This window comes from Enterobacter sp. RCC_40, assembly GCF_041360735.1.
GTDB lineage: Bacteria > Pseudomonadota > Gammaproteobacteria > Enterobacterales > Enterobacteriaceae > Enterobacter > Enterobacter ludwigii.
In genome coordinates this window covers 1-81116 of the sequence record NZ_JBFUPR010000011.1, presented here as the reverse complement: position 1 = coordinate 81116, position 81116 = coordinate 1, and the positions used below count along the sequence as shown (strand labels likewise).

The following is an 81116-nucleotide window of genomic DNA, read 5'->3' as shown; positions in this document are numbered from 1 at the left end:
GCCGCTTCGTTTTCGCTGCGGCGCGGGGTGTGCATATTACGCTTTCCCGCTTCAGAGTCAAGCATTTATTTTCGCTTGTCTCTGTTGGCGTTCATCTCTGAACCCCGCTAACCCGGCGGCGTGTGTGCCGTTGTTCCGTGTCAGTGGAGGCGCATTATAGGGAGTTATTCTGAAGTGACAAGCACAAAATACAAAAAACTTTTCGTTCGCTCACTTTTCAAACGTCACGCCTATTTAAGCCGCGAATCGCCTGATAAATGTGCGATCTCCCGCGCAAAACTGGCGACCTGCGACCAGTCGGTATACACCACCTCTTTGCGCGTATCGGTTTCGCCGCCGGTCATCTTCATAATGAGGCGAATCATAAAGCGGTCAAACCAGCGATAGCGCGGATAACGCAGCGCGCCGGCAAAGACGGCGCTGATGTCCGGCTGCCACGGAGAGCTCAACAGAAACTTGCGCGTATAGCTGTTGGTCTGCGGCGTACGTTTCTCAGGTTTACGCGCCACCAGATTGACCGAGTAAAAAGCCCCGGGCAGTTTATTGAGTACTGCCGTATGCTTTTTCACAAAACGATCCAGCGCCGGATGGAAATGCCCATAACGAATAGACGCGCCAATAACCACACGGTCGTAATCCTGCCAGGCTATCTGCTCCGTGCGGTTCAGGTTCACCACATCAGAGTAAATCCCCAGCTCTTTTAATTCTGAAGCCAGATATGAGGCAATCTCACGCGTTTGCCCATCCCGCGTAGAGAAAAGAATAAGTGTTTTCACCGACGACTCCTTACTCGCGCCAGAATGTTGGGGTGAACAGCACCAGCAGCGTAAAGACCTCCAGACGACCAAACAGCATGTTGGCGATGAGGATCCATTTCGCGACCGGGTTCATACTGGCAAAGTTATCCGCCACAACCCCCAGGCCAGGTCCGAGGTTATTCAACGTTGCAACGACGGAAGCAAAGGCAGAGAAATCATCCACCCCCGTCGCGATAATCGCCAGCATACTGACGATGAAGACCAGCGCATAGGCCGAGAAGAACCCCCACACCGCTTCAAGAATACGTTCCGGCAGGGCACGGTTACCCAGTTTGATGCTGTAAACCGCGTTCGGGTGGACCAGACGTTTAAGTTCACGGTTCCCCTGCTTAAACAACAGCAGAATACGGATCACCTTCAGGCCACCGCCCGTCGACCCCGCACACCCCCCGATGAACGCAGAACACAGCAGCAGTACCGGCAGGAACAGCGGCCAGCGCGCAATACTGTCCGTTGTAAAACCGGCGGTGGTTGCCATCGACACCACCTGGAAGAACGCCTGATTTAACGTAGTCAACGCGGAGTTATAGACATCGTGGAACCACAACACCACGGTACAGATGATGACCAGCGTAAGCTGGACACCAATGAACATGCGAAACTCCGGGTCACGCCAGTACACCTTCAGGCTACGCCCGCTGAGTAAGGAGAAGTGCAGACCGTAGTTACAGCCGGAAATCAGCAGGAAGATGGCAATGATCGTGTTAATGGTGGGGCTGTCGAAGTAACCCACGCTGGCATCGTGGGTCGAGAACCCGCCGATGGCGATCGTCGCAAAGCTGTGCCCGATAGCGTCGAATGCAGGCATCCCGGCAAACCATAATGCTAACGCACAGGCGACCGTCAGTAAGACATAGATAAGCCACAGGGTTTTCGCCGTCTCGGCTATGCGCGGGCGCATCTTGTTATCTTTCAGTGGACCCGGCATTTCCGCACGGTAAAGCTGCATCCCCCCGACGCCAAGAATAGGCAGAATGGCCACTGCCAGGACGATGATCCCCATCCCCCCGAACCATTGCAGCATCTGGCGATAAAAGAGAATGGCATGCGGTAAGGAATCCAGCCCGACCAGCGTGGTCGCCCCGGTCGTCGTTAAACCCGAGAACGATTCAAAAAACGCATCCGTGACGGTCAGATTAGGCTGTTCAGAGAAGATAAAGGGTAGCGCACCCACGCTTCCCAGCACTGTCCAGAACAGAACAACAATCAAAAACCCTTCGCGAGATTTCAGCTCACCCTTTTGACGACGGTTTGGCCACCACAGCAGAGAGCCAATCGCCAGCGCGACAAAGAAGGTCTGGGTAAATGCCCGCCCCGCGCCGTCCCGGTAGATAAGCGCTACCAGTCCTGGGAGAATCATCGTCCCGGAAAAAAGTATGACCAGCAGTCCAACGATTCGGGTAATGGCACGAAAATGCATCTCTGCCGCTTCCTTTGGTATTCAAAAAAGTGAGGTGGGGATTATTCTTCAATCGGCAGCAATTGCAACGAACCGCGACTAAAATCCGCCAGCTTTGCTGAAAAAGCAGCCAGTTCCGCCTGCGGAAGCGCCACGCGTAGTTGCACCATTGCCTGATAGTCACTGTGCGCGATGACGCCGTTAAACTGCTTTAGCAATGCCTCAATGCCGGATAACTGACCGTAATCGCACAGTAAAGTATATTCGGTGAGCGGCGTTTTGCGGGTGGTAATCAGCATATTCAGTGCCTGCTGAACCCCACCGCCATACGCTTTAACCAGTCCACCCGTGCCTAATAAGATACCGCCATAGTAGCGAACGACCACGGCGGTGATTTCACCCACGCCGCTGCCCATCAACTGGGAGAGCATGGGTTTACCGGCTGTGCCTGCCGGTTCACCGTCATCGGAAAACCCCAGCTGTTGTGAATCGTTCGGCGGCCCTGCCACCCACGCCACGCAGTGGTGACGTGCGTCAGGGTGCTGCGCGCGAACGGACTCAACAAACGCTTTTGCCGCCTCAACGCCGTCGGTATGTGCCAGCAGCGTAATGAATCGACTCTTCTTAATTTCCTCAACAAAGGTGACCGGTTCAGCCGGTATCAGCCAGCTATCCATCAGGCCAGCTTCAGGTCTCGCGTCATATTCTCAATACCGTTTTCGTGGATCACCACGTTGTCTTCGATACGAATACCGCCAAACGGTTTCAGCGCTTCAATTTTGTCCCAGTTGAAGTGCTTGCTGAACGGGCCTTCACGCCATGGCGCTAACAGCGATTCGATAAAGTAGATACCCGGCTCGATGGTCAGCACCATACGCGGCTCAAGAATACGCGTGCAGCGCAGGTAAGGATATTTAGACGGCGCGGCCAGGTGCGTACCGGTATCGTCCTGCATAAAACCGGCAACATCATGAACCTGCAGGCCCAGCGGGTGACCAATACCGTGCGGCATGAACGGGCCGGTCAGATCGTTTTCCACCATCGCCTCTTCGCTCATGTCTTTCACGATCTGGTGCTTACGCAGCAGTTTAGCGATGCGCTGATGGAACTGGATGTGGTAATCCACATAGCTGGTTCCCGCTTTCATGGTGCTAATAAGCGCCAGTTGCTCATCGTTAACGTCTTTAATCAACTGTGCAAAATCGGTATCCGCATTTGCCGCCCAGGTGCGGGTCAGGTCGGCCGCATAGCCGTTGTACTCTGCCCCGGCGTCCAACAGGAAGCTGCGCATCTCGGATGGCACCTGGTGATCGAGCCTGGTGTAGTGCAGAACGGACGCATGCTCATTCAGCGCGACGATGTTGCTGTAAGGGACATCAGTGTCACGGTGGCCGGTGGCGGTCAGATACGCCTGGTTAATATCGAACTCGCTCATGCCAGACTGGAACGCTTCATGCGCAGCACGGTGACCGTTTACCGCCGTTTTTTGCGCTTCACGCATGCAGTAAAGTTCGTAGTCGGTCTTATAAGCGCGATAGTAGTGCAGATAATCCAGAACCCCTTTCGGATTGAGTTTATCCGCCGGAATATCCAGACCGAGCGCACGCTCAGGAACCGGGCCAATATAAGCAATGTTGCCGCGCCCGGCTGGCAGGAGGCTGCCAATGCCATCGGCTTTTGGTAAAGCGATAACGTCCACTTCTTCCGTCCAGAAGCTGGTCGGCAGCGGCTCAACGTTGTGCCAGTAATCGACAGGCAAATAGAACCACAGTTTCGGCTTGTTCACCCCGTCCACCAGCAACCAGCAATTTGGGACCTGCGTGACGGGCACCCAGGCTTTGAACTGCGGGTTGACCTTAAACGGATACGCATGGTCATCCAGGAAGGTGTTAATCAGCTCTCCGGAGTGGATTAACAGCGCATCCAGCTTAAAGCGCGCCAGTACATCACGGGTACGTTCCTGTAGGGTAACGATATGATTTTTATAAAGCGAAGCCAGTGAGTCCATCTTTCTTCCTTTCATTTTTCTGAGCTCAAGTCATCGCATCTTAGCACACCTGACTCCGACTGCGTGATTTCCACCGACCGTGATCAATGCAGCAATTTCTTAATGAGAAATTTGCATTTTATTAACATAAATCCCACACTCCGTCTCATCTGGTATGACCAGATCCACTTGCTGGATTCAGGAGACTGACATGCTCTACAAAGGCGACACCCTGTACCTCAACTGGCTGGAAGATGGCATTGCCGAACTGGTGTTCGATGCCCCCGGCTCAGTCAACAAGCTTGATACCGCGACGGTGGCCAGTCTTGGCCAGGCGCTGGATGTGCTTGAAAAACAATCTGAATTAAAAGGACTGCTGCTGCGCTCAAACAAAGCGGCTTTTATTGTCGGTGCAGATATCACCGAATTCCTTTCACTGTTCCAGGTCCCGGAAGAACAGCTGAGCCAGTGGCTGCACTTTGCCAACAGCGTCTTTAATCGTCTGGAAGATCTGCCTGTTCCGACAGTCTCCGCCGTTAACGGCTACGCGCTGGGCGGCGGCTGCGAGTGCGTGCTGGCGACCGACTATCGTCTGGCCACGCCAGACCTGCGCATCGGCCTGCCGGAAACAAAACTGGGCATCATGCCAGGCTTTGGCGGTTCCGTACGCATGCCACGCATGCTGGGTGCCGATAGCGCCCTGGAGATCATCGCCGCCGGTAAAGATGTCGGGGCGGAACAGGCGCAGAAAATAGGCCTGGTGGACGGTGTGGTTAAACCAGAAAAACTGATTGAAGGCTCCCTCGCCATTCTCCATCAGGCCATTAATGGCGACCTCGACTGGAAAGCCAAACGTCAGCCGAAGCTTGAACCGTTGAAACTCAGCAAAATTGAAGCCGCCATGAGCTTCACCATCGCCAAAGGGATGGTGATGCAGACGGCAGGCAAACACTACCCCGCGCCCATTACCGCCGTTAAAACGATTGAAGCCGCGGCCCGCTTTGGCCGTGATGAAGCGCTGAAACTGGAAAACCAAAGCTTTGTTCCGCTGGCGCACACTAATGAAGCTCGCGCACTGGTGGGCATCTTCCTGAACGATCAATTCGTGAAAGGTAAGGCGAAACAGCTGACCAAAAATGTTGAGACGCCAAAACATGCGGCGGTACTCGGTGCAGGCATTATGGGCGGCGGCATCGCTTATCAGTCGGCCTGGAAAGGCGTGCCTGTGGTGATGAAAGACATCAGCGAGAAATCCCTGACGCTGGGCATGACCGAAGCGGCCAAGCTGCTGAATAAACAGCTGGAACGCGGCAAAATTGACGGTCTGAAACTCTCAGGGGTGATCTCGACAATCCACCCGACCCTGGACTATAGCGGTTTCGACCGTGTGGATGTGGTCGTTGAAGCGGTCGTTGAGAACCCGAAAGTCAAAAAAGCGGTGCTGGCGGAAACCGAAGAGAAGGTTCGTCCTGATACCGTACTGGCCTCAAACACCTCCACCATCCCGATTAGCGAACTGGCAGACGTTCTGAAGCGCCCGGAAAAGTTCTGCGGTATGCACTTCTTTAACCCGGTGCACCGTATGCCGCTTGTCGAAGTGATCCGTGGGGAAAAAACCTCTGACGAAACGATCGCCAAAGTCGTGGCATGGGCCAGCAAAATGGGCAAAACCCCAATCGTGGTCAACGACTGTCCGGGCTTCTTCGTCAACCGCGTGCTGTTCCCGTACTTCGCCGGTTTCAGCCAGCTCCTGCGCGACGGTGCGGATTTCCGCAAAGTCGACAAAGTGATGGAAAAACAGTTCGGCTGGCCGATGGGTCCGGCGTATCTGCTGGATGTGGTCGGCATTGACACCGCACACCACGCCCAGGCGGTGATGGCGGCAGGCTTCCCGCAGCGCATGCAGAAAGATTACCGCGACGCCATTGACGCCCTGTTTGACGCCAGCCGCTTTGGTCAGAAAAACGGCCTGGGCTTCTGGCGCTATAAAGAAGACAGCAAAGGTAAACCGAAGAAAGAAGAAGACGCGGCGGTGGATGGCCTGCTGGCCGACGTCAGCCAGCCGAAACGTGACTTCACCGACGATGAAATCATCGCCCGAATGATGATTCCAATGATCAACGAAGTGGTGCGTTGCCTGGAAGAAGGCATTATCGCCAGCCCGGCAGAAGCCGATATGGCGCTGGTGTACGGCCTCGGCTTCCCTCCGTTCCACGGCGGCGCGTTCCGCTGGCTGGATACGCTCGGCAGCGCCCGTTATCTCGATATGGCTCAGCAGTACCAGCACCTCGGCCCGCTGTATGACGTGCCGGAAGGTCTGCGTAACAAAGCGCGCCATAACGAACCCTATTACCCAGCAGTTGAGCCAGCCCGTCCGGTTGGCGAGCTGAAAACGGCTTAAGGAGTCACAATGGAAAAGGTTGTCATTGTTGATGCGATTCGCACCCCGATGGGCCGTTCAAAAGGCGGTGCATTCCGTAATGTGCGCGCGGAAGACCTCTCCGCGCACCTGATGCGTAGCCTGCTGGCGCGTAACCCGGCACTGGACCCCGCTGCGCTCGACGATATTTACTGGGGCTGTGTACAACAAACCCTCGAACAGGGCTTTAACATCGCCCGTAACGCTTCGCTGCTGGCGGAGATCCCGCATTCAGTTCCGGCGGTGACCGTTAACCGTCTGTGTGGTTCGTCAATGCAGGCGCTGCACGATGCGGCACGCATGATCATGACCGGTGATGCGCAGGCCTGTCTGGTCGGCGGCGTGGAGCACATGGGCCACGTGCCGATGAGCCACGGGGTTGATTTCCACCCGGGCATGAGCCGTAACGTGGCGAAAGCGGCGGGAATGATGGGCCTGACCGCTGAGATGCTTTCCCGCCTCCACGGCATCAGCCGCGAAATGCAGGATACCTTTGCCGCGCGCTCCCACGCACGCGCCTGGGCCGCAACGCAATCCGGCGCATTTAAGCATGAGATCATCCCAACCGGTGGTCACGATGCTGACGGCGTTTTGAAGCAGTTCAGCTACGATGAAGTGATTCGCCCGGAAACCACTGTAGAAACCCTTTCTACGCTGCGCCCGGCGTTTGACCCGGTCACCGGTACGGTAACGGCAGGCACCTCGTCTGCCCTATCTGACGGGGCCGCCGCGATGCTGGTGATGAGTGAAAGCCGTGCCCGCGAGTTAGGCCTGACGCCTCGCGCCCGGGTGCGTTCGATGGCGGTGGTGGGTTGCGATCCGTCCATTATGGGTTACGGTCCGGTGCCGGCCTCGAAGCTGGCGCTGAAAAAAGCAGGCTTAACCACCAGTGATATCGATCTGTTTGAGATGAACGAAGCCTTTGCCGCGCAGATCCTGCCGTGCATCAAAGATCTGGGCCTGATGGATCAGATAGACGACAAGATTAACCTCAATGGCGGCGCGATCGCCCTCGGTCACCCGCTGGGTTGTTCCGGGGCACGCATCAGCACCACGCTGATTAACCTGATGGAACGCAAAGACGCTCAGTTTGGTCTGGCGACGATGTGTATCGGGCTGGGTCAGGGTATCGCGACGGTATTTGAGCGAGTGTAAATCTTCGAGGGGTTCTTACAGCCAGTGTCGCCAGAACACGGCGGCACGCGAGCGGCACCCGATGCGCTTACGGAAGTAAGGGATTCGGGTGAGCACGCGCAGCCAACGCAGTTATGGCGCCAGTGGCGAAGAGATAAAGTTTAGTTGCCGTTCTTCCCGCCTGTCAGGGGCGGGTTTTTTATTTAAATGAACGCGAACGCATCGCCGAAGAGACGGTCTTCACGCGCGTCACGTTCGTTGCAGAACAGATCACGGGCAATTTTCGCCATCTCAAAACGGCCAGCAATATAGATATCATGTCCCGCCAGCGTGCCGTGATCCTGCAGCACCGCCGTCAGTACCGTACCGCTGCGCCCACGCCAGCCCTCTTCAGGCTGCTCCACCACCGGCTCAATGCGCAGGTGTGGATGATTGACGCTTAATGCTTCCAGTTCAGACAGGTCGTAGAGATGTTTCTCTTCGCGGCCGCCCCAGTAGATGGTGATATCGCGATCCGGGTTACGCGCCAGGGCCGTCAGCAGGATAGAGCGCACGTAAGAGAAACCCGTTCCCCCCGCAATTAGGATCAGCGGACGGTCTTCATCTTCACGCAGCCAGGCATCACCATGAGGAATATCCACCACGATTTCACGTTCTTTCAGAATGCGATCCATGACGGCCATCGCATACAGGTTAAGCTCAGACGCACCAATATGAAGCTCAATAAATTCCTGCTCTGCTGGCGTAGAAGCCATAGAGAAGGGACGCTTATCACGCTCATCCATCACGACCATCAAGTACTGACCGGCGCGGAAAGAGAATGCCGCTTCAGGTACTAAACGGACGCGATATACGGTGTCGGTGATAGCATCTACCGAGGTCACTTTACAGCTTAAGGTTGTCATTCGCTCTCTCTGTCGTGAAGTCTATAGGGCTTAACGGCCTGTTTCAGGTTTACCGTTATTCATTATGGCCAGTTCATCCCAGATCGCGTCAATGCGCGCGGTCACGGCAGGATCTTTTTTGATCGGTCGACCCCATTCACGCTCGGTTTCGCCGGGCCATTTGTTTGTGGCATCCAGTCCCATTTTTGAGCCAAGGCCGGAGACCGGCGAGGCAAAATCCAGATAATCTATCGGCGTGTTTTCGACTAACACCGTATCGCGCGCCGGATCCATTCGCGTAGTAATGGCCCAGATAACGTCATTCCAGTCGCGGGCGTTAACATCATCATCGCAGACAATAACAAATTTGGTATACATAAACTGGCGCAGGAAAGACCATACGCCCATCATCACGCGTTTAGCGTGACCAGGATATTGCTTCTTCATCGTCACCACCGCCAGGCGATACGAACACCCTTCCGGTGGCAGGTAAAAATCAACAATTTCCGGGAACTGCTTTTGCAGGATCGGCACAAACACTTCGTTCAGCGCCACTCCCAGTACCGCCGGTTCATCCGGTGGACGTCCGGTATAGGTGGAGTGGTAAATCGCATCTTCACGCTGGGTGATGTGCGTGACGGTAAACACCGGGAAGTTATCAACTTCGTTGTAATAGCCGGTGTGGTCACCGTATGGCCCTTCCGGTGCCATTTCGCCCTGCTCAAGGTAACCTTCCAGAACGATCTCCGCGCTGGCAGGAACTTCAAGGTCATTAGAAATACACTTCACGACTTCGGTTTTGGTTCCGCGCAGCAGGCCTGCAAAGGCATATTCGGACAGCGTATCCGGCACTGGCGTTACCGCCCCCAGAATCGTGGCCGGATCGGCGCCTAACGCAACGGAAACCGGGAAACGCTCGCCCGGGTGTTCAGCACACCACTCCTGGAAATCCAGGGCACCGCCACGATGTGACAACCAGCGCATGATGAGCTTATTCTTGCCAATCAGCTGCTGGCGGTAAATACCCAGATTTTGTCGCTCTTTGTGCGGACCACGCGTGACGGTGAGCCCCCAGGTGATAAGCGGCGCAGCATCTTCAGGCCAGCATTGCATGACAGGAATTTTTGTCAGATCCACCGCATCGCCTTCCAGCACTTTCTGCTGACACGGTGCGCCGCGCAGACGTTTGGTTGGCATGTTAAGCACCTGCTTAAACTGCGGCAGTTTATCGAACAGATCGCGGAAACCTTTCGGTGGCTCTGGCTCTTTCAGAAACGCCAGCAGTTTACCCACTTCGCGCAGCGCCGTGACGTCCTCCTGTCCCATCCCCAACGCCACACGGCGCGGTGTACCAAACAGGTTGCACAGCACCGGCATCGAATACCCTTTTGGGTTTTCAAACAGTAAAGCGGGGCCACCGGCACGCAGGGTGCGGTCAGCAATTTCTGTCATTTCCAGATAAGGATCAACAGGAAGTGTAATGCGTTTGAGTTCGCCCTGCTTTTCCAGCAGCGTCAGGAAGTCGCGGAGATCGTGGTATTTCATGCAGTTAGTCATGGCCTCTCTGTAAGCGCTTCATTATACGGCGTAAGCCTGCTTGATGCTGTAATTTTGTTAAATTAGCGTGAACTTATGCATTCTGTTCCCTTTTCCCCCATTATAATCAACTTAGCGATCCCGCCAGGGTTTTGATATGCTTGCGCCCCGAACTAAGGGAAAGAGTGATTATGCAGGCCTGGTATTTACTGTATTGCAAACGCGGGCAACTTCAGCGCGCGCAGGAACATCTTGAACGTCAGTCTGTAAATTGCCTGACACCCGTGATCACGCTTGAAAAAATGCAGCGCGGGAAGCGCACGACCGTCAGTGAGCCATTATTCCCGAACTATCTGTTCGTTGAGTTCGACCCGGAAGTGATTCACACCACGACCATCAGCGCCACACGCGGTGTCAGCCACTTTGTGCGTTTTGGCGCTCACCCGGCAACGGTCCCGTCAACGGTGATTCATCAGCTTTCGGTGTACCAGCAACCTGAAGGCATCACCGATCCGGAAACCCCCTACGCAGGCGACAGCGTCGTCATCACTGAAGGGGCTTTCGAGGGCTTACAGGCGATTTTCGCCGAGCCTGACGGTGAAGCACGCTCCATGCTGCTGCTCAACCTGCTGAATAAACAGGTATTGCAGAGCGTGAAAAACACCGACTTCCGCAAAGTTTAAACGTCTATCCCGAACAGGCGACGCACGTTGTCATCCGTCTGTGCGCACAGCCAGTGCGGGTCTTCTCCGCGCCAGCGCGCTACGCTCTCAAGAATATGCCCCAGATAGGCCGGTTCGTTACGTCGAGAAGCCGGTTTGGGTTGCATATCTCGCGGCAGCAGATAAGGTGCGTCGGTTTCAACAAGCAAGCGGTCCGCCGGGATCACCGGCAACAGCTCGCGAAGCTCAAGCCCGCGACGTTCATCGCAAACCCAGCCGGTAATGCCCAGATATAACCCGCGTTCCAGACAATCCAGCGCTGCCTGCCGTGAACCGGTAAAGCAGTGCAGTACCGCACCGGGCAGTTTATCGAGCCAGGGTTCCAGTAAGGCGAGGAAGCGCTCATGCGCGTCACGGCAGTGCATAAACACAGGCATTCCAAGCTCCGCCGCCAGGGCGAGCTGGGCGGTGAAGGCCTTTTCCTGTTCGGCTGGTGTGGAAAAGTTACGGTTGAAATCGAGACCGCATTCGCCAATGGCCACGACTTCAGGGGTTTTCGCCAGCCTGTGTATGATTTCAGCGCTCTGCGGCGTCCACTGGCTGCTGTCATGAGGATGCACGCCAGCGGTTGACCAGCAGCGATCATAGCGCTGAGCAAGCTGCTGCGCCTGCTCGCTTTCTTGCAGGTTGGTTCCCGTCAGGAGCAGCCCTTTCACCCCGGCGGCAAAAGCACGCGCGACGACTTCATCGCAGTCTTTCGCAAACTGCGAGCTGGTCAGGTTGAGTCCGATATCAAACATGCGATTCCCCATAGCACAACCGCCCTGACGGGCGGCTGGTTTTACTCTTCAGTGGTCTTTTCCGACGTATCGTCTTCGTCATCCGACCGACGCCCTTTTCCCACGTAGAAACGCGAGAAGAATACGCCGACTTCAAACAGACAATACATCGGTATTGCCAGCAGCGTTTGTGAGAAGACGTCAGGTGGTGTGAGCAGCATGCCAACCACAAACGCGCCGACCAGGATATACGGGCGCTTCTTACGCAGGTCATCAGGGGTCGTCACTCCTACCCAGCAAAGCAGCACAATGGCTACCGGCACTTCGAATGCCACGCCGAACGCCATAAACAGCGCCATCACAAAGCTAAGGTAGCTGGCGATATCCGTCGACACCTGAACCCCTTCCGGCGCGGTATGCGTCAGGAAGCCAAAAGCCAGCGGGAAGACAACAAAGTAGGCGAACGCCATGCCGATATAGAACAGCAGCGAGCTGGATACCAGCAGCGGGATCACTAGCTTGCGTTCATGCTTGTACAGCGCTGGCGCCACAAACGCCCACACCTGATAAAGAATGACCGGCGCAGAGGCAATCAGCGATACCCAGAAGGTGAGCTTAATAGGGGTAAAGAACGGTGATGCAACGTCGGTTGCGATCATCGTTGCCCCCAGCGGCATCTGCTTGATCAGCGGCGCAGAGACAACCTGGTAGATATCATTGGCGAAATAGACCAGGCATAAGAAAATGAGGAAAACCGCGATAATGCAGTTTAACAGGCGCTTACGCAGCTCTATGAGGTGCGTAATCAGCGGTTGGGTATCATCTACTGCCATGTTTACGCTTTATCACTCGACGAGGGGGATGATTCGGAAACAGGTGCGGCGGGCTTAACGTCAGCCGCTTTTACCACCGGTGCTTCCGGCTGCACCTGTTTTTTCGGTTCAGATTCCTGCGGCGTTTGTTCAGGCGCGGTAGCCTGATGCTCCGCGCTGGCAGGCGTAACGCCCTCGCGCTGCGCTTCGCTGTCCTTCACCACCGGGTTGTGGATGGTGTTGGCTTCATCGCTCGCCTTTTCAGGATCGTTGACGCTGTAGGAGCGCTTCATGGATTCTGCCGCTTCACGCAGTTCATCCATTGAGGCTTTCAGTTCAGGCGTCAGGTTATCCATGCTCGCCTTTTCCACCTTTTTCAGGCTTTCCTGAAACTCCTGCAGCTTAAGTTCCTGCGCCAGCTCATTTTGTACGGTCGAAGCCAGCGATCTCAGCGCGCGTACCCAGCCCACAACGGTTTTCACCGCCACCGGCAGACGCTGGGGTCCTAACACTATCAGGCCAATCACAAAGACCAGCAGCAGCTCACTAAAACCAATGTCGAACACGAATTACACCTGCTCTTTATCGTGGCGTTTAGCGTCTTCTTTTTTCGCCTCTTCCTGCTTGTCGGAGATGGATTTAGCAGTAAAGTCAGCATCCTGGCTGGTTTTATCCTGCTTGCTCTCATCATCGCTCATCGCTTTCTTGAAGCCTTTGATAGACGCGCCCAGATCGGAGCCGATAGAACCGAGCTTTTTCGTGCCAAACAGCAGCACGACGATGACGGCAATGATCAACAATTGCCAGATACTGATACCACCCATACATGTACCTCAGGGATAGATGATTAATGAGTCAGGTCGCATTATACGTAGGCGACCCGTCGATAGCGACGCAAAATCAGCGCGTTTTTCTCCAGCCGGCGAGCCAGACCACAACACCGCCAGCCATCAGCCAGGCGGGCATCATCTGCCAGTCAGGGCGAGTAATCAGCAACAGCGTACCACTCAGCAGCAGCGTTGCTCCAATGCCAAAGAGATAGCGCGACTGCCCCTGTCGAACACGGCTGGACTGAAGCTCGCGGGCGATTTTATCCATGCTGTGCTGAAGGTTCTTGCTCTGACGCAAACTGTCGTAAATCAGTTCAGGAATATCAGGCATTTTTTCTATCCAGAACGGGCCTTTCTCTTTAATAGAGCGCACCAGCGCCGGAATGCCCACCTGATCCTTAATCCAGGATTCAAGGAAAGGTTTCGCAGTCTTCCATAAGTCTAACTGAGGATAGAGCTGTCGACCTACACCTTCAACGTAAAGTAATGTTTTCTGAAGTAAAACTAACTGTGGCTGCACTTCCATGTTGAAGCGGCGTGCCGTGTTAAACAGGTTCAGCAATACGTGTCCGAAGGAAATTTCTGCCAGCGGCTTTTCAAAAATCGGCTCGCAGACGGTACGGATAGCAAACTCAAATTCTTCGACGTTGGTGTCCGGCGGAACCCAGCCAGAATCAACGTGCAGCTCGGCCACCTTGCGGTAATCACGGTTAAAGAAGGCAATAAAGTTCTCAGCGAGATAGCGCTTATCTTCTTTGTTCAGCGAGCCCACAATACCGCAGTCAATACCGATATATTTCGGGTCTTCCGGGTGCTCATAACTGACGAAGATATTCCCCGGGTGCATGTCCGCGTGGAAAAAGCTGTCGCGGAATACCTGGGTAAAGAAGACCTGTACACCACGCTCGGCCAGCAGCTTCATGTTGGTTCCCTGCTTTTCCAGGGCTGCCACATCCGAGACCGGAATACCGTAAATCCGCTCCATTACCATCATGTTCTGGCTGCAGTAGTCCGAATACACTTCCGGCACATAGAGCATCGGGCTGTTTTCAAAGTTCCGGCGCAGCTGGATGGCATTTGCCGATTCACGCAGCAGGTTTAATTCATCAATCAGCGTTTTTTCATACTCCCGCACAACTTCCATTGGGCGCAGACGGCGTCCGTCGGGGAGCAGGCGCGGAACCCAGCGTGCAAGCCGATAGATAAGCTTCATGTCCGCTCGGATTACCGGCAGGATGTCCGGGCGGATCACTTTGATAACCACCTCTTTGCCATTCTCTTTCAGACGTGCTGTATGCACCTGGGCGATAGAGGCTGAAGCAAGAGGTTCTATTTCGAAATCGTCAAACCAGGTCTCGACAGGAATATTGCCCATCGCCTCTTCGATCTGTTTTTTCGCTCTCACACCGTCAAACGGTGCAACGCGGTCCTGCAGCAGTGCCAGTTCATCGGCAATCTGCGGCGGGAAAAGATCGCGGCGAGTCGAGAGCATTTGCCCGAACTTAATCCATACCGGGCCCAGCTCCTGGAGCGCCAGGCGAAGACGTTCACCCAGCGGCTGATCTTTATGACGATTAGGCATCCAGAACAACATCCGCCGCCAGATGCGAAGCAGCAGCGTGATACGCATTTTGGGGATAAGCTCGTCGAGCCCGTAACTCAAAAAGGTGTGGACGATAAAATAGAGGCGCCGAATTTCACCAGGCGTCATTTGCCCTCCAGTTTTTCCAGCCGTTTGGTTAAGGCATCCACCGCGCGTTCAACCGCTGCGGTCTCTTCCGCAAACCATGCAACTTCAAGCGCGCCAGGGGCCATACGCCACTCTTCAGTCAGCACTTCCGCCGCATAGCGTTGCTGCCGTTGCAGACTCTTGCGAAGGAAAGCCGTACCGCCATGAATGGCTTTACCGATCCCTTCGGCAGCAATGTCGCCAATGAAAGGCGCAAGCAGCTCTGCCGGGTCAAACTCGGCCAGATCGCTGAGCGCAACGAAATTCTGTACGACCTGAATGTCGCCTTCCACTTCCAGCTCACCACTGCGGATAAGCGCCGTAAGCTGCTGACGGTCACGTAATTTTGGCAGCACGCTCATGTGCGTAATCACGGAGCAGTCGGCTTCACCTTCCCACTCACCCAGAACGTCAAGCTGGCGTTCACTGAAAACCAGCACAAGCGGCGTCGAGAACTCTTTCAGAACAACACGCAGCACCTTGCCGTTAAGCCGCTGACGTGCGGCTTTTAGCGCCGGTGCGCGGTAAAGAAAGGCATTCAGGACATTCTCGATGCCTGCGGTGACTAAGGGTTTAAAGGGCACGGGAAACCTCCACTCAGAACTTATAACCGCGATGCAGCGCGACGACACCTGCCGTCATGTTGAAATACTCAACGTTCTCGAATTCCGCATCCTGCATCATGGCCTTTAAGGTGTCCTGATCCGGGTGCATACGGATAGATTCCGCCAGGTACCGGTAGCTTTCCGCGTCGTTTGCCACCAGCTCACCAATGCGCGGCAGTACATGGAATGAGTATGCGTCGTAAGCTTTGCTTAACGGCTCAAGAATCGGTTTGGAGAATTCGAGCACCAGCAGGCGTCCACCCGGCTTTAACACGCGGTACATGGAGCGCAGCGCTTTTTCTTTATCGGTGACGTTACGCAGGCCGAAGGAGATAGTGATGCAGTCAAAGGTATTATCCGGGAAAGGCAGCGCTTCGGCGTTCGCCTGCACATACTCGACATTACCTACCACGCCGATGTTACGCAGCTTCTCACGTCCCATTTTGAGCATTGAGTCGTTAATATCTGCCAGAACAACGCGACCGGTTTCGCCCACCAGACGGGAGAATTTTGCTGTCAAATCGCCTGTACCGCCGGCTAAATCCAGTACCGTTTGTCCACGACGCACACCGCTACAGTCGATGGTGAAGCGCTTCCACAAGCGATGAATGCCGAACGACATCAAGTCATTCATCACATCGTACTTCGCCGCCACGGAATGAAATACGTGGGCCACCATATCAGCTTTCTGCGCTTTGGCGACAGTCTGAAAGCCAAAGTGCGTCGTGTCTTGTGAATCGTCAACCATCTCAGAGCCTGCTTATCAGTAAAATGTTCGTGAAGTGTAACAGATTGGGCGCGTTTGCCCTACGTTTCAACCTTCGCGAAAGAAACGTGCCGGACGCTCGTCTGACGTTAAATCTGTCGCTAACGTATTGTCTTCACTGTTTGTCTTTTGTTCGCCAGCGCCTTCGCGCAGGCGAAACTCTTCATCCTGGGCGGTGGCCTGCTCAACTAATTCCGGATTAATCTCGCGCTTCACCTCCACACCCAGGGAACGAAACGCTTCGGCCTGCGCCAGTAAGTTGCCACGCCCGGAAGAGAGTTTTTTCATCGCCTGGCGATAGTTATCCTGGGCGCGGTCAAGGCTTTGCCCGACCGAGGACATATCATCCACAAAAAGGCGCATTTTGTCGTAAAGCTTGCTGGCGCGATCGGCAATCTGCTGCGCATTACGGCTCTGATGTTCATAGCGCCACAGGTTGGCAATAGTGCGCAATGCCACCAGCAGCGTGGTGGGGCTCACCAGCATAATGTTATTTTTTAGGGCTTCGGTAATCAGTTCAGGCTGTCTGTCGAGCGCCAGCAAGAACGCGGGTTCAACCGGAATAAACATCAGGACGTAATCCAGCGAGCGCAGGCCGGGTAACTGCTGGTAGTCTTTTCTGCCCAGCAGACGAATGTGGTTACGCACGGAGGCGATGTGCTCCTGCAGCGCCGACTCGCGGGTGTAGTCATCTTCCGCATTGAAATAGCGCTCATAAGCCACCAGCGTCATTTTGGCGTCTATCACCACATCTTTGCCCTGCGGGAGCCGCACAATCACATCAGGCTGCATACGCGAGCGGGCATCGTTCTCGATACTCACCTGCGTTTCGTATTCATACCCTTCCCGCAGGCCAGAGGCCTCCAGCACGCGGGTCAGCACCACTTCCCCCCAGTTGCCCTGGGTTTTGTTATCGCCCTTCAGCGCACGGGTCAGGTTGACCGCTTCCTGCGCCATTTGCGCATTCAGCTGCTGAAGATTGCGAATTTCATGCGCCAGCGTGTGCCGCTCACGAGCCTCCTGGCCAAAGCTGTCCTGTACCTGACGACGAAAGCCGTCCAGCTGTTCACGCAGGGGCGTCAGCAAGCTATTCAGGCTTTGGCGGTTTTGTTCGTCTACGCGGCGGTTGCTGTGTTCAAAAATGCGGTTCGCGAGATTCTCGAACTGCTCGCTGAGGCGTTGCTCGCTGTTCATCATCTGGCGGATTTTATCTTCCGCATGCAGCTGGGTGGATTCGAGGCGGGTAGTCACTTCGCGGAGATCGGCCTCCAGCGAGGTGTTGATATCGCGAAGATTACGCAGCTCGTTGTTGAGCAGCTCGCATTCGTCACGCCAGTGTTCGCTCAGCGCAACCTGCTGTTTTGCCGCGCTTAAATCGGCGACTATCTCTTCGCGCTCGGCCAGCTGATCGGCCTTTTGTTGCGCGTGCTGGTAGCTGGAAATCAGCCAGCCTGCCCCCACGCCCACCAGCGCAATCACTGCATAAATCAGGATTGAGATATCCACAATGCCCCCTGCATCAACGTATTACCTGCACAAAATAGAATTGTGCTGTATAAACGTCCAGTTTGAAAGGGTTTTCCTGCGAGGCGCTACGCAAAAAAAAGGCCGAACGGGTCGGCCTTTTTTCGTATAAGAAGGGATTAGATCAGGCGACGCGCTGCTTCAACCACGATTTTCACCGCATGACTTTCGGTCTGCTTCATGGTTTCCGCGTTCGGGATCTCCTGCTGGGTACGGTTGACGATAACGCCCGCCACCATACCGGCACGCAGACCCTGGCTTGCGCACATGGTCAGCAAGGTTGCAGATTCCATTTCGTAGTTCATTACGCCCATAGACTGCCACTCTTCCATAGAACCTTTGAAACGGCTTACCACGCGGCCGGAGAAGGTGTCATAACGCTCCTGGCCTGGGTAGAAGGTATCAGAAGAGGCGGTCACGCCTACGTGGGTGGTTGCGCCAACGGATTTCGCGGCTTCAACCAGTGCGGTGGTGCATTCGAAATCCGCCACCGCCGGGAATTCCATAGGGGCAAAGTGCAGACTCGCGCCGTCCAGACGCACGGAAGCGGTTGTCACCAGCACGTCGCCAACGTTGATATGAGGCTGAATGGCACCGGTAGTCCCGATACGCAGGAAAGTACGAATACCCAGCTGCGCCAGCTCTTCAACAGCAATTGAGGTGGACGGGCCACCGATACCGGTAGAACAGACGATCACCGCTTTGCCATCCAGCTCAGCGCGCCAGGTGGTGAATTCACGATGGGCAGCAAGCTTAACCGGCTTATCCATCAGCGCGGCGATCTTTTCCACACGCTCAGGATCGCCCGGGACGATAGCCAGCGTAGCCCCTTGTAAATCGTTTTTAGTGAGGCCGAGATGAAAAACATCAGACTTAGACATAGGTGACTCCTCTGTGGGTCGGTTAGTCAGAAGAAGTAAAAAGGTACTTTACAGAAGCAGTAAGCAGAATTACGTGACACATCTCACCATGAATGAAAATGATTGCAGTAAATTTCCATGAAATAGTGATTCACATCACATTAACAAGTTATATCGTCAGGTGCTGCACAAAAGATAGACCGTTTCAGGCACTGTGAATTGTTAACCTGGTGACTATATTTACCTTTGCGCTAACTCATTGGTACGGAGAATGCCATGACTGAAAAAACCGGTTTTGCACCTGCAGCGGCCCCCCATGCATCAACCATCGTCTCAACACCTGAAGAGGCCATTACGGCAGGTGAGACCTCCATCCCCTCGCAGGGGGAGAATATGCCTGCTTACCACGCGCGGCCAAAATCGGCCGACGGCCCGCTGCCCATCGTGATTGTGGTTCAGGAAATTTTCGGCGTTCACGAACATATTCGCGACCTTTGCCGCCGTCTGGCGCTGGAAGGTTATCTGGCCGTTGCGCCAGAGCTCTATTTCCGTCAGGGCGATCCGAACGACTACAGTGATATACCGACGCTGTTCAGCAACCTGGTCAGCAAAGTGCCGGATGCACAGGTACTGGCCGATCTGGACCACGTGGCCAGTTGGGCTGCGCGCAATGGCGGCGACGCACATCGTCTGATGGTGACGGGTTTCTGCTGGGGAGGACGTATCAGCTGGCTGTATGCCGCACATAATCCGCAGCTTAAAGCCGCCGTTGCCTGGTACGGCAAACTGGTGGGGGAGAAAACGCTGAACTCGCCGAAGCATCCCGTTGATATCGCCACCGAGTTAAATGCCCCAGTTTTAGGGCTGTATGGCGGCCAGGACACCGGGATCCCGCTTGATACGGTAGAGACCATGCGCCATGCGCTCCGTGCAGCCAATGCAAAAGCTGAAATCATTGTTTATCCGGATGCCGGCCACGCCTTTAATGCCGACTATCGTCCGAGCTATCACGCGGAATCGGCTAAAGATGGCTGGCAGCGGATGCTGGCATGGTTCAGCCAGTACGGCGGGAAAAAAGCGTAAAACAAAAGCCCGGTCGCGGCTACGCCTTGCCGGGCTTCGGATTTATCAGGCCTGACGCAAATTCTGCGCCGCCCTGACCATGTTCGCGAGTGCCGCGCGGGTCTCCGGCCAGCCGCGGGTTTTCAGTCCGCAGTCCGGGTTGACCCACAGGCGCTCAGCCGGGATCCGCTGGGCGGCTTTTTTCAGCAGGCTTTCAATCCACTCCACGCTCGGTACGTTCGGGGAGTGGATGTCGTAGACACCCGGCCCAATTTCGTTTGGATACTCGAACGCTTCGAAGGACTCCAGCAGTTCCATGTCTGAACGCGACGTTTCGATGGTGATCACGTCGGCATCCAGCGCGGCAATCGAATCCATAATGTCGTTAAATTCACAGTAACACATGTGGGTGTGGATCTGCGTGTCGTCTTTCGCGACCGCGGCGTTGAGGCGGAAAGCCTCCACACCCCACTTCAGATAAGCATCCCAGTCACTGCGACGCAGCGGCAAACCTTCGCGTAGCGCCGGTTCATCAATCTGGATGATGCCAATACCCGCCGCTTCCAGATCGGCCACTTCATCACGCAGCGCGAGCGCAATCTGTTTAGCGATGGTTTCACGGGTCACATCTTCACGCGGGAAGGACCAGCAGAGGATCGTCACCGGGCCGGTCAGCATCCCTTTCACCGGTTTGTCGGTCAGGGACTGGGCGAATTTTGCCCACTCTACGGTGATTGCTTGCGGGCGGCTGACGTCACCAATCACCACCGGTGGCTTCACACAGCGGGAACCATAGCTCTGCACCCAACCGTTCTGCGTAAAGACGAAACCGTCCAGATGTTCGCCGAAGTATTCCACCATGTCATTACGCTCGGCTTCACCGTGTACCAGCACGTCCAGACCTAAACGTTCCTGTTCAACAATCGCCTGTCTGATGTGCTCAGCGATGCCGGTGCGGTAGTGATTCGCATCGAGGTTGCCTTTTTTGAAATCCAGACGTAGGCCGCGGATCTCCGTCGTCTGCGGGAAGGAGCCGATGGTGGTGGTTGGCCACGCTGGCAGGTTGAAGCGGGCACGCTGGGCTTCGGCACGCACCTCATAGGGGCTCTGACGCTGGCTGTCCTGCGCGCTAATGGCCGCCAGACGTTTTTCGACCGCCGGGTTGTGGACGCGTGCCGAATGACGACGCGCCTGAATGGGGGCGCTCCAGTCGGTAATGGCCGTGGTGTCACCGCTATTTAACGCATCACGCAGCAGCGCCAGCTCTTCACATTTTTGCAGCGCAAAGGCAAACCAGCTCTTCACCTCGGGATCCAGGCGGGTTTCCACACTGAGATCGATTGGGCTGTGCAGCAGAGAGCAGGAGGAGGCCACCCACAGCTCACGTTTGCCGACGAGATCTTTAATCTGTGCATATTTCTCGCTCAGATCGGCGCGCCAGACGTTACGGCCATTCACCAGTCCGGCCGAAAGCAACCACTCTTTAGGCACACGTTTGTGCAGTTCGGCCACGTCATCTTTGCCGTGGACCAGGTCAACATGAAGACCCTGAACCGGCAGCGCAGTAATGGTACTCAGGTTCGGCGTCACGCCTTCAAAATAGGTGGTCAGCAATAGCTTCACCTGACCAGTAAGGGCATCGTAAGCGGGTTTAAACGCTTTCAGCCACGCCTGCGGCAGCTCCAGCACCAGCGCAGGCTCATCGATTTGCACCCACTGAATTCCGCGTTTACCCAGTTCAATCAGCACCTGTTTGTAGACCGGCAGAATATCGTTCAGCAAGCTGAGACGGTCAAACTGCTCGCCTTTCACTTTACCCAGCCACAAATACGTTACCGGCCCCAGCAGTACCGGTTTCACCTGGTGGCCCAGCGCCAGCGCTTCATCGACTTCGTCGAGCAACTGGGTCCAGCTCAGTTTGAACTGCTGGCCTTTCACAAATTCCGGCACCATATAGTGATAGTTGGTGTTGAACCACTTGGTCATTTCCGCCGCTGCCGCAGGCTCTCCCGTTGGCGCACGACCACGGCCAATGCGGAACAGGGTGTCGATATCTACCAATCCATCTTTGTTCTGATGACGAGCCGGCACGTTGCCAAGCAGCAGGCTGGTGGTCAGAACATGGTCGTACCAGGCGAAATCGCCCACGGGCAGCAGGTCAATGCCCGCCTGCTTTTGCTGTTCCCAGTGGCGCGCACGCAGTTCGCGGCCCACTGCCAGCAATTCTTCACGGCCAGAGGTACCTGCCCAGTAACTTTCCTGCGCTTTTTTCAGCTCGCGGCGAAGGCCAACGCGAGGGAAACCGAGAGTGTGATTGCGAATTGTCATGGTGTGTCCCCTGTGAATTTTTCGTATTTAGCCATCCAGATGTTTACACATCCATAATTGGCAGTTACTGTATATTCCTCAAGCGCAAAATGTTCATGGCGAAGTGAAGGACTTTCATGATCGAGATTAAACACCTGAAAACGCTACAAGCGTTGCGAAATTGCGGTTCTCTCGCGGCGGCGGCAGCCACGCTGCACCAGACCCAGTCCGCCCTTTCTCACCAGTTCAGCGATCTGGAACAACGCCTCGGCTTTCGTCTTTTTGTGCGTAAGAGCCAGCCGCTACGCTTTACGCCTCAGGGCGAGATCCTGCTGCAGCTGGCTAATCAGGTGCTGCCGCAAATAGCCAGCGCGCTGCAGTCCTGTAACGAGCCGCAGCAAACCAGGCTGCGTATCGCCATTGAGTGTCACAGCTGTATTCAATGGCTGACACCCGCGCTTGAGAACTTCCGCCAGAGGTGGCCGCAGGTGGAGATGGATTTCAAATCCGGCGTGACGTTCGACCCGCAGCCGTCGCTCCAGCAGGGCGAACTGGATCTGGTGATGACCTCAGACATTCTGCCCCGCAGCGGCCTGCACTATTCACCAATGTTTGATTATGAGGTACGTCTGGTGCTGGCTCCGGATCATCCGCTGGCCAGTAAAACGCGTATCACCCCGGAAGATTTAGCCAGTGAAACGCTGCTGATTTACCCGGTACAGCGCAGTCGGCTGGATATCTGGCGTCACTTCCTGCAGCCGGCCGGCATTAGCCCGCAGCTCAAAAGCGTGGATAACACCCTGCTGTTGATTCAGATGGTTGCCGCCAGAATGGGCATCGCGGCGCTGCCACACTGGGTTGTGGAGAGTTTTGAACGCCAGGGTCTGGTTGTCACCAAAACCCTGGGTGAGGGACTATGGAGCCGGCTGTACGCCGCCGTGCGCGATGGCGAGCAGCGTCAGCCGATTACGGAAGCGTTTATTCGCTCTGCGCGGAACCACGCGTGCGACCATCTTCCGTTTGTGCGGAGCGCGGAGCGACCCAACGGCGATGGACCCACAGCGAAGCCAGAATCACTGCTCCCCCAATAAGGAAGCTCGGCCAGTGAGGCTGCTGCTGCCAGATGGCAAGGTTCACCAGCAGCCCTGCAGGCACATGCACGTTGTTCATGATCCCCAGCGTACCGGCGTCTACCTGCGTAGCGCCGTAGTTCCACATGAAGTAACCCAGCCCCGATGCCACCACGCCCAGCCAGACCAGAACGCCCCACTGCAGGGTTGTCGTCGGGAGCTTTTGCGGGTTACCGAGCATAAACCATGCCGCCACCGCGACGATAGCTGCCCCCATATAGAACCAGGCGAACGCGTTATGCTGTGGCATCGGGCGGGTTTCCATCAGGCGCTTGTACCCGACCATACCGATGGCAAAGCTGAGGTTCGCCAGCTGCACGAACATCAGCCCGGTCCAGAAGTGGTCGCTCACTTTGTCGTAGCGAATAATCGCCGCCCCGATCACCGCCAGCGCCGCGCTCAACAGATATCCCCAGCGCAAACGACGTTTGCTGAGCAAATCGTAAATCAGCGTGATATAGAGCGGCGTAAGCACGGTGAAAAGCAGAAATTCAGAGACAGAAAGGTAGACGTAAGCCCGGAAGCTGAACAGGTACATGATGCCGAGCTGCATCGCCCCCACCAGCATGTACAGCAAAATGGTCTTCAGCGATTGCCCGCGTGTACGCAGGAAGGGCAGGAATACCAGCGCCGCCAGCCCCACGCGCATCAGCACCGAGAAGTAGCTGTCGACGTGTCCGGCGAGGTATTCGCCAATCAGGCTAAAAGAGAAGGCCCACAGGATAGTGGTAATAATGAGTAGCGCCACAATGCTTGTCTCTCAGAAAGAAGGACAGGCATTGTAGCGAACTCTTTAGTTGACAACTGAGCAATAAACAATCAAATGAAGATTATTCAAGGAACAGTTTGCGCAGGTATTTTGGTACCGCGTTGTCAGCGTTAGACCCAATCACTTCCAGTTCCGGGTGCAGGTCTTTCAGACGCTGGTGTGCATTCTGCATAATGCAGCCTTTACCCGCCATAGAGAGCATCTCGGCGTCGTTCATGCCATCACCGAAGGCGATACAGTCTTTCAGTTCGAAGCCCAGACGTTTTGCCACGGCTTCCAGCGCGTGCCCTTTGGAAACTCCCCCGGCCATAACTTCCAGACAGGTCAGGGTCGAGAAACTCACGTTGACGCGGTCACCCCAACGCGCATTAATCGCCTGTTCCAGCGGCAGCAACGCTTCGTGGCTTTCGCAGGTAAAGAACACCTTGCTGATCCCTTCCGGCTCCAGCAGGCCTGGCTCGTACAGGGAATAGTTAAATACCGCTTCCTTGAAGAAACGCATTTCATCCGGGCGATGGCGATTCATGAACCAGTCGTCATCGCGATAAACGTTAGTGATAATGTCCGGGTTGTTATGCACTACGCCGAACAGATCGGCGGCAATGTCGCGATCCAGGTTATGCGTAAAGATCAGGTTGCCATCGGTATCGTGCACGCGCGCACCGTTGGAGGTGATCATGTACGATTTGATCTCAAGATTATCGCGGATCTGCCCCACGTCCACGTGGTGGCGTCCGGTGGCAAACACGAAGTTCACTCCGCGGGCGGTCAGAAGCTTTAAGGTCTCTTTCGCGTAAGGCGACAGGGTATGGTCGGGCGAAAGCAGCGTGCCATCTAAATCAGATGCAACAACCTGGTACATAGGGATTTCAACCTCTGGTGGTAAAACAACAATCAATTATGCCTGTCGAAAAATTCAACAATGGCGTTGAGCGCGACTGAGCGCATAGCGTCCTTTTCAAAAAGGATCTCATGGTACGCGCCGTTGATGACCAGCGGTTTACCCCCTTCGCAAGGGTGACCGGCGGCAGCGCGGAGTTCACAAAAGCGGTCATGCATGCGGTTATCCACCACACGCTCTTCTTCAGCCTGAATCAGAAGTGTCGGCGTATCATCTTTACCAACACCAGCAAGCACCTGTTCACCGGCAAGGATCCCTTCCCGCACCCAGTGATATGTCGGGCCACCGACGCGCAGGCGCGGTTCATCGGCATAAAAACGCAGGTTACGGCGATAACGCTGCCGGCTATGGGTCAATACGTTGAGGGCAAACGGCAGCGCGCGCCAGCGCCCTGTCCCGATGGCATACCCTTCACGAATGCGCTGATGGCCCTCAGCCCAGTCGAGAATATGGCGCACCATCCAGTCCGGAAAACGCATGACGATGCCATACATTGGCGCGGTAAGCGCAATGGCATCACACTGGTGGTCATAGCGCTGTAAAAACAGCGTCGAAATCGCCCCACCCATAGAGTGCGCCAGAATATAGCGCTTACGCCACGGGCCCGGCTGAACTTCCTGCTGCCAGAAGGCGGCAAGATCGTCGACGTAATCGCTGAAGTTATCCACATGACCGCGATGCGTGTCCGACAATAAGCGGCCAGAAAGCCCCTGCCCGCGATGGTCGATAATCAACACATCGAAGCCCAGATGGAACAGGTCATAGGCCAGTTCAGCGTATTTGATGTAGCTCTCGATACGTCCCGGACAGACCACGATCACCCGATCGTTTTTCTCATCATGGAAACGCACAAAGCGTACCGGAACATCGCCAACACCCGTAAACTCATCTTCCTCACGCTGACGCCAGAAATCGGTCAGCGGCCCCATAGAGAAAGCAGCAAATGCGTTTTCTCGTGTTTCCCAGTCCTTTTTCTGCTGAAACATCGGGTTTCCACCCCCGTAAGCCAAGGAATATCGTTTTTTCGTCACCGGTCACAAAATGACGTAACAATAGCGTATTGTGGCATAAAAACAGACAATTCGGGAGTTTCAAATGACCTTCGAGTGGTGGTTCGCTTATCTGCTGACATCCATCATCCTTAGCCTTTCCCCAGGTTCAGGCGCCATTAACACCATGACCACCTCCATCAACCACGGCTATCGCGGTGCCGCGGCGTCCATTGCCGGTTTGCAGACCGGTCTGGGCATTCATATCGTGCTGGTGGGCATTGGTCTGGGTACGCTGTTCTCCCGCTCGGTACTGGCCTTTGACGTGCTGAAATGGGCCGGTGCCGCGTACCTGATTTGGCTCGGTATTCAGCAGTGGCGTGCGGCAGGCTCAATTGATCTTAATACGCTCGCCCAGACGCAAACACGCGGACGCCTGTTTAAACGCGCGGTGTTTGTGAACCTGACCAACCCGAAAAGTATTGTTTTCCTTGCCGCGCTGTTCCCGCAGTTTATCGTCCCGCATCAGCCACAGGTTATGCAGTACGTGGTGCTGGGTGCGACCACCATTGTTGTCGATATCATCGTGATGATTGGTTACGCGACGCTGGCGCAGCGGATTGCGGTGTGGATTAAAGGGCCTAAGCAGATGAAGGCCCTGAACAAAATCTTTGGTTCGCTGTTTATGCTGGTAGGCGCGCTGCTTGCGTCAGCGCGTCATGCTTAGCGAGAAATGATGAGATGAATGCCAAAGCCGGCGAACAACGCGCCGGCGAAGCCGTCAATCCACTTCGCAATACGCTGGTAACCGCGGCGCATCGCCGGTAAGGCAAACAGGCTGGCAACCACGGTAAACCACGCAAAAGTTTCCACCACGATCAGCAGGAAGATGCCCCAACGCGCACCCGCACCCACGTTGTCACCCACAAACAGGGAGAACACGGAGCCGAAATAGATAATCGCTTTTGGGTTCGCCAGGTTGGTGAGCAGCCCTTTAATAAAACTCCGGCCGCCCGTTGCCAGCTCAACTTTCGGCTCTTCCGGCTTTTTCTCTTCTTTCTTCAACGCCCCGCGCAGCATCTGGTAGCCCATCCAGCAAAGGTAAAGCCCCCCGCCAACCATGATGATGTTGTGCAACCAGGCCATCTTCGCCAGAATCAGGTTCAGACCAAGCAGCGCCACAGCCGCCCAGACCATAACGCCCATGGTGATACCCAGTACCCCCATCATCGCTTCTTTGCGGGAGCGGCTGACGGCGGTTTGTGACACGAAGAAAAAGTCAGGGCCCGGGCTCATGAGCGCAACGATGTGCACTAACGCCACGGTAAGAAATAGCATTAACATAATTAACTCGCAGGGAAATAATTAAGTGAGTCACCATCCTGACATTTTTTAGGCTGGCTGACTACTCCTCATCGTCACCGTCGACATGAGCGCGAATAAGCGCCATAAACTCTTTGCCAAAGCGCTCCAGCTTGCGCGTACCAACACCGTTGACGCTGAGCATTTCGCTGGCGCTGAGCGGCGTCTGCTCTGCCATCTCGATAAGCGTCGCGTCGTTGAAGACCACGTAGGGCGGAATGTTCTCTTCATCAGCAATGGCTTTACGCAGCTTGCGCAGTTTGGCAAACAGCTTGCGGTCGTAATTGCCGCCGTACGATTTTTGCATCACCCGCGGCTTCAGGGCGACAACGCGCGGAACCGCGAGCTTCAGTTCGATATCCCCGCGCAGCACCGGACGTGCCGCTTCGGTAAGCTGAAGCGCGGAGTGTTGGGCAATGTTTTGCGTGGCAAAGCCCAGGTGAATCAGCTGACGGATGATGCTCACCCAGTGCTCGTGACTCTGGTCTTTACCGATACCGTAGACGGGCAGCTTATCGTGTCCCATGTCGCGGATACGCTGGTTATTCGCCCCACGCAACACTTCCACCACGTAGCCCATGCCGAAGCGCTGGTTCACACGATAGATGGTCGAGAGCGCTTTGCGCGCATCCATCAGGCCATCGTATTGCTTTGGTGGGTCAAGACAGATATCGCAGTTGCCGCACGGCTCCTGACGCCCCTCGCCAAAGTAGTTGAGCAGCACCAGACGGCGGCAGGTTTGCGCTTCGGCAAACGCGCCCATCGCGTTGAGCTTGTGGCGTTCGATATCCTGCAGTTGGCCCTGCGGTTTCTCTTCCAGACAACGGCGCAGCCACGCCATGTCGGCCGGATCGTAAAACAGCATGGCTTCTGCAGGCAGCCCATCACGCCCGGCGCGGCCGGTTTCCTGGTAGTACGATTCGATATTGCGCGGAATGTCGAAGTGTACGACGAAGCGCACGTTCGGCTTGTTGATCCCCATTCCGAACGCCACCGTCGCCACCACAATCTGCAGGTCATCGCGCTGGAATTTCTCCTGCACATCGGCGCGAACCGCGTTTTCCAGCCCGGCATGGTAGGCGGCGGCGCTAAAACCACGGTTCTGCAGGCGCGCGGCCGTGTCTTCCACCTTCGCGCGGCTGTTGCAGTAGATGATGCCGGACTTCCCGCGCTGCTCCTGCACGTAGCGCAGAAGCTGATCCAGCGGCTTGAATTTTTCCATCAGCATGTAGCGGATGTTCGGGCGGTCGAAGCTGCTGACCTGAATCAGCGGATCGTTCAGCCCCAGCAGCCGGACGATATCCTGACGCGTGGTGTCATCTGCCGTCGCGGTGAGCGCCATAAACGGCAGTTCGGGAAAACGCTGACGGAGCTGGCCGAGCGCCGCATATTCCGGGCGGAAATCATGTCCCCACTGGGAGATACAGTGGGCTTCATCCACCGCCAGCAGGACCGGATTCCAGTGCGACAGATGATCGAGGAAGTTATCCAGCATCAGACGTTCCGGCGCGATATACAGCAGGCGAACCTGCCCGGTACGGCAACCGGCCATGACCTCTTGCTGCTGCTCGCGGGTCTGGCTGGAGTTAAGACAGGCCGCCGCCACGCCGTTGGCAAGGAGCTGATCGACCTGATCTTTCATCAGGGAAATAAGAGGCGATACCACGACCGTCAGGCCGTTGAGCACCAGCGCGGGCACCTGATAGCAGAGGGATTTACCGCCGCCGGTAGGCATGACCACCAGACAATCGCGGCCTTCCAGCACGGTTTCAATGATGGTTTCCTGGCCAGGGCGGAACTGCTGGTAGCCAAAGGTTTCATGCAAAACCTGTTTAGCCAGCGATTCCTGATTCAATACTTCCGCCTGCGCCACGTTAACCCCATTTGCCAGAAATAAAACAGGCGCTATTTTCAGCGCCTGAGAGAGAAACTTCAACGTTTAACGAAAAAACATTCGAGCTGCCTAGAAAATATCGTTCAGCATCACGCCCACACCTACACGGGTCTGGTTGAAGTTGTAATCGATAAGCGACTCGCCGTAACCGCTGTAAACCTGAGTATAGAGGCGAACGTGCTTGCTCACCGGATAACTGAGGCCCAGTTCCGCGCCACCGTAACCGGTGTTCCAGTTGTACTGGCCTTTGGCGCTCAGCACCGCGTCACCCAACTGATAGCCGATTTTGAGCTGATAGTAACCCATATATTTGGTGATATCCGGATTGTCGTCGGTATCGCCCACCACAAACCACGGCTTCACTTCCGCCATCCAGTTGCCGTTTTGCGCCATCAGTCGCGTATAGGCACGGTTCCAGCTGCGCGAGGTAGGGTCGGAGCGTCCGTTTGAATCGTGGTTAAAGCCCACCTCAATGTCACGCAGCGTCCAGCCCGCGAATTCATAATCGGTCGCAAAACCGAGGAACAGCTGCGGCTCATAGTTGGTTTCACGGAACGGTGAAGATTCGCCACTGTTGGAAAGCTGCCACCAGGATTTCTGCGTGTAAGAGGCGCCGAGCACCGAATTCGGTCCCAGAATGCCGCGCCAGAACGGGAACGCGAGACTTAACTGGAACTTCACTTCGTCTTTACGCGCATTATCGGACCAGTTATAGGAGCTTATCGCCTCTTTGTTGAGATCGCTGGTCTGCGTGTATATCACGTAGTTGGTGTCATACGGATACAGCGTGAACGGATTATCATGTTCCTGAAGAAGGTTCGCGATAATGCTGCCCTGCACGGCAGGTTGATCGTGAACTTCTTTAATCGTCGCTTCCTGGGCATATGCTGTGAGGGGCAGCGCAACCGCCGCCAGTAACCAGGCCAGATACGTCCGCATCGGTGGTGTTCTCCTGCAAAGAGTTAATTAGTTGAATTGTTATGTGGCGGATATTCTACATACTTCTGCGACAACTGCTGCATCCTCGTTTCTGAAAGTGGAATTCCTTATTGCTGAAGCATAAAATCAACATTTTATTAACAATAAGGATGTGATGCCTCATGTCAGCCATGCTTACCGCCGAAGAAGCGTTAAAACTCGTGGGCGAGATTTTTGTTTACCATATGCCGTTTAACCGTGCACTGGGTCTGGAACTCGAGCGCTACGAAAAAGCGTTTGCCCAGCTCAGCTTCAACAACCAGCCGATGATGGTTGGCAACTGGGCGCAGAGTATTTTGCACGGCGGGGTGATTGCCTCAGCGCTGGATGTGGCGGCGGGCCTGGTCTGTGTGGGCAGTACGCTGACGCGCCATGACACCATCAATGAAGACGAGTTGCGCCAGCGTTTGTCGCGTATGGGCACCATCGATTTACGCGTCGATTACCTGCGTCCCGGGCGCGGAAACCGTTTTACCGCCACCAGCAGCCTGCTGCGCGCGGGGAATAAGGTCGCCGTCGCCCGCGTTGAATTGCATAACGAAGAGCAGGTCTATATCGCCAGCGCAACTGCCACTTATATGGTGGGTTGAAACCCTAAAATCGGGTAAAATTAATTCACTTTTTTGTAACGGATTATCCCGATGGATGCTAAACAAACGCGGCAGGGCGTACTACTCGCCCTTGCCGCTTATTTTATTTGGGGTATCGCACCGGCGTACTTCAAGTTTATCGCTTACGTACCCGCTGACGAGATCCTCACACACCGTGTGATTTGGTCGTTTTTCTTTATGATCGCGCTGATGAGCGTCAGCCGTCAGTGGTCTGGCGTCAAAACGCTGCTGAAAACGCCGAAAAAGGTGTTCCTGCTGGCCCTCTCAGCCGTGCTGATAGGCGGCAACTGGCTGCTCTTTATCTGGGCAGTCAATAACCATCACATGCTCGAAGCGAGCCTGGGCTATTTTATTAATCCCCTGGTCAACATTGTTCTGGGCATGATTTTCCTGGGCGAGCGTTTCCGTCGCATGCAGTGGCTGGCGGTCATCCTCGCTTTTTGCGGCGTGCTGGTTCAACTGTGGACCTTCGGTTCGCTGCCCGTGATCGCTCTGGGCCTGGCGTTCAGCTTTGCGTTTTACGGGCTGGTCCGGAAGAAAATAGCCGTTGAAGCGCAGACCGGGATGCTGTTTGAAACCCTGTGGCTATTGCCGGTCGCGGCGATTTACCTGTTTGGTATTGCCGACAGCGCAACCAGCCATATGGGCAGTAACCCGTTGTCGTTGAATCTGATGCTGATGGCGGCCGGTGTGGTAACCACCATTCCTCTGCTGTGCTTCACCGGTGCCGCAACGCGCCTGCGTCTCTCCACGCTGGGCTTCTTTCAGTACATCGGTCCGACGCTGATGTTCCTGCTGGCAGTGGTGTTTTACGGCGAAGTACCGGGTGCAGATAAGATGGTGACGTTTGCCTTTATCTGGGTGGCGCTGGCGATTTTTGTTGCAGACGCCCTTTATACCCAGCGCAGAACGCGCAAAGGATTGTAAGCGGTAATGAGGCGGGCAGGCACAATGCCACCCGCCTGATGTTTACAGCCAGTTACGGCGCTTGAAGTAGAGGTACGGCGCCAGCCCGGCGAGGATCATAAAGATAATCGCGCCAGGGTAGCCAAAGCTCCACTTAAGCTCCGGCATAAACTCAAAGTTCATCCCGTAGCTCGAGGCCACCAGCGTTGGTGGCAGGAAGACCACCGAGACCACCGAGAAGATCTTGATGATGCGGTTCTGCTCGATATTGATAAAGCCCATCGCCGCCTGCATCAGGAAGTTGACCTTCTGGAACAACGATTCATTGTGCGGCAGCAGGGATTCGATATCGCGCAGGATCTCACGCGCCTGTTCCAGCTGACCGCCCGGCAGACGCGCCTTACGCACCAGGAAGTTCAGCGCGCGCTGGGTATCCATCAGACACAAACGCACCTTCCAGCCGATATCTTCCAGCTCTGCCAGCGTCGAGAGCGCTTCGTCGTATTCATCGCCCTGATGCCCTTCCATAATGACGCGGCTCAGCTTTTCCAGGTCGCTGTAGATGTTTTCAATTTCATCCGCCAGCTGTTCGATTTTGGTTTCAAACAGGTCCAGCAGCAGTTCGTAGGCATTACCGTCGACCATCGCCTGGCTACGGGCGCGCATGCGGTAGAGACGAAACGCGGGCAGCTCACGCTCGCGCAGGGTAAACAGGCGACCGTCACGAATGGTAAACGCCACGGTGGAGTTACCTGCGTGATCGTCGGCGTCTTCAAAGAAGAAGAAGGAGTGAATATGCAGACCGTCTTCATCTTCAAAAAAACGAGCAGATGCTTCGATGTCTTCCAGTTCCGGGCGGGTTGCCAGGCTTTGCCCCAGCTCAGATTGTACGCGAAGGCGCTCATCGTCGTCCGGCTCGACCAGATCCACCCATACGGCATCAATGAGGGGCTGTGACTCTTCGGCTTCAAGCCGAGTCAGTCGGTTATTTTCGAGTTGAAATGCGCTCAACATGACCGGGACTCCCAATGCAAAAAATATCGGACAGTTCGGTGGGCACACAGAAACAAATTGGGTTTCAGACCATTAAACAGCCTGACTCAGCGCGACGGGAATAGTGCAGGTCGCTGACAACCACTAAGGCCATCAGCAAGAGGAGATAGCCTTAGGAGTTGTTCCTGGATGACAGGGAATTGAGCCAGTATCTACTGGGTGTGTCCAAGGCGAATGTCCTCTTAGCGTAATCGTGCGCGCATGTTACGCCAGCAGTAATAGTGGCGTCAACACGCAACGGAACGCTGAAGGGCATTAATTGACCTTCAACGTATAAGGCTAGCAGATTATTACAAAATAATGATATTTTTCTGAAAGTTACACAGTTTCCAGCCTGGCGTAGGCTGCCACCAGCCATTTGATACCTTGCCCCTGGAACGCCACCTGCAGGCGGCTGTGCTCGCCGCTACCTTCCAGATTGACGATGGTGCCTTCACCAAACTTAGCATGACGCACGCGCTGACCCAGCTTGTAGCCGGTGTCCGTTTCAGCAATCGGCGAGCCCATACGCTGATGGCTGACCGGGCGGCTGATACTGGCGCGCAGGCGCACCTCTTCCACGCACTCTTCCGGCAGTTCGCCGATAAAGCGCGACGGACGGTGATACACCTCTTTACCGTACAGGCGTCGGGTTTCGGCATAGGTCAGCGTCAGCTTTTGCATCGCGCGCGTCACGCCAACATAGGCCAGACGACGCTCCTCCTCCAGACGCCCACCTTCATCCAGCGACATCTGGCTCGGGAACATCCCCTCTTCCATCCCGACGATAAACACCTGCGGGAACTCCAGACCTTTGGCGGAGTGCAGGGTCATAAGTTGAACCGCATCCTGCCAGGTGTCTGCCTGCCCTTCACCCGCTTCCAGCGCCGCGTGGGAGAGGAACGCCTGCAGCGGCATCAAATCTTCGTCTTCTTCGTTGTAGCTGAACTGGCGCGTTGCCGTCACCAGTTCCTCTAAGTTCTCAATACGGGTCTGGCCCTTTTCGCCTTTCTCCTGCTCATACATGGTGCGCAGGCCGGAGTCTTTAATCACCCGGTCGGTCTGTACGTGCAGAGGCATATCGGCCGTTTCCTGTGCCAGGGCATCAATCAGCTCCAGGAAGCGTTGTAAGGCGCTGGCTGCACGTCCGGCGAGCGCTTTCTCCTGCAACAGCTCGCGGCACGCCTGCCAGAGTGTCAGCTGGCGATCGCGGGAGGCCTGACGCACCACGTCCAGTGTACGGTCACCGATGCCGCGGGTTGGGGTGTTCACCACGCGCTCAAACGCCGCATCGTCATTACGGTTTGCGATCAGACGCAGATACGAGAGCGCGTCTTTGATCTCCTGACGTTCAAAGAAGCGCATGCCGCCGTAAATACGGTACGGCATACTCACCTGCAGCAACGCCTCTTCCAGCACGCGCGACTGGGCGTTGCTGCGATAGAGAATGGCACACTGCTCCAGCGCGCCACCGTTGTCCTGCCAGGTTTTAATACGGTTAACCACAAAGCGCGCTTCATCAAGTTCGTTGAACGCGCAGTAGATAGAGATCGGTTCACCGTCAACGCCATCGGTCCACAGCTTTTTACCCAGACGCCCGTTGTTGTTCTCAATCAGGGCGTTGGCGGCGCTCAGAATGTTGCTGGTCGAACGGTAGTTCTGCTCCAGACGGATGGTCTGAGCACCGGGGAAATCATTGAGGAAGCGCTGAATGTTTTCCACCTGCGCCCCACGCCAGCCATAGATGGACTGATCGTCATCACCGACGATCATCACCTTGCCGGTATCACCGGCCAGCAGGCGGATCCATGCATACTGGATGTTGTTGGTATCCTGGAATTCGTCCACCAGAATATTGGTGAAGCGTTCACGATAGTGCTGCAGGATATGCGGTTTGTTGAGCCACAGCTCATGCGCACGCAGCAGCAGCTCAGCAAAGTCCACCAGACCAGCGCGATCGCACGCCTCCTGGTAGGCTTTATAGACGTTCTGCCAGGTTTGCTCGACCGGGTTGCCGAAGCTCTGGATATGGTGCGGACGCAGCCCTTCGTCTTTCTGTCCGTTGATGTACCACATTGCCTGACGCGGCGGCCACTGCTTCTCGTCGAGATTCATCGCCTTGATAAGACGCTTCAGCAGACGCAGCTGATCTTCGCTGTCGAGGATCTGGAAATCCTGCGGCAGGTTAGCATCCATATGGTGCGCCCGCAGCAGGCGATGCGCCAGCCCGTGGAAAGTCCCCACCCACATGCCGCCCTGGCTGGTGCCCATCAGCTGTGCGATTCGGTGGCGCATCTCTGCCGCCGCCTTGTTGGTAAACGTCACCGCCATAATGGAGTACGGCGAGCAGTTTTCCACGCTCTGCAGCCACGCAATACGGTGTACCAGCACGCGTGTCTTACCACTGCCCGCCCCAGCCAGCACCAGCATGTTGGTGCGCGAAGCGGCAACCGCGTCACGCTGTTTGTCATTAAGGCTGTCGAGCAGGTAAGAAACGTCCATTGGCACCGTCACGTAATGTCAGGCAGGCGAATGTGATTCCTTCGCCAAAACCCTGTTAATTTATACAGAACAATTGATGATTATATCAGCGTCGTGAGGGATGCCAACCGTGAAATTTCCACGTGCGGCAGAAGACGGCTGTCCGGCGTTGTCATCAGGTCAGCGTTTTCCGGCTTGATCCAGCAGGCCTGCATACCGCAGCGGATCGCCCCGGCCACGTCCGTGGTCAGGTCATCACCCACATGCAACATTTCGCCGAGCGGCAGGTTCAGTTTTTCCGCCGCCAGGTGATACATATCGTTAAACGGTTTCGAGCGCCCGTGCGGGCCCGCGCGCAGCACAAACTCAAAATAATCGCCAAGACCAAACAGCTCAGGCTGGGCATTGCCATTGGTAATCGCCACCAGCGGCCACTTCTCTGCCAGCGCGGCCAGCGTATCGTGGGTTTCCTGTGGCACATCAATACGGCTGCGCCATTTGGCGAAGTGTTCCATGGACGCTTCAGCCCCTATCGCCGCATCACGCGCGCTCATGCCGACATTCAGCATCGCCTGTTCAACCGCACGTCGACGCCATTCGGTCACGTCATGGTAAATGTCCGGCTCGGTCTCCCGCAGGGACTGACGCAGCTGCTGGAAGTCCTTGTTCTGCATCGTCTTCAGCGCCGGGTGATAGTTCTGCACAAACGTCAGCGACTCCTGCTCGGTACGCAGGATCACCTGACGGTTATCATAAAGGGTGTCATCAAGGTCAAAGGTAAGGGCTGATATCTGACCCAGTGGGCGGTAAAAACGCATTATTTCCCCCGTTTGGCGCGTGGATGCGCCGCGTCATACACCGAGGCAAGGTGCTGGAAGTCTAAGTGGGTATAAATTTGGGTGGTGGACAAATTCGCGTGGCCGAGCAGTTCCTGCACGGCGCGCAGATCGCCGCTTGATTCAAGCATGTGGGTCGCAAAAGAGTGGCGCAGCTTGTGCGGGTGAACATGGCTGTTCAGCCCCTGTTTAATGCCCCACTCCGCAAAACGCTTCTGCACGTTACGCGCCGAGATCCGCTTGCCGAGTTTCGACAGGAACAGCGCATCTTCTTCCGCGCCAAACAGTCCGCGCAGGTCAAGCCAGTGCTCAATCCAGGCGACAGCGTTGCGACCAATCGGCAGGCGGCGCTCTTTGCTGCCCTTGCCCATCACCCACACTTCGCCGGTGTCCAGATCGAGATGTTTTATATCGAGATTGACCAGTTCAGACAGACGCAGTCCAGCACCGTACATCACCTCCAGCATCGCGCGGTCACGCACCGCCAGCGGATCGTTAAGATCGATATCCAGCAGGCGATTGACATCATCGACGTCGATATTTTTAGGCAGATGACGCGGTGCTTTTGGCGTGGCAATGCCTTTCGCCGGATTGGCTTTAAGGCTGCCCTGGCTCACCAGCCAGTCGAAGAAACTGCGCAGGGCAGAGAGCCTGAGCGCCAGACTCGCCGGGCCTAACCCTTTCCTGCGGCTACGCACGACGACGCCACGAACCGTCGCAGCGTCACATTGTTGCCAGCTTTTCAGGCCGATTTCATCGGCAATCTGCATGATGGCATCAAGCTGACGCTGATAGTTCAGCAGGGTAATGGGGCTAAGCTGACGTTCAACCCCCAGGTAGCGCAGAAATCGCGCGACGTCAGTGGCAAGAAGTCCGTCCGTCATACGCGCTCAATCCAGCGCTCCAGCAGCTCAGGCAGCATCAGGGCGATCTCCTGCAACAGGTGCGTACCTTGCCCCTGCTCATAGTGATGCGCGTCGCGACTGGTAAATAACATCACGCCTAAGTCGCCATCGCGCCCCATCAATGACATGGCCACCGAGCCAATCGCTTTGGCTTCTGGCAATACCACCAGCAATTCTGGTCCGTTCAGCGGCCCCAGATAGTGATGTTGATGACCCAGGCGCTGAATACGTAGCGGCTCAAACGCCTGACGGCTCAGCGCCAGATGGGTGAAACCAGACGGTGCACCAATGCGCCAGCGGTCGGGGAAGAGACGAAGGGTTGCGCCTGCAAGCCCCAGTTCTCGCGCCCAGCGGTGGAAACGGCTGAGAAACTCGTCAAGGCTGTGGGCCGAGGCCAGACGCGCCTGCAGATGCAGCAGTCGATAGAACAGGCTTTCGTTATTGTTCGCCTGTTCCATGAGCAGCGTCATGTTCTCTTCAAGCTGATTGATGTGGTTGCGCGCGCGGGCCATGTGCCATTCGACCAGCGACACGGTCCCGCGCACCGGATGCGGCACGCGCATCTGTTCGACAAGACGTGCATTGCGAATAAAAAACTCGGGATTGTTCAGCAGATAATCAACAACAGCACTGTCGTCCAGTTCCGTCACCGTTTCCTGCAGTTCTTCCCCTGGTTGCTTCATAGATGGATAAACCCGTCATAGACATGTACCGCCGGGCCAGTCATAAACAGCGGATGACCCGGTCCTTTCCAGGCGATATCAAGACGACCGCCTGGTAACTCCACGCGAACCTCTTCTGCCAGTAACCCCTGAGCGATGCCGACGGCCACTGCCGCGCAGGCACCACTTCCGCAGGCCTGAGTTTCGCCCGCGCCGCGTTCATACACCCGCAGACGGATGTGTTCACGCTTCACCACCTGCATAAAACCAATGTTCGCGCGTTCCGGGAAGCGTTCATGGCTTTCCAGCACCGGGCCGAGGGTTTCAACGGCGGCGGTCTCCACATCATCAACCTGAATCACGCAGTGCGGGTTTCCCATCGAGACGACGCCACACAATACTGTCTGCTCGGCCGCACGCATAATATAGGTCTTTTCCGCTTTGTTTGCGCGAAACGGCACGGCGGAAGGTTCAAAGTTCGGCTCGCCCATATTCACGCGAACCAGATCGTCATCGGTGACGCTGAGCACCATGCGACCATTCGCGGTACTGACGCGGATATCGCGCTTGTTCGTCAGCCCTTTCAGGCGGACAAAGCGGGCAAAACAGCGCGCACCGTTGCCGCACTGGGAGACTTCACTGCCGTCAGCGTTAAAAATACGGTAGTGGAAATCGAGGTCAGGATCGTACGGCGGCTCAACCACCAGCAGCTGATCGAACCCCACGCCCAGATGCCGATCCGCCAGGCGGCGGATCAGTTCCGGGGAGAAAAAGACATTCTGCGTTACCGCGTCGACGACCATAAAATCGTTGCCAAGGCCATGCATCTTAGAGAACTGCATCATTCGCTCCATTGCGCGGGTACAGAACGTAATCGTCAGAGATTAACCTGAGTCGGACCACCATTATTGCCACGATCGTTCGTGTCTGGCGTGGAAGACTCAATACCGCTTTGCACAGGTTTCGTCGGCGGCGGCGCCGTTTTATCCGCTGGCGGGAAGTAAAGCGGTCCCTTCAGTCCACAGCCCGTCAGACTAAACAGCGTGATGAGAACGGCAAGCGTTCGGAAAACGTTTTTCATTATAAAGTTGCCCGTAAGTTCAAATCTGTTTCTATCATCGCAGGAGAAGACACAAAAGCAAGAGTTTGCCGCTTTCCTGCAACGGGAATTATTTAGCGTTATACTGCCGGCATCACGAAAAACAGGAACAAAACCATGAACGACAGTGAATTCCATCGCCTTGCAGACACCTTATGGATGACCATCGAAGAGCGGCTTGACGACTGGGACGGCGACAGCGATATCGATTGTGAGATCAACGGCGGCATTCTGACCCTGAGCTTCGAAAACGGCAGCAAAATTATTATTAACCGCCAGGAGCCGCTTCACCAGGTCTGGCTGGCCGCCAAACAGGGTGGCTACCATTTCGATCTGAAAGAGGGCGAATGGGTGTGTGACCGTAGCGGCGAAACGTTCTGGGATCTGCTGGAACAGGCGGCGACCGCGCAGGCAGGCGAAGACGTGCGTTTTCGTTGAGTCTGTTTTGCCCGGTGGTGCGCTGCATACCGGGCAAAAACTGTCAGGAGAAATACTGCTGCAACAGCGGGGTAGTGTCCTGGCTGGCGGGAACCGCTGGCGTAACGGCCTGCGTACGGAACGGAATCACCTGCGAACGTCCGTCTACATTCACAATCTGGTAGAACTGTGGCAGGTTAAAGTTGATGAAGCTGGAGCCGTAGGTAAAGCGGTCATGTGAGGACGAATAGAAGCGGCTGACGTCGCGCACCAGTTCCTCTTTACTGCCTTCACAGTGGTGATAAACCTCAGCGCGGTTCGTCTCATCCAGGATGTAGATGTTGAAACCGGCGTCGTCACCCGACTCTTCAAAGAAGAACTGAATAATCCCTTCGCTCGCAAAGCCATCCACGACCTGTGGCAGTTTCACGTGGTTGGTTTCCACCTGCACTGACAGGCCATGCAGCTTGTTGTGCGAAATGGCGCCGTAGAACTCGATGGCGTTTTCCAGCTTCTGTACTGAAACATTCAGGCGCTCGAAGAACAGGCCCCAGGTCTGTCCGGAGACGCGCAGCGCTTTAAAGCGACCGGTTTCCTGACGGGTACTGGAGAGGCGCAGTTCGATGCACTCTGAAACCAGCTGCTGCACGCGGGTACGGATCAGACCGCGCAGATGCTGGCTATAGCAGAACACCTCAACGCTGTCCGGCGGTGCAGCGTCCTGATGCATCTTGCCAAGAATCGTTTTCAGCGCTTCGATCATCGCCTGCTCGCCGTTGAAGTGCAGAGTACGCACTTCGTTCCACGAGTTGCGGTACAGCAGGTCTACGCTGCCCACCAGGCAGTTTTGCTGCTCGCCAAAACTAAAGACGTCCAGCTTGCGGAAATCAAAATGGACCACCTGATTGCGGAAGGCCGCTGTCGGGTCATATTCCAGATTGACGATGATCGCCAGATGGCGAATTTCACACGGACTGTAGAGCGCTTTTGGCGTCGGTGCCGGCAGACGCAGCGGGAAGTGGTGGGAGACATCCGCCACCATCTCCTGCAGTTTGGCTAAATCGACAACCTCGTTGCCTTTGATAAACAGCCGGGTACGCGAGGTCAGCAGGCCGTTGAACCAGGCCCAGGCCACCAGCTTGTTCAGGTAGCGGTTATATTCCAGCGGCTGATGGCTGATGATCGAGTCCATGCTTGGCGCACGGTTGTACAGGTACCACCCGGTGCGGTTTGCGCGGCCCGGCGGCACATAGATAAAGGTCAGGTTCGGTTCTGACAGGTCCGGTGAAATCTGCGGGTTAACCAGCGTGACTTTACCCGGCAACGCTTCAAACGCCGCATACAGTTTACGCGTCAACACCCCGATATCCTGCGGGCTGGCGGAAACGCTGAGATTGTTACGACGCGCAAAGCGGATAAGGTTGCGGTAGCTTTGCATCATGGCATCGAGCAGTTCGTTGTGCGCTTCACGCACCTGATCGATTTTCCAGTTGGCGCGGTTATCAAGCATCGACAGACGTTCTTCGTCCCATCCCCACTCTTTAACCAACTGACTGACCACTTCACGACGCCAGCCCACGCATGCGCGTTCGCGGCTGAGTTTTTCACAGACTTTGAGGTAGAAACATCGACGCACCAGATCGAGACGCGTGGTGTCATCAATGGCTTTCAGGTATTCGGTGACGCGTTCAAGCATCATGCAGTAAGCATCAAGCCCGTAGGAGACAATTTCTCCGTCGTGCAGACGCTGTTTGATATCTTTCGCCAGCAAACGCGGCGTGGGGTATTCCCAGGAATAGGCTTCCAGCAGCAGGGTTTTCAGCACGGCCTTATACGGCGAATCAATGCTTTTATAGAGCTGCCAGAGACTCGCGCCAAAGTACTCTTCGGCGGAAAGCGAACTGAGGCCACCCAGATCCAGCCATTCATTTGGTGTCAGCACACCCTGGGAGTACAACGACATTACGTAATCGTCGTAATGCTCTTCTTCGTCGCACGGCACCATATTCCACAGAATACGCTTACCGGCCAGGCGAACGGCAGTACGGTAAAACTCGTCCAGCAGTAAGATGTGCTGGGTTGAGCCGCAGTCTTCACCACCCAGACTGCCACTTTCGTTATGACGGAAACGGTTTTCATCAATCAGGAAGAAACTGACTTCTACGCCAAGCGACGCGGCCCAGCTTTCCAGCAGGCTGCACTTTCGCTGCAGCAGCTGACGCTCGTCGTTATCGAGCCAGGACTGATGACAGACCCAGATGTCCAGGTCCGAAGAACAGCTTTGCCCAACCGAGGAGGTGCTGCCCATGGTGTAAACGCCTGTAATCGGCAGTTCACCTTTCGGTGATTCCTGCGGCGGCATGCCACGGTAGAGTTCAAGTTCGGTCAGGTAGTGTTGTTGGGTTTCATCAGGCGTGAAAAGACAGATGCCTCTGGGAACGTTACCGTCAAGGTAGCCAGGCATCAGCGGATGGTGATAGTGCAATAATGTCGGCAGAAGACTGTATACCTGCTGGAAAGCAGGGCCCATAGCAGCAAGCGCGCGATCGACACGCAGTTGGTTTATGGCATCCAGTCTCTGTTTCAGAGTCTCAATATAGAGGTACAAGACGTATCGCCTGATGTTTCCGGGTGTCGCACGCTATTCAAAACAGAAATAACAGCGGACCCGCAGTATTACAAAAAGAGAACCGTTACCTTTTTTCGCCCTTATCATTATGGTGGTACCGACGAAAAAATGGTCTAAAACGTGATCAATTTAACACCTTGCCGGTTGACCGTAAAGAAAGATGCGCTACATACAGTGTAGCACCGTTCTGTACGTGTAAATTCCTTAATACGGCTGTGGCTGACGAGAACCCCGCCCTGTCCCTCTCTTCTTCATCACCGTAAAACTGCCATCCCAGAGTCAACAATGTTAGGATGGTTAGCGATTGATAATGACGGTAACAAGCATGTTAGACAATGTTTTGAGAATTGCCACACGCCAAAGCCCTCTTGCGCTCTGGCAGGCACATTATGTTAAGCAGCGCCTTGAAGCCTGCCACAGTGGATTGTGCGTCGAGCTGGTGCCGATGGTCACGCGCGGTGACGTGATCCTTGATACGCCACTGGCTAAAGTGGGCGGCAAGGGCCTGTTTGTCAAAGAACTGGAACTGGCATTGCTTGAGAACCGCGCCGATATCGCCGTACATTCGATGAAAGATGTGCCCGTCGAGTTCCCGGAAGGGCTGGGGCTGGTGACCATTTGCGAGCGTGAAGATCCGCGCGATGCGTTTGTCTCCAATCACTATGATTCGCTCGATGCGTTGCCAGAAGGCAGCGTGGTTGGCACGTCCAGTTTACGTCGTCAGTGTCAGCTGGCAGAACGTCGTCCGGACCTGATCATTCGTTCGCTGCGCGGTAACGTTGGTACGCGTCTGAGCAAGCTGGATAACGGCGATTACGATGCCATTATCCTCGCGGTTGCGGGTCTGAAGCGCCTGGGGCTGACGTCTCGCATTCGCGTCGCGTTGCCGCCTGAGCTGTCGCTGCCGGCTGTGGGTCAGGGGGCCGTCGGCATTGAATGCCGTCTGGATGATGAGCGTACCCGCGCGCTGCTTGCCCCGCTGAACCATGACGAGACAGCCATCCGCGTTAACGCCGAGCGCGCCATGAACACCCGCCTCGAAGGAGGGTGTCAGGTGCCGATTGGCAGCTATGCTGAATTAATTAACGGTGAACTGTGGCTGCGAGCGCTGGTTGGCGCACCGGATGGTTCACAGATGGTCCGCGGCGAACGTCGTGGTAAAGCGCAAGATGCCGAACAGCTTGGCGTGTCGCTGGCAGAAGAGCTGCTGGATAACGGCGCCCGTGAGATCCTGGCTGAGGTTTATAATGGAGAACCCCCTGCATGAGTATTCTTGTCACCCGCCCTTCTCCCGCAGGAGAGCAATTAGTGAGCCGTCTGCGCGCACTGGGGCAGGTGGCCTGGAGTTTTCCGCTCATTGAATTCTCCCCCGGTCGGGAGCTGTCCGCGCTTGCCGACCATATGAATACCCTCCAGCAGGGCGACTTGCTGTTTGCGCTGTCGCAACATGCGGTGGAATTTGCCCAGGCGCAGCTGCAACAGCAGGGGCTTAACTGGCCAACCGCCCCTCACTATTTTGCGATTGGTCGTACAACGGCACTGGCGTTGCATACCGTAAGCGGAACAGACGTTCGTTACCCGTTAGATCGGGAAATCAGCGAAGTCTTGCTACAATTACCTGAATTACAAACTATTGCCGGAAAGCGTGCACTCATTTTACGCGGTAACGGCGGGCGCGAACTGTTGGGCGAAACGCTGCGGGAACGCGGGGCTGAGGTCACGTTCTGCGAATGCTATCAGCGTTGTGCAAAACATTACGATGGTGCGGAAGAGGCGATGCGCTGGCATATGCGCGGTATTACGACCCTGGTGGTGACCAGCGGCGAAATGCTGCAGCAGCTCTGGTCGCTGGTGCCCCTTTGGTATCGTGAAAACTGGTTACTCCACTGCCGGCTTCTGGTCGTCAGTGAGCGTCTGGCGAACCAGGCCCGGGAACTGGGCTGGCAAGATATTCGGATCGCTGATAACGCTGACAACGATGCGCTGCTGCGCGCATTACAATAACTCTCATAATGGGAAGCCATAATGACGGAACACGATAAATCCTCCGCCGTGGTTGAAGAGACCAGGGAGACTGTGGACATCACGCCGCAGTCAGAAACGACTGAGAAAACCGTTGAGAAGAAGAACGGCAGCAATAAAACCAGCCTCGCGCTGAGCGCGATAGCCATCGCCATTGCGCTGGCCGCCGGCGTTGGTCTCTATGGCCTGGTGAAACAGCAAGGTTCCAGCCAGACGGCGACCAACGACACGCTGGTCAATCAGCTTACCGCCCTGCAAAAAGCGCAGGAGACGCAGAAAACTGAACTGGAAACGGTGATTAAACAGCAGTCCGCGGCGCTCGCTGAGGCGAACAGCAAACAGGAAGAGCTGACCAAACAGCTGGACGACGTGCAGCAGAAAGTCGCCACGATTTCCGGTACCGATGCCAAAACCTGGCTGCTCTCGCAGGCCGATTTCCTGGTGAAGCTGGCCGGACGTAAGCTCTGGAGCGATCAGGACGTCACCACCGCCGCCGCACTGCTGAAAAGCGCTGATGCGAGCCTGGCAGACATGAACGATCCGAGCCTCATTACCGCGCGTCGTGCCATTACCGAAGATATCGCCAGCCTCTCTGCCGTTTCGCAGGTGGACTACGATGGCATCATCCTGAAGGTCAATCAGCTTTCAAACCAGATTGATAACCTGCAGCTGGCGGATAACAACGACGATGACTCCCCGATGGATTCTGACGGTACCGAGCTTTCCAGCTCCCTGAGCGAATGGCGCGTGAATCTGCAAAAAAGCTGGCAGAACTTTATGGATAGCTTCATTACTATCCGCCGCCGCGACGAAACCGCCGTTCCGCTGTTAGCGCCGAATCAGGACATTTATCTGCGCGAAAACATTCGCTCCCGCCTGCTGGTGGCGGCCCAGGCCGTGCCGCGTCATCAGGAAGAGACCTACAAACAGGCGCTTGATAACGTCTCGACATGGGTACGTGCTTACTACAATACCGATGATGCCACGACCACGGCTTTCCTCGATGACATTGATAAACTGAGCCAGCAGAACATCACCATGAACGTGCCGGACAAGCTGGAAAGCCAGCCGATTCTGGAAAAACTGATGCAGACGCGCGTGCGCAACCTGCTGGCGCAGCCGGGCGTTCCGGCAGAACCTCACGCCCAGGCCCCTGCCGCCGCGCCAGCGCCTGAAAGCGCGCCACAAGGAGAGTAATGATGCTTAAAGTACTCTTACTCTTCATCCTGCTGATCGCCGGGATCGTGCTGGGGCCGATGCTTGCCGGTCATCAGGGTTACGTCCTGATCCAGACCGATAACTACAACATCGAAACCAGCGTAACGGGTCTGGTGATCATCCTGATCCTCGGTGTGGTGGTGCTCCTTGCAGTAGAGTGGATCCTGCGCCGAATTTTCCGTACCGGTGCGCATACGCGTGGCTGGTTCGTTGGCCGTAAACGCCGCCGCGCCCGTAAGCAGACTGAGCAGGCACTGCTTAAGCTGGCCGAGGGTGACTATCAGCAGGTTGAAAAGCTGATGTCGAAAAATGCTGACCATGCCGAACAGCCGGTGGTGAACTATCTGCTGGCCGCCGAGGCAGCGCAACAGCGAGGTGACGAAGCCCGCGCCAACCAGCACCTGGAACGCGCGTCAGAACTATCTCCGAAAGACCCGATTCCCGTTGAGATCACCCGCGTTCGCCTGCAGCTGGCCCGCAACGAAAACCACGCCGCGCGTCACGGTATCGACCGTCTGCTGGAAGTCTCGCCACGCCACCCGGAAGTGCTGCGTCTTGCCGAGCAGGCCTATATTCGCACCGGTGCCTGGGGTTCACTGCTGGATATCATTCCGTCGATGGCCAAAGCCGACGTCGGTGATGATGAGCATCGTGATGAACTCCAGCGTCTGGCATGGATTGGCCTGATGGATCAGGCGCGTGCCGATCTCGGCAGCGATGGCCTGAAAACCTGGTGGAAGAATCAGAGCCGGAAAACGCGTCAGCAGGTTCCGTTGCAGGTTGCGATGGCAGAACATCTGATTGAATGTGACGATCATGACACGGCGCAGGAGATCCTCCTCGACGGACTGAAGCGACAGTATGACGATCGCCTGGTTATGGTGATCCCACGTCTGAGAACCAATAACCCTGAGCAAATTGAAAAAATGCTGCGTCAGCAGATTAAAGCCGTCGGCGACCGTCCACTGCTGTGGAGTACGCTGGGCCAGTCGCTGATGAAGCACGGTGAATGGCAGGAAGCGAGTCTCGCCTTCCGTGCAGCGCTGAAACAGCGCCCGGACGCGTTTGACTACGCGTGGCTTGCCGATTCGCTGGACAAGCAGCACAAGCCGGAAGAGGCCGCCGCCATGCGCCGCGATGGACTGTTATTAACGCTGCAAAATAATGGCAGCCAGCAATAAATAACAAGGAGGCCAGACGGCCTCCTTTTTTTATTCCCCTTCGCCTGCTACATTCTTTACCACATCATCTAAAACGAACCCGCCAATGTAACGACGTCTTTTCATTAACTTTTTTCCATACACGCGACGAGTGCCGCGTGGACTGAATCGTTTTTGAAAGGAAATCGTCATGAACTCCCTTTTGTACGCGCTTATTGAAGCGCTGCGCTGCCACCGCTGGCTGCGCCTGCTGGCCTGTGCCTTTATCTTTACATCACTGGGAAATGGCGTCACCCAGGTGGTGGTCTTCGGCTTACTATTAGCATGGTCCGCCCCGCCCGCGCTGCTTACCCTCGCCTTTCTTTTCGCCACGCTACCTGGCTTTATCGGCAGCCTCATCAGTGAAAAGCTGTGCACGCGCTATTCTCCGATACCCCTGTTGATACTCACCGAGGGGCTTGGCTTACTGGCCCTGCTCTTTCCCCTGCTCGGCGTGCACTATCACAGTATCCCTGCGTTACTGGCCGTGCAGTCCACCGAAGCACTGCTCAACGGGATGAGCTGGCCTGCGCTGACGCTGCTCTTTAAACGCGGACTCAGAGAAGCAGAACTGCCTGCCGCAACCTGCCTCGAGAATGTGTTTTTTGCCGCTCAGGTTTTGTTAGGCACCGGACTGGGGATGGTACTTTTCCAGAAGATCGCCATCCTCGCCTTGCTGGCCATTGATGCCATCAGCTTTCTCGGATCGCTGTTCATGCTCTGGCTGGCGGGTCGTGTATTTTTAGCGCCCACACTGGCAGTCCCCACTGAAGAGAAAGCGCCTGCGGCTTTACGCTGGCAGATGTTGACCATCCGGCAGAAACGCAGTTTGCTGATTTTGCCTGCGCTGGCCGCCGTCGGTTCACCGGCCATGGCGCTTCTTCCGGCAATGGCACAGCAGATCCATCCTCAGGATGCGGCCAGCCTTGCTTTGCCACTGCTTTTTGCAAGGAGCATGGGACAACTTTGCGGTCCCCTACTGCTAAAAAGAGACAGCCTGACGCGTTTTGCAGCACACACGCCACGGATTTTACTGTGTCTCGGCATCTTCCTTGCTGCGTATGGGATGCTCCCGCTGTTGTCCGGGTGGATGGCATGCGCGCTGGAGATGATATTTGTCGCACACCTGGCCTCAAATGTTCTCTTTGCGGCCGGCACGTTTGCCGTACTCAGCAGTTTTCAAACCACACACATGGCTTCGGCCAGCAGTAAAGCCTGGCGCTGGCAAACGCTCAGTGCCTCGCTTTTCACCGGTATTGCCGCGATGGCGGCGGCAGGGTTTGGATCCGTACAGGCGCTTTACAGCGTTTCGTCAGCCGCTCTGATACTGGTCGCCCTGATCATGTACGTTTACCGGGAATAAGGCATAAAAAAACGCCTGCTATAAAAGCAGGCGTTAAAACAGGTCTGTAAGACAACATATTTGGTGCTTCACTCAACGTTATGCCCATGGTGTCTGATGAGGCCGAAGCGACATCTGTCAGTGGACGATAAGCACCGTAAATGGCTCTGCGTCATTCCTGAGTTTATGAGGCACTAAGGCGAACATAAGAGATGGAATGAGCATCTACACGTATATTATTGCACGTAACGTGCCAACTTGACACGCAGAACTTTTACATCGCGCAACATTTTAAGATAAAAGGAAATTATGTTGTTGAGCGGTATCTTAGACCCTACAACCTGCTGATAAACACGACGAAATGTCGTCTGGAGGAGACACGAAAGCTGCCAAATTATTATATCTTTTACTTTCAGTGTGTTATGTGTCGCTGAATCGCGACAAGAAAGCCAGCTGTTGTCGCGGAATCACTACAGAGGAAAGAAAGGCGCAGAAAACAAAAAACCCCGCCGAAGCGGGGTTCAAAATTGGTCGGCGAGAGAGGATTCGAACCTCCGACCCACTGGTCCCAAACCAGTTGCGCTACCAAGCTGCGCTACTCGCCGATGTACTGCTTTTTGAATTTTTAGTTCAATTCATTAAAAAGTCGTGGTGCGAGGGGGGGGACTTGAACCCCCACGTCCGTAAGAACACTAACACCTGAAGCTAGCGCGTCTACCAATTCCGCCACCTTCGCAATTCACAACTCTTTCAATAATGGGGTGGCTAATGGGATTCGAACCCACGACAACTGGAATCACAATCCAGGGCTCTACCAACTGAGCTATAGCCACCACTGTATTCTTTCACGCGGTACTGACTACTTCTCAGACCACCGCAGCTCTAGCGCCGGGACTAAAATGGCGCGCCCGACAGGATTCGAACCTGAGACCTCTGCCTCCGGAGGGCAGCGCTCTATCCAGCTGAGCTACGGGCGCTTAGCGCCGTTGCGGGGCTGGATATTACGTACCTCCGACCCCGCTGTCTAGTGCTTTTTTGAAAAAAATGCGCGTTTGGTTATGGTTTGCACATTTTGCCGCTTATTCCTCCACTTTCTGCGAGGTAGCGCGGCGGCCCAGACCAAAAAGCTTATACGCCGCGGTCACCGCCGCCAGGAAGATCATCCCGACAAACAGCGACATGCGCGTATCTTCATTAAAGTACATTCCGATTAATACGCAAACCAGGAACGCCATCGTCAAATAGTTGGCGTACGGGAACAGAATGGAACGGAACGGATGGCTGGCGATGGCCTTTTTATGTGCCTGGCGGAAACGCAGCTGGCTAATCAGGATAACAAACCAGGGAACCATGCCTGGCAGCACGCTGGCGCTGTAGACATAAACGAACACGCGCTGCGGATTCGGGATGATGTAGTTCAGGCAGGAGCCAATCAGCAGGATCACAATCGACACCGCCACACCCGCAACCGGTACGCCCGCACGCGAAACTTTCGCCATTGCCGCTGGCAGCTGATTGTTTCTGGACAGCGCGTAGAGCATACGTCCGCAGCTGTACATCCCGCTGTTGCAGCCTGACAACGCCGCCGTCAGAACCACAAAGTTAATGATGCCTGCCGCCGCCGTGATACCAATCTTCGCGAAGGTCAAGACAAACGGGCTACCGGTCGTGCCAATTTCATTCCACGGGAAGATGGTTACGATAACGAAGATCGCCCCCACATAGAAAATCAGGATACGCCACAGCACCTTGCCTACGGCGCTTCGCAGCGTAACCTGCGGGTTTTTCGCCTCACCCGCGGTAATACCGATAAGCTCGACCCCCTGATAAGAGGCCACAACGATACACAGTGCCGTCAGGAAGCCCTTCCAGCCGCCCGCAAAGAAGCCGCCGTTTTCGGTCAGGTTACCAAAGCCAATGGCGTGCCCGCCGTTGCCAAAGCCGAAGAAGATAACGCCCAGCCCGACCACAATCATCACGATGATGGTAGTGACTTTGATCATCGCAAACCAGAATTCGATTTCACCATAAAGACGAACGGCAGCAAGGTTTGCCAGTGCCACCAGCCCCACGGCAATCAGCGCCGGTATCCACTGGATCATGTCCGGGAACCAGAACTGTACATAGACCCCTATCGCCGTGATTTCAGAAATGCCGACCGCCATCCACATAAACCAGTATGACCATGCCGTCAGGTAGCCAAAGAACGGGCTCATATATCGGTGCGCGTAAACGGCGAAGGAGCCCGTGACGGGCTCCATGAAAAGCATTTCGCCCATCGAACGCATGATGAAGAAAACGAACAATCCCGCAATGATATAAGCCAGCAAGACCGAAGGTCCTGCCCATTTGAGCGTGCTTGCGGAGCCCATAAACAGGCCCACGCCGATAGTGCCGCCCAGCGCTATCAGTTCAATATGACGAGCCTCCAGCCCACGCTGTAGCTCCGGTTTTTTCTCTGCCATAGATCCTCGATTGTGTTTGCTGTTTCCCGACTTCAGGCCAGGTATTGTTTTTTAGGGGTACTAAAATACGGGGCGAATGGTTTCTTAAAATGCGGCAAATGGCAAACGATGCATAAAAAAAATGAATGCATTGCACAGATTCGCAGCAGTTTTGCAGGGGAGTTGCAGCGCGAACAGCATATCGCGCTACATTTTGATTACATTTTCCCGGTGTAGTGCCAGGTAAGGTAGCGAAGCAGACGGATCTGTCGTGTAATCCGCGTCGGCTGAGATAGCAGGCGGTACAGCCACTCCAGCCCCAGGTTTTGCCAGACTTTGGGCGCGCGCTTAACATGGCCGGTAAAGACGTCATACGTTCCGCCGACGCCCATATAAAGGGCATCCGGACACACCTGACGGCAGTCACGCATCAGGATCTCCTGGCGTGGGGAGCCCATCGCCACGGTGATGATTTTCGCTCCACTGTCGCGAACGCGTTCAAACAGCGCCTGTCGGGCCTCTGGTTTGAAGTAGCCATCCTGGCTGCCCACGATGTTAACATTCCATTGACTGCGCAACTTCGCTTCGGTCTGCGCCAGCACCTCCGGCTTACCGCCAATCAGGAATACCGGCGTGCCTTCCGCCCCTGCGCGTGCCATCAGTTGCTCCCAGAGATCGGCCCCTGCCACGCGAGATACATTAGCGCCAGGATACTTTTTGCGGATTGAACGCACCACGCTGATACCGTCGGCATATTTAAATTCAGCCGCTTCTATCAGGCTTCTCACTTCGGCGTTGTCTTCCACCGCCAGCATCTTTTCCGCATTGATGGCGACCAGCGTGCCGGATTTCATCTGACCACCAGCGAACAGAAAATCCAGCGCGTGTTGCATATCACGCCAGCCAATAAGCTGCAGACCGCGCAGCGTATAGCGCGGTGCAGAAGTTTTATCCGTCATGACTTTCCCTACTCACACTTGCGACAGCGTTGTGCTGCCCTGCGGCTCGCGCTTATGCACAAGCCCTGCACTGTCAAACAGCCAGTACAACAGTTTGGCCAGTAACAGGCAGATGCCAAAAACGACCATGAAGAAAACCACGCGCGACACGAATGAATCCAGCCCTTCTCGCGCCAGAACGATCATATTGAAAATGGCACCAAAGCAGAAACTGTGCAAAATAGCCGCCTTATAGCGGTTTGTTTCTTCGTTGCCGCGCACGTAGAGCCAGTCAAACCACTTGATGATCAGCCCCACCACCACCGCCCCCGGCAGGATAAACCAGCTTCCCCCCATCACCACCAGCGAGCCAATCAACGTAGGTGAGATCGCAAGGCCTGAGTGGTTGTTCAGCACTTCCCAGGTAAAATAGTTTGCCGTGTTGAGTACGACGCCGGGACGGTCTGGCCACAGCCAGGTTGGGATAAAGACATAAAAGTCGCGCACAATAGGCGCAAGGCCCTGGAAATCGATTTTGTCGTAGTTTTGCAGCAACAACGCCAGGTTTTCCCACGGCGAGAAGGTGTCGCGCGTGAGATAGAGGAATGTGTAAAACGCCTCGTCACCGGCTACGTTGAGCCCGTAGCGCTTCAGGGCAAGCCAGAACATACCAACAATGCCAAACACCCCAGCAGCCACCAGCATCCATAAAGAGATCCACCCGCGGATGATGCCGATAAACAGGAAGATTGCGAAAGCGATGATGATGTTTGCACGCGTCCCTCCCACAATCATGTAGGTCAGGAAACCGAAGGCGACGGTACTCACCAGGAAAAACAGCCAGGCTTTGCTGTCCTGACGCAGGAAAAAGATCACCAGCATCGCCGGAATGAAGAAGTAGAAGAAGCGCTTAAGCGCCACGCCCGACACTTCGGCAGAAAAAATCTGGCTGTAGGACTGGAGCTTGAACAGCAGAAAACCATTATGCATGAAGAAGATACCCACGCTTACCAGCGCGATCGTCATCAGCATCACCCACGTCAGGTGCGTCTCCACCCGGTTCATGGTGAAGAGCGCCCGGCGCGGCGCGGTGGATTGCGCTGAACGCAGGCGCGTTTTATAGGTGGCGTAGTAGACGGCGTAGAAGCAGGTCGCTGCCAGGATCGCCTGAAGCAGGATCTCGGGCGGGGCAACGCTCACGTCAAACCGGAAGACCAGAATGCTGGTCAGCGGGAATCCGAAAAAGAAGGTCAGAAGAAACAGTAACGAGAAGAAGACGTTAAAGTTAAAACGCACCCGGCGAAACTCGAACCAGGTGAGCGTGGCGATGAATAAAGTGCTCAGAAGCCAAACGATCAGTAAGCCGCTGAATTGCAACTGGCTCATGCTTTGTCTCCTGCAGCGATACGCAGCGCGCGGTGCCACGGCGTGAGGTAGTTCGGGCTAAAGAAGTCGATGGCACTTTTGTCCACCAGCGCCAGTTGTCTCTGCGCTTCGCGGACCACCTCTTCGTTAAGCACATCGGAAGTAAACAGCACCGGCAGATGCTGTTCCGCCATGTCCTGCCAGAACGGGTTTTCGCGATTGAGTACGCAGGGCACACCCGCCTGAATCAGCAGACACAGCGTGCCAATTCCTTGCTGACGGGCAAAGATGAAATAGCCCAGATCGCACCGACGCAGCAGCGCAAGATACTCATCAAATTCCAGCTTATCGTGGAGAATGTGCACATTCGCGGCGCTAAATAACGCGAGTGCCTGCTGGCGGACCTCATCGATATAGGCATCGTTATTGGCCGGATACCCCATCGGCACAATCACATTGACGGTGTCGCCAAACTGCTGATGTACCGCCCTGAGCGCGGCAAGATGTTCATTGCTGCGATCGCCTGAATTACCCACCAGAATCGTCAGTTTACCCTCGCGCGGCGTATCATTCGCCATGTTGTTCAGCGCCGGGTTCATTCGGGTCGGGAAATAGAGTAGCTCACCGCGTACGTCAGGGTGGCGTTTAGCAAAATAATTGAGATCGCCACGGGTCGCGAAAACGCATCCCACACGCCCCTGCGCCATGCGCCGCAACGGATAGAAAAGACGGAATTTCCAGCCGCTGGAGACTTCGTAAAGATCGGCTCCCCAGATATGCCAGCTGCACTGCGAAGGTTTGATCCCCCCGCTCAGGAGCGCCAGCCACAGGCCGGTATTAAACTGCCCATGGAAAAAGAAACGTTGCTCACGATCCGCTTTGGCTTTGGCAACAACCGCCTTCGCCAGCGCAGCCTTGTCCGGCCAGAAAGAGAGAGTCAGCGCCGGACACGCCACGCTCAGGCCATTATCCTGACCGGCAACCATAAACTCACGAGCGTCGGGATCCCCCGATGCCAGTTCATCATTGAAGAACCGTAACACGGTCTGGTTATGGTGTGGGATATCCGATCCCAGTATGTGAATCAGTGCAGTCATGCGCGTTTACGCCAAAGTAAAAATACGCCGCAACAGGCAGCGAAATAAACGATATAGGTTGCCATATAGGCCTGAGCCGCCCCCAGCGCACCGTGTGCCGGGATCAACCAGTGTGAGAATGCGGTCAGTAATGCAAACTGGCTGATTTCCGCCAGGATATACAACCGTAGCGAGGCTTTCGCAATCACCAGATAACCAAAAACGTAAGCCCCCACTTTCAGTACGTCGCCCACCAGTTGCCAGGCAAACAGATCGCGCATGGCGGTAAACTTCGCGGAGAAGAGCAGCCAGATGGCGACATCGCGCAATAGCCATACGGTTAAACTGGCTGCCGCAACGGCGGGAAGGACAAACCGCAGTGAGCGGGAAATTTCGCGCGTGATATCCTGCCTGGAGGTCAGGCGCGATAAGGTTGGCAGCAAATAGACGCTAAAGGAAGCCGTTATAAATTGGAGGTAGGCATCGGAAATACTGCTCACCCCTTGCCAAATCCCAACTTCGTCCCAGCTGTAATGCGCCGCCAGCAGGTTTCGCATCATCACGTAGGCGACAGGGAGCGTGACGGAGGTGATGAGCGCCATCAGGGTAAATTTTCCCAGCTGGCTTGCCAGCACCTTGTCCCATTGAGGTTTCAGGTAACTCAACGGAATGGTGCCCCGACGCATTAGCATGAACGCCGCCGGAACGACCACTAAAGCCGGTACCAGCGCCAGCCCCAGCAACGCGCCTTCATAGCCGCCCAGCCGATAGCAAAAATAGTAGGCAATCACGCCGATGACGCTGCCGAGGATTAACGCCAGTGCGTTCCCGGCCGCATCACGAAAACCTTTCATCAGCGCCAGCAGCAGGTTAGCCCAGGCAATGCCCAGCTGAACCAGCGCGACCAGACGAACCAGCCCCTGATAATGGGTGTGACCAAATAACCCCTGGCTTATGGGTGCCGCTGCCAGCAGGAAAATAACCGCCATCAGGGTCGAAAAGCCGGTGACCATCGCCGAGGATGTACCGACAACACGGCGAAGCTGGGCCGCATCATCATGGTACTGCGCAACGTATTTCGTGACGCCGTTGAAAATCCCTGCGCCGGCCAGTACCCCAAGGACGGTCACAAGCTGACGGAAATTCCCCGCCAGCCCGACGCCTGAAGGGCCGAATGAGACGGCCAGCAGCTTGACGACCAGTAGCCCGGCGCCAATTTTGACAAGTGTGGACGCGGCGGTCCACACCGATGCTTTTGCCAGAGACATATCAGCCGAAATAACTCAGAAGGGTGTTAATCACCGTACGCTGGTTAACAGGCGCGAGGTTGTAGAACAGTGGCAAACGAAGCAAACGCTCACTTTCTTTCGTGGTGTAGCGATCTTCACCCGCGAAGACCCCAAATGCCTCTCCTGCCGGGCTGGAGTGCAGCGGGATATAGTGGAACACCGCCAGAATTTCGGCTTCTTTTAGCCAGGCAATCAACTTGCTGCGATCGTCGTTATCGCGCAGTTTGATATAGAACATATGGGCATTATGGACGCAATCAGCCGGAAGGGTCGGCAGCTCTATTCGCCCGGCTTGTGCCAGCGGTTGCAGCGCGTCGTAATAAGTTTGCCACAGGGACAGGCGCTGAAGATTAATACGGTCCGCTGCCTCCAGCTGCGCCCACAGGTATGCCGCCTGCAGATCGGCCATCAGATAGCTTGAGCCAATATCGCGCCAGGTATATTTGTCTACTTGCCCCCGGAAGAACTGGCTGCGGTTGGTGCCTTTTTCACGGATCACTTCCGCGCGCTCGACCAGCGCACGGTCGTTAATCAGCGTCGCACCACCTTCGCCACCGGCGGTATAGTTTTTGGTTTCGTGGAAGCTAAAGCAGCCGATATGGCCGATCGTTCCCAGCGCTCGACCTTTATAGGTCGACATCACGCCCTGAGCGGCATCTTCAACCACGAACAGGTCATGTTTTTTGGCGATCGCCATGATGGTGTCCATCTCACACGCCACACCCGCGTAGTGAACCGGCACAATCGCGCGCGTTTTGTCCGTGATTGCCGCTTCAATCAGCGTCTCATCAATGTTCATGGTATCCGGGCGAATATCCACAAAGACGATTTTCGCACCACGCAGGACAAAGGCATTCGCTGTAGAGACGAAGGTGTAGCTCGGCATGATCACTTCATCGCCCGGCTGGATATCCAGCAGCAACGCCGCCATTTCCAGCGATGCGGTACAGGACGGGGTCAGCAGGACTTTAGCGCTGTGAAACCGCTGCTCCATCCACTGCTGGCAGCGACGGGTAAAACCACCGTCACCACAGAGTTTGCCGCTGCCCATAGCAGACTGCATATAGTCGAGTTCAGTGCCCACGACGGGTGGTGCGTTAAATGGAATCATCTTGTCACCTGTATAACCAGTAAGCGGTGGCGTCGATGTTGGCACCACTCGCGATATAACGTTTAAGCGCGGCGGTGTTGCCCATCTGGGTTGCCACCCGCAGAGTCAAAAGCTGTTGCTGCTGCGCCCAGTGAAGCGCCGCCTGCATGAGTTTTTCGCCCATGCCGCGCCCGGCTAATAAACCAATACGCCCCTCGTTCGCGTTGAGCTTACGAAGCGAGACAAATCCCTCAATCTGGCCGTCTGCAGTGCGAAACACCAGGCACACATGGTCAAAGGTGCCTTTTACCGCGTTCTCTACCCACTGGGCGTAGAAACGCCCACTGTCGTCCGGTGCATACCACGGTGCGCGAAAACGGCTCCGGGCAAACGCCTGCGCCGCCATCTGACGCAGCGCGGGGATATCCTGCTCCGTTGCCACTTCCGCACCGGGCGAATCATGACGGACGAGCGTAATGGACAGATCAACCTCGCCTTCAACCAGCTGAAAACCATGTTGCTGGAGCGCATCGAGCAGATCGGCACGGTCTGCGGGGATCCTGGCCTGTACCCGCGGCCAGGCGGTGAAGTCGGCGTCAGTCAGAACCGGCGCATCGTCGCGCAGGCGCACGATGGCTGATGGCAGACCAAAAAAGGCACTCTCCCACTCAAGGGACTCGAGAACCCCCTTCAGGTGGCTCAACGCCAGACACCTTTCGTATCAACCACATACTGTTGGCGTACGGCATCACCGGACGTCGCTTTAAATTCTTTATGATCCACCAGCAGCACCAGCACATCCGCCGTCGCCAGCGCCTCATCCAGCGCGGTCAACGTACAGTGGCCCGCCAGTTTTGCCGGCAGTTCATGAATATTAGGTTCAACCACCAGCGTTTCGCCGGTGTGCCAGCCAGCGATCATCTCTGCAATCTCCATCGCCGGGCTTTCGCGTAAGTCGTCAATATTCGGTTTGAATGCCAGACCAAAGCAGGCAATTTTCAGCTCACTGGCGCGTTTGCCGCTCTCAGCCAGACAGTCCGCTACGGTGGCTTTCACCTGACTGAGCACCCAGTGTGGCTTGCTGTCATTCACTTCACGCGCGGTGCGGATCAGGCGGGCCTGCGCCGGGTTTTGCGCCACAATAAACCACGGGTCGACAGCGATACAGTGACCGCCCACGCCCGGGCCAGGCTGGAGGATATTCACGCGCGGATGGCGATTCGCCAGGCTAATCAACTCCCAGACGTTAATCCCCTGATCGGCGCAAATCAGCGACAGTTCATTCGCGAAGGCGATATTCACGTCCCGGAAACTGTTTTCCGTGAGCTTGCACATTTCGGCGGTGCGGGAGTTGGTCACCACGCACTCGCCTTCAAGGAAAATCTTGTAAAGCGCGCTGGCGCGTGCAGAACAGACTGGCGTCATGCCGCCGATCACGCGATCGTTTTTAATCAGCTCTACCATCACCTGACCTGGCAGCACGCGCTCAGGGCAGTAAGCAATATTGATATCAGCCTCCTCGCCCGCCTGCTGCGGGAAGCGTAAGTCAGGTCGGGCTTGCGCCAGCCACTGCGCCATCTGTTCGGTAGCACCGACGGGCGAAGTGGACTCCAGGATCACCAGAGCCCCTTTTTTCAGGACCGGTGCAATCGATTTTGCCGCCGCTTCGACGTAAGCCATGTCGGGCTCATGGTCGCCTTTAAAGGGGGTTGGCACCGCAATAAGATATGCATCCGCCTCGACCGGCGTCGTGCTGGCACGCAGGAATCCGCCATCAACCGCCTCTTTCACCACGCGGTCGAGATCGGGCTCCACGATATGAATTTCGCCACGGTTAATGGTTTCCACCGCACGCGCGTTGATATCCACGCCCACAACCTGTTTTTGACGGGAGGCAAACGCTGCCGCGGTGGGCAAGCCAATGTAGCCAAGACCAATGACAGAGATGGTAGTAAAACTCATAGCGATACCCGATTGTGTTTAAGTGCATGCAAAATACGGCCACAAGCCTGCCCATCACCATACGGGTTATGGGCCCGGCTCATCGCCTGATACTCTTCGTCGTCGTGAAGCAGGCGCGTCACCTCTTCGACGATCAGCTGTGCATTGGTGCCGACCAGACGTACCGTGCCCGCTTTCACCGCTTCCGGGCGTTCAGTCGTTTCACGCATGACCAGCACAGGCTTGCCGAGAGATGGCGCCTCTTCCTGAATACCACCGGAATCGGTCAGGATCAGCCAGGCGTGGTTCATCAGCCAGACAAACGGCAAGTAGTCCTGCGGTTCAATCAGCAGGACGTTTTCTATATGCCCAAGGATACGGTTGACCGGCTCGCTGACGTTAGGATTAAGGTGCACCGGGTAGACAATCTGCACATCCTGATTCTGCGCGGCGATTTCTGCCAGGGCATGACAGATTTGCTCAAAACCGCGTCCAAAGCTCTCGCGACGGTGGCCAGTGACCAGAATGGTTTTTTTGCCATTGTTCAGGAAGGGGTAGCGTGCAGCGAGTTCTTTCTGAAGCTCGTTGTTTGACAGCACGCGGTCACGAACCCAAATCAGGGCATCAATCACCGTATTCCCGGTGACAAAGATTTTGTTGTCGGCAATATTTTCACGCAGCAGGTTCTGTCGTGAGTTTTCGGTGGGCGCAAAATGGTACATCGCCAGATGGCCGGTGAGTGTGCGGTTGGCCTCTTCGGGCCACGGCGAATAAAGGTTGCCGGTGCGCAGACCCGCCTCAACATGGCCGACTGGAATTCGCTGGTAAAACGCAGCCAGGCTGGTTGCCACCGTGGTGGTGGTATCGCCATGCACCAGAACCACGTCAGGTTTGAAGGACTCCAGAATAGGCTTGAGCTCTTGCAGAATACGGCAGGTTATCTCCGTTAACCCCTGCCCCGGTTTCATAATATTGAGATCGTAATCCGGGACGATAGAAAAGAGAGTTAAGACCTGATCGAGCATCTCACGGTGTTGGGCAGTGACGCACACTTTCGCTTCAATATCAGGATCACTGGCCAGCGCATGAACCAGAGGTGCCATCTTAATGGCCTCCGGCCTGGTGCCAAATACGGTAAGTACTTTCACATCGATTCTCTTCGATTAAACGATGAAGGCCGCAGCCTTCATCGTAGACGGCGTTCTTAGTTAGTGCGACGACGCGTTAACGCCACGCCTGCGCCAGTCAGTGCACCCACAATCCCCCACATGATCATCAGGAATGCGCGGCGCGGACTATCGCGTTTTACAGGTTCTTCAGGCGTTCGCAAATAACGATAGGTCTGAAAACGCGGGTCCATTGTTGGACCGACATTCAGGGTGTTCAGCATCGCGCGGTTTTGATCGTAGTCGAGGTCAAAATCAGGGCCAACGGCCTGGAGGTTTTCCAGTCGAGCCTGCAGCATTGGGCGCCCGAGAAGGAACATTTCTGAATCAGGCAGTTCATCTGCCGGCACGTCCGTCTCGGTGCGGGAAATATTGTGCTGTTCGGCAATTTTCAGCGCCTGCTCAATATTGTGTACACGGCGGGCGAAGATGGCTTTAGCCACCTCTTCCTGACGTTTAACCTGCGCTTTCATCTGGATAGTACGGGCAGCCCAGGCACCTTTCAGCTCTTCATTAAGGTGGCTTGCCGCACGCTGGCTGGCAAAGGCAACGTACTGGCGCAACAGGTTATTGGCATCCGGCGCGGTTTCGGCAATCAGCTTGACGCTGTCGTTGACGTTACGCAGCGCATCTCCCGGCATAAACTGAATGTTGTTAATCATGTCATCCAGCAGCGCGGCATCGGCTTTACTGTTGCCCACCATCCGTTGCTTGTAATAATCCGTCTGGCTCCAGAAATCACGGCGCGTATCCCAGGAAGCCAGCTGCATCACAAACTCTTTATAGGCCTCATCCATGACGGAAGCCTGATCTGGGGTGGCCAGATTGGCTTTGATATCCAGGTTACGCAGGAACTGCTGCTGGGAATAGAACCCCCCGAGCATATTAACCGTTGGTTTATCAGTGATTGCCGTAGCGCTCCACTCTTGTTTTGCAAAGAAGGTGTATGCGAGCGCGAGGAGCGCGAATCCTAATGCGATGCCTATTATCCAAAGCTTGCCTGCCCATAGAACGCGAAACAAGCCACGGATATCCAGCTCATTCTCGGTCATCTCTGATTTTGCTCCCGCCAACGGTTGAGTCATCACAGTCCCATTTTATTTAGTTAAAGTTGGATTGTTGTCACTATCTCGACGCATCCTGCGTTTTATACGCTTAATGAAACGCGCTACTTTCCAGGCGCGTTTAATACAATAGCCGTAGAGGGAGAATGCTAGCAAGAACAGTACCAACATTACCCATTCGGGGATAAATTGGGCATATTCCGCCGCAACCCCAATTCCCGCCAGAATAGCAGCCGCCAGCGTAATCAGAACAAAGGCCTGACGGGAAGTGAAACCCGCTCGCATAATCAAATGGTGGATATGCTGACGGTCGGCCGAAAAAGGACTCATCCCTTTGCGCAGGCGACGATACATAATCGCCACCATGTCCATAAGGGGAATAGCGATGATCCATAATGCCGTCACTGGGCTAATGGGGTGTGTTTTACCTTGGGTGGTTTCGAGCAAGATCCAAATGATGGTAAAGCCTATAAACGTGCTACCCGCATCGCCCATAAAGACTTTATAGCGACGGCCCAAAACGCCTAGATTCAAAAGGATGTATGGGAGAATGGCGGCGATCATGGCAAAACACCACATCGCGAGGCTGTATTGACCATCAAACCATAAAATGATCCCAATAGCTGCAAACGAAACACACGATAAGCCACCTAGCAGACCATCAATTCCATCTACCATATTAAACGCGTTTATCGCGACCCATACGGCAAAGAGGGTCAGGAAGTAGCCAAATGGCCCGAGAAGCATTTCCCACGAACCAAAAATGTACCCCAGGCTACTTAGATGAAGTTTTGCCACGGCCATCATAGCAATGCCGACTGCAGCCTGAACGAAAGCGCGAATTTTTACGCTTATATCATAGCGATCATCAAGTGCCCCTACGAAAACCAGTACGGTGGCGCAGATTAGATACAATCTGGCATGGGGAATGTAGTAATCGGCGATAGCGAAAGTGAAACAGATACCTGCAAAGACGGAGATGCCACCCACCAGTGGGATCATACCCTGATGGCGCTTACGGAAGTTGGGTTTATCCACTAAGCCCAGATATTTTGCTACCTTGCGTGCAAGAAACAAAAAGCAAGTGGTAAACAAAAAAATACTGGTTAGTTCAGTAAACGTATCGAGTAGGTTCACAATGGATGTTCTCAACAAATGTCAGGCAACGAAGTATAACCATGTTGGCGCCAAGCCAGAAGGCATAAAGCATACCTCTTGCAACCCCATTTGTTTATTATTCAGGCTATTAATATTTTTAACTGTGCGAATTATCTTATTGTCGCACTGACTGGTCTGAAATGGGAGTCTGCATTAATAGCGTATAAGCCATAAAAGAAAAACGCCACGTAAAAACGTGGCGCTTGCTGGCTTTATTTGCGTTACGAGCGTTTCATCATATCGAAGAAATCGTCGTTAGTTTTGGTCATCGCCAGTTTGTTAATGAGGAACTCCATTGCGTCGATTTCACCCATTGGATGGATGATTTTGCGCAGGATCCACATTTTCTGCAGCTCTTCCTGGGTGGTGAGCAGCTCTTCTTTACGGGTACCGGAACGGTTATAGTCGATAGCCGGGAAGACGCGTTTCTCAGCAATTTTACGAGAGAGGTGCAGTTCCATGTTACCTGTACCTTTAAACTCTTCGTAAATAACTTCGTCCATTTTGGAACCCGTATCGATCAGCGCCGTAGCGATGATGGTCAGGCTGCCGCCCTCTTCCACGTTACGTGCCGCACCGAAGAAGCGCTTTGGACGATGCAGGGCGTTAGCGTCCACACCCCCCGTCAGCACTTTACCGGAAGCCGGAACGACGGTGTTGTAGGCACGCGCCAGACGGGTGATGGAGTCGAGCAGGATGATCACGTCTTTCTTGTGTTCAACCAGCCGTTTCGCCTTCTCGATAACCATTTCCGCAACCTGAACGTGGCGAGATGCGGGTTCGTCAAAGGTAGAAGCAACCACTTCACCTTTAACCAGACGCTGCATCTCGGTCACTTCTTCCGGACGTTCGTCAATCAGCAGTACCATCAGTACGCAGTCTGGGTGGTTATAAGCGATGCTCTGCGCGATATTCTGCAGCAGCATGGTTTTACCCGCTTTTGGCGGTGCGACGATCAGACCACGCTGGCCACGACCGATTGGCGATGCCAGATCCAGGACGCGAGCGGTTAAATCTTCAGTTGAGCCGTTACCACGCTCCATGCGCAGGCGAGAGTTCGCGTGCAGCGGCGTTAAGTTCTCAAACAGGATCTTATTACGGGAGTTTTCCGGTTTGTCGAAGTTAACTTCATTCACTTTCAACAGCGCAAAGTAGCGTTCACCCTCTTTTGGAGGACGAATCTTACCTGAAATGGTGTCACCAGTGCGGAGGTTGAAACGGCGGATTTGGCTAGGGGATACGTAGATGTCGTCAGGGCCGGCGAGGTAGGAGCTGTCTGCAGAGCGGAGGAAACCAAATCCGTCTTGCAATATCTCCAGCACACCGTCGCCAAAGATATCTTCGCCACTCTTAGCGTGCTGCTTCAGGATGGCGAAAATGATGTCCTGCTTGCGCATACGAGCCTGGTTTTCCAGCCCCATATTTTCGCCGAGAGTGATCAGCTCAGAAACCGGCGTATTCTTTAATTCGGTAAGATTCATAATGGTGTGGGTTCTTAAACTCGGGGTGATACTCGAACTTAATGTTGTGAATGGTATGGCAGGGTCATCCATGCCTGTTTAGCGGCCATCAACTCATGTCTGTTCGCTGTCTGGTCACAGGGAAAAAACGCAGAACTGAAACGACAAGACGGATTGAGTGACAAGCCCGGAATTTAGCAACTTCACGCACTGTTTGTGTCAACAACGGGAAGTATCGGGTAAAACAAGATTCAAACAACAAGATATGTTTAAAACGAAGTCATAGCTAACTTAGCACGACTTCAGCCGGGCGTCCAGAGTTCCACATAATTTAGGCGCTCTGGACGCGCAGCGGAGAAACCTTACGCCAGGTTAGCGTCGAGGAACTCTTTCAGTTGACCTTTGGACAGTGCGCCCACTTTGGTCGCTGCCACTTCGCCGTTTTTGAACAGCAGCAGGGTCGGAATGCCACGGATACCGTATTTTGGTGCGGTGCCCGGGTTCTGGTCGATGTTCAGCTTGGCAACGGTCAGTTTGCCCTGATATTCGTCAGCGATCTCATCCAGAATCGGGGCGATCATTTTGCAAGGACCACACCATTCAGCCCAGAAATCAACGAGTGTCAGCCCGTCAGCCTTAAGTACGTCCGTGTCAAAACTGTCGTCAGTCAGGTGAATAATTTTATCGCTCATATATAACTCCACAGGAATAAGCCTGGTGCGTTGGTTTCGCCCTCATCAACGACGTGTTGATGTCGCATTAACCAACTAAAGGTTGACTTTATTTCACCGGATACGCTTTCGTAAAGCAATAGTAAGCTGATATTCTACCACACTATGAGCAAAACACATTTAACAGAACAGAAGTTTTCCGACTTCGCCCTGCACCCAAAAGTGATCGAAGCCCTTGAAAATAAAGGGTTTCATAACTGCACGCCCATTCAGGCTCTCGCCCTGCCGCTGACGCTGGCGGGACGTGACGTAGCAGGGCAGGCGCAAACCGGTACTGGCAAAACGATGGCGTTTTTAACGTCAACGTTTCATTATTTACTTTCTCATCCAGCGATTGCAGACCGCAAAGTTAACCAGCCGCGCGCGCTAATTATGGCCCCGACGCGAGAACTGGCGGTACAGATCCACGCAGACGCTGAACCCCTGATGCAGGCTACGGGCCTGAAAATCGGCCTGGCTTATGGCGGCGATGGTTACGATAAGCAGCTGAAAGTGCTGGAAAGCGGTGTGGATATCCTGATCGGTACCACCGGCCGTCTTATCGACTACGCAAAACAGAACCACATTAACCTTGGTGCCATCCAGGTTGTGGTGCTGGATGAAGCTGACCGTATGTACGATCTGGGCTTCATTAAAGATATCCGCTGGCTATTCCGCCGCATGCCTCCCGCGAATCAGCGCCTCAACATGCTGTTCTCTGCGACCCTGTCGTATCGCGTACGCGAACTGGCATTCGAGCAGATGAACAACGCCGAATATGTGGAAGTGGAACCCGAGCAGAAAACCGGCCACCGCATCAAAGAAGAACTCTTCTATCCTTCCAATGAAGAGAAAATGCGTCTGCTGCAAACGCTGATCGAAGAAGAGTGGCCAGACCGCGCCATTATCTTCGCGAACACCAAGCACCGCTGTGAAGATATCTGGGGCCATCTGGCGGCAGACGGTCACCGTGTTGGCCTGCTGACGGGCGATGTTGCGCAGAAAAAACGCCTGCGTATTCTTGAAGAATTCACCCGTGGCGATCTCGATATTCTGGTCGCCACCGACGTCGCAGCGCGCGGCCTGCACATTCCAGCCGTTACGCACGTCTTTAACTATGACCTGCCGGATGACTGCGAAGACTATGTACACCGTATCGGTCGTACCGGTCGTGCGGGTGCAAGCGGCCATTCTATCAGCCTCGCGTGTGAAGAGTATGCGCTGAACCTGCCGGCGATTGAGACGTACATCGGCCATTCTATTCCGGTGAGTAAGTACAACCCGGATGCGCTATTAAGCGAACTGCCGCCGGCTAAGCGCCTTACCCGTGCCCGCTCCGGCAATGGCCCGCGTCGATCTGGCGCGCCGCGTAATCGTCGTCGCTCAGGTTAAACAATTATGCTCAGCTCCACCTCGCTTTATGCGGCAATTGATCTCGGTTCGAATAGTTTTCATATGCTGGTTGTGCGCGAGGTGGCGGGAAGCATACAAACGCTGACGCGCATTAAGCGCAAGGTCCGCCTCGCGGCGGGCCTGAGCAGCGATAATCACCTCTCTCCTGAAGCCATGGAACGTGGCTGGCAGTGCCTGCGACTCTTTGCAGAGCGTCTGCAGGATATCCCGCATTCCCAAATCACCGTCGTCGCCACTGCGACACTCCGCCTGGCGGTTAACGCCGTGGATTTTATTGCCAAAGCGCAGGAAATTCTCGGTTGCCCGGTGCAGGTTATCAGCGGTGAAGAAGAAGCGCGCCTGATTTATCAGGGTGTTGCGCACACCACGGGAGGCGACGATCGTCGTCTGGTTGTGGATATCGGGGGCGCCAGTACCGAACTCGTGACCGGCACCGGTGCGCAGGCAACGTCGCTATTCAGCCTGTCGATGGGTTGCGTAACCTGGCTTGAGCGCTACTTTACTGACCGCAATCTGGGTCAGGAAAACTTCGACGAGGCGGAAACTGCCGCACGCGAGGTGTTACGCCCGGTGATGGACGAACTGCGCTACCACGGCTGGAAAGTCTGCGTGGGGGCCTCCGGTACCGTGCAGGCATTGCAGGAAATTATGATGGCGCAGGGCATGGATGAGCGGATCACGCTTGCCAAGCTTCAGCAGCTTAAACAGCGGGCCATTCAGTGCGGGCGTCTGGAAGAGCTGGAAATTGAAGGCCTGACGCTTGAACGCGCGCTGGTATTCCCGAGCGGGCTCGCGATCCTGATCGCCATCTTCACCGAGCTGAACATCAAATGTATGACGCTGGCGGGCGGCGCGCTGCGTGAAGGTCTGGTCTACGGGATGTTGCACCTGTCGGTCGATCAGGACATTCGCAGCCGTACCCTGCGAAACGTGCAGCGTCGTTTCCTGGTTGATATCGATCAGGCAGGTCGCGTGGCACAGCTGGCGTCACGCTTCGCCGATCATGTGGCTAACGCCTGGGATCTGGACCCTTTGAGTCGCGATCTGCTGCTAAGTGCCTGTGCACTGCATGAAATCGGGTTGAGCATTGATTTTAAACAGGCTCCGGCTCATGCCGCTTATCTGGTGCGTAACCTTGATTTACCCGGCTATACCCCTGCGCAAAAAAAGTTGCTGGCAACGCTGCTGCTGAACCAGACCAATGCCGTTGACCTCTCCTCTTTGCATCAGCAAAACGCCGTACCGCCGCGCGTGGCCGAGCATATGTGCCGCCTGCTGCGTCTGGCTATTCTGTTTGCCAGCCGCCGCCGCGATGATTTGCTGCCGGCACTCAATCTGGTGGCGGATGACGAAAAACTGTCGCTGACGTTGCCGGAAAACTGGCTGGATAATCATCCGCTTGGGGCGGAGATGGTCGAGCAGGAGTGTCAGTGGCAGAGCTACGTACACTGGGTGCTTGAGGTGAAATAACAGGGCGGACATGCCCGGTAACGCTACGCTTGCCGGGCGTGTAACAACCTACCCCTTCTCTTTGGCTTTCGCCAGCATGGCGCGGATGTTAGCGACGTTCGCCTGCCCCTTATGCATCCGCTCTTCAGCCGTAATCACTTTACGCTCCTGCTCCCAGATGAGGTCGTCCTGCGGAAGTTCCAGCAGGAAACGGCTCGGCTCCGGGCGCACCAGTTCACCATATTGTCTACGCTCTTTGCACAGCGTGAAGGTCAGCTCTTTCTGAGCGCGCGTGATGCCTACATAGGCCAGACGGCGCTCCTCATCGACGTTATCTTCATCAATGCTGCTCTGGTGCGGCAGTAACCCCTCTTCCATGCCAACCAGATAGACATACGGGAATTCCAGACCTTTTGATGCATGCAGCGTCATCAGCTGAACCTGATCGGCCTCTTCTTCGCTCTCGCCGCGCTCCATCATATCGCGCAGCGTAAAGCGGGTAACCACCTGCGTCAGGGTCATCGGTTCATCAATCTCCGAGCCTTCCAGCATTTCAGTCATCCAACTGAACAGCTGGTTAACGTTTTTCATGCGCATCTCGGCCGCTTTCGGACTGGCGGAGGTTTCATACAGCCAGGACTCGTAGTCGATACCGTGGATAAGGTCGCGCACGGCGGCGATAGGTTCGCGCTCTGCCAGCCGCTGCACTTCACCAAGCCAGTGGGTAAAGCGGGTTAATGAATCGTAGCCGCGTCCGGTGAGCGTCTGGCTCAGCCCCATATCGAAGCTGGCGGTAAACAGACTCTTATTACGCGTCATCGCCCACTCGCCAAGCTTTTGTAGCGTCGCCGGGCCAATTTCCCGTTTCGGGGTATTCACGATACGCAGAAACGCGCTGTCATCATCCGGGTTAGTGAGCACACGCAGGTAGGCCAGAAGATCTTTGATTTCGGGCCGCGAGAAGAAGGAGGTCCCGCCCGAAATTTTGTACGGGATGCGGTTTTGCATCAGCATCTTTTCAAAGACGCGTGACTGGTGGTTGCCGCGATAGAGGATCGCGTAGTCTTTGTATTCGGTTTTATTGACGAAGTGGTGGGCGATGAGTTCGCCTGTGACCCGCTCCGCTTCGTGCTCTTCATTGTTGGCGCTGAGCACTTTTAGCTCTGTACCGTAACCCAGTTCGGAGAACAGGCGTTTTTCGAACACGTGCGGGTTGTTGGCGATCAGGATATTCGCGGCTTTAAGGATACGCCCGGAGGAACGGTAGTTCTGCTCCAGTTTGATCACCTGCAGCGCCGGGAAATCTTTGCTCAGCAGGACCAGGTTTTGCGGACGCGCACCGCGCCAGGAGTAAATGGACTGATCGTCATCACCGACCACCGTGAAACGCGCGCGCTGTCCCACCAGCAGTTTCACCAGTTCATACTGGCTGGTATTGGTGTCCTGATACTCATCCACCAGCAGGTAGCGGATTTTATTCTGCCAGCGCTCACGCACCTCTTCATTACGCTGCAGCAGTAGCGTGGGAAGCAGGATCAGGTCGTCGAAATCCAGCACGTTACAGGCTTTCATATGCGCATCGTACAGACCGTAGCAGTGGGCGAAGATCCGATCCCGCTCGCCTTTGGCGATCGCCGCGGCCTGGGCCGGGGTCATCAGATCGTTTTTCCAGTTGGAGATCGTCGAGATCAGCTGTTGCAGCAGAACCTTATCATCTTCGATCAGCCCCTCGGTGAGCTCCTTGAGCAGGGCCACCTGGTCGGTATCGTCAAACAGTGAGAAGTTGGATTTCATCCCCAGCGCTGCGTATTCACGTTTGATGATATCCAGCCCCAGCGTATGGAAGGTGGAAATCATCAGACCGCGCGCCTCTTTACGCCCCAGCGTCTGGCCGACACGCTCTTTCATCTCGCGCGCTGCTTTGTTGGTGAACGTCACCGCCGCGATGTGGCGAGCCTGATACCCGCAGCCGCGGATCAGGTGGGCAATCTTATTGGTGATGACGCGCGTTTTGCCGGATCCCGCGCCCGCCAGCACCAGACAGGGTCCAGTGACAAATTCGACGGCTTGTTGTTGTCCGGGGTTTAAACGCATAAATGATCACTCAATGAAAGTCAGGAGGGGAGAATAACAGCGTGGTAGTATAGCGAGCCTAATCCATACCACTCAAGGCACGATCATGGCAAAAACCGCGGCAGCACTGCATATCCTTGTAAAAGAAGAAAAACTGGCTCTGGATCTTCTCGAGCAGATCAAAAACGGCGCCGACTTCGGCAAGCTGGCGAAGAAACACTCTATTTGTCCGTCAGGTAAACGCGGCGGTGATTTAGGTGAATTCCGTCAGGGTCAAATGGTTCCGGCGTTCGATAAAGTGGTCTTTTCCTGCCCGGTGCTGGAACCCACAGGCCCACTGCACACGCAGTTTGGCTACCATGTTATTAAGGTTCTGTACCGCAAATAACAGCAAGGCCTTCTCTGAGAGAAGGCCTTGTACGTTTAGTCAGGTCAGGGCATCAGCCCGCCCGGGTATTAACCTGCTACCGCGATACGTTTCATATCGGTCATGTAGCCACGCAGTTTCTGACCCACTTTCTCGATTTCATGGCCGCGAATGGCTTCGTTTACATCACGCAGCTGCGCGTTATCCACTGCACCTTCCGCAATCGCTTTGCCCAGATCGCCCGGCTGCAGGGTCGTCATGAACTCTTTCAGCAGCGGTACGCAAGCGTAAGAGAACAGGTAGTTACCGTACTCGGCGGTATCAGAGATAACCACGTTCATTTCGTACAGACGCTTACGGGCGATGGTGTTCGCAATCAGCGGCAGCTCGTGCAGTGATTCATAGTAGGCAGACTCTTCGATGATGCCGGAATCCACCATGGTTTCGAACGCCAGCTCAACGCCAGCTTTCACCATCGCAATCATCAGAACGCCTTTATCGAAGTACTCCTGCTCGCCGATTTTACCTTCAAACTGTGGGGCGGTTTCAAAAGCGGTTTTACCGGTCTCTTCACGCCAGGTCAGCAGTTTCTTATCGTCGTTAGCCCAGTCCGCCATCATGCCGGAAGAGAACTCGCCGGAGATAATGTCGTCCATATGTTTCTGGAACAGCGGTGCCATGATCGTTTTCAGCTGTTCAGACAGCGCGTAAGCACGCAGTTTCGCCGGGTTGGACAGACGGTCCATCATCAGCGTGATACCGCCCTGCTTCAGCGCTTCGGTGATCGTTTCCCAGCCGAACTGAATCAGTTTTTCTGCGTATGCCGGGTCTGTCCCCTCTTCCACCAGCTTGTCGAAGCACAACAGAGAGCCCGCCTGCAGCATACCGCACAGGATGGTTTGCTCACCCATCAGGTCAGATTTTACTTCCGCGACGAAAGACGATTCCAGAACGCCCGCACGGTGGCCACCCGTTGCTGCCGCCCATGCTTTGGCGATCGCCATACCTTCGCCTTTCGGATCGTTTACCGGGTGAACGGCGATAAGCGTTGGCACGCCGAAGCCACGTTTGTACTCTTCACGTACTTCTGTACCCGGGCACTTCGGTGCCACCATCACAACGGTGATGTCTTTACGGATCTGCTCGCCCACTTCAACGATGTTAAAGCCGTGGGAGTAACCCAACGCCGCACCGTCTTTCATCAGCGGCTGCACGGAACGCACAACGTCAGAGTGCTGTTTGTCTGGCGTCAGGTTAACCACCAGGTCTGCCTGGGGGATCAGTTCTTCGTAGGTACCGACTTTAAAACCATTTTCGGTCGCTTTGCGCCAGGACGCACGCTTCTCAGCAATCGCTTCTTTACGCAGGGCGTAGGAGATATCCAGACCGGAGTCACGCATGTTCAGGCCCTGGTTCAGACCCTGGGCGCCGCAGCCGACGATGACCACTTTTTTACCCTGAAGGTAGCTCGCGCCATCGGCAAATTCGTCGCGCGCCATAAAGCGGCATTTGCCCAGCTGCGCCAGCTGCTGGCGCAAATTCAGTGTATTAAAGTAGTTAGCCATAATGGACTCCGTGATGTTGTGTTGTTGTGCTTATTGTTCGGTTCGCTTTTGCGAGAATGAACTTACTATATGACAGGAAATTTATTGCGGAAATTGATATATTCACAACGTCACGTTGCAATATTTGCAATGTAAAAAGGGGGAGTGAAATCAGTGGATTTACGCGATCTGAAAATGTTCCTGCATCTGGCGGAAAGCCGTCACTTTGGGCGCAGCGCCCGGGCGATGCACGTCAGTCCCTCCACGCTTTCGCGCCAGATCCAGCGCCTTGAGGAAGACCTCGGTCAGCCCCTGTTTGTACGCGACAACCGTACCGTCACCCTGACGGAGGCCGGTGAGGAGTTACGGGTCTTTGCCCAACAAACGCTGCTGCAGTATCAACAGCTGCGACACACCATTGACCAGAAAGGGCCATCGCTGTCCGGCGAGCTGCATATTTTCTGCTCCGTGACCGCGGCCTATAGCCATCTGCCGCCGATTCTTGACCGTTTTCGCGCAGAACAACCGTCGGTGGAAATTAAACTCACCACCGGTGATGCCGCCGACGCAATGGAAAAAGTGGTGACAGGCGAGGCGGATCTCGCCATTGCCGGGAAACCCGAAACCCTGCCAGGCGCTGTCGCGTTCTCAATGCTGGAGAACCTGGCGGTCGTGTTGATTGCCCCCGCGTTACCCTGCCCGGTGCGTAATCAGGTGTCGGTGGAAAAACCGGACTGGTCCACGGTGCCTTTTATCATGGCCGATCAGGGGCCGGTGCGCCGTCGTATTGAGCTCTGGTTTCGTCGCCAGAAGATCAGCAACCCGTCGATTTACGCGACGGTTGGCGGGCATGAGGCGATGGTGTCAATGGTGGCGCTGGGCTGCGGCGTGGCACTGCTGCCGGAAGTGGTCCTGGAGAACAGCCCGGAACCGGTGCGTAATCGCGTGATGATTCTGGAGCGCAGCGACGAAAAAACGCCGTTTGAGCTTGGCGTGTGCGCACAAAAAAAGCGGCTGCAGGAGCCGCTTATTGATGCCTTCTGGCAGATACTGCCTAACCACTAGCCCGCCAGGAAGAACCTGAACGCCGGGTTATGGGTTTCATCGTGACACTCATAGCCCAGCTCGTTCAGCCGCGTTTCGAAATCAGGCTCGTGCTCGCCCAGTTCGAAGGCGGCCAGCACGCGTCCATAATCGGTACCGTGGCTGCGGTAGTGGAACAGAGAGATGTTCCAGTGCGTACCCAGCGTATGCAGGAACTTGAGCAACGCGCCCGGTGACTCCGGGAACTCGAAGCTGTAGAGACGTTCCTGCAGCGGCTTCGACGGACGCCCGCCCACCATGTAACGCACGTGCAGCTTCGCCATCTCATCGTCGGAGAGATCCACGACGCTGTAGCCACCTTCGTGGAGCAGGTGGAGGATCTCTTTACGCTCTTCCAGACCACGGCTTAACCGTACGCCGACAAAAATGCAGGCATCTCGGGCGTCGGCAAAACGGTAGTTAAACTCCGTGACTGAACGGCCGCCCAGCAGCTGACAAAACTTCAGGAAGCTGCCCTTCTCTTCCGGAATGGTAACCGCCAGCAGCGCTTCGCGTTGCTCACCCAGCTCGCAGCGTTCGGAAACATAGCGCAGACCGTGGAAGTTCACGTTGGCACCAGAAAGGACATGTGCCAGACGCTCGCCGCGGATGTTGTGCTGCGCGATATATTTCTTCATCCCCGCCAGCGCCAGCGCGCCGGAAGGTTCCGCTACCGCACGCACATCTTCGAACAGATCTTTCATTGCGGCGCAGATGGAGTCGCTGTCGACGGTGATAATATCGTCGAGATACTCCTGGCAAAGACGGAAGGTTTCATCGCCAATGCGTTTAACCGCCACGCCTTCAGCAAACAGCCCGACGCGTGGTAAGTCCACCGGATGACCGGCATCCAGCGCTGCTTTCAGACAGGCCGAGTCTTCCGCCTCAACGGCAATCACTTTGATTTGCGGCATCAGCTGTTTGATCAGCACCGCTACGCCCGCCGCGAGGCCGCCACCGCCAACCGGCACGAAGACGCGGTCGAGATGCGCATCCTGCTGCAGCAGCTCAAGCGCCAGCGTCCCCTGTCCGGCAATGACCATCGGATGATCGAACGGCGGCACCCAGGTAAACCCCTGTTGCTGCGCCAGCTCTATCGCTTTTGCTTTGGCTTCGTCAAAGTTTGCGCCGTGGAGCAACACTTCACCGCCGAAACCGCGTACGGCATCCACTTTGATATCGGCAGTAGCAACCGGCATAACAATCAGCGCTTTCAGCCCCAGGCGCGCTGAGGAGAACGCGACGCCCTGCGCGTGGTTGCCCGCAGAGGCGGTAATCACCCCCCGCGCTTTTTGCTCGTCGGTCAACCCGGCCATCATCGCGTAGGCGCCACGCAGCTTGAAGCTGTGTACCGGCTGGCGGTCTTCGCGTTTCACCAGAATCACGTTGTCGAGTCGCGAGGAGAGTTTTTCCATCTTCTGCAGCGGCGTGACCTGTACGGCTTCATAGACCGGTGCACGTAGCACCGCCCTGAGGTATTCCGCCCCCTCAGGGGCGGCGGATAACGGTTGCGACTCGGCCATCATTAGCCCCCAAGTTTCGATTTGTCGCGCACCGCGCCTTTATCTGCACTGGTGGCAAGGCTCGCATAGGCACGCAGGGCGAAGGAGACGTCGCGCTGGCGATCTTTTGGCGTCCAGGCTTTGTCACCGCGAGCTTCCTGGGCTTCACGACGCGCCGCAATGTCCTGGTCGCTCAGTTTCAACTGAATACCGCGATTCGGGATATCAATTTCGATCAGGTCGCCATCTTCAATAATCGCGATGTTGCCGCCGCTTGCCGCTTCCGGTGACACGTGGCCAATGGAGAGACCAGACGTACCGCCAGAGAACCGTCCGTCGGTGATCAGCGCACAGGCTTTACCGAGGCCCATGGATTTCAGGAAGGTGGTGGGATAGAGCATCTCCTGCATACCCGGCCCGCCTTTCGGCCCTTCGTAGCGAATGACAACCACGTCGCCTTCCACCACTTTACCACCGAGAATAGCCTCTACCGCGTCGTCCTGGCTTTCGTATACTTTTGCCGGGCCGGTGAATTTGAGAATACTGTCATCCACGCCTGCGGTTTTTACAATACAACCGTTTTCTGCAAAGTTACCGTAGAGCACGGCCAGACCGCCGTCCTTACTGTAGGCATGTTCCAGTGAGCGAATACAGCCTTCTGCACGATCGTCATCCAGCGTGTCCCAGCGGCAATCCTGTGAGAAGGCCTGGGTGGTACGAATACCTGCCGGGCCGGCGCGGAACATCTTTTTCACCGCATCGTCTTTCGTGAGCATGACGTCGTATTTGTCCAGCGACTCCGGCAGCGTCAGGCCGAGCACGTTTTTGACGTTGCGGTTCAGCAGCCCGGCGCGATCCAGTTCACCGAGAATACCCAGTACGCCACCCGCACGGTGGACATCTTCCATGTGGTATTTCTGGGTACTCGGCGCAACTTTACAGAGCTGCGGTACTTTGCGGGACAGCTTGTCGATATCGCTCATGGTGAAGTCGATTTCAGCTTCCTGCGCAGCGGCCAGCAGGTGGAGAACGGTGTTGGTGGAACCGCCCATGGCGATATCCAGCGTCATGGCATTTTCAAACGCGGCTTTGCTGGCGATATTACGCGGCAGCGCGCTTTCATCATCTTGCTCGTAGTAGCGTTTGGTCAGCTCAACGATGCGTTTACCGGCATTGAGGAACAGCTGTTTACGGTCGGCGTGGGTCGCCAGCAGCGAGCCGTTTCCCGGCTGAGACAGACCCAGCGCTTCGGTCAGACAGTTCATGGAGTTCGCGGTGAACATACCTGAGCAGGAGCCACAGGTTGGGCACGCAGAACGTTCAACCTGATCGCTTTGCTCATCAGAAACTTTTGGATCCGCGCCCTGAATCATCGCATCGACCAGGTCGAGCTTGATGATTTTATCGGAAAGCTTGGTTTTACCCGCTTCCATTGGACCGCCGGAGACGAAGATCACCGGAATGTTCAGACGCAGGGAAGCCATCAGCATCCCCGGGGTAATTTTGTCGCAGTTGGAGATACAAACCATGGCATCCGCGCAATGGGCGTTCACCATATACTCCACCGAGTCGGCGATCAGCTCACGCGACGGCAGTGAATAGAGCATACCCCCGTGACCCATCGCGATACCGTCATCCACCGCAATGGTGTTGAACTCTTTCGCCACACCGCCGGAGGCTTCGATTTGCTCGGCAACGAGTTTGCCGAGATCGCGCAGGTGCACGTGGCCCGGCACAAACTGGGTGAAGGAGTTCACCACGGCGATAATAGGCTTACCGAAATCGGCGTCGGTCATCCCGGTGGCGCGCCACAGTGCGCGGGCACCTGCCATATTACGGCCATGAGTGGTGGTGGCGGAACGATACTTAGGCATGCTTTATTTACTCCCGTCTGACTATTGAATGGGACGGTGCGTGCCGTCCCATATTTATGCTTATTGATTAACCTGATCCAGCCAGCCGTATTTATCTTCCGTTTCACCGGTGAAGAGGCCAAAGAAGGCTTGCTGAATACGTTTGGTGACCGGACCACAGCGGCCAGCACCAACCTGAATACCGTCTACGCTACGAACCGGCGTAATTTCCGCCGCGGTACCGGACATGAACACTTCATCGGCCAGGTACAGGGATTCGCGGGACAGGACCTGCTCACGGACTTCGATACCCAAATCTTTTGCCAGCTTGATGATGGCGTCACGGGTAATGCCCGGCAGAGCGGAAGAGGTAAATGGCGGCGTAAACAGAATGCCGTCTTTCACTTCGAACAGGTTTTCACCTGCACCTTCAGAGATATAGCCATTCACGTCCAGCGCGATACCTTCCTGATAACCGTGACGGCGCGCTTCGCTACCGACCAGCAGTGAGGAGAGGTAGTTACCGCCCGCTTTTGCCGCCGTCGGGATCGTGTTTGGTGCCACGCGGTTCCAGGAAGATACCATTGCGTCGATCCCCTGCTCCAGGGCTTCAGCCCCCAGATAAGCACCCCACGGGAACGCAGCAATGATCACATCGGTGGTATAACCGGCTGGCGGGTTCACGCCCATGCCCACATCACCTACAAACACCAGCGGACGAATATAGGCACTGGTGAGGTTGTTCTTACGAATCACGTCGCGGCAGGCTTCCATCAGCTCATCCACGCTCTGAGAAACCGGAAAACGATAAATTTTGGCTGAGTCATGCAGACGCTGCATGTGTTCGCGATGACGGAACACCACTGGCCCTTTGTGAGAGTCGTAGCAACGGATGCCTTCGAAGACAGAGGTACCGTAATGCAGCGCGTGGGACATAACGTGGACTTTCGCGTCCTCCCAGCGAACCATCTCACCATTGAACCAAATGTAATCAGCTTTTTTTGTCGTCATTTTCTCTTCCTGTCGCGCTTAAGCACGGATCTGTTGTGATGTGGTTGTGCTCTGGCAGATGGCAACATGTGCAACGTCTACCAGTTTTGTTAACTGACTAAACAGTAAGTCGACCGACCGCGGGCTGGCAACGGTTAATTCGATACTGATATTTTGAGCATCAGTGGCCGTCTCCATATTCATAGAGCAAATCTGAAAGCCACGGTGACGCACCACACGCAAAACGCGTTCTAATGTCTCTGGATTGAAGCGAGCCTGCACGGCGACCTGATGTTGCATCATGATAATTTCTCCAGCATTTGTGAGTTACTGGCACCTGGCGGTACCAACGGCCAGACATTCTCAAGCTCGTCGATTGAGACATGAAGCAGGTACGGCCCTTCGCTTGACAGCATGGTGTCGAGTGCCGCTTCAACCTGGTCTTTACGGGTGATGTGCTGGCCAGGGATACCAAAGGCACTGGCCAGAATGAGGAAATCAGGGTTATCCGTCAGGGTAGTCTCACTGTAGCGTTCCTGGAAAAACAGCTGTTGCCACTGACGAACCATTCCTAAACGCTGGTTATCGAGCAAGACGATTTTCAACGGTAACTGCTTGCGCTTAACGGTGCCCAGCTCCTGCACGTTCATCATGAAAGAGCCGTCACCGGAGATACAGATAACCGTATCGTTCGGGCGGGCAACCTGCGCCCCAACCGCGGCAGGGAGACCGAAGCCCATCGTCCCTAAGCCGCTGGAGGTAATGAAGTTTTCCGGGCGCGTGTAAGTCATGTGCTGTGCTGACCACATCTGGTGTTGGCCTACATCCGTCGTGACCACACAGTCTGCCGGTTTACGGTCGGACAATTGCTTTAACAGCAGTGGCGCATAGATGGCGTCACCAGGATGGTCGTAACGCCAGGTATGTTCAACGCGCATATCGGCGGTGTGCTGACGCCATGCGTCGATTTTCAGAGGCTGCTGTAAAGCCGGTAATAACGTGTTGAGATTGCCCTGCAGGGCCACATGCGCCTGACGCAGTTTGTTCATCTCCGCCGGGTCGATATCCATGTGGATCACGTTGGCATTCGGCGCGAAGGTATTCAGCTTGCCGGTGACACGATCATCAAAACGGGCACCTACGGCGATCAGCAAGTCACACGCCTGCACGGCCAGGTTCGCCGCTTTGGTACCGTGCATCCCCAGCATGCCCAGATAGTACGGATAGTCAGCATCTACCGCGCCAAGACCTTTCAACGTACAGGTGGCGGGCATTTGCGTAACCGCGATGAATTCGCGCAGGGCGGGAACGGCCTGTGCCATACCAACCCCACCCCCTACGTACAACATCGGTTGTTTAGCGTGGGCAATCATCTGCCGCGCCTCTTCCACCGCGGCGTGCGGGAATGCATCGTCGCTTTCAACGGTGGAGAAGTGCGGTTCCAGATCGCCCAGAGCAACCTGGATATCTTTCGGGATATCAACCAGAACCGGTCCAGGGCGACCAGAGTTTGCCACCTCAAACGCCTCTGCCATCACACGCGGCAGCTCTTCCAGAGACTGAACGAGGAAGCTGTGTTTGGTGCAGGCCAGTGACAAGCCGAGCACGTCCACTTCCTGGAAGGCATCAGTACCAATGAGGGGCGAGGCCACCTGACCGGTGATGGCGACAACGGGAACGGAATCAAGCAGTGCATCCGCCAGGCCGGTGATCAGGTTTGTGGCGCCCGGCCCTGAGGTTGCCATGCAGACACCGGTTTTACCGGTGGCACGTGCATAGCCAATGGCGGCCATCGCTGCGCCCTGCTCGTGTCGGCACAAGAGGTGTTCCACGCCGCCGTCATACAATGCATCGTAAATCGGCATTATTGCGCCCCCCGGATAACCGAAGACAGTGTCGACTCCCTGTGCGCGCAACGCATGTACTACCCACTGTGCACCATTCATAGTTAGTTCCCCGTCATAAATCGGGAGAAACAGAATTTTGTGCTATTAGTCATTCTCTGCTCCTCGTGTAAGTTTTTTAGTCATAAAAAAAACCCCCGGACCTTTCGGTGCGGGGGTCTTAGTTCGTTAAGGCTTGATTTCTAAGCCTTTCCTCGTCCAAGTGCAGCCCCGCACGGTGGGATAATAATCACCACCACGCTAATCACGACCAGGCTAATCACTCGTAGAAGGGCTGTCATTTTCAGTTCTTTTTGCATCTTGTTCGAAGGAATACCTAAAGAGGTATCACAGTTTTTAAATCAAACACAAGATTTATTTATGGCTGGTTTCGTTAGGCTGCGAATCATATTTTCTGAACGCATTGTTTTATATAGAGAAATTAGATAGTGAATATTTTTCATTTTTTCAGCACGGACAGAGCGGTATGTCGCCTGTACATTTTTTTGCGAGCAGGGTTCCGCAGAAAAGAAAAGGTTACATCTTGACGTTAAAACCTCGGAAGAGGATGCGTAAATCCGCTAAATGTGGCTAAACATGCATATCGGTCACGGGCATAGTCATCTCCTGAGGAGGTGCTTATGTCACTGTCAGTTGTTTATACCCGAGCGGCCATTGGCGTAAAAGCACCGCTTATTTCGGTAGAAGTTCATCTCAGCAACGGGCTGCCCGGGCTGACGCTGGTTGGATTGCCGGAGACCACGGTAAAGGAAGCCAGAGATCGGGTGCGCAGTGCGATTATTAATAGCGGTTATACCTTTCCGGCAAAGAAAATCACCATCAACCTTGCGCCTGCAGACTTGCCTAAAGAGGGAGGGCGATATGATTTACCTATCGCTATAGCGCTCCTCGCCGCCTCTGAGCAGCTTAACAGCAGCAGACTAGGCGCATATGAGTTCATCGGTGAACTGGCGCTCACAGGCGCGCTGAGGGGCGTTCCTGGTGCCATCTCGGGTGCGCTGGAGGCCATTCGCGCAGGTCGACAAATCATTGTTGCCAATGAAAATGGTGCAGAAGTGAGCCTGATAGCCGAGAGAGGATGTCTGCTAGCCGGGCATTTACAGGAAGTGTGCGCGTATCTTGAGGGGCAACATGTGCTGTCAGAGCCGGAAGAATCAGGCGATCCCCTGGCAGAAAGCCCGGACGATCTGAGCGATATTTACGGCCAGGAGCAGGGGAAGCGGGCGCTGGAGATTACCGCTGCTGGCGGACATAACCTGTTGCTGATTGGCCCACCGGGTACAGGAAAAACGATGCTGGCGAGCAGGTTGAATGGTTTACTGCCTCCACTTAATAACCATGAAGCGCTGGAAAGCGCGGCGATATTTAGTCTGGTGAGTTCAGTGTCATTGCAAAAACAGTGGCGACGTCGCCCGTTTCGCTCTCCGCACCACAGTGCCTCACTGGCGGCCATGGTCGGCGGTGGCACCATACCAGGGCCGGGAGAGATCTCTCTGGCGCACAACGGCATCCTGTTTCTGGATGAACTGCCTGAATTTGAACGCCGCGTTCTGGATGCGCTGAGGGAGCCCATCGAGTCGGGTGAGATCCACATCTCCCGTGCACGCGCCAAAATAAGCTATCCCGCGCGGTTCCAGCTGGTAGCGGCAATGAACCCCAGCCCATCGGGCCATTATCAGGGAAACCACAATCGCTCCACGCCTGAACAGACGCTGCGCTACCTGGGGAAGTTATCTGGTCCTTTCCTGGATCGTTTCGATTTGTCGCTGGAAATCCCCTTGCCTCCTCCCGGCCTGCTCAGCCAGAGCAGCGCCAGAGGAGAGAGTACGGTGGAGGTTCGCGAGCGGGTTATCGCCGCGCAGGCCCGGCAGTATATGCGTCAACATAAGCTGAATGCCCGTCTGGATAACGCTGAGATTCGGCAGTTTTGTCCTCTTAAGACTGAAGATTCATGCTGGCTGGAGGATACGTTGACGCGCTTTGGACTTTCCATTCGCGCATGGCAGCGTCTTATAAAAGTCGCCCGCACCATCGCCGATGTGGAAAAGTGCCCTGACATTGAGAGGCGGCATCTGCAGGAAGCGTTAAGCTATCGTGCGATCGATCGCTTGCTCCTGCACCTGCAAAAGTTACTGGCATAAAAAAAGGGGCCACAGCCCCTTTTCTTGTTAGTCGTCAGACTCAGTGTAGTCTTCAGCACCTTCCATCTGCGGTTTACCGCCAGACAGCGTATGGAAACGCTTTGGACGCTTAATGCGTGCCATATACTTGATCCATACACGTTCTGCTTCAGACTGTGGCTCACGCTCGCCACGGCAGACTGCGACAAATTGTTTTTCGTCTTCAGTTGCAGGCTCACGTTTACCCAGATCCAGCTCGTTAAAGGCATAACCATGACGCTCAAGCATCTGCGCCTCTTTGATGGTGAAATCGCCGTGACGAGAGAACCCGCGTGGATAATTTTTATTGTCGAAAAAACGATTAGTCGTCGTAAAGCTTTCCGCCATCCTACACGCTCCTAATTCTTTGGCCGAGCTATTTATGGCGCGGAGTATTAGTTACGCTTGACAGAGTGTAAAACAAAACATTTAAATCATAACGACAAATTATTTTGCGGAGAAAGATGTGGATACGGAATTGCTAAAAACTTTCCTGGAAGTGAGCAGAACGCGCCACTTTGGGCGAGCAGCGGAAGCCCTTTACCTGACGCAGTCAGCGGTCAGTTTTCGTATTCGACAGCTGGAAAATCAACTGGGTGTGAACCTTTTTACCCGCCACCGCAACAACATACGCCTCACGCCAGCCGGTGAAAAACTTCTGCCGTATGCAGAGACCCTGATGAACACCTGGCAGGCGGCACGTAAAGAGGTTGCGCACACCTCGAGGCATAACGAGTTCTCCATTGGGGCCAGCGCATCGTTGTGGGAATGTATGCTCAGTCAGTGGCTTACCCGGCTCTACCCTTCCCACAACCATTTGCAATTTGAAGCGCGGATTGCGCAACGTCAGTCGCTCGTTAAGCAACTGCACGAGCGCCAGCTGGATCTTCTGATCACGACCGAAGCCCCCAAAATGGACGAATTTAGCAGCCAGATTGTTGGTCAGTTTGGCCTTGCGCTTTATGCCTCCGAGCCTTCAATGATGAAAGCCGACCTGACCTATCTGCGTCTGGAGTGGGGGCCAGATTTCCAGCAACACGAGTCGGGATTGATTGCTCCGGATGATGTGCCACAGTTAACAACCAGCTCTGCGGAGATCGCCTGTCAGCAGCTCTCCTTGCTGAAGGGGTGCACCTGGTTACCTGTTCGCTGGGCAGACACGAAACCCGGGTTGCATACCGTTGTGGACTCCACCACGCTTTCCAGACCGCTGTATGCCATCTGGCTCCAGAACAGCGATAAGCAATCGCAGATAAAAGATCTTCTAAAAATCAATATTATGGATTGATGCATGCGCCAGCAGAAATGCTGGCGGCAACGTCTGAAGAGGGGACTGGCGTCTTTCAGGCAAAAAAAAATCCTTTGCCGAAGCAAAGGATTATATATGGCAGGGGCGGAGAGACTCGAACTCGCGACACCCGGTTTTGGAGACCGGTGCTCTACCAACTGAGCTACGCCCCTAAAGTCTTTTGCCATTAAGCCTGCCGGGTAGGCAGGCTTAATGTCTTAATAAGTGGCGGAACGGACGGGACTCGAACCCGCGACCCCCTGCGTGACAGGCAGGTATTCTAACCGACTGAACT

Annotated in this window: 74 protein-coding genes and 5 tRNA genes; 20 read left to right on the top strand and 59 right to left on the bottom strand. The window is 55.3% G+C overall.

Features of this window, described 5'->3' with window-relative positions; genetic code table 11:
• Window positions 1-230: 230 nt before the first annotated feature.
• Genes hemG through pepQ form a run of 4 tightly spaced genes read right to left on the bottom strand, consistent with a single transcriptional unit; the run spans window position 231 to window position 4225 of the window.
• Window positions 231-776: a menaquinone-dependent protoporphyrinogen IX dehydrogenase gene (gene hemG, locus AB6731_RS22345; protein WP_371006820.1), complete on the bottom strand. Its 546-nt coding sequence runs from the start codon at window positions 774-776 to the stop codon at window positions 231-233.
• Window positions 777-786: 10 nt separating this feature from the next.
• Window positions 787-2238 carry a Trk system potassium transporter TrkH gene (trkH, locus tag AB6731_RS22340; RefSeq protein ID WP_025202793.1) on the bottom strand — a complete coding sequence of 484 codons (1452 nt, stop codon included), beginning with the start codon at window positions 2236-2238 and terminating at the stop codon, window positions 787-789.
• A gap of 41 nt (window positions 2239-2279) precedes the next feature.
• Window positions 2280-2894 (bottom strand): IMPACT family protein, encoded by a 615-nt coding sequence (locus AB6731_RS22335; RefSeq protein ID WP_020882868.1) that lies wholly within the window; start codon window positions 2892-2894, stop codon window positions 2280-2282.
• On the bottom strand, window positions 2894-4225 hold the full coding sequence (pepQ, locus tag AB6731_RS22330; protein ID WP_371006819.1) for a Xaa-Pro dipeptidase: 1332 nt from the start codon (window positions 4223-4225) through the stop codon (window positions 2894-2896). The genes AB6731_RS22335 and pepQ overlap by 1 nt, the downstream gene beginning before the upstream one ends.
• A 190-nt stretch (window positions 4226-4415) precedes the next feature.
• On the opposite strand from pepQ, the gene fadB reads away from it, so the two are divergent.
• Together fadB and fadA are read left to right on the top strand one after the other, a co-directional pair.
• On the top strand, window positions 4416-6605 hold the full coding sequence (fadB, locus tag AB6731_RS22325; RefSeq protein WP_371006818.1) for a fatty acid oxidation complex subunit alpha FadB: 2190 nt from the start codon (window positions 4416-4418) through the stop codon (window positions 6603-6605).
• Between the two features lie 9 nt (window positions 6606-6614).
• On the top strand, window positions 6615-7778 hold the full coding sequence (fadA, locus tag AB6731_RS22320) for an acetyl-CoA C-acyltransferase FadA (RefSeq protein ID WP_014172105.1): 1164 nt from the start codon (window positions 6615-6617) through the stop codon (window positions 7776-7778).
• A 182-nt stretch (window positions 7779-7960) separates the two neighbouring features.
• On the opposite strand, the gene fre is transcribed toward fadA, so the two are convergent.
• Entirely contained in the window at window positions 7961-8662 is a 702-nt protein-coding gene (fre, locus tag AB6731_RS22315; protein ID WP_014172106.1) for an NAD(P)H-flavin reductase, read from the bottom strand.
• Window positions 8663-8692: 30 nt separating this feature from the next.
• Window positions 8693-10198: a 4-hydroxy-3-polyprenylbenzoate decarboxylase gene (gene ubiD / locus AB6731_RS22310; protein ID WP_014172107.1), complete on the bottom strand. Its 1506-nt coding sequence runs from the start codon at window positions 10196-10198 to the stop codon at window positions 8693-8695.
• Between the two features lie 170 nt (window positions 10199-10368).
• Between ubiD and rfaH the strand changes: the two genes are divergently transcribed.
• A complete protein-coding gene (rfaH, locus tag AB6731_RS22305) occupies window positions 10369-10860 on the top strand; it encodes a transcription/translation regulatory transformer protein RfaH (RefSeq protein WP_020882871.1) in 492 nt (163 codons plus the stop codon).
• Here the strand turns inward: rfaH and tatD are convergent.
• The 9 genes from tatD to udp form a co-directional block, all read right to left on the bottom strand.
• Window positions 10857-11639 carry a 3'-5' ssDNA/RNA exonuclease TatD gene (gene tatD, locus AB6731_RS22300; RefSeq protein ID WP_371006816.1) on the bottom strand — a complete coding sequence of 261 codons (783 nt, stop codon included), beginning with the start codon at window positions 11637-11639 and terminating at the stop codon, window positions 10857-10859. The two genes, rfaH and tatD, sit on opposite strands and share 4 nt — an antisense overlap.
• A 41-nt stretch (window positions 11640-11680) precedes the next feature.
• Complete coding sequence (gene tatC / locus AB6731_RS22295; RefSeq protein ID WP_014172110.1) at window positions 11681-12451, bottom strand: Sec-independent protein translocase subunit TatC; 771 nt, start codon at window positions 12449-12451, stop codon at window positions 11681-11683.
• A gap of 2 nt (window positions 12452-12453) precedes the next feature.
• On the bottom strand, window positions 12454-12996 hold the full coding sequence (tatB, locus tag AB6731_RS22290) for a Sec-independent protein translocase protein TatB (RefSeq protein ID WP_371006815.1): 543 nt from the start codon (window positions 12994-12996) through the stop codon (window positions 12454-12456).
• A 3-nt stretch (window positions 12997-12999) separates the two neighbouring features.
• Window positions 13000-13254, bottom strand: coding sequence for a Sec-independent protein translocase subunit TatA (gene tatA, locus AB6731_RS22285; RefSeq protein ID WP_020882874.1), 255 nt, complete (start codon window positions 13252-13254; stop codon window positions 13000-13002).
• Window positions 13255-13330: 76 nt separating this feature from the next.
• Window positions 13331-14971: a ubiquinone biosynthesis regulatory protein kinase UbiB gene (gene ubiB / locus AB6731_RS22280; RefSeq protein ID WP_014172113.1), complete on the bottom strand. Its 1641-nt coding sequence runs from the start codon at window positions 14969-14971 to the stop codon at window positions 13331-13333.
• A complete protein-coding gene (gene ubiJ / locus AB6731_RS22275) occupies window positions 14968-15573 on the bottom strand; it encodes a ubiquinone biosynthesis protein UbiJ (RefSeq protein ID WP_032680095.1) in 606 nt (201 codons plus the stop codon). The genes ubiB and ubiJ overlap by 4 nt, the downstream gene beginning before the upstream one ends.
• A gap of 13 nt (window positions 15574-15586) precedes the next feature.
• On the bottom strand, window positions 15587-16342 hold the full coding sequence (gene ubiE, locus AB6731_RS22270) for a bifunctional demethylmenaquinone methyltransferase/2-methoxy-6-polyprenyl-1,4-benzoquinol methylase UbiE (RefSeq protein WP_014172115.1): 756 nt from the start codon (window positions 16340-16342) through the stop codon (window positions 15587-15589).
• Window positions 16343-16408: 66 nt separating this feature from the next.
• The gene (gene rmuC, locus AB6731_RS22265) at window positions 16409-17866 is read right to left on the bottom strand and encodes a DNA recombination protein RmuC (protein ID WP_014172116.1); all 1458 of its coding nucleotides are present in this window, start codon (window positions 17864-17866) and stop codon (window positions 16409-16411) included.
• A 137-nt stretch (window positions 17867-18003) separates the two neighbouring features.
• Window positions 18004-18765, bottom strand: a complete 762-nt coding sequence (gene udp / locus AB6731_RS22260; protein WP_003860792.1) for a uridine phosphorylase — start codon at window positions 18763-18765, stop codon at window positions 18004-18006.
• A 255-nt stretch (window positions 18766-19020) separates the two neighbouring features.
• Between udp and AB6731_RS22255 the strand changes: the two genes are divergently transcribed.
• A complete protein-coding gene (locus AB6731_RS22255) occupies window positions 19021-19827 on the top strand; it encodes a dienelactone hydrolase family protein (protein ID WP_014172118.1) in 807 nt (268 codons plus the stop codon).
• A gap of 45 nt (window positions 19828-19872) precedes the next feature.
• On the opposite strand, the gene metE is transcribed toward AB6731_RS22255, so the two are convergent.
• Complete coding sequence (gene metE, locus AB6731_RS22250) at window positions 19873-22134, bottom strand: 5-methyltetrahydropteroyltriglutamate--homocysteine S-methyltransferase (protein ID WP_371006813.1); 2262 nt, start codon at window positions 22132-22134, stop codon at window positions 19873-19875.
• Window positions 22135-22250: 116 nt separating this feature from the next.
• Here metE and metR point away from each other — a divergent pair, with 116 nt between their 5' ends.
• The gene (metR, locus tag AB6731_RS22245; protein WP_014172120.1) at window positions 22251-23204 is read left to right on the top strand and encodes an HTH-type transcriptional regulator MetR; all 954 of its coding nucleotides are present in this window, start codon (window positions 22251-22253) and stop codon (window positions 23202-23204) included.
• Here the strand turns inward: metR and AB6731_RS22240 are convergent.
• The 3 genes from AB6731_RS22240 to pldB all read right to left on the bottom strand — a co-directional run bounded on the left by AB6731_RS22240 (window position 23092) and on the right by pldB (window position 25899).
• Window positions 23092-23991: a carboxylate/amino acid/amine transporter gene (locus AB6731_RS22240; RefSeq protein ID WP_014172122.1), complete on the bottom strand. Its 900-nt coding sequence runs from the start codon at window positions 23989-23991 to the stop codon at window positions 23092-23094. The two genes, metR and AB6731_RS22240, sit on opposite strands and share 113 nt — an antisense overlap.
• Before the next feature lie 82 nt (window positions 23992-24073).
• Window positions 24074-24874, bottom strand: coding sequence for a sugar/pyridoxal phosphate phosphatase YigL (yigL, locus tag AB6731_RS22235; protein ID WP_020882878.1), 801 nt, complete (start codon window positions 24872-24874; stop codon window positions 24074-24076).
• 32 nt (window positions 24875-24906) lie between these two features.
• Entirely contained in the window at window positions 24907-25899 is a 993-nt protein-coding gene (gene pldB, locus AB6731_RS22230; protein WP_020882879.1) for a lysophospholipase L2, read from the bottom strand.
• Between the two features lie 109 nt (window positions 25900-26008).
• On the opposite strand from pldB, the gene rhtB reads away from it, so the two are divergent.
• Window positions 26009-26629, top strand: a complete 621-nt coding sequence (gene rhtB / locus AB6731_RS22225) for a homoserine/homoserine lactone efflux protein (RefSeq protein WP_014172125.1) — start codon at window positions 26009-26011, stop codon at window positions 26627-26629.
• On the opposite strand, the gene rhtC is transcribed toward rhtB, so the two are convergent.
• The 3 genes from rhtC to pldA all read right to left on the bottom strand — a co-directional run bounded on the left by rhtC (window position 26626) and on the right by pldA (window position 30097).
• Window positions 26626-27246: a threonine export protein RhtC gene (gene rhtC / locus AB6731_RS22220; RefSeq protein WP_014172126.1), complete on the bottom strand. Its 621-nt coding sequence runs from the start codon at window positions 27244-27246 to the stop codon at window positions 26626-26628. The two genes, rhtB and rhtC, sit on opposite strands and share 4 nt — an antisense overlap.
• A 61-nt stretch (window positions 27247-27307) precedes the next feature.
• A complete protein-coding gene (gene recQ, locus AB6731_RS22215; protein ID WP_025202782.1) occupies window positions 27308-29137 on the bottom strand; it encodes an ATP-dependent DNA helicase RecQ in 1830 nt (609 codons plus the stop codon).
• 90 nt (window positions 29138-29227) lie between these two features.
• Window positions 29228-30097, bottom strand: a complete 870-nt coding sequence (pldA, locus tag AB6731_RS22210) for a phospholipase A (protein WP_020882880.1) — start codon at window positions 30095-30097, stop codon at window positions 29228-29230.
• Window positions 30098-30258: 161 nt separating this feature from the next.
• Between pldA and yigI the strand changes: the two genes are divergently transcribed.
• Together yigI and rarD are read left to right on the top strand one after the other, a co-directional pair.
• Window positions 30259-30726: an acyl-CoA thioesterase YigI gene (gene yigI / locus AB6731_RS22205; protein WP_014172129.1), complete on the top strand. Its 468-nt coding sequence runs from the start codon at window positions 30259-30261 to the stop codon at window positions 30724-30726.
• Window positions 30727-30777: 51 nt separating this feature from the next.
• Window positions 30778-31674 carry an EamA family transporter RarD gene (gene rarD, locus AB6731_RS22200; protein ID WP_014172130.1) on the top strand — a complete coding sequence of 299 codons (897 nt, stop codon included), beginning with the start codon at window positions 30778-30780 and terminating at the stop codon, window positions 31672-31674.
• Between the two features lie 42 nt (window positions 31675-31716).
• Here rarD and corA read toward each other — a convergent pair whose 3' ends face one another.
• From corA to AB6731_RS22160, 8 genes are all read right to left on the bottom strand, one after another.
• Entirely contained in the window at window positions 31717-32667 is a 951-nt protein-coding gene (gene corA, locus AB6731_RS22195; protein WP_020882881.1) for a magnesium/cobalt transporter CorA, read from the bottom strand.
• Window positions 32668-32818: 151 nt separating this feature from the next.
• A complete protein-coding gene (gene ysgD, locus AB6731_RS22190; RefSeq protein ID WP_212743980.1) occupies window positions 32819-32875 on the bottom strand; it encodes a YsgD/CorL family protein in 57 nt (18 codons plus the stop codon).
• A 149-nt stretch (window positions 32876-33024) separates the two neighbouring features.
• Window positions 33025-35187 carry a DNA helicase II gene (gene uvrD / locus AB6731_RS22185; RefSeq protein WP_020882882.1) on the bottom strand — a complete coding sequence of 721 codons (2163 nt, stop codon included), beginning with the start codon at window positions 35185-35187 and terminating at the stop codon, window positions 33025-33027.
• Window positions 35188-35267: 80 nt separating this feature from the next.
• Window positions 35268-35984, bottom strand: coding sequence for a 5-amino-6-(5-phospho-D-ribitylamino)uracil phosphatase YigB (yigB, locus tag AB6731_RS22180; RefSeq protein WP_371006812.1), 717 nt, complete (start codon window positions 35982-35984; stop codon window positions 35268-35270).
• Window positions 35984-36886, bottom strand: coding sequence for a tyrosine recombinase XerC (xerC, locus tag AB6731_RS22175; RefSeq protein WP_371006810.1), 903 nt, complete (start codon window positions 36884-36886; stop codon window positions 35984-35986). Before xerC ends, yigB begins: the two co-directional genes overlap by 1 nt.
• The gene (locus tag AB6731_RS22170; RefSeq protein ID WP_371006808.1) at window positions 36883-37590 is read right to left on the bottom strand and encodes a DUF484 domain-containing protein; all 708 of its coding nucleotides are present in this window, start codon (window positions 37588-37590) and stop codon (window positions 36883-36885) included. The genes xerC and AB6731_RS22170 overlap by 4 nt, the downstream gene beginning before the upstream one ends.
• Entirely contained in the window at window positions 37587-38411 is an 825-nt protein-coding gene (dapF, locus tag AB6731_RS22165) for a diaminopimelate epimerase (protein ID WP_020882883.1), read from the bottom strand. The genes AB6731_RS22170 and dapF overlap by 4 nt, the downstream gene beginning before the upstream one ends.
• Before the next feature lie 35 nt (window positions 38412-38446).
• The gene (locus AB6731_RS22160; RefSeq protein WP_025202779.1) at window positions 38447-38650 is read right to left on the bottom strand and encodes a lipoprotein; all 204 of its coding nucleotides are present in this window, start codon (window positions 38648-38650) and stop codon (window positions 38447-38449) included.
• Window positions 38651-38785: 135 nt separating this feature from the next.
• Here AB6731_RS22160 and cyaY point away from each other — a divergent pair, with 135 nt between their 5' ends.
• Window positions 38786-39106, top strand: coding sequence for an iron donor protein CyaY (gene cyaY, locus AB6731_RS22155; protein ID WP_014172137.1), 321 nt, complete (start codon window positions 38786-38788; stop codon window positions 39104-39106).
• A 43-nt stretch (window positions 39107-39149) separates the two neighbouring features.
• On the opposite strand, the gene cyaA is transcribed toward cyaY, so the two are convergent.
• Window positions 39150-41693, bottom strand: coding sequence for a class I adenylate cyclase (gene cyaA / locus AB6731_RS22150; RefSeq protein ID WP_014172138.1), 2544 nt, complete (start codon window positions 41691-41693; stop codon window positions 39150-39152).
• A 346-nt stretch (window positions 41694-42039) separates the two neighbouring features.
• Here cyaA and hemC point away from each other — a divergent pair, with 346 nt between their 5' ends.
• From hemC to AB6731_RS22125, 5 genes are all read left to right on the top strand, one after another.
• The gene (gene hemC, locus AB6731_RS22145; protein ID WP_032669623.1) at window positions 42040-42981 is read left to right on the top strand and encodes a hydroxymethylbilane synthase; all 942 of its coding nucleotides are present in this window, start codon (window positions 42040-42042) and stop codon (window positions 42979-42981) included.
• Window positions 42978-43718 carry a uroporphyrinogen-III synthase gene (gene hemD, locus AB6731_RS22140; RefSeq protein ID WP_014172140.1) on the top strand — a complete coding sequence of 247 codons (741 nt, stop codon included), beginning with the start codon at window positions 42978-42980 and terminating at the stop codon, window positions 43716-43718. The genes hemC and hemD overlap by 4 nt, the downstream gene beginning before the upstream one ends.
• A gap of 21 nt (window positions 43719-43739) precedes the next feature.
• Entirely contained in the window at window positions 43740-44933 is a 1194-nt protein-coding gene (gene hemX / locus AB6731_RS22135; RefSeq protein WP_014172141.1) for a uroporphyrinogen-III C-methyltransferase, read from the top strand.
• 2 nt (window positions 44934-44935) lie between these two features.
• Window positions 44936-46135 carry a protoheme IX biogenesis protein HemY gene (hemY, locus tag AB6731_RS22130; protein ID WP_059305958.1) on the top strand — a complete coding sequence of 400 codons (1200 nt, stop codon included), beginning with the start codon at window positions 44936-44938 and terminating at the stop codon, window positions 46133-46135.
• Window positions 46136-46304: 169 nt separating this feature from the next.
• The gene (locus AB6731_RS22125; protein ID WP_371006806.1) at window positions 46305-47516 is read left to right on the top strand and encodes an MFS transporter; all 1212 of its coding nucleotides are present in this window, start codon (window positions 46305-46307) and stop codon (window positions 47514-47516) included.
• 507 nt (window positions 47517-48023) lie between these two features.
• Here AB6731_RS22125 and AB6731_RS22120 read toward each other — a convergent pair.
• The 17 genes from AB6731_RS22120 to trxA form a co-directional block, all read right to left on the bottom strand.
• A tRNA-Pro gene (locus AB6731_RS22120) sits at window positions 48024-48100 on the bottom strand.
• A gap of 44 nt (window positions 48101-48144) precedes the next feature.
• Window positions 48145-48231, bottom strand: a tRNA-Leu gene (locus AB6731_RS22115).
• 21 nt (window positions 48232-48252) lie between these two features.
• Window positions 48253-48328, bottom strand: a tRNA-His gene (locus AB6731_RS22110).
• A gap of 67 nt (window positions 48329-48395) precedes the next feature.
• A tRNA-Arg gene (locus AB6731_RS22105) sits at window positions 48396-48472 on the bottom strand.
• Between the two features lie 102 nt (window positions 48473-48574).
• Window positions 48575-49960: an amino acid permease gene (locus tag AB6731_RS22100; RefSeq protein WP_371006804.1), complete on the bottom strand. Its 1386-nt coding sequence runs from the start codon at window positions 49958-49960 to the stop codon at window positions 48575-48577.
• 197 nt (window positions 49961-50157) lie between these two features.
• Window positions 50158-50898 carry a lipopolysaccharide N-acetylmannosaminouronosyltransferase gene (gene wecG / locus AB6731_RS22095; protein ID WP_020882887.1) on the bottom strand — a complete coding sequence of 247 codons (741 nt, stop codon included), beginning with the start codon at window positions 50896-50898 and terminating at the stop codon, window positions 50158-50160.
• Window positions 50899-50910: 12 nt separating this feature from the next.
• Entirely contained in the window at window positions 50911-52263 is a 1353-nt protein-coding gene (gene wzyE / locus AB6731_RS22090; RefSeq protein ID WP_020882888.1) for an ECA oligosaccharide polymerase, read from the bottom strand.
• Complete coding sequence (locus tag AB6731_RS22085; RefSeq protein ID WP_121339086.1) at window positions 52260-53339, bottom strand: TDP-N-acetylfucosamine:lipid II N-acetylfucosaminyltransferase; 1080 nt, start codon at window positions 53337-53339, stop codon at window positions 52260-52262. The genes wzyE and AB6731_RS22085 overlap by 4 nt, the downstream gene beginning before the upstream one ends.
• The gene (gene wzxE / locus AB6731_RS22080) at window positions 53336-54586 is read right to left on the bottom strand and encodes a lipid III flippase WzxE (RefSeq protein ID WP_014172149.1); all 1251 of its coding nucleotides are present in this window, start codon (window positions 54584-54586) and stop codon (window positions 53336-53338) included. Before wzxE ends, AB6731_RS22085 begins: the two co-directional genes overlap by 4 nt.
• 1 nt (window position 54587) lies before the next feature.
• Window positions 54588-55718, bottom strand: a complete 1131-nt coding sequence (gene rffA, locus AB6731_RS22075) for a dTDP-4-amino-4,6-dideoxygalactose transaminase (protein ID WP_020882890.1) — start codon at window positions 55716-55718, stop codon at window positions 54588-54590.
• Window positions 55719-55722: 4 nt separating this feature from the next.
• Window positions 55723-56400: a dTDP-4-amino-4,6-dideoxy-D-galactose acyltransferase gene (rffC, locus tag AB6731_RS22070; protein ID WP_342865112.1), complete on the bottom strand. Its 678-nt coding sequence runs from the start codon at window positions 56398-56400 to the stop codon at window positions 55723-55725.
• Window positions 56397-57659: a UDP-N-acetyl-D-mannosamine dehydrogenase gene (gene wecC / locus AB6731_RS22065; RefSeq protein WP_050737768.1), complete on the bottom strand. Its 1263-nt coding sequence runs from the start codon at window positions 57657-57659 to the stop codon at window positions 56397-56399. Before wecC ends, rffC begins: the two co-directional genes overlap by 4 nt.
• Window positions 57656-58786 (bottom strand): non-hydrolyzing UDP-N-acetylglucosamine 2-epimerase, encoded by a 1131-nt coding sequence (gene wecB / locus AB6731_RS22060; protein WP_371006801.1) that lies wholly within the window; start codon window positions 58784-58786, stop codon window positions 57656-57658. The genes wecC and wecB overlap by 4 nt, the downstream gene beginning before the upstream one ends.
• Before the next feature lie 56 nt (window positions 58787-58842).
• Window positions 58843-59889: an ECA polysaccharide chain length modulation protein gene (gene wzzE / locus AB6731_RS22055; protein WP_153853099.1), complete on the bottom strand. Its 1047-nt coding sequence runs from the start codon at window positions 59887-59889 to the stop codon at window positions 58843-58845.
• A gap of 12 nt (window positions 59890-59901) precedes the next feature.
• The gene (gene wecA, locus AB6731_RS22050) at window positions 59902-61005 is read right to left on the bottom strand and encodes a UDP-N-acetylglucosamine--undecaprenyl-phosphate N-acetylglucosaminephosphotransferase (protein ID WP_044859368.1); all 1104 of its coding nucleotides are present in this window, start codon (window positions 61003-61005) and stop codon (window positions 59902-59904) included.
• Between the two features lie 242 nt (window positions 61006-61247).
• Window positions 61248-62507 (bottom strand): transcription termination factor Rho, encoded by a 1260-nt coding sequence (rho, locus tag AB6731_RS22045; protein ID WP_008501566.1) that lies wholly within the window; start codon window positions 62505-62507, stop codon window positions 61248-61250.
• A 341-nt stretch (window positions 62508-62848) separates the two neighbouring features.
• A complete protein-coding gene (trxA, locus tag AB6731_RS22040) occupies window positions 62849-63178 on the bottom strand; it encodes a thioredoxin TrxA (RefSeq protein WP_004386384.1) in 330 nt (109 codons plus the stop codon).
• Between the two features lie 144 nt (window positions 63179-63322).
• Between trxA and rhlB the strand changes: the two genes are divergently transcribed.
• Window positions 63323-64588 carry an ATP-dependent RNA helicase RhlB gene (gene rhlB, locus AB6731_RS22035; RefSeq protein WP_014172158.1) on the top strand — a complete coding sequence of 422 codons (1266 nt, stop codon included), beginning with the start codon at window positions 63323-63325 and terminating at the stop codon, window positions 64586-64588.
• 6 nt (window positions 64589-64594) lie between these two features.
• Window positions 64595-66079, top strand: a complete 1485-nt coding sequence (gene gppA, locus AB6731_RS22030) for a guanosine-5'-triphosphate,3'-diphosphate diphosphatase (protein ID WP_014172159.1) — start codon at window positions 64595-64597, stop codon at window positions 66077-66079.
• Window positions 66080-66127: 48 nt separating this feature from the next.
• On the opposite strand, the gene rep is transcribed toward gppA, so the two are convergent.
• A complete protein-coding gene (gene rep / locus AB6731_RS22025; protein ID WP_014172160.1) occupies window positions 66128-68152 on the bottom strand; it encodes a DNA helicase Rep in 2025 nt (674 codons plus the stop codon).
• 85 nt (window positions 68153-68237) lie between these two features.
• Between rep and ppiC the strand changes: the two genes are divergently transcribed.
• Window positions 68238-68519 (top strand): peptidylprolyl isomerase PpiC, encoded by a 282-nt coding sequence (gene ppiC, locus AB6731_RS22020; protein ID WP_008501570.1) that lies wholly within the window; start codon window positions 68238-68240, stop codon window positions 68517-68519.
• A 68-nt stretch (window positions 68520-68587) separates the two neighbouring features.
• On the opposite strand, the gene ilvC is transcribed toward ppiC, so the two are convergent.
• Window positions 68588-70063, bottom strand: coding sequence for a ketol-acid reductoisomerase (ilvC, locus tag AB6731_RS22015; protein ID WP_371006800.1), 1476 nt, complete (start codon window positions 70061-70063; stop codon window positions 68588-68590).
• Window positions 70064-70216: 153 nt separating this feature from the next.
• Between ilvC and ilvY the strand changes: the two genes are divergently transcribed.
• A complete protein-coding gene (gene ilvY / locus AB6731_RS22010; RefSeq protein ID WP_020882896.1) occupies window positions 70217-71107 on the top strand; it encodes an HTH-type transcriptional activator IlvY in 891 nt (296 codons plus the stop codon).
• Here the strand turns inward: ilvY and ilvA are convergent.
• The 7 genes from ilvA to ilvL form a co-directional block, all read right to left on the bottom strand.
• Entirely contained in the window at window positions 71104-72648 is a 1545-nt protein-coding gene (ilvA, locus tag AB6731_RS22005; RefSeq protein WP_371006799.1) for a threonine ammonia-lyase, biosynthetic, read from the bottom strand. The genes ilvY and ilvA overlap by 4 nt on opposite strands.
• A 2-nt stretch (window positions 72649-72650) precedes the next feature.
• The gene (ilvD, locus tag AB6731_RS22000; protein WP_014172164.1) at window positions 72651-74501 is read right to left on the bottom strand and encodes a dihydroxy-acid dehydratase; all 1851 of its coding nucleotides are present in this window, start codon (window positions 74499-74501) and stop codon (window positions 72651-72653) included.
• A gap of 60 nt (window positions 74502-74561) precedes the next feature.
• Window positions 74562-75491, bottom strand: coding sequence for a branched-chain-amino-acid transaminase (gene ilvE / locus AB6731_RS21995; protein WP_025202772.1), 930 nt, complete (start codon window positions 75489-75491; stop codon window positions 74562-74564).
• A gap of 18 nt (window positions 75492-75509) precedes the next feature.
• Complete coding sequence (gene ilvM, locus AB6731_RS21990) at window positions 75510-75773, bottom strand: acetolactate synthase 2 small subunit (RefSeq protein ID WP_014172166.1); 264 nt, start codon at window positions 75771-75773, stop codon at window positions 75510-75512.
• Window positions 75770-77416: an acetolactate synthase 2 catalytic subunit gene (gene ilvG / locus AB6731_RS21985; RefSeq protein WP_047954816.1), complete on the bottom strand. Its 1647-nt coding sequence runs from the start codon at window positions 77414-77416 to the stop codon at window positions 75770-75772. Before ilvG ends, ilvM begins: the two co-directional genes overlap by 4 nt.
• Before the next feature lie 2 nt (window positions 77417-77418).
• Entirely contained in the window at window positions 77419-77469 is a 51-nt protein-coding gene (ilvX, locus tag AB6731_RS21980) for a peptide IlvX (protein WP_102046757.1), read from the bottom strand.
• Between the two features lie 87 nt (window positions 77470-77556).
• Window positions 77557-77655 (bottom strand): ilv operon leader peptide, encoded by a 99-nt coding sequence (gene ilvL, locus AB6731_RS21975; protein WP_001311244.1) that lies wholly within the window; start codon window positions 77653-77655, stop codon window positions 77557-77559.
• A gap of 339 nt (window positions 77656-77994) precedes the next feature.
• On the opposite strand from ilvL, the gene AB6731_RS21970 reads away from it, so the two are divergent.
• Window positions 77995-79515, top strand: coding sequence for a YifB family Mg chelatase-like AAA ATPase (locus AB6731_RS21970; RefSeq protein WP_049023041.1), 1521 nt, complete (start codon window positions 77995-77997; stop codon window positions 79513-79515).
• A gap of 27 nt (window positions 79516-79542) precedes the next feature.
• Here the strand turns inward: AB6731_RS21970 and AB6731_RS21965 are convergent, their stop codons facing one another.
• Window positions 79543-79881, bottom strand: a complete 339-nt coding sequence (locus AB6731_RS21965; RefSeq protein WP_014172168.1) for a DUF413 domain-containing protein — start codon at window positions 79879-79881, stop codon at window positions 79543-79545.
• Window positions 79882-79999: 118 nt separating this feature from the next.
• Between AB6731_RS21965 and hdfR the strand changes: the two genes are divergently transcribed.
• Window positions 80000-80821: an HTH-type transcriptional regulator HdfR gene (hdfR, locus tag AB6731_RS21960; protein WP_079231572.1), complete on the top strand. Its 822-nt coding sequence runs from the start codon at window positions 80000-80002 to the stop codon at window positions 80819-80821.
• A 97-nt stretch (window positions 80822-80918) separates the two neighbouring features.
• Here hdfR and AB6731_RS21955 read toward each other — a convergent pair.
• Window positions 80919-80994 (bottom strand) — tRNA-Trp (locus AB6731_RS21955).
• Window positions 80995-81116 lie beyond the last annotated feature (122 nt).

What these genes read in the sequence shown, in the direction of transcription:
- trkH (WP_025202793.1), bottom strand. Translation starts at nt 2,238, where the DNA reads ATGCATTTTCGTGCCATTACCCGAATCGTTGGACTGCTGGTCATACTT.
- AB6731_RS22335 (WP_020882868.1), bottom strand. Translation starts at nt 2,894, where the DNA reads ATGGATAGCTGGCTGATACCGGCTGAACCGGTCACCTTTGTTGAGGAA.
- pepQ (WP_371006819.1), bottom strand. Translation starts at nt 4,225, where the DNA reads ATGGACTCACTGGCTTCGCTTTATAAAAATCATATCGTTACCCTACAG.
- fadB (WP_371006818.1), top strand. Translation starts at nt 4,416, where the DNA reads ATGCTCTACAAAGGCGACACCCTGTACCTCAACTGGCTGGAAGATGGC.
- fadA (WP_014172105.1), top strand. Translation starts at nt 6,615, where the DNA reads ATGGAAAAGGTTGTCATTGTTGATGCGATTCGCACCCCGATGGGCCGT.
- fre (WP_014172106.1), bottom strand. Translation starts at nt 8,662, where the DNA reads ATGACAACCTTAAGCTGTAAAGTGACCTCGGTAGATGCTATCACCGAC.
- ubiD (WP_014172107.1), bottom strand. Translation starts at nt 10,198, where the DNA reads ATGACTAACTGCATGAAATACCACGATCTCCGCGACTTCCTGACGCTG.
- rfaH (WP_020882871.1), top strand. Translation starts at nt 10,369, where the DNA reads ATGCAGGCCTGGTATTTACTGTATTGCAAACGCGGGCAACTTCAGCGC.
- tatD (WP_371006816.1), bottom strand. Translation starts at nt 11,639, where the DNA reads ATGTTTGATATCGGACTCAACCTGACCAGCTCGCAGTTTGCGAAAGAC.
- tatC (WP_014172110.1), bottom strand. Translation starts at nt 12,451, where the DNA reads ATGGCAGTAGATGATACCCAACCGCTGATTACGCACCTCATAGAGCTG.
- tatA (WP_020882874.1), bottom strand. Translation starts at nt 13,254, where the DNA reads ATGGGTGGTATCAGTATCTGGCAATTGTTGATCATTGCCGTCATCGTC.
- ubiB (WP_014172113.1), bottom strand. Translation starts at nt 14,971, where the DNA reads ATGACGCCTGGTGAAATTCGGCGCCTCTATTTTATCGTCCACACCTTT.
- ubiE (WP_014172115.1), bottom strand. Translation starts at nt 16,342, where the DNA reads ATGGTTGACGATTCACAAGACACGACGCACTTTGGCTTTCAGACTGTC.
- udp (WP_003860792.1), bottom strand. Translation starts at nt 18,765, where the DNA reads ATGTCTAAGTCTGATGTTTTTCATCTCGGCCTCACTAAAAACGATTTA.
- AB6731_RS22255 (WP_014172118.1), top strand. Translation starts at nt 19,021, where the DNA reads ATGACTGAAAAAACCGGTTTTGCACCTGCAGCGGCCCCCCATGCATCA.
- metE (WP_371006813.1), bottom strand. Translation starts at nt 22,134, where the DNA reads ATGACAATTCGCAATCACACTCTCGGTTTCCCTCGCGTTGGCCTTCGC.
- metR (WP_014172120.1), top strand. Translation starts at nt 22,251, where the DNA reads ATGATCGAGATTAAACACCTGAAAACGCTACAAGCGTTGCGAAATTGC.
- yigL (WP_020882878.1), bottom strand. Translation starts at nt 24,874, where the DNA reads ATGTACCAGGTTGTTGCATCTGATTTAGATGGCACGCTGCTTTCGCCC.
- pldB (WP_020882879.1), bottom strand. Translation starts at nt 25,899, where the DNA reads ATGTTTCAGCAGAAAAAGGACTGGGAAACACGAGAAAACGCATTTGCT.
- rhtB (WP_014172125.1), top strand. Translation starts at nt 26,009, where the DNA reads ATGACCTTCGAGTGGTGGTTCGCTTATCTGCTGACATCCATCATCCTT.
- rhtC (WP_014172126.1), bottom strand. Translation starts at nt 27,246, where the DNA reads ATGTTAATGCTATTTCTTACCGTGGCGTTAGTGCACATCGTTGCGCTC.
- pldA (WP_020882880.1), bottom strand. Translation starts at nt 30,097, where the DNA reads ATGCGGACGTATCTGGCCTGGTTACTGGCGGCGGTTGCGCTGCCCCTC.
- yigI (WP_014172129.1), top strand. Translation starts at nt 30,259, where the DNA reads ATGTCAGCCATGCTTACCGCCGAAGAAGCGTTAAAACTCGTGGGCGAG.
- rarD (WP_014172130.1), top strand. Translation starts at nt 30,778, where the DNA reads ATGGATGCTAAACAAACGCGGCAGGGCGTACTACTCGCCCTTGCCGCT.
- corA (WP_020882881.1), bottom strand. Translation starts at nt 32,667, where the DNA reads ATGTTGAGCGCATTTCAACTCGAAAATAACCGACTGACTCGGCTTGAA.
- uvrD (WP_020882882.1), bottom strand. Translation starts at nt 35,187, where the DNA reads ATGGACGTTTCTTACCTGCTCGACAGCCTTAATGACAAACAGCGTGAC.
- yigB (WP_371006812.1), bottom strand. Translation starts at nt 35,984, where the DNA reads ATGCGTTTTTACCGCCCACTGGGTCAGATATCAGCCCTTACCTTTGAC.
- xerC (WP_371006810.1), bottom strand. Translation starts at nt 36,886, where the DNA reads ATGACGGACGGACTTCTTGCCACTGACGTCGCGCGATTTCTGCGCTAC.
- AB6731_RS22170 (WP_371006808.1), bottom strand. Translation starts at nt 37,590, where the DNA reads ATGAAGCAACCAGGGGAAGAACTGCAGGAAACGGTGACGGAACTGGAC.
- dapF (WP_020882883.1), bottom strand. Translation starts at nt 38,411, where the DNA reads ATGCAGTTCTCTAAGATGCATGGCCTTGGCAACGATTTTATGGTCGTC.
- AB6731_RS22160 (WP_025202779.1), bottom strand. Translation starts at nt 38,650, where the DNA reads ATGAAAAACGTTTTCCGAACGCTTGCCGTTCTCATCACGCTGTTTAGT.
- cyaY (WP_014172137.1), top strand. Translation starts at nt 38,786, where the DNA reads ATGAACGACAGTGAATTCCATCGCCTTGCAGACACCTTATGGATGACC.
- hemC (WP_032669623.1), top strand. Translation starts at nt 42,040, where the DNA reads ATGTTAGACAATGTTTTGAGAATTGCCACACGCCAAAGCCCTCTTGCG.
- hemD (WP_014172140.1), top strand. Translation starts at nt 42,978, where the DNA reads ATGAGTATTCTTGTCACCCGCCCTTCTCCCGCAGGAGAGCAATTAGTG.
- hemX (WP_014172141.1), top strand. Translation starts at nt 43,740, where the DNA reads ATGACGGAACACGATAAATCCTCCGCCGTGGTTGAAGAGACCAGGGAG.
- hemY (WP_059305958.1), top strand. Translation starts at nt 44,936, where the DNA reads ATGCTTAAAGTACTCTTACTCTTCATCCTGCTGATCGCCGGGATCGTG.
- AB6731_RS22125 (WP_371006806.1), top strand. Translation starts at nt 46,305, where the DNA reads ATGAACTCCCTTTTGTACGCGCTTATTGAAGCGCTGCGCTGCCACCGC.
- AB6731_RS22100 (WP_371006804.1), bottom strand. Translation starts at nt 49,960, where the DNA reads ATGGCAGAGAAAAAACCGGAGCTACAGCGTGGGCTGGAGGCTCGTCAT.
- wecG (WP_020882887.1), bottom strand. Translation starts at nt 50,898, where the DNA reads ATGACGGATAAAACTTCTGCACCGCGCTATACGCTGCGCGGTCTGCAG.
- wzyE (WP_020882888.1), bottom strand. Translation starts at nt 52,263, where the DNA reads ATGAGCCAGTTGCAATTCAGCGGCTTACTGATCGTTTGGCTTCTGAGC.
- AB6731_RS22085 (WP_121339086.1), bottom strand. Translation starts at nt 53,339, where the DNA reads ATGACTGCACTGATTCACATACTGGGATCGGATATCCCACACCATAAC.
- wzxE (WP_014172149.1), bottom strand. Translation starts at nt 54,586, where the DNA reads ATGTCTCTGGCAAAAGCATCGGTGTGGACCGCCGCGTCCACACTTGTC.
- rffA (WP_020882890.1), bottom strand. Translation starts at nt 55,718, where the DNA reads ATGATTCCATTTAACGCACCACCCGTCGTGGGCACTGAACTCGACTAT.
- wecC (WP_050737768.1), bottom strand. Translation starts at nt 57,659, where the DNA reads ATGAGTTTTACTACCATCTCTGTCATTGGTCTTGGCTACATTGGCTTG.
- wzzE (WP_153853099.1), bottom strand. Translation starts at nt 59,889, where the DNA reads ATGACTCAACCGTTGGCGGGAGCAAAATCAGAGATGACCGAGAATGAG.
- rho (WP_008501566.1), bottom strand. Translation starts at nt 62,507, where the DNA reads ATGAATCTTACCGAATTAAAGAATACGCCGGTTTCTGAGCTGATCACT.
- trxA (WP_004386384.1), bottom strand. Translation starts at nt 63,178, where the DNA reads ATGAGCGATAAAATTATTCACCTGACTGACGACAGTTTTGACACGGAC.
- rhlB (WP_014172158.1), top strand. Translation starts at nt 63,323, where the DNA reads ATGAGCAAAACACATTTAACAGAACAGAAGTTTTCCGACTTCGCCCTG.
- gppA (WP_014172159.1), top strand. Translation starts at nt 64,595, where the DNA reads ATGCTCAGCTCCACCTCGCTTTATGCGGCAATTGATCTCGGTTCGAAT.
- rep (WP_014172160.1), bottom strand. Translation starts at nt 68,152, where the DNA reads ATGCGTTTAAACCCCGGACAACAACAAGCCGTCGAATTTGTCACTGGA.
- ppiC (WP_008501570.1), top strand. Translation starts at nt 68,238, where the DNA reads ATGGCAAAAACCGCGGCAGCACTGCATATCCTTGTAAAAGAAGAAAAA.
- ilvC (WP_371006800.1), bottom strand. Translation starts at nt 70,063, where the DNA reads ATGGCTAACTACTTTAATACACTGAATTTGCGCCAGCAGCTGGCGCAG.
- ilvA (WP_371006799.1), bottom strand. Translation starts at nt 72,648, where the DNA reads ATGGCCGAGTCGCAACCGTTATCCGCCGCCCCTGAGGGGGCGGAATAC.
- ilvD (WP_014172164.1), bottom strand. Translation starts at nt 74,501, where the DNA reads ATGCCTAAGTATCGTTCCGCCACCACCACTCATGGCCGTAATATGGCA.
- ilvE (WP_025202772.1), bottom strand. Translation starts at nt 75,491, where the DNA reads ATGACGACAAAAAAAGCTGATTACATTTGGTTCAATGGTGAGATGGTT.
- ilvM (WP_014172166.1), bottom strand. Translation starts at nt 75,773, where the DNA reads ATGATGCAACATCAGGTCGCCGTGCAGGCTCGCTTCAATCCAGAGACA.
- ilvG (WP_047954816.1), bottom strand. Translation starts at nt 77,416, where the DNA reads ATGAATGGTGCACAGTGGGTAGTACATGCGTTGCGCGCACAGGGAGTC.
- ilvL (WP_001311244.1), bottom strand. Translation starts at nt 77,655, where the DNA reads ATGACAGCCCTTCTACGAGTGATTAGCCTGGTCGTGATTAGCGTGGTG.
- AB6731_RS21970 (WP_049023041.1), top strand. Translation starts at nt 77,995, where the DNA reads ATGTCACTGTCAGTTGTTTATACCCGAGCGGCCATTGGCGTAAAAGCA.
- AB6731_RS21965 (WP_014172168.1), bottom strand. Translation starts at nt 79,881, where the DNA reads ATGGCGGAAAGCTTTACGACGACTAATCGTTTTTTCGACAATAAAAAT.